Source organism: Streptomyces sp. NBC_00104, from assembly GCF_045160825.1.
Taxonomy (GTDB): Bacteria; Actinomycetota; Actinomycetes; order Streptomycetales; family Streptomycetaceae; genus Streptomyces.
Genome location: NZ_CP108215.1, coordinates 1,207,750 through 1,321,955 on the forward strand (window position 1 = coordinate 1,207,750; position 114,206 = coordinate 1,321,955).

A 114,206-nucleotide genomic window follows, 5' to 3' on the forward strand; every position below is an offset into this window, starting at 1 on the left:
CCGGCCCACACCCTCACGGCCCTCCACGACGAGTTGCTCGAGCATGTGGGCGGCCGACTGCACGACGACGCGGCCCTGCTCATGCTCCGCAAACCGACCGCTCCCGAAGCAGCCTTGGCCGGGTGCGGCGCCCAGCCGCAGCCGTGACCCCGGACGTTCCCACCCGGGGTCCTCAACGGGCTTCCGCCCCGGCCTACGAGAAGTCGTACACGGCGAAGTCGGTGACCGGGACGTATCCGATGCGCCGATAGAGGGCGTTGCTGGTGGGGTTGGCCAGGTCGGCGAACAGCAGGACCTCTGTCGCGCCGGCCGCCAGCGCGGCGCGGCTCACCTCGGCCGTCACGGCGCCCGCGTAGCCGCGACCGCGTAGAGGGGCCGGGGTGTAGACGGGAGTCACCCTGATCTGGCCGGCGGTCATCGGGGTCATGCCCGCCATGGAGACAGGAGTGCCGTCCGGGGTCTCCCAGAACGTGACGTGGCTGTCCGCGAAGCGGTCGGCCGCCCGGGAGCCGGCGTCGGCGACGGGGGCCTCTGCGATGTCGGCGGCGAACTCGTGGTGCCAGCGGACGAGTCGGTCGCGGTCCTGCTCGCCCGCGACCCGGCTCCGGCCCTCCGGGAGCGGCCGCGGCGGGGTGAGCGTGCCGAGGCGGTACAGGCGCTGCCGTTCGCGGAGCTCCGGCGTCGCGCCGGTGTGCCGCTGCCAGGCCCGGGCGAAGGCGGTGGCGGTGGCGTGGTCCGCGCCGACACCGGGGAGGGGGTGGCCGAGGCCGGAGAGACGGGCGGCGAGGGTGTCGGCCTGCTCGGGCGTGAGCGGGGTGAGGCTCAGACGGTGGGGCGGGGTGCGGAAGAAGGTGGCGCGGACCTCGCCCGCTCGCTCCAGCCGGCCGAAGACGGGCGCCCCGGCGCCGTACGCATCCGCCCCGCGGGTGCGCAGTGTCTCGGTGACCGTCAGCTGCACGGTGTGCGGGGCGGGGCGCGAGCGCAGGAAGTCTCCGGCTCGGGCGAGGAAGTCGTCGAGGTCCTCGGTGAGGTGCCAGTCGTCCGGGTTCATGCTTCATGGTTCCTCAAGCCACGGGGACGCGTCCCGTCCCGGCGCCGAGGGTCATTCGTTCTCCGTCGTGGTCCTGTACGCCTCGTGGCGTACGTCGGCGTTCGCGTGTCCGCGGAGCAGACGCACCAGGGACCGCCACTCCTCGGGCCAGCCGAGGGCGGGGCCCGTTCCCTTCACCAGGCCGACCGCCAGCAGGCCCGTCGCGGTGCCGCCGTCGTGGGCGAAACGGTCGGCCGCGGTCAACAGGGCCTCGGCGCGCCCTGGATGGGCGCGGTACGCGGAGAACGTCCGCAGTCGGTCGGACGCGTGGACCGCGACGGTCACCCCGCCATCCTCGAGTGCGTCCGCGAAGGCCCGCAGCCGTTCGAGCAGAGCGGTCGGCTCCACGGCGCGGTCGACCAACTGGCCCAGCACGTGGGCGCGTTCCGCCGCCAGCAGGGGTTCCGGCGCCAGCTGTTCCGCGACCGCTTCGAGCAACTCGGGGCGCACGCGGTCGACGTAGCCGAACGACGTCAGGGCCCGGAGCCGCTGCAGCGCCGGCAGGTCCCGGCCCTCCAGCGCGTCACAGCCGCCTTCCGGCGTGTGCATCGCGGCCAGCAACTCGGCCACCGTGCCATGGAACACACTGCCCGGCGCGGCACCGCCGAGGGGATGCGGCAGCTCGGACACGGCCAGGTCGCGCAGCGCCCACCCCGCGAACTGCCAGTGCCTACGGTCGCCGAGGTCGCGGACGGTGCCGGAGATACGGTCGGCCAGTTCGGGGGCGTAGCGGCACCACACCCCCATGGCGCGCAGCCGGGCATAGGCGCTCCCGAAGCCCTCGGTGAGCGCGAGGGAGGTGTCGTACGCCGCGAGGACGACGGCGGCGTAGGCGCGGCGGTGCGTCTCGGCCAACTCCCAGGGGGTGACGGCCAGGAGGGCATCGTGCACGGGCCGGGCGTCGTCGCGTGCGACGTCCTCGAGCAGGTGCCGGGCCTCGGGCTCGCCGAGCAGCGGTGGCAGGGCACGGACGACGGCGGCCCGCACGTCCGGGTGGCGGTCGGGGGCCCGGAAGGTCCGCGCCAGCAGGGCCACGGCCCGCCGGGGTGGCAGGAAGCGGGCGGCGAGCCGTACGGCCTCCTTGCGGGAGGTCACCTTCGCGGGCCGCTCCCCGGTGAGCAACGCGCCCAGCGCGAGGGCGAGTTCGGACGGGGCGGTGAAGCGGGCGGCGCGGGCGGCCGCGTACACGGCGACCCGGGCCCGGTCGCCGCCCGCGTGCTCCAGCAGCGCGGGCAGGGTCTCGTGGGGCCGGTCGGTCCAGGGCAGCGCGCCGAGCGCCGCCTCGGCGACGACCACCTCCGCGTCGTCCGTGTGCGCGAGCGCCAGGGCCCGCCCGAACTCGGGCACCGGGGCCGCGGCCCGGATCAGGGCGGCCCGTTCGTCGAGCGGAAGCGAATCGTCCGCGACCGTCTGTCCGGCCAGCCGGACCGTGGCCCGCTGCTGGCGGGGCAGCCAGCGGTCGCTGTCGCCGAGGTCCGGCAGCGGGCGCCGGGCCCCGTCCACCAGGAAGCGGCCGTACGGCGGGGTCTCGTCGAGCAGTGTGTCCAGCAGATCCGTGCGCCGCCGGGTCAGCACCCGCCGTACGGCCGGGAGGACGACCGACGACGGTTCGAGCGCGACGATCCTGGCGACCCGCTCGTCCCGGGTCGCCGGTGCGGCCAGCCACAGCTCGGCCGCCGTCCGGAACGTCTCGTCGTCGCCGCGTTCCAGGGCCGTGGCCAGCCTGTCCTGCAGTTCGGGCAGCCGCCGGGCGCGCGGTCCCAGCGCGGCGGCCAGGCCCAGCAGCAGCCGGAAGTCGGCCCGCCCCGCGCCGGCGTCGAGCCAGGGGCGCAGCGCTTCGAGCACCTGGTGTTCCTGGCCCCGCCGCAGGACGCGGTGCAGCGGGCCGAAGTCGGGGACGCCGACCCGGCTCGTGATGCCCTCCAGGGTGCGCAGGGCCCAGTGCCGCAGGGCCGTCTCGTCGTCCGTGGCGTGCTCGACGAACAGTCGTACGGCGAGCGTGCGCAGCGCCGCCAGGGTGCCGGCCGAACTGTCCCGTGCCTCCAGGGCGTCGGCGGCGATCCTGTCCAGCAGGGGAGCGTGTCCGGAGCCGAACAGCCGAGGGTGCGCTTCGGCGAGTGCGCCGAGCGCCGCGGCGCGTACCGGGTCCCGGTCGTTGCGCAGGCGGCGGCCCGCCGTGGTCAGCACTTCGCCGACGGCCTCGCGGCTGCCGTCGCGGGCGGCGCAGGCCACGAACAGCGGCCAGGCGGCGGCCCGGTCGTCCGCGTCGGACCGCCCGATCGCGGCGAGCAGCTCGGAGCGTGCCTCCTCGATCGGGCCGTGGGCGAGGGTGTCCAGGTCGTCCCACCAGTAGTCGGTGCCGTCGAACTCGGCCGCCGCCCTCCGCACTTCCGCCCAGCGACGCTCGCGGGGCAGCAGGTCGAGAACGAGCAGTGCCGGCTCTCCCGTGGTCCCGCCGCCGATGACGGCGTCCACGAACGTGGGGCGCCGACCGGGTGCCATGGCCTTCACCAGTGCGGTGAAGTGGCCGCCCCGGTTCAGCCAGTGACGGCCGAGCGCGGTCAGCGACGCGGGCTCGGCCCGCACGAGCCTGTGCAGGACTCCGGGCGGTGGTACCGGCTCGTGGCGCTGTTCCTGGCGGTCGGGGGAGGTGATCCAGCGGATCACGCGTTCGGCATCGGCGGTGACCAGCGGGCCGAGTGCGTTGTTCAGCGCGGGCGGCAGGCTGTAGGGGCCGTGCCGTTCCAGCAGGGTCAGCAGCCGCTCGGGGCGCAGCCGGGCGAGCGCCGCGGCCGTGGTGGCGTGCAGACGCCACCAGGCGTCCCGCCGCTGTCCGTCGGCCCGGTCGGCCAGGGTCTTCTCCGCGTGGTCCAGCACCGCGTCGGGGTGTCGGCACGCGAGCCGCGTCCAGCCGTCGACGGCATGCGCCAGTCCCGGCAACTCCCTGGCCACGAACGGGGTGGAGCAGGCCGGCAGCAGCCGTGCGGCCTCGGCGTCGCCCCACTCCGCGCGCAGTCGCGCCACCAGCCGCTCGGCGAGCGCGCCGCGGCCTCCCGAGGCGAGCAGACGGGCCAGGCGCTGCCGCAGCACGGCCGGTGCGTCGTCGTACGCCGCCTCCACCGCCCGGTCCGGCACGGGCAGGTCACGTGCGGCGCGCCACGCGTACCCGGCGACGACCGGGTCCGGGTCTGCCAGCCGCTCCGCCAGGAACCCCGCGTCCCGCCCGACGAGGGCCGCCAGCGCCGCGAGCCGCCGCTCGTACGGTCCGCGCCCGTCCAGCTCGGTCAGGAGCGGGGCGAGCGTGCCGTCGTCCGCGAGGCTGCTGGCGGTCCGCGCCGTCAGGGTGAGGCGCGCGGGGAACGGCAGCGGTTCGAGGGCGGACAGCAGTTGCTCCGCGGTGGTCGGCATCCGCCGATTCTGCCCGGCAAGATCCGTTCATGCGATCGATTAAGTACGGACGGGACGAGACGGGACGAGACGCGCCGGCGGGTTCCCGCGCCGAGCGTGCGGCTGCCGCACGCTCGGCACACCTGGCCGGGGTCGCGGGCGACCACCCGGTCCGGACCGCGTCACGGATGGTTGATGTTCCAGGCCGTCGAGTCGGCGGGTGAGGGGCTGGTGGTCGACCGGCCCGCGTCGCACGGCGCGGAGTCCTGCGGCGGGAGCAGGCGGTACGCGCCGATCCGCGCCGTCCCGAACCGCACGTCCGTTTCCCCGGAAGTGGCCAAGTCCCTCGTCGTCCACGGCAGTTCCCCGTCGGCCAGGGGCGCGCCCGGGTACGCCGCCACAAGGACCCGGGTGCAGCTGCCGTCCTGTCCGGCGGGAAGGCCGGCGGGGAATCCGACGGTGCGGGCCCTGCTCCCGTCCGTGGACAGCCGGTAGCGCATGACGAACGACGTCTCCGTTCCCGTCGTCGTGGCCGTGAGGGTCCAGAACTCGACCTGCACGGCGAGCGGTTGGCACAGCACCCGGACATCGCCGGTGCGCCCCGCACGGACGACGACCGATGCCTTGTCGTAGGACGGGTCCGCCACGTCGGCGGCCGTCCCGCGAAAGGCCACCGCGGTTCGCAACCACGCGGCCCGCTCCCGTTGCGACCAGTGGCCGTTGTCGCGGCAGCCGTCGTCCTGCGCGCCCGCGGACTCCTTCGAGCAGCCGACCGCGAGCAGCGTGAGAGCCGCCGCGCACGCCGTCAGGGCTCCGTGGCGGAGGCGGGTCCGGGTGCTGTGCATGGTCTCCCTCGATCGGAACGGGCGGGCCGCGGACATCGCGCGGCTCGAGCGGCGAGGAGTCTGCCGGTGCGCTGTCCGCGGCGGGGGTGCCGACGGCCCGCTGTGTCCATCCCGTGATCAAGAAGGTGACCGGCGTCCGGCGGAGGGCCTGCCGTCCGTCTCGTGCCGACGGCCCCGCGGGGCTCACCCGAAGACGGTTTGCCGATCACCTGCTTCGATTTCGGCGATTCGTAGCCGAATTCGCCAAACAGTTGAGCGCCTGTCGTCCTCTCTTCACGATTCCCCTGTCAAGTGCCCGACGGCCAGGCCTCGGGCCCCAGCGCTGCAGAAGCGAGTCCAGCATGGTGCGTGTCCGTGCGTCCCTGTCCCAGCTGCCCGCCTACGTCCCGGGCCGCAAATCGCCCGGAGCCATCGTGCTGGCCAGCAACGAGTCTCCGTACGGGTTGCTGCCGGGGGTGGCCGAAACCCTCGCGGAGGCCGCCGGCGGGGTGTCGCGTTACCCCGATCTGCACGCCGCCCCGCTCGTCGAGGCCCTGGCCGCGCACCACGGGGTCGAGCCGGACCGGATCGCGGTGGGCGCCGGATCCTCCGAGGTGTGCGGGCAGCTGCTGCACACGGTCGTCGGCCCCGGTGACGAGGTGGTCTTCGGCTGGCGGTCGTTCGAGGCGTACCCGATCCTCACCGCCGTCGCGGGCGGCACGGCCGTACGGGTGCCGCTGCGCGACCACGCACTCGACCTGGACGCGATGGCCTCGGCGATCACCTCGCGGACCCGGCTGGTCTTCGTGTGCAACCCCAACAACCCGACCTCCACGGCCGTCGGCGCGCGGGCCCTGACCGACTTCGCGGACCGGGTGCCGCGGGACGTGCTGATCGTCGTCGACGAGGCCTACCGCGAGTACGCCGATCCCGACCGGGTCCCCGACGGCCTCGCCCTGCTCGGCGACCGGCCGAACGTGGCGGTGCTGCGGACCTTCTCGAAGGCGTACGGACTGGCGGGGCTGCGGGTCGGCTACTGCGTCGCGCCGCCCGGGATCGCCGCGCACGTGCGCCGCACGCAGGTGCCGTTCAGTGTCAGCGCCCTCGCCCAGCGGGCCGCCGTCGTCGCCCTCGGCGAGGGCGCGGAGGTCGCCCGGCGGGCCGACCTGACGGTCGCCGAACGCGACCGGGTCACCGCACGGCTGCGCGCGCTGGGCCACGAGGTGCCCGACTCCCAGTCCAACTTCGTCTGGCTGCCGCTCGGCGAGGACAGCGCGGACTTCGCCCTGCGCTGCCTGGACGGGAAGATCGTGGTCCGCCCGTTCCCCGGGGAGGGCGTCCGGGTGACGATCGGGCTGCCGGACGAGAACGACGCCCTGCTCGCGCTCGCCGCGATCCGGAGAGGCTGACGGCCGTGCGCCCCGGTCCCTACGAGCGGCACCGCGAGCTGCTCGACGATGTCGTCGGTGCCCTCGCCGCCGGTGAGTGCCGTCGCCCCTTCACCGAGGCGACCGGTCAGGACGCGGCCGACGCGGGCATGAGGTCCACCCGCACCGCGGGGAAGGTGTTCCGCTCGCTGCTGGGACGGCCCTTCGTTCTGGGGCAGCCCGGCGCACTCGGGCAGGTGCGCACGGAGTCGTCGCCGTACGGCGTCGCGCTGGCCATCGCCTACCCGCGCTGCGATCCCGCGGAGCTGGTCGCGGCGGCCGGGCGGGCGGCGGCAGGCTGGCGGGCCGCCGGGACGTACGAGCGCGCCGGGCTGGCCGTGGAGATCCTGCGCCGGCTCAACACCCGTAGCCACGAGCTGGCCCTCGCCGTGCACCACACGACCGGCCAGCCGTTGCACGCGGCGTTCCGGGCCGCCGGGCCACGGGCCCAGGACCGTGCTCTGGAGGCCGTGGCCCAGGCGCTCGCCGAGTCGGAACGCGTCCCGGCCGACCTGCGGTGGGAGAGCGCCGAGCGGGGTGGGCGGCCGCTGGCGCTGCGGGGCACCTGCACCCTGGTGCCCCGCGGGGTGTCCCTGCTCGTCGGCTGTCCCGACTTCCCGCTCTGGAACGGGTATCCGGCCCTGTTCGCGGGCCTGGTGACCGGCAATCCCGTCGTCGTGGCCCCCCATCCGCGCTCGGTCCTGCCGCTGGCGATCACTGTTCTGGTCGCGCGCCAGGTGCTGGCGGAGGCCGGCCACGACCCGAACGTGGTCACCCTGGCGGTGGCCGAACCGGAGCGGCGGGTGCACCGGCGGCTGGCCACCGACCCGGCGGTGCGCATCGTCGACTTCACCGGCTCGGCACGCTTCGCCGACTGGTTGGAGCGACACGCCCGCCAGGCCGCCGTGTTCGCCAACCGGACGGGGCTGAACACCGTGGTCGTGGACTCCACCGACGACTACCGGGGCCTGGTGCGGGGCCTCGCCCTCTCCTCGTGCCTGTGCAGCGGCACGGTACGCACCACACCGCAGAACATCCTGGTGCCGGAGCGGGGCTTTCCCACCGACGAGGGGCACAGGACGCTGCGGGACCTCGGGGCCGACCTCGGTGACGCCGTGGACCGGCTGCTCGGGCATCCCGCACGCGCGGCGCGGGTGCTGGGCGCGATCACCGCCGACGAGGTGCGCGACGCTCTGGCGGAGGCCGCGCGGTACGGCCCCGTCCTGCACGCCTCCGGACCCGTCGTCCACCCCGGGCAGACGCCCGCCGACCTGCGCAGCCCGCTGCTGGTGCGGCTGCGCGCCTGTGACGAGCCGATCTACACACGCGAGTGGCCCGGACTCGTGTCCTTCCTGGTGGGCACCGAATCGACCTCGCACAGCCTCGCCCTGCTGCGCCGCACGATGGCGCGGCACGGCGCGCTCCACGCCTCGGTGCACTCCACCGACCCGCTGGTCCTGGCGGCGGCCGAGACCGCGGCGCTGGACGCCGGGGTGCATCTGGTGGAGAACCTCGACGACCTGCCCGCCGACCCGTCCTCGGCCCGCGCCGACCTGCCGGGCGCCGGCGCCCACTTCATCACCGGACGGTTCCGCGTGGTGCGCTCGCGGCGGCACGCACCGGCGACGGCTCCCGTCCCGGCGGCCCCGGACCGGCCGACGGTCGCCGCGCGGAGCCCCGCCGCCACCGTCGCGCTGCTCGACGTGTGACCGCGAGCCGCTCGGCGTAGGACCGCGCCGGTCCTCAGTCCGTCCAGGTGGCGCCGCGCCCCCGCACCTCGTCGAAGACGAGCCAGGTGCGGGTGGAGCGCACGCCCGGCACCCCTTGGATGCTCTCCAGCACCACCTTGCGCAGCGCCAGATTGTCCGGCGCGCGCACCAGCACCAGGACGTCGAAATCGCCCGTGACGAGGGCGACATGCTCCACGTACGGGATGGCGCGCAGTTCGCGGGAGATGTCGCGCCAGGCGTTCTGGTCGATGCCCATCGTGACGTAGGCGCTGGTGCCGAGGCCGGCCCGCTGGGCGTTGAGCTGCGCGGTGAAACCGGTGATGACGTCCTCGGCCACGAGCCGGCCGATGCGCGTGTAGGCGTTGGCCCGGGAGATGTGGACCTGTTCGGCGAGGGCGCGGACCGAGATCCGGCCGTCCTGGAGGAGCCGGGTCAGGATCTGCCGGTCGATGTCGTCGAGCGGGACGGCAGTTCGTCCGGCCGCCGCCCCCTGCGGAGAGATTTCCTCGGACACTTTGCCCTCCCAGAGCTTTCCGATCGGCAATTGGTCGCCGGTTCAGCCGAGCTATTGAACACATATTCCGCAATGGCCACCATTCTCCTGTCAAGTGTCCAGAGAAAGCGAGTGCCCTCCATGTCTGTGAAGAGCCTCCGCCAGACGGTGCAGGGCCTCCTGCCGTCCCTGTCCCCGGTGCGGTTCGTGGCCGAGGACGGCACCCCGGTCGCCAGGCGGCCGGCCGACTACACCGAGCCGCCGGTCGAGGCCCTGCGGGAGGCCTGGCGGCGGATGGTGCTGGGCCGCCGGTTCGACACCCAGGCGACCGCCCTCACCAAGCAGGGCCGTCTGGCCGTCTATCCGTCCAGCCGTGGTCAGGAGGCCTGTCAGATCGGCGCCGTGCTCGCGCTGCGCCCGGACGACTGGCTGTTCCCGACCTACCGCGATTCCGTCGCCCTGGTGACCCGCGACATCGACCCGGTCGAGGTGCTGACCCTGCTGCGCGGCGACTGGCACTGCGGCTACGACCCCGCCGCCACCCGGGTCGCGCCCCAGTGCACCCCGCTGGCCACCCAGGTCCTGCACGCGACCGGCATGGCCGAGTCCCTGCGCCGCAAGGGCGAGGACGGCGTGGCCATGGCGCTCGTCGGCGACGGGGCGACCAGCGAGGGCGACTTCCACGAGGCGCTGAACTTCGCGGCCGTCTTCCGCGCGCCGGTCGTCTTCTTCGTGCAGAACAACAAGTACGCGATCTCCGTGCCGCTGGCCCGGCAGACCGCGGCGCCCGCCCTCGCCTACAAGGGCATCGGCTACGGGGTGCGCTCCGAACAGGTCGACGGCAACGACCTGGTGGCGGTGCTGGCGGTGTTGAACGCGGCCGTCGAGCACGCCCGCGCCGGGAAGGGCCCGGTGCTGGTCGAGGCGCACACGTACCGCATGGACGCGCACACCAACGCCGACGACGCCACCCGCTACCGGGAGGACGAGGAGGTCGAGCGGTGGCGGGCCGCCGACCCGGTCGACCGGCTGGAGGCGTACCTGCGCTCGCGCGGGGCGCTCACCGACGAGGACGTGGCGGCGCTGCGGGAGGAGGCCGAGGAGCTGGCGGCGCGGGTGCGCGCCGGCATGAACGCGGACACCGTCCTGGACCCGCTGGAGCTGTTCGACCACGTCTACGCCGAGCCGACCCCGCAACTGCGCGAACAGCGTGCCCAGTTGGCGGCGGAGCTCGCCGAAACCACCCAGGCCCAGGAGGACTGACGACCATGGCCAAGGTCACGATGGCGCAGGCGCTCAACACCGCTCTGCGCGACGCGCTCCATGAGGACGAACGCGTCCTCGTCTTCGGTGAGGACGTCGGCCCGCTCGGCGGGGTGTTCCGCATCACCGACGGGCTGACCCGCGACTTCGGCGAGCAGCGCTGCTTCGACACCCCGCTCGCGGAGGCCGGCATCGTCGGGCTGGCGGTCGGCATGGCGATGGGCGGGTTCCGGCCCGTGGTGGAGATGCAGTTCGACGCCTTCGCGTACCCGGCTTTCGAGCAGATCGCCTCGCACGTCGCCAAGCTGCGCAACCGCACGCGCGGGCGGGTCAACCTGCCGATGGTGATCCGCGTCCCCTACGCCGGCGGCATCGGCGGAGTGGAGCACCACTGCGACTCCAGCGAGGCCTATTACGCGCACACGCCCGGCCTGAAGGTGGTCACCCCGGCCACGGCCGAGGACGCTTACTGGCTGCTGCGGGACGCGGTGGCCGACCCTGATCCGGTGGTGTTCCTGGAGCCGAAGAAGCTGTACTGGTCGCGCGAGGACACCGACCTTCTCACCCGTGGGGCGCTGCCGTTCGGGCGGGCGGCGATCCGGCGGGCGGGGCGGGACGCCACCGTCATCGCGTACGGCCCGTCGGTTCCGGTGGCCCTGGCCGCGGCCGAGGCCGCCGCCGAGGACGGGACCGAGCTGGAGGTCGTGGATCTGCGGACGCTGGTGCCCTTCGACGACGAGACCGTCACGGAGTCGGTGCGCAGGACGGGGCGCTGCGTGGTCGTGCAGGAGGCGCAGGGCTTCGCCGGGGTCGGCGCGGAGATCGCCGCCCGGGTGCAGGAGCGCTGCTTCCATTCGCTGGCCGCTCCCGTACTGCGGGTCACCGGCTTCGACATCCCGTACCCGCCGCCGAAGCTGGAGCACGCGCACCTGCCCGGCGTCGACCGGATCCTCGATGCCGTCGACCGCCTGCAGTTCTCCGACGAGCCCGACACCCGGCACCTGTCGAAGGGAGCGGTCGCATGACCACCGCGACGCTGCACGAGCAGCTGTTCCGGCTCCCCGACCTCGGCGAGGGCCTGACCGACGCGGAGATCGTGGAGTGGAAGGTCGCCGTCGGCGACACCGTGACGATCGACCAGATCGTGGTCGAGGTGGAGACCGCGAAGGCGGCGGTCGAGGTGCCGGTGCCGTACGCGGGCACGGTGCTGCGCCTGCACGCGGAGGCGGGTACGGCGCTGGGTGTGGGGGAACCGCTGATCACGGTGGGGGCGAATGCCTCCGGCGGGGGCGGCGGCACGGGTGAGCGCTCGGGCGATCCGTCGCCCGGCGTAGTCGGTACCGAGGCTCGCCGATCCGGCTCGGCGAGCGGACCGGGCGGCGGCATGGGCGAGGCCCTCGGGTCTTTGCCATCCGGCGAGCCCATGACGGGACCGGCGTCGGCCAACCCGGGCGCAGAGCGGTACCGGGAGGAAGAGCAAGCCGGATCGGGCAACGTGCTGATCGGCTACGGCACCGGACACGAACCGGCGTCGCGCCGGCGTCGCCGACGCGTGGGGGCCGCCGCGGCGCCCGCCGGGCCGGTGGCCGAGGCGACGCCGGTGATCGAGCCGCACGCTCCCCGGGTCATCTCGCCCCTCGTGCGCCGGATGGCCCGGGACCACGGGATCGACCTCACCGCGCTGACGCCGTCCGGCCCCGCCGGGGTCGTCCTTCGGCGGGACGTGGAACAGGCCGTCGCCCAGGGCGCGCGGCCCGCGGAGGTGCCGTCCGGCGGGTGGACCCGCACGGAGCCGACACCTGCGTCTCGGTCGGAACCCACGCCCGTGTCCCGGCCGGATACCGCGCCCGTCCCCCGACCGGCGCCCACGCCCGTCCCCCGACCGGGCCTCGCACCCGTGTCCCGACCGAAGAGCGTCTCGGACGGTCCCGTTCGCATCCCCCTCCGAGGCGTTCGTAAAGCCGTCGCCGACAAGCTCTCCCGCAGCCGGACCGAGATCCCCGACGCCACGACGTGGGTCGACGTGGACGCCACCGGACTGCTCCGGGCCAAGAAGGCGCTGGAGGCGGCCGAACCCGGCCGCCGGGTCGGGCTGTTGGCCCTGTTCGCCCGGATCTGCGTCGCCGGTCTGCGCCGCTACCCCGAGCTGAACTCCGCAGTCGACACCGAGCGTCGGGAGATCCTGCGCTACGACGAGGTCCACCTGGGCTTCGCCGCCCAGACCGAACGCGGGCTGGTCGTCCCCGTCGTCCGCGACGCGCACCGGCTGACGACGGTCCAACTGGCCGCCGAACTCGCCCGGTTGACGGAGCTGGCCCGGACCGGAAGCCTGCCGCCCGACCGGTTGACCGGCGGCACTTTCACCCTCAACAACTACGGCGTGTTCGGCGTCGACGGCTCCACGCCCATCATCAACCACCCGGAGGCGGCCCTCCTCGGCGTGGGCCGCATCGTCGACAAGCCCTGGGTGGTGGACGGCGCGCTCACCGTCCGCAAGGTCACGCAACTGTCGCTCAGCTTCGACCACCGCGTCTGCGACGGCGGCGTGGCCGGCGGCTTCCTGCGCTTCGTGGCCGACTGCGTGGAACGCCCGGCGATCCTGCTCGCCGACGTCTGATCCGACCCGCCTCCCCTCCGCCGTGCCCCCTACCCGGGCGCACCACACCCACCAACCGACCGAACGTTCGGCCTGGAGCTTTCATGTCCCCCGACCAGCATCCCGACTTCTTCTTCCGCCACGCGGACCTCCTCGACCAGGCGGTGGCCCGCACGGCCGACCGCGGCTACTGGACGCCCTACCCGGAGACCCCGAGCACCTCCGCGTACGGAGCCGGGGCGCCCGCCGCGGGCGAGGCGGCCTTCCGTGGCCTCCTCGACCGCCCCTTCCCTCTCGACGGGCACCCCACCACCGGCACCGTCCCCGCCACGGAGGTGTCGCCGTACGGCTTCCCCCTCGGCATCAGCTACCCGCACCTGGCGCCCGAGACCGCCGTGGCGACGGCCAAGTCGGCCGCCTCCGCCTGGCGTTCCGCGAGCCCCGACGTCCGGGCTGGCGTGGCGGCCGAGATCCTGGCCCGGCTGAACGCGGCGAGCTTCGAGATCGCGCACGCCGTCCAGCACACCACCGGTCAGCCGTTCGTGATGGCGTTCCAGGCAGGCGGGCCGCACGCCCAGGACCGTGGCCTGGAGGCGGTGGCGTACGCCTGGGAGGCACAGCGGCGTCACCCCGCCACCGCGCGCTGGAGCAAGCCCCGGCGGCGCGGCGGGCCGCTGGTCATGGACAAGACGTACACACCGGTCGGCCGGGGCGTGTCCGTGCTCATCGCCTGCAACACCTTCCCCACCTGGAACGGCTATCCGGGCTTCTTCGCGAGCCTGGTCACCGGTAATCCGGTGATCGTCAAGCCGCATCGGCGGGCCGTGCTGCCGCTGGCGATCACCGTGCGGATCGCCCGCGAGGTGCTGGCGGAGGCCGGTTTCGACCCGGACGTGGTGCTGCTGGCCGCCTCGCGCCCCGAAGAACGCACCGCTCCCGCCCTGGCCACCCACCCCGACGTGCGGATCGTGGACTTCACCGGTTCCAGCGAGTTCGGCGACTGGCTGGAGGACAACGCCCGCCAGGCGGTCGTCCACACGGAGAAGGCGGGCCTGAACACCGTCGTCGTGGACTCCACGGACGACTACGCCGGGCTGCTGCGCAACCTCGCGTTCTCCCTGTCGCTCTACAGCGGCCAGATGTGCACCACCCCGCAGAACATCCTGGTGCCCCGCGACGGGTTCCCCACCGATCGAGGAGCCCGTACGGCCGACGAGTTCGCCGCCGACCTGGGCTCCGCGCTCGACGACCTGCTCGCCGACCCGGCCCGCGCCACCGCCACCCTCGGCGCCATCGTGAACGGCGGAGTGCTCGCGCGGCTGGAGGAGGCGTCCGCCCTGGGCCGTACCGCCCATCCCTCCCGTGCCGTGCCCCACCCCGACCATCCGGACGCCGTCGTCCGCACCCCGCTGGTGGCCCGGCTCGATGCCGAGGCCGACGAGAAGACCTATACGAGCGAGTGGTTCGGGCCGGTCTCCTTCGTCATCGCCACCGACGACACCGCGCACTCGCTGCGCGTCCTGCACGACACCGTACGACGCCACGGCGCGCTCACCGCCTGCGTGTACGCGACCGGCGAGGACGTCCTGGCGGCGGCGCGGGCGACGGCCCTGGAGGCCGGCGTGCACCTGTCGGAGAACCTGACCGCCGACGTGTTCCCCAACCAGTCCGCCGCCTTCAGCGACTTCCACGGCACGTCGGCCAACCCGGCCGCCAACGCGACCCTGACCGACCCGGCGTTCGTCACGGGCCGGTTCGCGGTCCTCCAGTCCCGCCGCCACGCCCCCGCCGGGGAGCACGAGGAGCACTCCGATGTCCGATGAGGTCTATCTGATCGACGGGGCCCGCACCCCGCAGGGCCGCTACGGGGGTGCCCTGGCGTCCGTACGCCCCGACGACCTGGCCGCCCTCGTCGTCGGCGAGGCCGTGCGACGCGCCGGGATCCCGGCCGACTCCGTGGACGAGGTGATCCTCGGCGCCGCGAACCAGGCCGGCGAGGACAACCGTGACGTCGCGCGGATGGCCGTCCTGCTGGCGGGACTTCCGCACACCGTGCCCGGATACACCGTCAACCGGCTGTGCGCCTCCGGACTCACCGCCGTCGCCTCCGCCGCACAGGCGATACGAGCGGGCGAGGCCGACCTCGTCGTGGCCGGCGGGGTCGAGTCGATGACCCGCGCACCCTGGGTGATGGCCAAGCCCGGCACGCCCTGGGCCCGGCCCGGGGACGTCCACGACACCTCGCTCGGCTGGCGCTTCACCAACCCGCGCTTCCCCGCGACGACCACGCTGTCGATGGGCGAGACCGCGGAGGAGGTCGCGGCGCTGGACGGCATCACCCGCCTGGAGGCCGACTCCTTCGCGTTGCGCAGCCACCGCCGGGCGGTGGCCGCGCAGGCGGCGGGCCGTTTCACGGCGGAGATCGTCCCGGTGCCGGTGGCCGACGGTGAGGTGACCCAGGACGAAGGGCCCCGCCCGACCACCACGTTGGAGAGGCTGAGCGGCCTGCGCACCGCGTTCCGCCCGGGCGGCGTCGTCACCGCGGGCAACTCCTCGCCGCTGTCCGACGGGGCCGCCGCCCTGGTGGTGGCGAGCGGGGCCGCGGTGGAGCGGTACGGGCTGACTCCCCGGGCCCGTGTCGTCACCGCCACCTCGGCCGGGGTCGAGCCCCACCTGATGGGCCTCGGCCCGGTGCCGGCCACCGCTCAGGCCCTGGACCGGGCGGGCTGGACGGTCGACGACCTCGACGCGGTCGAACTCAACGAGGCCTTCGCCGTCCAGGCCCTGGCGGTGATACGCCGCCTGAAGCTCGACCCGGACCGCGTCAACGCCGACGGCGGCGCCATCGCCCTCGGCCACCCCCTGGGCTGCTCCGGCACCCGCATCCTGCTCACCCTGCTCGGCCGCCTGGAGCGCGAGGGCGGCCGACGGGGCCTGGCCACCCTCTGCGTCGGGGTCGGACAGGGCGTGGCGATGCTCGTGGAGCGCGTATGAGCGCGACAGCCGCGGGCAGCCCGTACGAGACGCTGTCGGTCGAGGAGCGCTCGTACGAGACTTTGTCGGTCGAGGAGCGCACCGACCGGGTGGTGGTCACCCTGCGTCGGCCCGCCGCCCGCAACGCCGTCAGCGCCCGAATGATCGCCGAACTGCACCGCGTGTGCGAGGACTTGGAGCGCTCTCCGAAGCTGCTGCTGCTCACCGGGCACGGCGGGGTCTTCGCCGGTGGGGCCGACATCGGCGAACTGCGCCGGCGCGGCCGGGACGAGGCGCTGGAGGGGATCAACAGCCGCCTGTTCGAGCGGGTGCGGAGGCTGCCCCTGCCCACGATCGCCGCCGTGCCCGGCTGGGCGCTGGGCGGCGGGGCCGAGTTGGCGTACGCCTGCGACCTCCGGATCGCCGGCCCGGACGCGGTCTTCGGCAACCCCGAACCGGGGCTCGGCATCCTCGCCGCCGCCGGGGCGTGCTGGCGGTTGCGGGAGCTGGTGGGCGAGTCGGTGGCCAAGCAGGTCCTGCTCGCCGGGCGGAGCCTCGACGCCGCGGCCGCGCTCGCCTGCGGCCTGGTCATGGACGTCGTACCGCCGGATCGGCTGGTCGACGAGGCGCACGCGGTGCTCGACCGGATGTCCCGTTCCTCGGCGCTCGCCCTGCGGCTCACCAAGCTCGTCACCGACGCCTCGGGAGCCCATCCCGTGGCCGACGACCTCGCCCAGGCGGTGCTCTTCGAGAGCCCGGACAAAGAGGAGCGCATGACGCGCTTCCTGGAGAAGAAGGGAGCCCGGGCATGAGCTCGGCAGCAACAGCGCCCGCCGTGGTGGGGGTGATCGGCGGGGGGCGTATGGGCGCGGGTATCGCCCAGTCGTTCGCGGCCGCCGGGTCGCGGGTGGTCGTCGTGGAACGCGACGGCGCCACGGCGGCCGCCGCTCTGGAGCGGATCGCCACAGGGCTTCGGCGGGCAGCCGAGCGCGGAACGCTCGCCGGGTCCTCGGACCTCGACCTGCCGGACCGGGTGATCGCCGTGTCGTCGGTCGCCGAACTGCCCGACGACGCGGATCTCGTCGTCGAGGCGGTCCCCGAGAACGCCGGGCTCAAGGCAGAGGTGCTCGCCGCCGCCGAGCACGTCGTGCCGGACGGATGTGTGCTGGCCAGCAACACCAGCTCCCTGTCCGTCACCGAGCTCGCGGCGGCTCTGCGGCGTCCCGGGCGTTTCCTGGGGATGCACTTCTTCAACCCCGTACCCGTGTCCGACCTCGTGGAACTGGTCCTGGCCCCGGGCACCGACGCGACGGCCCTCGACGCGGCGGTCCGCTGGACGCACGCCCTCGGCAAAGAGGACGTCGTCGTCAAGGACTCCCCCGGCTTCGCCAGCAGCCGCCTCGGCCTCGCCCTCGGACTGGAGGCGATCCGCATGGTCGAGGAAGGGGTCGCCGACCCGGAGGCCATCGACACGGCCATGCGCCTCGGCTACCGGCACCCGATGGGACCGCTGCGGCTGACCGACGTGGTGGGACTCGACGTACGGCTCGCCATCGCGGAGCACCTGCACACGACGCTCGGCGAACGCTTCGCGCCGCCCCGGCTGCTGCGGGAGAAGGTCGCCCGCGGTGAGCTGGGCCGCAAGACCGGTCAGGGGTTCTACCCATGGTGAACGACGACACGGCCCTGGGGGCGGACCGCCCGCACGGGGTGACGTACGAGGTCACCGACGGAGTCGCGGTCCTCGAACTGTGCGGTGCCGCGAGCGGCAACGCGCTCGACGCGCACCTGCGCGGCGCGCTCCTGCTGGCCGCGCGGCGCCTGACGACGGACACCGCACGCGGTGTCCGGGCGGCCCTGCTCACCGCGCGGGGCAAGCACTTCTGCGTCGGGCAGGACCTCCAGGAACACGCCCGGCTGCTCTCCGCCGCGCCGACCCGGGCGTTCGCGAACATCCCCAACGACTACAACCCGCTGGTGAAGGAGCTCGACGCGCTGTCCGTGCCGCTCGTCGTGGCCGTCGAGGGCGCCTGCGTCGGGGCCGGTCTCGGCATCGCGCTCTGCGCCGACGTGCGGGTCGCCGGCGAGGGAGCCCGGTTCGCGACCGCCTTCGGCGGCCTCGGGCTGGCCTCCGACTCCGGGGTGGCCCGCGCCCTGGTCCGCCGGCTCGGCCCGTCCCGGACCGGCGGACTCATGCTGCTGGGCGACCGTTTCTCGGCGCGGGACGCCGAGGACTGGGGGCTGGTGCACCGTGTCGTACCGGACGGCCGGGCCGCCGCCGAAGGACTCGCCCTCGCCCGTCGTCTCGCCGACGGCCCCACCGCCGCGTACCGGGAGACCAAGGCGCTGCTGCGGTCCGCGTCCGCCTCGACGCTGCCCGCCGCCCTGGAGCGCGAGGCCGTCGTGCAACGCCGGCTCGGCGCCACCGACGACCACCACGAGGCCGTCCGCGCCTTCCTGGCACGCCGCGCCCCGGTCTTCCGCGGTCACTGACCGGTCCCGCCCCTCGATCCCGAGAAGACCACGAACCGACCACGAACCGACCACAGACCGACCAGAACCGAGACCACGACAGGACACCGCCGTCATGAACACCATGGACAACCCCGACTCGGCGGCCTCGGGGCCGTACGACCCCGAGGCCGCCTTCGAGGACACCATCGCCCGGGACCAGCGCGTCGAACCCAGGGACTGGATGCCCGACGCCTACCGCGCCACACTCGTCCGGCAGATCGCGCAGCACGCGCACTCGGAGATCATCGGCATGCAGCCGGAGGGCGAGTGGATCACCAAGGCGCCCTCGCTGCGCCGCAAGGCGATCCTCTTCGCGAAGGTCCAGGACGAGGCGGGCCACGGCCTCTACCTCTACTCCGCGGCCGAGACGCTCGGCGCCGACCGCGCGGACCTGACCCGGCGCCTGATCGACGGCCGCCAGAAGTACTCCTCGATCTTCAACTACCCCACCCGCACCTTCGCCGACGTGGGCGTCGTCGGCTGGTTCGTGGACGGTGCGGCGATCTGCAACCAGGTCCCGCTGTGCCGCACCTCGTACGGCCCGTACGGACGCGCCATGGTGCGCGTCTGCAAGGAGGAGTCCTTCCACCAACGGCAGGGCTACGAACTGCTCCTGACCATGATGCGCGGCACCGACGCACAGCGGGCCATGGTGCAGGACGCCGTGGACCGCTGGTGGTGGCCGTCCCTGATGATGTTCGGCCCGCCCGACGACGACTCCCCCAACTCGGCCCGGTCCATGGCCTGGAAGATCAAGCGGCACAGCAACGACCAACTGCGGCAGCGGTTCGTCGACATGACCGTGCCGCAGGCCGAGAAGCTCGGCGTGACGCTCCCCGACCCGGAGCTGCGGTGGAACGAGGAGCGCGCCCACCACGACTTCGGCACCCCCGACTGGGACGAGCTGAAGCGGGTCGTCGCCGGCGACGGGCCGTGCAACGCCGAGCGGATCGCCCGCCGTCGGGCCGCCCACGAGGAGGGCGCCTGGGTCAGGGAGGCCGCCACCGCGTACGCCGCCAAGCAGCAGGCCGGTCGCGCGCGGGAAGGAGCGGCGGCGTGAGCGCCACGAGCAGGACCGGGTGGCCGCTGTACGAGGTGTTCGTCCGCGGCAAGCGCGGGCTCAACCACGTCCATGTCGGCTCCCTGCGCGCCGCCGACGACGAGATGGCCCTCCGCCACGCCCGTGACCTCTACACCCGGCGCAACGAGGGGGTGAGCATCTGGGCCGTGCGCTCGGACACCATCACCGCCTCCGCACCCGACGAGAAGGACCCCTTCTTCGCGCCCAGCGGCGACAAGGTCTACCGGCACCCCACGTTCTACGACATCCCCGACGACGTCCCCCACATCTAGGGACGCCCACCCAGGGACGCCCGTCCAAGGGCGTCCGTCCAAGGGCGTCCGTCCAAGGCGATCCGTCCAAGGGCGTCCGTCCAAGGCGATCCGTCCAAGGGCGTCTCCCCCATCCATGACCATCTAGGAGCAGCGCATGACCGACGAGGACCTGTACGTCGACGGCGACAGCGCGCGCTGGGCGTTCGGCACCGGGTTCACCGACCCGCTGCACGGCGTCGACCAGGCGGTGCCCGAGGGCGTCGACGCCGAAGAGCTGGCCGCCTGCTGTCTGGCGCTCGGCGACGACGCCCTGGTGTCCGCGCAGCGACTGGCCGAATGGTGCACCCGCGCCCCGGAGTTGGAGGAGGAGCTGGCGCTGGCCAACATCGGCCTCGACCTCCTCGGGCAGGCCCGCCTGCTGTACGCCAGAGCCGGTGGGGCCGACGGCACCGGGCGTGGCGAGGACGCGTACGCCTACTTCCGCGACCCGGAGGACTTCCGCAACGTCCGCCTCGCCGAACTCCCGGGCGGCGACTTCGCGTTCACCGTCGTCCGCCTGCTGGTGCTGTCGGTCTGGAGGCTGGCCGTGTGCGAGGCGCTCGTCGCGGCCCCCGATCCGGTGCTGTCCGCGATCGCCGCGAAGAGCGTCAAGGAGCTGGCGTACCACCGCCGTTACGCCGCCGAGTGGACGGTACGGCTCGGCGGCGGCACCGCCGAGTCCGCCGGACGGCTACGGGCCGCGTGGGGCGAACTCGCCACCTGGGTGGACGAGTTGCTGACGGACCGCACGGCGGAGCGTCTTGGCGCGGATCCGGCCGCCGTGGCCGAGCGGACTCGGCCGGAGCTGTTCCACGTGCTGGCCGAGGCCGGCCTGAACCGGCCCGGCGACGTGTCCCCGCTCGACACACCGGCGTCCCCGGTGCCGGGCTCCGGCAGGAACGGCGAGCACACGCCGCATCTGGCACCGCTCCTGGCCGAACTGCAGAGCGTCGCCCGCGCGCACCCGGACGCGTCGTGGTGACGGCGTCGCGGGAGCAGACCGGCCACCACGGCGAAGGGGCGGAACAGTCGGAGCATGTGGAACGGGCGGAGCGGGCGGAACAGTCGGAGCATGTGGAACGGGCGGAGCGGGCGTGGCGGATCGCCGCCGAGGTCCCCGATCCCGAGCTGCCGATGCTGACGCTCGCCGCTCTCGGGGTGCTGCACGGCGTCGAGGTGACACCGGACGGAACCGTCGTCGCACGGCTCACCCCGACGTACGCGGGCTGCCCCGCCGTGGCCGAGATGCGCGCCGAGGTGGCCACCCGACTGCGGGCCGCCGGCTTCGCCGACGTCCGGGTGGTCACGGTGCTCGACCCGCCGTGGACCACCGACCGGATCACCGACGAGGGCCGGCGCAGACTGACGGAGCACGGCATCGCGCCGCCGGGCCCTCGGCGCACGCCCGGTCCGGCGGCGGGCCGGACATGGCTGAGTCTGACGACCGCACCGGCCGCCCAAGCCCAAGTCCCTTACCAGGAGCTGCCCTTGGACCCGGATCCGGGCCAGGAGCCGCCCGCCGTTGCCTGCCCGCGCTGTGCCTCGGCCGACACGGAGGAGCTCTCACACTTCGCCGCCACCGCCTGCACGGCGCTTCGGCGCTGCCGCACCTGCCTGGAGCCGTTCCCCCACGTCAAGGACCTGCCATGACCGTTCCCGCCGTTCCCTCCCCCGTTCGGTCCCGCCGCCGTCCGGCGTTCCACGCGCTGCGCGTGGCAGCCGTGGAACCGCTGTGCGCCGACGCCGCGGCCCTCACTTTGGAGATCCCCGACCGTCTGGCCGACGAGTTCGCGTTCCGGCCCGGTCAGTGCCTCACCGTGCGCCGTGAGATCGACGGTCGCGACGAGCGGCGCTCGTACTCGATCTGCTCGCCGGCCGGTACGGCGCCGCGCATCGGCGTGCGCGTGGTCTCGGGCGGGTTGTTCTCCTCCTGGCTCGTGCACGGCGTGAGTCCCGGGGACACCCTTCACGTCATGCCTCCGGCCGGTGCGTTCACCCCGGATCTGACCGGTACCGGCGGCGGCCTCGGCCACCAGGTACTCGTCGCCGCCGGGTCCGGCATCACGCCGATGCTGTCCATCGCCGCGTCCGTCCTCGCCGCGGACGACGACGCGCGCGTCACGCTCCTGTACGGCAACCGGCGCACCCGCACGGTGATGTTCGCGGACGAACTCGCCGACCTCAAGGACCGTTACCCGGCCCGGTTCCAGCTGGCCCACGTCCTGTCCCGCGAGCCGCGCGAGGCCGAGTTGCTCTCCGGCCGTCTCGACACCGAGCGGCTCACCGCGCTGCTGGACGCCCTCCTCGATGTCCGGGAGGTCACCCACTGGTGGCTGTGCGGCCCGCACGGCATGGTGCGCGACGCCCGCGCGCTCCTCACCGGACTCGGGGTCCCGGCGGACCGCGTCCACCAGGAACTGTTCCACGCGGACGAGGAACCGCCCACGACACCCACCGTCGACCGCGACGACGCCACCGACCGTGGGCCGACGAGCGAGGTCACCGTGGTCCTCGACGGGCGGGCGACCACGTTCACCGCGCCTCGCGACCGCAGCGTCCTTGACGGCGCCCAACAGGCCCGCCCCGACCTGCCGTTCGCATGCAAGGGCGGCGTCTGCGGCACCTGCCGTGCCCTGGTCACCGACGGCACCGCCGACATGCGCCGCAACTACGCGCTGGAACCGGCGGAGGTCGCCGCGGGCTACGTCCTCACCTGCCAGACCTACACCGGCTCCGCCACACTCACCGTCGACTTCGACAGTTGAGACACGACGCCGGATCGGACACGACGGCCGGATCCGACGCGACGGCGGATCCGACGCTACGGCGCCAAGGCACCGGGGTCACGGCGGACTTCGCGAGTACAACAGCCATGTGGCGTACGCCGGGCCGCCGTTGCCCAGGACAGCCGATTCGGCCCCCCTGGGCAACGGCGGCCTCGCCCACCGGATCAGACTGGTCGCCGTCGGCGTTCAGCAAGTCAGGCCCCATGGCTCCCCGCCTCGGCCTGTTCCCCGCGGGTCAGCGGGACACCGTAGTCCTTCGCCAGGAATTCGCTCACGCGTCGGGCGTACTCCTGCGGTGCCACCACATGGCTGGCCGGATGCCGGCCCCTCGACACCCGCCAGGTCTCCGCGTGGCCGGCCCAGTGGTCCTCGACGAATCGACGGCTGACCCGCGCGTCGAACAGCGACTCCCGCTCGCCCACGATGTACAGCAGTGCCACCCCGGACTGCTGCCGGGCCGACCGGCGCGCGTGCCGGTACAGCGCCGGTGACCTCGTCCAGGCCGACACGGCGGACGCCGTCGCCCGGTCGGCCAGCGCCCGCGGTGTCCGCCAACGGGCGCCCTGGCGCTCCCGGCGCAGCTGATCGCCGAGCATGTCCTTCCAGCGCACCAGCGGAGTGGAGTCGAGAATCAGGGCGGGGTGGCGTGCCGCGCCGGACGGCCTGCCCAGGTGCGCGAGGGCCATGTTGCCGCCGAAGGAACAGCCGAGCAGTGCCACCCGTTCGGCCAGCGGCGGGGTGTCCGCGAAGCGCCTTCGTACCCGGTCCGACACGGCCTCCAGGTCCGCCAGCGGGTCCCACAGACTGCCGCGCAACCTGCGGCGGGAGGCATCGCTCTCGCCGCAGCCTTGATCCATCGTCTCGGACTACAAGCTGAGCGCGTCCTCCGCGTTACCCACCCACGCGGTCACGGAGTTCTTGTCGGAGACGTACAGGCCGGGGGTCGACACCTTGAGTGGCGTCTGCTCCAGATCGGACTCGGTGTTCATGGTCATCGCGATCGAGTCGACGGTCTTCCCTGTGCCGTCGTCGACACCGCCCATGAGCCCGGCGTATGCCGACTCGCCCGCCTCCAGCCTGGACGCGTCTTCGATACCGGGGGCCTCGCCTCGCTCCGTGGCCTGCCCATCCAGATCACCGAAGGTCACGACCGGATGGCCCAGCACCTTGCACGCCTTGGTTCCCTTGTTGGTGATCTTCAGCAGGTAGCTACTGGTCGTGGACTCCGCCAGGGTCGCGGTGAACTTCACGTCGAAGGTGCTGCAGGGAAAGACGTCGTAGTCGGGGTCGGGCGACGAGCCGTCCCCGCCGCTGGGCGAGCCCTTGCCTGCGGACGCCGACGGTGTCGACGGCTTCACAGACTCCGTCGTGCTCGCGGTGGGCCCCTCGCCCCCGCTCGACGCGTCGTCCTCGGCAGGGCCACAGGCAGTCAGGACCAGGCCGGACACGACGGCGAGACCCACAACAGCTCTACGAACAGTACTCATGGTGATGTTCCCCCCCGATGGTGAAGCACTAAATGCGCTGACAAAGCACAAGATCACACGGTAGTTTCACAATCCTGTGACGGCCGCTTGCCGAAACCACCACAGTTGCCGGTCCCCCGCACAGCCGGCAGCAGCAAGCGACACATCTCATGCACACACCCGGGCGGCGTTGTCAGTGGCGGGTGGCAGCATCTGGCACATGACGGACATCACGGCATTCGACTGGCGGCCCTTCCTGCTCAGGTGGAGCGGCGAGTGGGCAGATTCCCTGCCGGACGGCGAGACGCGGGGCGAGGACGACGAGGCCGCGCTACGGGCGCGGTGGCTGGGATTCCCACCCGCGTCGCAGGAGCGGATCGCAGCGATGGAGGAGCGCCTCGGCCGACGGATGCCCCCGTCGTACCGGGAGTTCCTCAAGGTCAGCGACGGATGGCGGCACGCGGGCGGGTTCGTGTGGCTGCTGGCGGGGACCGAGGACGCGCACTGGCACCACAACGAGTCGGGGCTCGCGGACATGTTCGAGGAGTATCTGGACGAGGACGCCGGGCCCGAGGAACGGCGGGAGGCGGACCTCTGGCGGCGCGGGCTGCAGCTCGACGTCGAATCCGACGTCACCCACGTCCTCCTGGATCCCGAGGACGTGGGTGAGGACGGTGAGTGGGCCGTGTACACGTGGGCGAGCTGGCGGGCCGAACCGCCCGAGCGGCACGCGAACTTCCTTGAGTTCATGCGGGACATGTACCGGGAGTTCCACAGCCTGCGTGCGCACCGGAGCGACGGGGAGCCGGTGTTCGCCAACGACACGACGCGAAAGCTGGACGCTCGGGTGGAGGAGGTCCGGCTGGAGGCGCTGCGCGGCGACTGGGAACGGGCCGTGAAGGCTCTGGACGAGGCCAAGGAGTACGGCAGACCACGGGCCGCCGGGCTGGGCGACCAGATACGCCGGCTACTCGGTGAGACCTACATGGTGTACTTCGACGGCCTGGTGACGGACCCGCGATACGCGCGCGAGCTGCTGCCACCGCTGGTCGCCGAGCATGCGGCGCACTCGTACCGGGACGACTCCACGCTGACGTACCACCTGCGGGGCGCCGACGACGACCTGGTGGCCCTGGCCTACGCGACGCTGGATCAGGTGCGGAACGGCACGTACCGGTACACGGCGGCCGGACCGTTCGGGGAAGCGGTCGCGCGGGCGCGGGAGCTGGCACGGTGGGGGGACACCGACGGGGCGTGGGGGACGCTGAGGGACGCCGTGCCCCTGTGGGAGCCGCTGGGACCGGACCATCTGGCGCCGCTGGGCTGGGTGGCCGACCCCGTGCTCGGGCCGCTGCTGACCCCGGAGCGGGGCCGGGAGCTGCTGTCCACGCCGAGGGGCGGTCAGGCCGGCGAGGCTCCGAGGCCGACGGCCGGGCTCGACCCGGGTGACCTGACGTGGCTCGCGGAGCCGGACCCGGGCAACAACCGCACCTCCTACCGGTTCGTCCTGGTGGAAGGGGTGGAGCCGGAGGAGTTGCCCGGACGGCTCGCAGACGGGGACGGGGACGGGGACGGCACCGTGCTGAACGAACCGATGACCCTCTGGGAGGCGCGCCGCAGATCGCTGCACAACAAGAGGGAGTTCTCGTCCTACGAGGACAGGGCTCTCATGGCGGTCGGCCGGGCCGGCACCGATTGGAGCTTCGCCTTCGACGGCGATCCCGCCCCGTTCAACCGCGAGCGGTTCGTCTCACCGGCCTCGGCCGCCAGCGCGGGCACCCGCGCGGTGGTGGTGTGGAGCGGCCTGAGGGCGGGGCACGGGGAGCCGTTCTTCCACCTTTCGGTGGCGCGAGACGGTGCCGAGCAGTACGCGGTCACCTACGCGGACGGAGAGGTCCGGTCAACCGGGGAGATACCGGGGGCGCTGGATCCCAGCCGGTTCTTCGGTGACCTGGAGGACGGCGCCGAGGTGGAACGGTCGCTGCTGCGAGCGGTGACCGGGGAGTTGGGTGCCTTTCTGCCACGTCATGCCGTCGTGAACGGACGGCTGCACACATTCACCACCCGTTCCTGGACGCGACCGCCGAGGGACGGCGAGTCGTACATGGTGATCCGCATGCACGGGGAAGCCGCGCGTCCGGCGGACGGCGAGCGGCCGGGAGACGACGGGCAGGGAAGCAGATAAAGACCGGCCAGGCCGCGCACATGCTCGATGCGGTGACATCTGACAGTACGAAGCCCTGGCACGTCAGAAGACGAACTCCCGGGGCCTACTTGTAGGTCGTCTCTAGTAGGTCGCCCCTTGCCATCGGATGTCCACCCGGAACCCGGCGAAATAGCCGCCGGTGTACCGCGAAATACCGTTGAAGGCTTCATGCCACTTACTGCGGCCCGGCACGAAGGACTCGTATCGATGAGAAGCCACTGCGCGAACTGGAGTCAGCTGGCCGGTCTGAGGATCACCGCCTGACCGCCCGCACTGGTCATGGCCACGCTCAGCACGGTGTCAGCGGTGACCGTCCGGGTGCTGACCACGGTGGGGGTCCCGTACGGGGAGGTCGCCGCCGTTCCGTCGGCGTAGACGGTGGCCGTGTAGGTGGTGCCGCTGTCGAGGAAGGACAGCGGGACGGAGAGGGTACGCGCGGTCTCGTTGTTCATCGCCCCGAGGAACCAGGTGGTGCCGCTGCGGCGGGCGACCGCGACGTACTCGTTGATGGACGCCGCCACGGTCGTGCTCTCGTCCCAGCTGGTGGGGACGGCGTCGAACCAGGCCAGGCCGGGCCAGTTGGAGGTGGTGGCGTAGGCGGAGGGCTTGGAGTACCAGTAGAGGAAGTTCAGGGGCTGGTAATAGACGGCGGCCATCGCCATCTGGTGGTTGTTGGTGGTCTTGTCGCGCGACTGGCCGTAGCAGATCGTGTAGTCCATCGGCCCGCCCACGTTGCGGGCGAAGGCGAGGTTCACGTTGTTGGTGGCGGTCGGGAACTGCTCGTTGCCCCGGACGCCTTCCAGGCTGATCCAGTTGGGGTAGGTGCGTTCGTAGCCCCAGGGCCGCACGTTGTCGTGCATGTCGATCAGCAGCCGGTGTTTGGCCGCGATCTTGGCCCAGGTGATGATCTGGTTGGTCATGGTCTGGGTGCCGTCGTTGATGAAGCCGAGTTTGATGCCGGCCACGCCCCAGCTCTTGTACAGGGCGAACAGCGACTCGGGGTCCGAGAGGGCCAGGCGGTTGACGTAGAGGAAGACGCCGACGCCCTTCTGGGTGGCGTAGGCGATGACGGCCGGCAGGTCGATGGCGCTGATCGGGGTGGTGGCGTCGGTTGTCGTGAACTCCGGCCCGTACCAGCCCGCGTCGTACTCGATGTACTGAAGGTTGCGGGCGACGGCGAAGTCCACGCCCTCGGTTCCGGCGGCGGTGGTCAGTTCGCAGCGGAACACCTTGCCCGGCTTGATCCACGACGTGTCGGTCAGGGCGTTGCCCGGCGCCAGGTTGAGGACCAGCTCGGCGTTGTCGATCAGCTCGCCGTGTTCGGAACCGAGCAGCATCACCCGCCACGGCGTGGTGAACGGCGTGGTGACCGTCGAAGTGTTCTGCACCGTGCCCGAACCCCGCGCCGTCTTCTTCATCAGGTACGTCTTCAGGGTGTTGGGCTGCCCGGAGACCGAACTGAGCATCGAGCGCGGGTAGTTCACGCGGGAGGATTCACAGATGGTGGCGACGAGCCCGCTGTCCAGGGTGACCAGCAGCGGCAGGTCGGTGAGGGGGCCCGTGTCGGTGCCGGAGGTGCCGGTGGACGGGATGGCGTCCGGGGCGACCGGGCTGTAGGCGGCCTCGTCGCGGGCGCTGTACACCAGGGTGTTGGAGGGGAAGACGAAGGTGGTCAGCTCGTCGGCGATGGTGGCGCTGCCCGTGTCCAGCAGGACGTAGCGCAGCGCGACACCGGTGTTGTAGGCGCGGAGCTGGACGCTGAAGTTGATGCCGCTGGTGTCGTCCCGGAGATTCCAGCGCATCTCCTGGTGGTGGTCCCGGACGGTCGCGTTGCGGCCGAAAGTGGGAGTCCAGGTGGAGTCCCTGGTCCAGTGCTGGTAGTTGGTCACCGTCGTGTTGCTCCGGCCCAGCGTGGTGCCGTTGCTCAGCTGCAGGCCCAGCACCGAGGGGCCGGCGACGGTCGTGCCGTTGCGCTTGGCCGACCACTGGAGCACTCCGCCGACCAGGGACATCGTGATCTTGTTCTTGCCGTCAGGTGAGGTGGCGGTGATCGAGGCGTCCGCCGCCTCTGCCGCACCCGCGGCACCGAGGCCGAGGGCCACGCTCCCGGCCGTGATCGCCGCGCCCTTGAGGAGCCCTCGGCGTGACAATGCCCCCGCATGCCCGGGTTGCTGACCGTCGGGCAGGTCCTGGCCTTCAGAGGTTGCCATAGGGTGCACCTTTCCGAACAGAATTGAACAGGAGTGAACGCTTTCAGGCGAGCAGGGGCTGTTTTACGCCACCTTGATCGTTCGGGTCAATGCTCGGAGCAAAGATTTTCAGGACGGGGGGATGCCCGTTGCGGCCCGGGACAGATGGGCAGATCGGCCCAGTTTGGCTCTCCCCTCCGATACCGTCCTCTGTCTCTGACGAGGACGAGGCCGAGGACCTGATCGTCTTCGAGCCCTTCGTGCACGCCGCGAACTGCCTTGAGGCGATCGGCGTATCGGATGGTGAGTACACGGCGGGGTACTCGCCGGATGGTGGCGTGTTGGCTCTGACTGCTTCCGGGGGCCGGAGGGCTCGGTCGTGCCGACCAGGACCGGCAAGGGCGACCTGGCCGACCTGGAGCGGAGCGGGGCCCGCTAATTGGTCCCACCGGAGTGCGCAAGGCGCAGGCCGGCGGGGTGGGGTCGGCATCGCCTGACGCGGCCCCGGTGGCGGCGGCGGTGGGGCCATCGAACGCAGCCAGATCACGGGGCAGGCCGTGCGGCCAATGGCCCAGGACAGCCACCCGGAAAGCGACCTCTGCAGAGGAGCCACCCGTCTCCGACAGGACCAGCGGCTCGCCCTGTGAGATCCGTCCGTTCCGGTTCGCCGACGCGGCGGTTACGACGATCAGCAGGAGAGAATGACATGCGGGGGAAATGTAAAGAGAAGGGGGCAACTGTGGGAGCGGACTGGGTAGTTGGGGGCGGCGGGAACGGGGCTCCGTTGCTGGGCCGCTCCGTCGAACTGGCCCGGTTCGACGCGCTGCTCGACCGTGTTGCAGGCGACGCGCGCGGCCCGGCCGGGGGCGAGGAGTTCCATGACGACGGCCGTTCCCGGCTCGTCGACATCACCGGTGAGGCCGGTATCGGCAAGAGTCGGCTGCTCGGCGAGGTCTGCGCACGGGCGCGCCGACGCGGAATGACGGTACTGCGCGGCAGAGCCACGGAGTACGAGCGGCGGGTGCCGTTCCAGGTGTTCACCGACGCGCTCGCCCACCTCGCCCCGCACGCCCTGGACGGCTTCCCGGAGACCGAAGCGGTGGCGCCCCTCCTTCAGCGGAGCGGCGCGGTCGACCGTTTCGGACTGCACCGGTCCACGGCCGTCCTGCTCGCCCGGCTCGCCGCCCCGTCCGGGCTGCTGCTGGCCCTCGACGACCTGCACTGGGCGGACCCGGCGTCACTGGAGCTGCTGGACCATCTCGTACGCCATCCCGTGCACGCTCCCGTCGTCCTGGCCGTGACACGCCGTGACCGCCAGAGTCCCGAGTCCCTCGCCGCCAGGCTCACCCGAGGACTCGACACCGGCACGGTCGTCAGACTCGGCCTGAGACCGCTGAGCGCACGCGACTGCGCCGAACTGGCCGGCCCCGGCCTGCCGCCCGCCGAGGCGGCCGCGCTGTACGCCGCGAGCGAGGGCAACCCGTTCTACTTCCTGACCCTCCTTCAGGCCCACCGTGAGGGTACGACGCCCGAGTCCTCGGCGCCGCCCGGGCTCGGCACCCTGTTGCTGGACGAACTCGCCGTGCTCGCCCCCTCCCGGCGCGGCATCGTCGAGGCCGTGGCGGTACTGGGCGAGCACGCCACCCCGGCGATGGTGAGCCGGGTGACCGGCCGCTCCGGCACCGCGTTCACCGACGACGTCCACGCTCTCACCCGCCGCGACCTGCTGCGCCCCGCCCCGCAAGGCTTGTTGACCCTGCGGCATCCGGTCGTGCGCACCCTCGTCCACGAAAGCACGCCCTTCTTGAGGCGCGTCGAGATTCACCGACTCGCCGCGCGGGAACTGGCCCGCGTCGGCGCCTCGGCCGCCGAGCGAGCCCACCATGTGGAACAGTCGCTGACCGCCTGGGACCCGGCAGCGGTGGCCGTGCTCGACGAGGCCGCCGCACGAACCGCCCGAACGGCCCCGGCGAGCTGCGCCCACTGGCTCGATGTGGCACTCCGCCACCTTCCGGACACTCCGGAACACGCCGCCCGGCGGCGTGAGTTGGTCCTGCGGCGGGCCCGCGCACTGGCCGCGTGCGGTGGCCTGCGCGAGAGCCGCGATCTGCTCCAGGAGCTGATCGCCACCCCGCAGCGGTCCCCCGGTGGCCCGACCGCCGGCGAGGACCAGGACCTCAGAGTGCGCGCGGTCGTCCTGTGCGCGCTGGTGGAGCGTCATCTGGGACGCTCCACCGAGGCCGTCGCGCTGTTGCGCCGCGAGCTGGCCCACGGCCCCGCGCCGAGCCACGTCGTCCGGCTCGGCCTGGAGCTCGGCTCGGCCGCGCCCCTGGACAGCGACACCTCGTACGCCCAGGTGCGCACCGAGGTCGAGGCGGCCCTCGCGGCGGCCAGGTCCACGGGGGCCGAGGTCGGGGAGGCGGGCGTCCTCGCCGTCGCCGCCCTGGGAGAGGCGTACGAGGGCAACATGACTGCGGCGCACCGGCTCGCCCGGCAGGCCGCCGCCCTGGTCGACTCACTGCCCGACAACGACCTCACCGCACTGTGCGAACCACTGGCCCGGCTCGGCTGGGCGGAGGCGTTCCTGGAGCACTACCCGGACGCGGAGCGGCACGCCGAGCGCGGCCTCGACATCGCCCGCCGAAGCGGTCAGCTCTATGTCGTGCCCCATCTGCTGCTGTGCCTGTCCCATGTCCGGATCCAGACCTGCCGGATCCCCTCGGCGCTGGAACTCGCCGACCAGGCCGAGGACATCGCCCGCGGGATCGGCAGCGACCAGTTGCTCGCGTTCGTACTGGCGAGCAAGGCCGCGGCGCTCGTCGCCGTCTGCCCGCCGGGCGATCCGCGCCCCCTCGCCGTCGCCGAGGAGGGGGTGGCCGCGGCCGGTAACGGGGTCGACTGGTGGGCCTCCACGGCCTGGTGCATCTTCGGCTGGGCCGCGCTCATGGCCGGCGATCCGGTCCGTGCCCGGGACGCGATGCTCCAGGCGGGCGGCCCCGAACTGCAGCGGATCCAGCCCTCGATGCGGCCGCTGTACCTGGAGATCCTGGTCACGTCCGCCCTGGTGACGGGAATGTCCGAGGAGGCCCGTGGCTGGGCCGAGCGGGCCCGTAAGGAGGCGGAACAACTGGGGCTGCCGATGCAGCGGGCCTCCGCGCTGCGCAGCACCGCCCATCTGCCGCTGGCGCAGGGGGACACGGCAGCGGCGGCGGACCTGTTCGCGGAGGCCGCGGCGGAGAGCGCCCGCTGCGGCGCGGTCTTCTGGGAGGCCCACTCCCTGCTGCTCGGCGCCCCACTGGAAGCGGCGGCGGGCCGCGGCCGGGGCGCCACTCACGCCTGGCTCAGGGGGCGCCGGCTCGCCGAGGCGGGCGGCAGCGGAATGCTGGTCGGCCTCGCCGACGCCACCCGTCCGCCCGGTGGCGGCTCCGAGGCTCCGTACGGTTCCCCGGACCGCACCGAACTCACCGAACGGCTGGCCACCCTGACCGCCCGGGAGCTGGAGATAGCCGAACTGGTGGCGCAGGGGCTCACCAGCCAGGCCATCGCCGACCGGCTCTACGTCAGCCGGCGCACCGTCGAGACCCATGTCTCCCGCACCTTCCGCAAGACCGGGGTCTCCTCGCGTACCGCCCTGGCCACGCTGATGGCCCGCCGCCGCAGCGGGAGCCGTTTCGGGGACGCCCGCGCGGAGCAGGGCTGAGCGTGGTCCAGGTGCCCTCGGCGGTGATCAGTGAGCCTCTGCGAACCGGCACCGCGGTCTCGGCCGGGAAGCTGCCTACCTGACGTCGACGAAGTCGCCGGGCGCCGTCGCGGAGCCGGTCGTGGTGGTGCCGGCGAAGACGAAGCGGTAGTAGCCGTCGGAGCCTGCCTTGGTGGTGGTGCTCAAGGTGCCGGTGCCGTTGGTCTTGACCGTCTTGAGGGTGGTGTAGGTGCTGCTGCCCTTCTTGCGGAACTGCAACTGCACCGGCTGGGTCGCGTATCCCGCGTACTTGCCCGTCGTCCAGTTGGCGCGACTCAGCTTGCCGGTGACCGTGATGGTCCTGCCCTTCTTCACCGGCTCCGGGGAGGCGTTGGCGGTCAGCTTGGCGGCACGCTTGATCTTGGTCCTGGCGACGTCGTCGTCGTAACTGGCGTTCGCGTAGAGGTCGTAGGCGCCAAGGAAGACTTTCCAGGTCCCCGCGGTGCCGTTGCCGTCCTTGAAGGCGACCGCGGGGTCGATGGTGAAGACCGTCTTGCAGCTGTAGCTGTAACCGCCCTGGACCGGCGTCTCCGTGCAGGTGGGGTAGGCGTCCGACTCCAGGGCGCCGGTGATGGTGTCCGTGTTCGAACTGTCGGTGCCCTGCCACAGGAAAGCCTGGGTGATGGCCACGCCTTCCTCGTCGAAGGCGGTGAACGTGACGGGAACGGCCTTCTTGCCCGTCACCCCGAGAACGATGTCCTTGCCCTTGTTGACGACCCCGTCCTTGAAGGTGGTGCCGCCGAGCGCGTCCTGCGGCTGGACGTTCTCCGAGGCGAAGGCTCTGAGATCCGTCGCCGCCCCAGAGTGCCCCGCTGCCTGGGCGGCACCCGGAAGAACGAGCGCCGAGAGTACGACGGCGCCGGAAAGGACGGTGGCCGTGGTGTGTATACGCATGTGATTCCCCCCATGATGAGGTCGGGTGGCCCTGCCGAACTGTCCTTGTGGCAGGGCCTGTTGAGGTGGTGAAGAGGTCGGTGCACGCCCGGCCCCCTCGGAAGAGGCTCAGGGCGTGGGAGAGCGGAGGACATCGTTGATGTCGAAGCTGTAGTCGGGCGTCGGGTAGAGGTCCGTCGGCTGGGAGCGCCGTGTGGGGACATCGGCCGGGTCGGCGGCGGGCTTGTTGTCCGGGCCGCACACCTGCGGTGCCGAGGGCTCGGACAGTTCGTAGTCGGCGACCGGCTGCGACCGGAAGCCCACCGTGGCGCGACCCCAGAGGTCCTCGCCGCCTCCCCGACCTCGACCGCCTTGGGCAGTTCCTTGCTCTTGAGCGGCTTGCCTGCGGTGACCGAGAGGAGGGAGCCCTCGCAGGGGCTGCGGTCCGTCGCGTAGAGGGACGCGGGCAGGGCGATCTTCCGCTCGGCGCTCGCGTCCGCATGGAGTTCGACGCGTTTCACCCGGCGGATGCCGAAGTAGTAGTCGGGTCGCGTCCCGGCCGGGCGCCGATCGCCGTCGGCGCCGTTCGCGACTCCGTACACCAGCTTCCAGACCTCGACCTGCACGGTGATCTTCCGGCAGGGCGGGCGTTGCACCCCGGCAGACTGACAACCTTCAGTCCGTCGCCCTCGTAGTTCTCCCCGGGTGTGTCGACGACGAGCTGAACCCACTCCTTGCATTCCTCGGCCGTCCACCCCTCGTTGTCGTGGCAGCCTGCCGCCCCGGGGCGATGCCCGGGACAACCGAGATGCCGCCCCCCTGGAGCAGGCTCAGCGCACCGTTCAGCAGGCTCAGCGCATCGAGGACGATGGCTGTGGCACGTACCCCGTTCGACCGCTCGCCCGCGAAAACGCCGCACAGCGGGAGCGCCCCCGCGATCAGCAGCGACAACACCGCCACGAACCGGAGCAATCCGAACCCCTCGTCCTGACCGTGGTCCGCCGCGTCGTTCTCCACGGCCGGCAACAGGGGGCCGGCCGCCAGGCTCAGCACAGCCTGGACCCGTACCCCACCATCGCCGACCTGCCATTCTTCGGCATCCGCGCTTTCACGCCCGGTGTCGTCATGAACGCAAGGAAACAGCACAGGTGTCAGGGGCGCGTCGGTAGGAGTACGTATTCCACATACGTATGTGCCATGGATGCCTGTCGCCTTGACCTCCTCCGCCGTCGCTTCGGCACGCGGAAACACACTGCCTGCTCTTGGCGCCGAGGAGTCGCCTCCATGCCGTACGACCGTTGGCACACGTCGCGCCCGAAGCCCGGACGAGGCCCGCGGGCACGAGAACCGTGGCTCCTTGTAGCACCCGGTGACCGTCCTGGAGCCATGAGCGCCCAACCCGAGAACACCCCACGTGATCTGCGCACCAGATCCAAAGAGATCATGGACGCCGTCCGGAGTGGCCAGTCCTTCACCGTCACCCGCGACGGCCACCGCATCGGCGAGCTGATCCCCTTGCGCCGACGCCGACGCTTCGTCCCGCGCGGCGAGTTCGCCGCCATGTTCCGCACCGCCCCGGACGTTTCCCTGGACGCCTTCCGTCCCGACCGGGACGCCACCGCCGAGTCGCAAACCAGGCGCGGTGCCTGTCTCTTGCCGCTCTCCGGTCATGCCCTTGAGACTGTCGGGATGATCGCTTGGTTTGCGTGGGCCGGTTACGTCCTGGGTTATGCGGCCCTCGTGGCGGGAGCCGTGGCGCTCGACGGCAGGGTCCGCACGAAGGCCGTCGCGGAGGCGCTGGCCCGCTACGAGGCCGCGAAACCGGATCCCGCCGACGCCGTACCGGACGACGACCTCCGGCTGGGGATCGCCGGCGTCGCCGTCCTCGTGCAGGGGGACGGCGGAACCCATCGCGCGTTCTGGACGGTGATCATCGACACGGTGGCACGCGGGGTCCTGGAGCCGGGCACGACGTACGACGGAAAGCCGACCCTGCGGCACTCGGCCTCCCATCGGACACCCGCGCCCGACGCCTCGGACACGGAGCGGCAGAATGGTCCCTCGCGTCCTACCGGAACCCCGCTGCCGTGGCCCCGCACAGCGTCACGCACCCGCTTGCCCAGAACCTTCACGCGGAGGGGTACTTACGGGGCAGAGGGGTGTTCATCGACTTCAAGGCGCCTCGCCCAGTGTGGTCCTGGACGGTCGCCGTACTGACCCTGCCGCTCGCCGCGCTGATGGTGTTCCTCTTCCTGCACTGGCGGTACGGGCTGGTGGCGACGTGGACGGCGATCGCGATGGTCGTGGTCGCCTGGGTACTCACCATCTCGGACGACAACCCCGCCGCGCTGCGGCTGCCCGTGCTGACGGATCGCGGCGATCAGGCGGTCCGTCAGGCGCGGGCGCGTCACGCGCATCTGGACCCGGCGAAGCGGACCGAGCCGTACGCTCCCGGTGAGGCGGCGGCCGCCTACGCCGTCTTCGGCCCGGAGGCGTACAACCACTTCGCCTCACACACGCCTGGTTTCTCCGCCGCGGTCGACAAAGGCACCGACGAAGGCGAACAGAACAAGGCCGCCGAGGAACGGCAGCGCAGCCGGACCGACTTCAACGGGTGAGAGTGCCGTTCCCTTGGCCTACAGTTCGGTTCATGGGGGCGACGATCTGGAGTGGGGTCCGCGAGCGGGTAGAGGCTCTGGCCGGGGTGGATGAGGCACGGCAGGTCTTCGGGGCCCGGAGCCTGTCCGGGGGAGCGGGTCATCACTTCCGGTTCATGGATCCGCTGTCGGAGGCGGAGGTCTCCGAGGCGGAGGCCCAGTGGGGTGTCTCGCTGCCGGCGGAGTACCGGGGCTTCCTTCTCGAAGTCGGTGCCGGCGGTGCGGGGCCGGGCTACGGGCTCAGCATCCTGCGTCGGACGGCAGCAGGATGGCTGTGGAGCAATGTGGATCTCGCCATGCGCCACGACTACCTGGGGCTTCCGTTTCTGACGGGGGACGAACGATGGCGTGTTCTGGGCGAGCACGACGACAGGCAGCCACTGCCTTCCGCCTTCGACGACGAAGAGGCGTACTTCGCGGCATACAGCGCCTGGATGACAGCGGGTGACGAACTCTTCGACTGGGTCACCCGCGGTGCGTTGAAGCTCAGTCACGAGGGCTGCGGTTACTGCTACTGGCTCGTCCTGACAGGCCCGGAGCGTGGCGGCATGTGGAGGGACGACCGCCCCGGGGACGGTGAGTTCAGCCCCCTCGGGACGCCACAGACGCCGGTCGGATTCGCACGTTGGTACCTCCAGTGGGTGGAGGGCGCCGAGGCCGCCGCGCGTCGCCCGCTCCGGCGTCCGCGATAGGAGGCGGTGCTGGGGAGCGTGGTTGAACTCGTATGCGTTGCGGTTGTGGACGCTCACGTTTGACTGACGCCGAACCCACCTGAGGTGGGGAATGACATGTGGTGCGGCCGGACACCCCGCCTACAGTCCCCCTACCGTCCACTACCCGAGGAACGACAGGCGAACGTGACGGTTGACGTTGTCCTTGTTGGTATCCACCAGGCACACCGACTGCCACGTCCCCAGTTCCAGCCGCCCGGCGATGACCGGCAGTGTGGCGTGCGGCGGGACGAGGGCGGGGAGGACGTGGTCGCGGCCGTGGCCGGGCGTGCCGTGGCGGTGCTGCCAGCGGTCGTCGGCGGGGAGGAGGTCACGGAGGGCGGCGAGGAGGTCGTCGTCGCTGCCGGCGCCCGTTTCGATGATGGCGATGCCGGCCGTGGCGTGCGGGACGAAGACGTTGAGGAGACCGTCCCGGCCGGCGGCCGCCTCGCGGAGGAACGCCTCGCAGTCGCCGGTGAGGTCGACGACCCGCTCGCGGGAGCCGGAGGCGATGTTCAGGACTCGGGTGGTGAAGGCATCGGACATGCTTCCATCCTCGCGCACCGCGTGGGCGTCACACGGGAGCGACCGCCCGCACCACAGCCGGGATCGGGCGCACCCTGTGCTACACGGCGTCCACTTCGCGAGACACCATTGACCGTGTGCGGACCAGCTGGCTAATTTCGCCGCATGTTGCGTTCAGCCCTGCTCACTTCGCGCGGTCACATCGACCTGCTGCGGGTGGCCTCCGCCGCATGTCGCCGCGGCTGCTGACGCCTCTTCGCCTGTTTTCACCTCCCCCTCGGCCCTGCGCGCCGCCCCACCCGCACCTCTGACCAGCCGGGTCCACTGAGCGATCCGTCGGCCTGTGTCCGACGCGGCGACGCCGCACGTCCGCCCCCACCCACCGGCGCTCTCCTCCCGTGGAGCTCTCATGAGCATCAGTCATGCCCCACCCGATTCCGGTGAGACGGATATTCCGGATATGGGCCGTGCCGAGAACAGCTCGCCAGGCTCTCTCAGCACTCCAGCCTCTCCAGCCTCTCCTGGTTCACCCGGCTCCACCGTTTCTCTCCGCCTCGGACCCGACCTCGCCCCCGTCGTCCCCAGCTCCACCCGCCGCACCCGCGTCCCCCGCTGGCTACGGCGCACCTCCGGCCCGCTCCTGTTGCTCACGCTCTGGCAACTCCTCAGCGTCACCGATGTGTTGACCGCCGACGTGCTGGCCTCTCCGGGGCGGATCGCGCAGGTGGGCGGAGACGTGATCGCTGACGGCTCGCTGCCCTCCGCGATGGGAACGTCGTTGCAGCGGGTCGCGCTCGGGTTGCTGTTCGAGACCGTCGTCGGCACCGGACTCGCCCTGGTCTCAGGGCTGTTCCGGGCCGGTGAGGACCGTCCTGCTCGGCCTGCCGGGCAGGCCCGAACGCTCCCTCGCCGTCGCGTCCCTCGAGAAGGCCGGGCTGAAGTTCAGCGACGTCAAGGTCAAGTACCTCCAGCCGGCCGACGCGCTCGCCGCGTTCACCTCCGGCAAGGTCGACGCCTGGGCGGTGTGGGACCCGTACACCTCGCAGGTGCTCAAGGCCCAGCAGGGGCGCGTCCTGACGACGGGGGACGGGATCACCAACGGCCTCACCTTCCAGGTGGCGGCGCCCACCGCGCTCGCGGACGGGAAGAAGTCCGCCGCGATCAAGGACTACTTGGAGCGGTTGCGGCGCGCCTACACGTGGGTGTACTCGCACGAGGAGGAGTGGGCGAAGGTCTGGGCGAAGGACACCGGGCTGCCCGAGGACGTGGCGCTGGCAGCGGTGAAGCGCACCTACACCACCCGGGTCCCGGTCGCCGTGGACGAGCCGCTCATCGCCTCCGAGCAGGAGATCGCCATGCCGAGGTCGCGAACCTGATCGAGGAGTACAACGCGCTGGGCGTGGAGCACTTCGTGCTCTCCGGCTACCCGCATCTGGAGGAGGCGTACTGGTTCGGGGAAGGCGTGATTCCGGAGCTGGCGGCGCGCGGACTGCTGGCGGGCGCCGGCTCGACTGCGGCCGGGGCGCCGCTTATCGTGGCCGGCGGGCGCTGACCTTCGGAGGTCGCCGGGAAGACGGGAAGATCCGAGGCACCCTCCCCGTTGGTAGAAGCGTGAACAACACGCGTGAGGTCGAGGTAGTCGTCATAGGCGCCGGCCAGGCAGGTCTGGCCGCCGCCTATCACCTGCGCCGCACCGGTTTCGAGCCGGAGCGCGACTTCGTGGTGCTGGACCACTCCCCCGGCCCGGGCGGCGCCTGGCAGTTCCGCTGGCCGTCGCTGACGTACGGCAAGGTGCACGGGATGCACGCGCTGCCGGGCATGGAGCTGACGGGGGCCGATCCGGCACGGCCGTCCGCCGAGGTCGTCAGGGAGTACTTCGACTCGTACGAGCACGCCTTCGACCTGCGGGTACGGCGCCCGGTGGACGTTCGCGCGGTGCGTGAGGGCGAGGGCGGACGGCTGCTGGTGGAGACCTCGGACGGTACGTGGTCGACGCGGGCGCTGATCAACGCGACGGGTACGTGGGACCGGCCGTTCTGGCCGCGCTACCCCGGCCAGGAGACGTTCCGTGGGCGGCAGTTGCACACCGCCCAGTACCCGGGGCCCGAGGAGTTCGCGGGGCTTCGGGTGGTCGTGGTGGGCGGGGGCGCATCCGGGACGCAGCATCTGCTGGAGATCGCGCGCTACGCCGCCGCGACGACCTGGGTGACGAGGCGTCCGCCCGTCTTCCGCGAGGGGCCGTTCGACGAGGGCGCGGGGCGGGCGGCCGTCGCCCTGGTGGAGGAGAGGGTGCGGCAGGGGCTGCCGCCGAAGAGTGTCGTGTCGGTGACGGGGCTGCCGCTCAACGACGCGATCCGCCAGGGCCTCGCGGACGGCGTCCTGGACAGGCTGCCGATGTTCGACAGGATCACACCCGACGGCGTGGAGTGGGACGACGGCCGTCGCGTGGACGCCGACGTCGTCCTCTGGGCGACCGGCTTCCGCGCCGCCGTCGACCACCTGGCCCCGCTGCGGCTGCGCGAGCCCGGCGGCGGCATCCGCGTCGACGCCACCCGCGCGATCGCCGACCCACGGATCCACCTGGTCGGCTACGGCCCCTCGGCGAGCACCATCGGCGCCAACCGCGCCGGCCGCGCGGCGGTGCGGGACATCAGGCGACTGCTGGCGAACGAGCCCGCCGCCGCCTGACGTTCCGAGCCGACTCGACAGAGGTCCCGAGCCGGCTCGACGGAGTTTCGAACCGGCTCGGCACGGCCCTCAGCCGGCCGTCCGCGAGGGAGCCCCGGTGCTCGCCCCGGCGCTCGGCGACCGTTTCCTCCGGTTCTCGTTGAACTCGGCGACATTGCGCAGGTGTTCCTGGTAGTCCGCCGTGAAGCGGGTGTCGCCCGGCTTGACCGTGACGAAGTACAGCCAGTCCCCCTGCGTCGGATTGACGGCGGCGCGCATCGCCGCCTCGCCCGGGTTGGCGATCGGTGTGGGCGGCAGACCCATGCGCCGGTACGAGTTGTACGGGCTGTCGATCTTCGTGTCGTCGGCGGTGCTGTCCAGCGTGAAGCGGTTCAGCGCGTAGTTGATGGTGGAGTCCATCTGCAGCGGCATCCCGCGCTCCAGGCGGTTGAAGACGACCCGGGACACCCGGCCCATGTCCTCCTCGGTGGCCGCCTCGGCCTGGATGATGCTCGCGATGGTGACCGCCTGGTAGACGTTCATCGCGTTGCGCTGGGCCCCGGCCGTGACCTGACCGCCGTTGAACTTCTTGTTCGCGCTCTCGACCATGGACGTCAGCAGGGACTCGGGGGTCGACTTCTCCTTCAAGGGGTACGTCGCCGGGAAGAGATAGCCCTCCGGATTCCCCTCGGCGTCGGCCGGGAGCATCAGCTTGGCCTTGACCAGGGACTTCTTGGTGGATCCGGCGGGCAGGGCGAGGGCCTTGTCGACGGCTTCGTAGACCTGGCCGGAGCGCCAGCCCTCCGGGATCACCAGAGACGTCGGGCGCTCGGCCTCGCCACCCCCGCCCTCCACGCTCAGCAGCGGCACCGCCACGGCGGTGGCCGCCACGACGGCTCCGGTCGCGATGAGGGCGGCCCGGCCCCGGCGCGTCAGTCGAATCGTGCTCCGTGGCGGAGTGTTCATCTGCATGCGGGCACGGTAACCCGCATATCACCTCAAACCCGGCATATCTTCATCTTGTCGGTACCGGTTTCGGCGCCCTGGTCAGTTCGCGGCCCGGCTTGAGCCGCGCGTCCCGCCGTACGAGCGCCGCGTACCGCCCGCCGCTCTCCAGCAGTTCCTCGTGCGTACCGCGCTCCACGGCGCGCCCGGAGTCGAGAACGACGATCTGGTCGGCCTCCCGGACGGTGGAGAGCCGGTGGGCGATGGTGACGGTGGTGCGGTTGGCAGAGAGCGCGTCGATGGCCTGCTGCACCGCGTGCTCGGTACGGGTGTCGAGGGCACTGGTCGCCTCGTCCAGGATGAGGACCGGCGGGTCGCGCAGAATGGTGCGGGCGATGGCGAGGCGCTGCTTCTCACCACCGGAGAAGCGGTGGCCGCGTTCGCCGACGATCGTGTCGTAGCCGTCGGGCAGGGCCGCGATGTGGTCGTGGATCTGCGCCGCCCGCGCCGCCGCGTGCAGCTCCTCGTCGGTGGCGTCCGGCTTGGCGAAGCGCAGGTTGTCGGCGACCGAGGCGTGGAAGAGATACGTCTCCTGGGAGACGACGCCGATGCCCCGGGCCAGCGTGTCGAAGTCGAGGTCGCGGACGTCGACCCCGTCGAGGGTGACCCGGCCGCCCGTGACGTCGTACAGCCTCGGCACCAGGCAGCCGAGCGTGGACTTGCCGGCGCCGGTGGGCCCGACGACGGCGAGGCTGCCGCCGGCCGGCACGGTGAGGTCGATGCCGTCGAGGATCGGGCGCCCCGGGACGCCGTCCCCGCGCCTGCCGCCCTCACCGTCGTAGCGGAACTCGACGTTCTCGAAGCGGACTTCGCCCTTGATCTGGTCGAGGTGGACCGGGCGCTCGGGCTCGGTGATGTCGATCGGCAGGTCGAGGTATTCGAAGATGCGCTGGAAGAGGGCGAGCGAGGCCTGGATCTGCACGCCGGTGGAGAGCAGGCTCACGGTCGGCCGGAACAGGTTCTGCTGGAGCGAGACGAAGGCCACGAGCGTGCCGACCGAGACGGACGGACCGCCGAACTGGAACGCGATGCCGGCGGTCCAGTAGATGACGGCGGGCATGGCGGCCATGACGACGGTGATGACGGCCATGCGCCAGCGCCCGGCCATGTTGGCCCTGACCTCCAGGTCGACGAGCCCCTCGGACTCCTCGGCGAAGGACCTGGTGAGAGAGTCGGCGCGGCCCATCGTGCGGCCGAGCAGGATGCCGCTGACGGAGAGCGACTCGGTGACCGTCGCGGCCATGGCGGCCATCTGGTTCTGGCGCTGGGTGGTGATCTTCTTGCGTTCGCTGCCTACCCGGCGACTTATCCACACGAACAGCGGCAGCAGGAGCAGCGTGACCACGGTGAGGCGCCAGTCCAGGGCGACCATGGCGACGACCGTGGCGACCACGCTGGTCGTGTTGGAGACCAGGGAGGTGGCCGTGGAGGTGACGGTCGCCTGCATGCCGCCGATGTCGTTGGCGATGCGCGACTGGACCTCGCCGGTGCGGGTCCGGGTGAAGAAGGCGAGCGACATGCGCTGCAGCCGGCCGTAGACGGCGGTACGCAGATCGTGCATGACCCGCTGGCCGACGGTCGTGGAGATGAGCGTCTGCAGGACACCGAAGATGCTGGTGAGGACCGCGCTCAGGATCATGCCGAGGGCAAGAAGGCTCAGCAGGCCGGTGCGGCCCTCGGGGATCGCGGTGTCGAGGATCTCCTTGAGGAGGAAGGGCGTGGCGACCGATGCCAGCGACGCGGCGCCGACGAGCAGGCCGACGATCGCGAGCCGGCCGCGATACGGACGGAAGAGCTTCAGGATGCGGCGCACCTGTCGGGGCTGTTCCTGCGCCTCACCGGACGGTGCCCAGGTGGGGTCGTGGTCGGGATGCATGGGCTCCTACGGGAGGTGAGGTGAATCGGACTGACGGAGCTTAGCTCATTGTTACCTATGCTCACAATGAACATGGTCCTGATATTGTTCCCGTATGACCACCCCCGACGCCGACGGTCTGCTCGCCGAGCAGTTGCTGCGCCTCACACGCCGTGTGCACCGCATCCAGAAGCACCACCTCCAGCAGAGCGGGTTGGAGATCACCCCGGCGCAGTCCCGACTGCTGCGCACCCTCGCGCACTACGACGCGCCGCCGCGCATGGCCGATCTGGCGGAGCGGCTCGAGGTCGTACCCCGGGCCGTGACGACCCTGGTCGACGCGCTGGAGGAAAGCGGCCGGGTGCGCCGGGCGCCCGATCCCACCAACCGCCGGGTGATCCGGATAGAGGTCACGGACGAGGGCCGCAAGGTCCTGCGGGAGCTTCACCATGCGCGACGGTCGGCGGCGGAGGAGATCCTGGCGCCACTGTCGGACGATCAGCGGGGGGTGCTCGGGGGGCTGCTCGACACGTTGGTGGACGGCGCGCCGGGTGCGGAGCGGCGCTGCTGAAGCCGGGGGGCGTGTGGGAGGGCGTACGAAGGGGCCCGGCCGGAGGGAGCGCGAAGGCAGTCCCGGACCGAGGGCGCACGAAGGCAGCCCGGACCGAAGGCGCACGAAGGCAGTCCGGACCGAAGGCGCGCGAAAAGGCCCGGCGCTGAGTTCTGCGCCGGGCCCTTCGCATCCGGGAGTCCGGAGAAGGAGCGGTCAACTCACCTCGTGCGCGGGCTCCTTCGCCTCAGCCTTGGAGAGCGCGGGAGCCTCTGCCTTCGCGGGGGTCTCGGCGGTCTGGGGCCCGACCTCCTCTTCGGCGGCCTCGTCCTCTTCCTCCACGAACTGGATCTCCCCGTCAAGCATCTTCTTCGCCCGGTCGGTGTCCAGCGCGCCCTCCCACTTCGACACCGCGAAGACGGCGACGCAGTTGCCGAGGAGGTTGGTGACGACGCGCATCGAGTCCATGATGCGGTCGACGCCGAGGAGGAGGGCGACGGCGCCGGCGGGGATGGCGCCGAGCGAGGAGGCGGTCGCCGACAGGGCGAGGAAGGCCGAACCGGGGATGCCGGCCATGCCCTTGCTGGTCAGCATGAGGACCAGGATGACGGTGATCTGCTGGCTGAGGCTGAGGTCCACGCCCACGGCCTGCGCGATGAACAGCGTGCCGATGGAGAGGTAGATGGACGCGCCGTCGAGGTTGAAGGAGTACCCGGTGGGCAGCACCAGACCGACGGCGTCGTCACGGGCGCCGGCCTGCCGCAGCTTCTGCATCATGCGGGGCATGACGCTCTCGCTGGAGGCGGTGCCCAGCGCGAGCAGCATCTCCGCACGGGTGTAGCGGACGAACTTCCACAGGCTCAGCCCGGTCACGAGCTTCAGCGCGACGCCCAGCAGCACGAGGAACACGAGGGCGACGGCGTAGCAGAGGATGATCAGCTTGGCGTAGGTCTTCATCACGCCGAGGCCGTACTCGCCCACCAGGTGGACCATCGCGCCGAACACGGCGAGCGGGGCCAGCTTCATGACGAAGCCGACGATCGCGAAGATGACTTCCTGGGCCTGCTCGATGGCGGGCAGGATCTTGGGCACCTTGGTGTGGCCGAGGTGCAGCAGCGCGGCGCCGACGAGGCAGGCGAGCACGAGCACCTGGAGCAGGGAGTTCTCGGCGAACGCGCCGATCGCGCTCTGCGGCAGCGCGTTCAGGATGAACTCGCCGGTCGTCGGCAGTTCGCCGCCGGCGGTCTTCGCGTCGACCGCCGAGGTGTCGAGCTTCGACGGGTCGACGTTCATGCCCGAGCCGGGGCCGAAGACGTTGGCGGCGATCAGACCGATGAGCAGCGCGGCCGTGGAGGCGATCTCGAACCAGATCAGCGCCTTGAGGCCGATCCGTCCGAAGGCCTTGAGATTGCCGGCCTTGGCGATGCCGACGACGACCACGCAGAACACGAGCGGCGAGATGACCGTCTTGATGAGACGGATGAAACCGTCGCCGAGCGGTTGGAAGGTCGTGGCCGTGTCCGGCCACAACCTTCCGACGACGATTCCGAGCACAAGCGCGACACCGACTTGTGCGAACAATGAGGTACGCAGCATGCGTGCGACGCGTCGCGGCAGGGACGGTACGGACTGCGGCACGGGGCACTCCTCCGAAGGAACTTTCTGTCATGCGGAAAAGTGCTTCCGCGCCGATCACTATCGAGGAGTTGTCGCTCACGGGGAAGACCCCCGCGTTTCACCGATGTAAATCATCGAACAGACGTCACATCGCACGCATACGGCGTCAACAGCCCATTCGGTCCTCCGCCAGCACTCCCTGTACGGAGACCAGCGAACGGTCGTAGCAGCCGCCCGATCCGTACGCTCGGTAGCGCTCACTCGTCGTCCCGACCGCATGCCGCTGGTCGCGCGGCACGTTCGCCGTGTACGTGGCGTCACCGGTGTAGGTGTCGTCGAGCCGGGACCACGCTGTACGGCGTCCACCCCGCGTCTCGGTGACCGTGGCCCGGTCGCCGAGCGTGAGCACGGTCCGCAGCCGGTCGCCCGCGCCGAGCGTGGTCGTTCCGTCCATCGTGTACGACCGCTGGACGCGTGTCGTCCGGGCCGGTCCGCGCCCGTCGACGGTGACCGTCTCGTCGTCGCTCCATGTCGCGTCGAGCGCGTCGGGGTTCTCGCCGTCCGACCAGGTGTGCGTGGAGATGTTGGCGAGGCTCCGGCGGACGGTTGTCGTCACCCGGCCGTGCGAGGTGTCGACGTACCCGGCGACGGTCAGCCGGTGGCTGCCGTCGGTGTCGAGGCGGTGCTCCGCGCCGGGCGTGTACGTGGACGAGTTGGCGAGGTCGCCCGCCTGGACCTTCGTCAGGGCGCCGGTGACGTGTTCCCTCTTCGCGTCCTGCCAGACGAGGACGTTGACCGGGGTGCTCCAGCCGGTCTGCCCTTCAGGCACGCCGACGACGGAGACCTCGATCCGGTGCGGGCGGCCGTCGTTGAGGAGACCCGCGAAGGGGGTGAGGTCGTAGCGGAGGGGCTGGATGTCGAAGGCGCGGGGGCCGGGGACGACGTACCAGAGGAAGGGGTTGGACCAGCCGCCGGTCCACACGGTCGGGAACGGCGCGGCGATTCCGGCCAGTTGCCCGTCCACCTCGATCCGCACCTCGCGGTACGGCCCCTCGTCCGCCTTGCAGGAGTACGGCGCCTCCTCGGGAACCGTCAGATACCAGTACTCCTCGCAGCCGCCGCCGGACCCGGTCGCGTACACCTCGGCGATGACGCGCTCGCTGTTGCGCGGGGTGGTGAGCGTGTCGCCCTCCTGGAGGGTGACGACGCGGTCGGGGGTGGCCTTCGCCGTCTCCGCGTCGGGCCTGCCCACGTAGAAGGTCAGTGTGACCTCGACGTCGAGGATTCCGGTGTACGTGTCGTCGACGACGTTGCCGATGAGCATCTCCACGGGCTGCGTGGTGCGCAGGGTGTCGCTGTAGCGCGTGACGTCCTTCTCCACGGACCACTCGATGCCGTCGGGCGAAGGCTGCGGCGTGGACGTCCGGAACACCTCGACGCCGCCGATGTGCAGATGGCCGAGGCGGTCGAACTGGCGGCCCTTCACCTTTCCGTCGAATCGCAGGACGACCTTGCTCCAGCGTGTGCCGCAGTCCCCCGGCGGCGCGTAGGTCCCCCGGTACGGCGTGAAGTCCTTGAACTGCGCCTTGGCGACGGTCACTTCGCACGACTTCGCGTGGTCGGGTCGGGTGACGGGCGGGGCGGCGGTGATCGGGTCGTGCCAGTCGGTGCCGAACTCGGCGGGGACGTCGGCGGATTCGCCGGATTGAGCCGTCCGGGCGAGGGTGGCGGAGCCGACTGCGGATTGGGCGGGGGTGGCTGCGAGGAGGGTGCTCGCCAGGAGGGTCGCTCCGGCGAGCATGGACATGATGATCCGGCTTCTCATGGCCGGAGTTCTACGGGGAGTCGACACCTCGCCGCAATAAGATCTCCGGCCACAAGAGTGCGCGCGAGCACCTGGCGCCTCAGGCCTTCAGCTCCGCCTTGTCCCCCATGACGATCACCGGGTGCTGGGCCGGGTCGAGGGTGCGCAGCAGGTACTCCATGCCCGACTTGGACAGGCTGACGCAGGCCGAGGTGCCGCTGCCGTGGTCCATGTGCAGCCAAATACTGCCGCCCTTCGACTGACCCTCGGGCCGCGTCGGATCGATCGGCGAGGTGCCCTTGACCCGGTTGTAGTCGATGGCGATGACGTAGTCGAAGTCGTGCCAGTGCGACTTGGCCCAGTAATGCGGCGCCTGGAACGACGCCGACCGGCTGTACGGGAGCTTGGCACCGGGGTCGGCGAGGACACCCCCCGCGTCGCTGAGCGAGAACACACCGACGGGACTGCGCCGATCGCCCTCCCGATGATCGGTGGTCCACCCCTTCTTGCCGTTGTGCCCGTCCCAACTGCGGGTCTTCTTCCAGGTGGAACCGCTCTTCGTGTACAGGACGACCGTGGCGTCCGCGTCGTTCTCGCCCTCTCCGTAGACGGCCACGACCTGGCGGGATTCGGCGGGGATCTGCTTCTGGAGACGGTCGCCGACATCCGGGATACGGGTCGGGTCCACGGTCCGCGCCTCGGCCCGGTCGGTCGTGTCCCCGGACTTCGTGGCGTCGGCCTTGGCCCCGCCCGTCGTGTCGCCCGAACCGCCGCACGCCGCCAGGGACATCACCAGCGCACCACAGACCGCCGCCGCGAGCGCGGCACGAGCCGCGCCCCTCATCACACCCTCGTCGTGCGCACGGCCCGCATCCACATCGCTCGTCACGCCGGTTCGTCCCCGCCTCGTACCGCCTCTTCGCATGCGGTCCATCGTCGCACCGCGCACCGGACCCATGCGCCCGCCGTCCCGCTCGTCGGGCCCCACCCGGACAGTCCAGGCCGAAACTTTGCCCGGCGCCGGAAAACCGTTTGCTTCCGACCACGCTGCGACGCGAACCTTTCACGGCCGGTCGCTGGACCACGCCACCCCTTTTCTCCCGACTCTCCCCCACCCTGACACGAGCCTCTGGGACGTCATGCAGATTCAAGACCTTCCGTATCAAGACCCGGGTGTGCCGGACGCGCGCTCGGGTCCCCGATTCCTGTGGTGGCTCGGCCGGAATCAGCTCGGCGGGCAGTTCAAGGCGCTGGCCTGGGGGTTGTTGCACTTCACCTCCGTGGCCGGGCTGCCGTTCTGCGTCGGTTTCGCCATCCAGGCCGTGGTGGACCGCTCCGGCTCCCGGCTCGCCCTCGCGGGCGTGCTGCTGGTGCTGTGCGGGTTCACCATCGCGCTGGGCGACACCTTCCTGCACCGGTCGGCGATCACCAACTGGATCACGGCTGCCGCGCGCGTCCAGCAGCTCCTGGCCCGCAAGACGGCACAGCTCGGCTCGGCGCTGACGCGCCGGGTCGCGGCAGGTGAGGTCGTCGCGGTCTCCACGGGCGACGTCGAGAAGATCGGCTGGTTCGTCGAGGCCGTCTCCCGCTTCACCGCCGCCGCCCTCACCGTGGTGCTGGTCTGTGTCAGTCTGGTCGTCTACCAGCCCGCGCTCGGCATCGTCGTCGCCGTGGGTGTCCCTGTCCTCGCCCTGGCCGTCCTGCCGTTGCTGCCCCGCGCGACCCGGCGTGCCGACTTCCAGCGCGAGAAGGCGGGCCGTGCCACCGAGTTGGCCTCCGACACCGTCGCGGGTCTGCGCGTCCTGCGCGGCATCGGCGGCGAGGACCTCTTCCTGGACCGCTACCGCAGGGCCTCGCAGGAGGTCCGTCACGCCGCCGTCCGCAGCGCCCGTATGTGGGCCCTGATCTCCGGCATCCAGGTGCTGCTGCCGGGGCTGCTGATGATCGCGGTCGTCTGGCACGGCGTGGGTCTCGCCCGCGAGGGCCGCATCACGGTCGGCGAACTGGTCACCGTGTACAGCGCCGTCATGCTGCTGACGTATCCGCTCAGGCACTTCGAGGAGATCGCGATGGCGTACTCCTTCTCCCGTCCGTCCGCCAAGCGGGCCGCCGGGGTGCTGTCGCTGGAGCGGGCCACGGACACCGAGGGGTCCCGAGAGGCGTCCGTGCCCGTCGGAGACCTGTACGACCCGGCGACCGGGCTACTGGCGCCCGCCGGGTGTCTCACCGCGGTGGTGTGCGGCGACCCGGACGCGGCCGGACGGCTGGCGGAGCGGCTGGGTGGCCACGCCCCCGAGGAGGGCACCTCCGTCCTCCTCGGCGGCGTACCGCTCGACGAGCTCCCCATCGACTCCGCCCGCACGGCCGTCCTCGTCCAGGACAAGGACCCCGTGCTGCTCTCCGGCACGCTGCGCGAACTCCTCGACGTCCCCGCCTCGGGCCAGGTCACCGCCGAGGCGGCGCTGGCCGCCGCCCAGTGCGGTGATGTGCTGGAAGCCCTGGTCCAGGGGTCGCTGGAGGCCGAGGACCCGATGGACGCGCGGATCACCGAGCGCGGCCGATCCCTGTCCGGCGGGCAGCGCCAGCGGCTCGCACTGGCCCGCTCCCTGATCACGGACCCGGGCGTACTGGTCCTGGACGAGCCGACCTCCGCCGTCGACTCGCACACCGAGGCCCGGGTCGCCGACGGCATCCGATCGCTCCGGGCCGGCAGCACGACGGTCGTCTTCACCTCCTCGCCCCTCCTCCTCGACCTCGCCGAGCGCGTCGTCCTCGTACACGGCGGCGAGGTCGTGGCGGTCGGCGTCCACCGCGACCTGGTGCACAAGGAACCCCGGTACCGGGCCGTCGTCACCCGCGAGACCGACGAGGATGCCGACCTGGCCGACGGGCCCGACGAGAAGGCCACCCCGGCCGCCGGGCCCGCCAGGAAGGCTGCCCTCACGAGCCGACCGCAAGACCGCAAGACCGCCCTCAGCGACGTGCTGGACGAACTGGAAGAGATCGAGGAGACCGCATGATCGGCGTGGCGCCACCGGCCTACGACCCGGCCGCCCCGACGACGGCGAACACCCTGCCCGTCGGTGCCCCCGCGACCGTACGCGCCTACGTGGCCGAACTGTTCCGTCGGCACCGCCGGGCCTTCGCCCTGCTCATCACCGTCAACACGGTCGCCGTCGTCGCCTCGATGGCGGGCCCCTACCTGCTCGGCGCACTCGTCGAACGGGTCGCCGACGATGCGCGTGAGCTCCATCTGGAACTCACGGCGACGGTGTTCGTCGTCGCCCTCGTCATCCAGGCCGTCTTCGTACGCGAGGTGCGACTGCGCGGCGCCATGCTGGGCGAGCGGATGCTGGCCGACCTCCGCGAGGACTTCCTCGTCCGGTCGGTCGGACTGCCGCCGGGAGTCCTGGAACGCGCCGGCACGGGTGACCTGCTCTCCCGCATCACCACGGACATCGACCGGCTCGCCAACGCCATGCGCGAGGCCGTGCCCCAGCTGGCGATCGGCGTGGTGTGGGTGGCGCTGCTCCTCGGCGGACTCGCCGTGACCGCACCCCCACTGGCCCTCGCCGTACTGCTTGCCCTGCCGCTGCTGATCGTCGGCTGCCGCTGGTACTTCAAGCGCGCCCCTTCCGCCTACCGCTCGGAGTCCGCCGGGTACGCCGCCGTCGCCGCCGTCCTCGCGGAGACGGTGGACGCCGGCCGCACCGTCGAGGCCCACCGCCTCGGCACCCGTCGCATCGACCTGTCCAACCAGCGTGTCCGCGAGTGGACCGCCTGGGAGCGGTACACCCTGTGGCTGCGATCGGTGCTCTTCCCCGTCATCAACCTCACGCACACCACGATCCTCGGCTCTGTCCTGATCATCGGCGGGGTGTTCGTCCTGCAGGGCTGGATCGGGCTCGGGCAACTGACCACGGGCGCGCTCATCGCCCAGATGCTCGTCGACCCGATCAACCTGATCCTCCGCTGGTACGACGAACTGCAGGTCGCCGAGGTGTCGCTGGCCCGCCTGGTCGGTGTCCGGGACATCGAGCCGGAGGCGGGCGACCCGGCCGTCGCCCCCGAGGGGCGTCATGTCCACGCCGACCAGGTGCGCTTCGGGTACCGCGACGGCGTCGACGTCCTGCGCAAGGTGTCCCTGGAGGTCGCGCCCGGCACCCGACTCGCCCTCGTCGGCCCCTCCGGCGCGGGCAAATCGACCCTGGGCAGGCTCCTCGCCGGGATCTACGCGCCCCGCGACGGCAGCATCACCCTGGGTGGCGCCGAGCTCTCCCGGATGCCCGCCGAGGACGTCCGCTCGCACGTGGCGCTGGTCAACCAGGAGCACCATGTGTTCGTGGGCTCTCTGCGCGACAACCTGCTCCTCGCCCGCACGGCTGCGCAGGACGCCGAGCTGTGGGCGGCACTGGGCGCGGTGGACGCCGACACCTGGGCACGTGCCCTGGACGAGGGACTGGACACGGAGGTCGGCTCCGGCGGCTTCTCGCTCACTCCGGCACAGGCCCAGCAGATCGCGCTGGCCCGACTGGTCCTCGCCGACCCGCACACGCTGGTCCTGGACGAGGCCACCTCGCTCCTCGACCCGCGCGCGGCCCGCCATCTGGAACGCTCCCTCGCCCGCGTCCTCGACGGCCGCACCGTCGTCGCCATCGCCCACCGGCTGCACACCGCCCATGACGCCGACGTCATCGCCGTCGTCGAGAACGGCCGCATCAGCGAACTGGGCAGCCACGACCAACTGGTCGAGGCCGACGGCGCCTACGCCGCCCTGTGGAGGTCGTGGCACGGCTGACCGGCTCGGGGGCGGGGCCGTCACGGGTGTGACCGGCGGACGCGGGGCCACCGTCCCGTGCCCGGTGAACCTGCCCGCAGCCGTCACGGTCCCGTGCCCGGTCGACTCGCTCGGCGCCGCAGCCGTCGCGGGTTCGGTGCCCCTCGGCGGGGAGACCTCGGCCCGAACCCGGGCCACCGGCGGTTGCGGGGCCGCCCAGGCCGTGCCCTGCCGCCCTACCCGGATCGGACGCGCCCCGGAAGGGCCGCGTCCGGGTGGGCGACGGCCAGGTGGTCCGGCGGTCTCCGGCCCCCTGCCGTTGCGCGGTGCCGAACGCGAGTGGAAGGCTGGTGGTGGGCACTGATTCGGGGGACGCCCGTGAACCGCCCGGTTCGCGGGGTTCGGGCCGCAGCCCAGCGGCCCGCGCGCCCACCGTCGCCGAGCGGTGGCACCGGGCCCGTCCCACCACTGGAGGCACCCGTGGACAGAGCCGGCGGATGGGGAGACGACGTCTACCAGCCAGACGGATCCGAGATCCAGGACGACGCGGGGCTGCTGGACGCCGAGGACACCCTGGTCGCCGACGGTGTGACCGACCCCCTCGACCGGGGCTGGTCCCCACCGGAGCGGCCATGGGCTGTGGAGCACACCGGTGTGACGGCGGCGGAGCGACTGCGCGGCGAAACCCTGGAGCAGCGCCTCGCCGAGGAGCTCCCTGACATCGCCTACCCCGACGGGGACGGCATCGGCGACTCCCGGGACACCGACGGCGAGCCCTTGGACAACGAGGTGGGAGACCTCCGCTCCGGCCGTCTCGTCGCCCCCGACGAGGGTTCGCACGAGGACGAGGAGAGCGGGCTGATCGCCACCGACGTGGGCATCGACGGGGCGGCCGCCTCCGCCGAGGAAGCGGCGATGCACATCGTGGACGAGGAATCCCAGCCGGGCTGACCCACCCTCGAAGGAGCCGTCCGGGACCGAACGACCGCCACGTCGGTGGTGGCCGCGGCGCGTCAGATGACGTTCAGCGCTGCCGCCGCGCCCACTCCCCCGAGCACCATGAACACGGGCATCAGCACCCGCAGCTCCACCCAGCTGCCGGCCCTGAACCGCATGGCCTTCGGCGGGCCCAGCGGGTACCAGCGCTTGCGCCCGATCGGTATCGGCCACAGGACCGGGCATCCCGATACGGTCAGCGCGTCCCCGATGTCGTGCACCAGCGCGCCGAGCACGATCGGCAGCCCGAGCCACAGGTACTCCTGGCCCGGCTGCGTGAACAGCCAGTCCGCCCCGTTGCCCGGCTTGTCCAGGACACCCGCGAGGATCCAGGCACTCGTCGCGGCCAGCAGCCACACCAGCACATCGCTGCTCGAGCCCCGGGCCGCCCGCCACAGCAGACCCTCGATGGCCAGCACCAAGTGGACGAAGAGGATGGCCAGCACGGCCCAGCGGCCGCCCGTGATGGCGATGCCGGAGGCGCCGGCACCGAGCAGTGCCGCCCACAGCCAGGTGTGCGTGAGGGTGCGATGCCCGCCCGAGCGGCGCGGGTCGCCCTGCTTCTTCGTCGCCTTGTAGACGGCGTACGAGAGCTTGTCCACGATCTCGCACACCCAGCGCGACAGCGGACCGAAGGAGCGCGAGATCGTGGCCGCCTTGTGGTCCAGGTCCGGGGCGAGCGCGGCACCCGCGCAGATCAGCGCACCGACCAGGAGAACCGGCCAGGGCATGGTGTGCCCGGTGGCGGCCGCTGCCGCCCCTACGCCGAGCCAGGCCGCGGCTCCCGACAGTGAGTGTGCTGGTCCCATCATGGCCGTGCCCCGTCCCATTCCGTTCGTGCCGCTGTCCAGGCGCCTTGTGCCGCTGTCCAGTTGTCCAGGTGCGCTGACGCCGCGTCGGCGCCACAGCGTAGCGTTCGCGATCTTCGGTCCGGCATCCGATTCCCCCATCAGGTGCGCGGGCAGGCAAGATGGGGGCGTGACCCTCATCGATCAGCTGCCGCGGACCGCCGACCCCGACGCCCTCTACGAAGCCTTCGAGTCGTGGGCCCAGGAACGCGGTCTCACCCTCTACCCGCATCAGGAGGAGGCGCTCATCGAGGTGGTCTCCGGCGCGAACGTGATCGTGTCGACGCCCACCGGCTCCGGCAAGAGCATGATCGCGGCGGGCGCGCACTTCGCGGCCCTCGCCCGGGACGAGGTCACCTTCTACACGGCCCCGATCAAGGCGCTCGTCTCGGAGAAGTTCTTCGAGCTGTGCAAGATCTTCGGCACCGAGAACGTCGGCATGCTCACCGGCGACGCCTCCGTGAACGCCGACGCCCCCGTCATCTGCTGCACCGCCGAGGTACTGGCGTCCATCGCGCTGCGCGACGGCAAGCACGCCGACGTCGGCCAGGTCGTGATGGACGAGTTCCACTTCTACGCGGAGGCCGACCGCGGCTGGGCCTGGCAGATCCCGATCCTGGAGCTCCCGCAGGCACAGTTCATCCTGATGTCGGCGACGCTCGGCGACGTCTCGATGTTCGAGAAGGACCTCACCCGGCGCACCGGCCGGCCCACCTCGGTGGTCCGCTCGGCGACCCGCCCGGTGCCGCTCTCCTACGAATACGTGCTGACCCCGATGACGGAGACGCTCACGGAGCTGCTCGCCACCAAACAGGCTCCCGTGTACATCGTGCACTTCACGCAGGCGCAGGCCGTGGAGCGGGCACAGGCGCTGATGAGCATCAACATGTGCACGCGGGAGGAGAAGGACCGGATCGCCGAACTGATCGGCAACTTCCGCTTCACCACCAAGTTCGGCCGCAACCTCTCCCGTTACGTGCGGCACGGCATCGGTGTGCACCACGCCGGCATGCTGCCCAAGTACCGGCGTCTGGTGGAAAAACTGGCACAGGCCGGTCTGCTGAAGGTCATCTGCGGCACGGACACGCTCGGCGTCGGCGTCAACGTCCCCATTCGCACCGTGTTGTTCACCGCCCTCACCAAGTACGACGGGAACCGGGTGCGGACGCTGCGGGCCCGTGAGTTCCACCAGATCGCGGGGCGTGCCGGGCGGGCCGGCTTCGACACCGCGGGCTACGTGGTGGCCCAGGCGCCCGAGCACGTCATCGAGAACGAGAAGGCGCTCGCCAAGGCCGGCGACGACCCGAAGAAGCGCCGCAAGGTGGTCCGCAAGAAGGCACCCGAGGGGTTCGTCGGCTGGACCGACAACACCTTCGAGAAGCTCATCGCCTCCGACCCGGAGCCGCTCACCTCCCGCTTCCGCGTCACCCACACGATGCTGCTGTCGGTGATCGCCCGGCCGGGCAACGCCTTCGAGGCGATGCGCCATCTGCTGGAGGACAACCACGAGCCGCGCAAGCAGCAGCTGCGGCACATCCGTCGGGCGATCGCGATCTACCGTTCGCTCCTCGACGGCGGCATCGTCGAGAAGCTCGACCAGCCGGACGCCGAGGGCCGCATCGTCCGGCTGACGGTCGATCTCCAGCAGGACTTCGCGCTCAACCAGCCACTGTCCACCTTCGCGCTGGCCTCGTTCGAACTGCTGGACCCGGAGTCCCCGTCGTACGCCCTCGACATGGTGTCGGTCGTCGAGTCGACGCTGGACGACCCGCGGCAGATCCTCGCCGCCCAGCAGAACAAGGCACGCGGTGAGGCCGTGGCCGCGATGAAGGCGGACGGGGTCGAGTACGAGGAGCGCATGGAGCGGCTCCAGGATGTCAGCTACCCCAAGCCCCTGGAGGAGCTGCTCTTCCACGCGTACAACACGTACCGCAAGAGCCACCCCTGGGTCGGCGACCATCCCCTCTCGCCGAAGTCCGTGATCCGGGACATGTACGAACGAGCCATGTCCTTCACGGAGTTGACCTCCTACTACGAGCTGGCCCGCACCGAGGGCATCGTGCTGCGCTACCTCGCCGGCGCCTACAAGGCCCTCGACCACACGGTCCCCGACGACCTGAAGTCGGACGATCTGGAGGACTTGATCGCCTGGCTCGGCGAGATGGTGCGTCAGGTCGACTCCAGTCTCCTCGACGAGTGGGAGCAACTGGCCAACCCCGAGGTGATGACCGCCGAGGAGGCCCAGGAGAGGGCCGACCAGGTCAAGCCGGTGACCTCCAACGCGCGTGCCTTCCGTGTCCTCGTCCGCAACGCCATGTTCCGCCGTGTCGAGCTGGCCGCCCTCGACCAGGTGGGTGAGCTGGGCGAGTTGGACGCCGAGTCCGGCTGGGACGCCGAGCGGTGGGGCGAGGCCATGGACAAGTACTGGGACGAGTACGAGGAGCTCGGCACCGGTCCCGACGCCCGTGGCCCGCGGTTGCTGATGATCGAGGAGGAGCCGCAGAACGGACTGTGGCGCGTCCGCCAGACCTTCGCCGACCCGAACGGCGATCATGACTGGGGCATCAGCGCGGAGGTCGACCTCGCCGCCTCCGACACCGAGGGACGCGCCGTCGTCAAGGTCACCGACGTCGGTCAGCTGTGAGCACAGGAGAGGCCAGTACATGACCACCAACCCCGCCGAGCGGCTCGTCGACCTGCTCGACCTGGAGCAGATCGAGGTCAACATCTTCCGTGGGCGCAGCCCGCAGGAGTCCCTGCAGCGGGTCTTCGGCGGCCAGGTCGCCGGCCAGGCGCTGGTCGCCGCCGGGCGGACCACGGAGGGCGACCGGCCGGTGCATTCGCTGCACGCGTACTTCCTGCGCCCGGGCCGTCCGGGCGTGCCGATCGTGTACCAGGTCGAGCGAGTCCGCGACGGGCGGTCGTTCACCACGCGCCGGGTCACCGCCGTGCAGCAGGGCCGCACGATCTTCAATCTGACCGCCTCCTTTCACAAGCCTGAAGAGGGGAGTTTCGAGCACCAGCTGCCGCCCGCCCGGAAGGTGCCGGACCCCGAGTCGCTGCCGACGGTGACGCAGGAGATCACCGAGCATCTGGGCACGCTCCCCGAGCAGTTGGAGCGCATGGCCCGGCGTCAGCCCTTCGACATCCGGTATGTCGACCGGCTGCGCTGGACCGCCGAGGAGGTCGAGAACGCCGAGCCGCGCAGCGCGGTGTGGATGCGGGCCGTGGGCCCTCTGGGCGACGACCCTCTGGTGCACACCTGTGCGCTGACGTACGCCAGCGACATGACCCTTCTGGATGCCGTCCGTATCCCGGTCGAGCCCCTCTGGGGGCCCCGTGGCTTCGACATGGCGTCGCTGGACCACGCCATGTGGTTCCACCGGCCGTTCCGCACGGACGAGTGGTTCCTGTACGACCAGGAGTCCCCGATCGCGGTGGGCGGCCGCGGGCTGGCTCGTGGCCGCATCTACGACCTCGAGGGACGTCTGCTCGTGTCCGTCGTGCAGGAAGGGCTGTTCCGCAAGCTCGGCGCCTGACCGGCGGGTCAGTGCTTTCCGCTCCGGAGCCATCCCAACAGGCCGCGTCGCCTCTCGGGAGCCGTGCCCGCTGTCGGCCGCGGTTTCCCGGGACGCCGCCCGCCCTGGGGTGAGTGCGCAGATCGCGCAGCCACGACGGGTGTCTCGTGTCGGGCGGCGGCGGTCGACGCCGGCGCTTTCCGGCGTGGCCTCGGCGCGAGTCGGTGGGCGCGGGCCTCGATGAGGGACTGCTGGAGGTCCGTCCGCAGCCATTCGATCTCATCCGGGTCGTCCGCCGTCATGATCCGTGTGGTGATCCGTGCGGCCGGCGAGTCGGGGGTGCCGTGGTCGGCCCGCTCGGGCAGGTGGCGGGTCAAGTGGGCGCGTTCGTGGGGGTCCTGGACGGTCCTCGCGACCTGGATCGGATCGAGCAGGGAGGCCGGGGCGGCGGCGCGCCGCCAGGGGTCGTCGGCCTGCCGCAGCAGGAATCCGAGATGCCGTCCTCGCCAGTTCCGTGCGCGCAGGTCCAGCCCCGCGTCGAGCTGACGCCTCAGTTCCTCCGGGATACGGCCCGTCAGCCACTGGGTGTTCTTCCCGTCGGCGACGAACTGCCTCAGTTCGACCGCCAGATAGAGCCAGACCACCGCGCGGTAGCGGTTGAGATGCCACTTGACCGGCGTGACCAGGCCCAGCCGTGCCAGACGCATGAACCGAGAGGTCGGCACGCCCAGGATCTCGGCGGCCGCGTGGGAGCCCACGGCCTCGACCCGTTCCCGCAGAGCTTCCGGGAAGCCCTCCTCCTTACGGACCCGGTCGATCTCCGCTCGGGTGACCCGACGGCCTCCGCCCGCGTCGTCGACGACCGTTCGTAGGCAACCCAGTTGTACGGCGAGGTCGAGTTCGCTCCGTTTCAGGCCCAGTTCGCGGGCGGCACGGCCCGGAGTGAGGGTGCGGCCGGTCGCCCCGGCCGCTGCCGGGGCGCCGCTCGACGTGGTGGGCGTGCCGGGCTCGGTGGTCGTGGTGCGCGTGATGGGCTGCGTGATGGTGTCGCCGGACATGGCGGTTCTCCCCCGTGCGGTGTGGTGCTCGCGCTGGTCTCGCGCTCGCCTCGGGAAAAACCGTAGCCCGTTCGCCGCATGTCGTGGCGGCCCTGTGGATAACTCTGCCCACAACGACGAAAGACCAGGTCAGCGGTCCATCGCGGCCGAGTGTTCAGGCTTACGGGCATCCACGCGGAGGTGTTCGCCGACACGGTTCACCAGCAGCGTCATCTCGTAGGCGATCTGACCGATGTCCGCCTCCGCGGCGCTGAGGACGCACAGGCAGCTGCCCGGTCCGGCAGCGGTGACGAAGAGCACCGCGTCGTCGAACTCGATCATCGTCTGCCGTACGTCACCGGCTCCGAAGTGGCGGCCCGAGCCCTTGGCGAGGCTGTGCAGACCCGAGGAGACCGCGGCGAGGTGTTCGGAGTCCTCGCGCCGCAGGCCGGTACTCGCCGCGGTGACGAGTCCGTCGGTGGACAGCACCAAGGCGTGCCGTATGGGTTCCACGCGCTCGGTCAGATCGTCCAGCAGCCAACCGAGTCCCGCGTTCTGCACCATTGTTCGTACTCCCCGTTTCGTCGTTCCCCCTGCCAAGGAGGATCCGACGATTCAGCCTTCCCCACTGCTGCCGTCGGAGCAAGCAGGATGGGGACATGGCAAGGAAGATGACCGACAAGGATGGGCGGGCCTTCTTCGCGAACGGCGACAACGGGCGCTTCCCCGCCCGAAACAACAGTGTCAAGGGACGGAAACCGGCCAGGAGCGGCCGTGTCGACGCCGGTTCAGCCCACGGAGTCGAGCAGCCGGGCGGTGTGCATCCGTCCGGCGTACTCGACGAGCCGGATCAGCACTTCCTTCCCCGAGTCGCGGTCACGGGCGTCGCAGAGGACCACGGGGGTGCCCTGATCCAGGTCGAGGGCGCGGGAGACGTCCGGGGCGCCGTAGGAGCGGGCTCCCGCGAAGCAGTTGACGGCGACCACGAACGGGATGTGCCGGTGCTCGAAGTAGTCGACTGCCGGGAAGCAGTCCTGGAGTCGCCTCGTGTCCGCGAGGACGACGGCGCCTAACGCCCCCTGCGCCAGTTCGTCCCACAGGAACCAGAACCGGTCCTGCCCCGGTGTGCCGAACAGGTACAGCGAGAGCCCGGACCTGATGGTGATGCGACCGAAGTCCATGGCGACGGTGGTGGTGACCTTCTGGTCCACCCCGTCGGTGTCGTCGACCGACTGGCCCACCTCGCTCAGGAGTTCCTCGGTGCGCAGCGGCCTGATCTCGCTGACCGCGCCGACCAGGGTGGTCTTGCCCACGCCGAATCCGCCTGCGACAAGGATCTTCAGTGCCAGGGCGCCCGTGTCGCCGTCTGTCTCATCGGAGTGCTCGGAGACCATCGATCACTTCTCTCGGGAGTGTCGGCCGTGGTCGACATGGATTCGGCTGTGCGGAGTCAGCATCATGGCAACTGCCACTCCTCGGTGTGGCGTTGGACCGCTATTTCATGTCACCGACCGCTTGTGCGCGTTCGGTGCCGGGTTGGATGCACAAGTCGGTACGGGATGAACCCATGTGCTTGTTCATCTACAGGGCCCTCAGCCCCTCGATCACCTCGCGCAGGATCCGCTCGTCCGGCAGCTGCGCGGGCGGTACGGGGCGGCTGACGGCGACATGACCGAGCTCCAGGAGGTCGCCGAGGAGCACCCGCACCACGCCGACGGGCAGGTCGGCACCCGCGGAGAGTTCGGCGACCGACTGGGTCTCGGTACGGCACAGTTCGAGGAGAGAGCGGTGTTCCGGCCCGAGCGAGGTGTCGTCGTCGACGCCGGGTGCGCCGGTGTCGAGCGAGACCAGCGCGATCAGGTCGAAGTGGGCACCGTTCGGGCCGGGCCTCGTGCGGCCGCCCGTCATGGCGTAGGGACGGACGAGCGGCCCGGCCTCGTTGTCGTACCACCGGCTGTCCGGCGGCTCGTGCGAGGCTTCGGTGTTGCTGCCTTCGGTCATGAGCACGCCCTGTCCGTGGTTCATCCGCTCGTGGGCGGGCGCGCGCCGGCGCGGGTCGGTGTGCGGAAGTGCTCTCCGACGCGTTTCACCAGCCGTGCCATCTCGTACGCCACCAGCCCGATATCGGCTGTGACGGAGGTGAGAACGGCGAGGCAGGAGCCGTCTCCGGCGGCGGCCACGAAGAGGAAGCCGTCGTCCATCTCCACCATCGTCTGGCGTACGCCGCCCGCGCCGAAGTGGCGGCCCGTGCCCTTGGCGAGGCTGTGGAAGCCGGAGGCGACGGCGGCGAGATGCTCGGCGTCCTCGCGCCTGAGGTCGCTGGAGGCTCCGACCGCGAGTCCGTCGTTGGACAGCACGACAGCGTGCCGTACCTCGTGTACGCGCAGAACCAAGTCGTCCAGCAGCCAGTCGAGTTCACCGGACCGCTCGGTGGCCCGGGTGCTCGGGTCCTGGATCATGCGGGGTCTCCTTCGCTGCTGTCGCTGCCCGTGGCGGGGCCGTGGGTGACGCCTCGGCCGGGTGCCCTGCCGCCGCCTCGTGCCCAGCCGTCGCGGTAGGCCGCCATGCGGTCCCGTACGAGTTCCGGAGTGCGCTCGTCGTCCGCCCGGGGTGTCGCCGCCTGCGCCGACTGCCCGGTGGGCTGTTCGCGCAGTTGGGGTGCGAGGTGCGCCTGGCGTACGCGGCGCGGCAGTTCGTCGGTGCGTTCCGGTTCCGGCGGAGGGCGGTGCGGCCGCAGGGTGGTGACGCCCGGCGGCGGCTCGGACGGGCCGTCCACGCTGGTCTGCCTCGCGGAGTCGACGGGGGCCATGAGGGCGCGCCGGTCCGCGGACTGTTCGACTGGTTCCTGGTGCGGGGCGGCGGCCACGCGCGCGTACTCGCGTTCCGCGGGCTGCGGCCGTGCTTCGGCGGTGGCTCGGGGGGAACGTTCCGGCATGCCGCTGTGCAGCAGGGTGGTGGGGAGGAGGACCACCGCGGTGGTGCCGCCGTAGGGCGAGGTTCGCAGGTGGACCTTGATGCCGTGGCGGGCGGAGAGACGGCTCACCACGAACAGGCCGAGCCGGTCGCTGTCGAACAGGTCGAGGGCCTCGGACTGTTCGATCCGGCGATTGGCCTCGGCCAGGGTCTCCTTGCCCATGCCGAGCCCCCGGTCCTCGACCTCCACGGCGTAGCCGTTGCCGACCGGTTCCCCGGTGATCCGCACGCGCGTGTGGGGCGGCGAGAACTGGGCGGCGTTCTCCACGAGTTCCGCCAGGAGGTGGGTGAGGTCGGCGACCGCGGCACCGCCGACCTTCGCCTCGGGAAGTTGCCGTACCTCCACGCGCGCGTAGTCCTCGATCTCGGAGACGGCGGCGCGCACCACGTTCGTCAGTGAGACGGGCATACGCCAGGCACGTCCCGGAGCGGCTCCGGAGAGGATGATCAGGCTCTCCGCGTGGCGTCGCATACGGGTGGTGAGGTGGTCGAGGCGGAAGAGGTCGCTGAGTTCGTCGGGATCGTCGGAGCGGCGTTCCATGCTGTCGAGCAGGTTCAGTTGGCGGTGCACGAGGATCTGGCTGCGGCGGGCGAGGTTGACGAAGACCCCGGAGATGCCGCCGGCCAGCTCGGCGCGCTCGACCGCCGCGCGGAGGGCCGCTCGGTGCACGGTGCCGAGGGCCTCGGCGACCTGACCGGTCTCGTCCTCCGCGGGTGGGCCGGGCGGGGCCTCGGCATCGACATCGATCTCCTCCCCGGCACGCAGTCTGCGCATGGCGTGGGGCAGTTTGCGGCGGGCGATCTCCAGAGCATCGTTGCGCAGGCTCACCAGCTCGACGACCAGGCCGCGTCCGATGCGTACGGAGATGACCAGGGAGGCGGCGACGGCCGCGAGGCCGAGGAGCACCGCGGCCCCCGCCGGGGAGAGCAGCGCGCGGGTGAACGGGTCGGCCCGGTCGGCGACTTCGTGTCCGGCGTCGGCCTCGATGCCGCGCATGTCGTCCCGCACGCGCGCGTGGACGGACTTCCAGGCCGCTTCGGGGGCGGCGTGGAGCGCCTGCGCTCCGGGGTGGCTCGCGAGCACCTCGTCCTCGACGGCGCGCAGGTCCGCGTAGGCACTTCCTCCGGCGAGTTCCCGCCAGGCGGCGCGCTCGGGGCCGCGCAGATCGACACCGGCGGCTTCGGTCAGGGTGCGGCGGGTGTCGACGGCGCCCGTGAACAGGCGCAACCGCTCTCGGTCGAGTGTCCCGGCGAGGCGGGCGCCGGCCAGAAGCGCGTCCTCCTGGGCCAGGGCCTCACCCGCGCGGGAGAACTCGAGCAGCACGCGCGCGTCGGAGCCGAGATCCGCGTCCTGGATGCCGGTGAGCGCGCCGCCCACGCCGAAGGCCGTGGAGATGGTCGTGGTGTACCGCTCGTACGTGTCGGCCCAGCCGCTGCGGCGGTCGAGCACCGATGTCCGCAGCGCACGCAGTTGTTCGGCTCCGGTGACGAACCCGGCGAGGCGTTCGGACACCCCTGTGGGCAGGTCGGTGCCGTCGGCGATGGTGTGCCGGTCACCCAGGCGCAGTGCGTCGATCGCCCGGTCGCTGCGCCGCGACAGCCTCCGCAGCGTGCTCTCGTGCTCCGTGGAGGGCTTGGTGGCGAACCGGACGGCGGCCACGCGCTCGGCCTGGAGCGCCGCGACGGCGTCGGCGACGGGGCCGCGTACGGAGGCGTCGACGCGCTGCACCTGCCGGAAGCGGGCGACGTCCTGGGCGGTGGTGACGGTGGCGTACGCCCACAAGGCGAGCAGGGAGACGACGGGCACCATCAACAGGCAGACGATCTTGGCCCGGACGGTGCGGGGCCGTAGGTGCCGGAGTCCCGCGCGCGTGAGCGGGCGGGTCGTGGGGGCTCCGGTCTCGTCGGGGCCGAGATGCTCGTCGGCCGGAGGTCCGGCGTGGGCGCGGCGGCCGCGTATCGATGGCTGGGGCGGCGGCGCCTCGGCGCCGGCTGTCGGGGTCCTGCGGGGTGTACGCATGGCCTCCTCGATCGGAGTGGTTCGGGGGCGGGCCGCGAAGGCCGCCGCGCGCGGCCGGTCGGCGGCGGCTAGGGCGCGGCGGCGTTCTCGACCGGCCGCTGGGCCGACGCGGATGCCTCGCGCTCCCCGGCCGTCGGTGACAGCGCGACGAACGCGGAGGTGAGGAAGAGGTAGGACCCGAGGCCGACGGCGAGGGGGAAGATGAACTGCATCGCCGTGGCCCCGGGCAGGACCGCCCCGGACGGAGTGACCTCCACACGCACCGCCCACATCGCGGTGTAGTGCATGCTGCTCACCGCTCCGCCCATGACCAGGGACGCGACCGTGACCGCGACGGGCGACTTGATGTTGAGTGCCGCCCAGAGGGCGGCGGTCGCCGCGACCACGGCGATCACGACGGAGAGCGCGACGAGCGCCGGATCGTAGGTCACGTCGCCGTGCAGCCGCACGGCCGCCATGCCCAGGTAGTGCATGCTCGCGACGCCCAGGCCGGTGGTGAGCCCGCCCAGGAGGAGCGCTCGGGCGCGGTCCCGGCCGTAGCCGACGGCGAAGACCCCGGCGCAGACCACGATCATGGCGGTGAGAAGGCTCAGGATGGTCAGTGGCACGTTGTAGCGGATCTCGGTGCCGCTGACGCCGAAGCCGAGCATCGCCACGAAGTGCATGGTCCAGATGCCGGTGCCGATCGCCGACGCCGCCGTGACGAGCCAGTTGCGGCGGGACCGGCCGGTGGTGCCGAGCGCGCGGACCGTGCAGCGCAGGCCGAGCGCGGCGCCGATGGAGGCCATGACGTACGACAGCGCGGGGGTCAGCCAGCCGAAGGTGGCGTGGTCCAGGTGTCCCATGGCTCCGGGACGCTAGCGGGGGCACGGGAGCACGGAGGGGGCGCATTTCGAAAGGTGCTGGAATGTGGCGCATATATGCACTGGAACGATCGCCTGCCGCCCGAACATGCGCGTCACCTCTCCTACCGTTCGAGTGAGGGATCATGCGGAGCATGAGCGACGACCACACACACGTCCAGGAGTTCTTCACGGCACGGGCCGCCCACTGGGACACCCGGTTCCCCGACGACGGGCCCGCCTACGCCGCCGCGGTCGCCGAACTCGGCCTGCGCGCGGGCGACCGGGTACTCGACGCGGGGTGCGGCACAGGACGGGCCCTGGAGCCGTTGCGCGCCGCCGTGGGACCTTCCGGAGTGGTACTCGGGGCCGATCTGACGCCCGCCATGCTGGAGGCCGCCGTACGGGCCGGACGCGACCGCGACGGGCAGCTGCTGCTCGCCGACGTCGCCCGGCTGCCGTTGCGCACGGAATCACTCGACGCGGTGTTCGCCGCAGGACTCGTCGCACACCTCCCGGACCCCACGGCGAATCTGCGGGAGTTGGCGAGGGTCGTCCGGCCGGGCGGCACGCTGGCGCTCTTCCACCCCATCGGCCGGGCGGTGCTCGCGGCGCGCCAGGGGCGGCAGATCACCGCGGAGGACCTGCGCGCCGAGGGGAACCTCGGTCCGCTGCTGGCCGGTGCGGGCTGGAACATGTCGTCCTACGTCGACGAGGACATGCGCTTCCTGGCGCTCGCCACGCGCGTCGGCTGAGCGGCGCCGCCCGGGAGGGCCGCCCCGCACAACGTCCTGAATGCGCCGTTCGCGGTGGCTTCACCTCACCCTCCCCCTTCTGTGGCCGCGCCTCCGTCTCTACGTTGAGTAGAACGAGCTGTGATACCGACGCGGGGGGTAGGTAGCCCATATGTTCGGCAATGTTCGCAAGTCCTTCGACAGATTCCTCGACTCGTTGCGCGCGGAGACCACCACGCGGGAGGCGAAGCGCACCCACAATCTGTTCGAGGCCGCCGCCGTCTACATCTCGGCGTGCGCCGAGGACGACCAGGATCAGATCGACGAGGCCGTGACCTGGGTGTCGCCCGAGGCCCTGTCGTTCGGAGTCAGTGAGCTGGCGTGTCGAGCGGTCATCGCACTCGCACGGGAGCGGGACGAGTCTCCGGAGACGGTCGCGCGGTCACTTCTGGGGCTGCCCGCAGCCTGAACGAGTGAGGGTTGCCGGTCGATTCGCCCCTGTCCACCCGGATACCTGCAGCTCGCCCGGGATATCCGCAGCTCCGCACGGGGTTCACGCTCGTGACAAGGGCCCGCCGGGCGCATTAGGGTGCGCCGACGGACGAGCGAGAGCGATGGGAGGCCGGCATGGCCGGGACGGACGACGACGCCGTCACCGCCGGGGACGACGACGCGCTGTATGTGCTGACGGCGGTACTGCTCACGCCCGCGAACTTCCCCAGCGTGCTGGGCGACGACTACCCGGAGGCCTGCGCGGCCCTCGGCCTCGCACCGCTCGCCGACGGGTACGGGATCGTCCTGGGACAGGACGGTGACGGGGCCCGGTGGACGGTGGCGGTCGACGACGTGTCGTTGGTCGCCGTGGCCATCGCCTCGTGGGACTGCGGTATGGAGTACGACCTGTCGCCCGACGAGGATTCGGTCGTGGCCGCGCTGCCCGGCTGGCCCCTCGCGGTCGCCGTGGCGGCCCCGGGGGTGCCCGCGCCGCACGACCCCGACCCGGAGGTCTCGGACCTGCCCCCACTGAGCCCGCCGGACACCGGCACCTGGGGTCCCGCCCAGCGACGCCTGGGCGCCGACGAGATCGCGCTGCAGTGGGCGATGTGGCGGGAGCAGATCGACGACGCCGCGTTCACCGGGCAGGACGGTTCGAGCCGGACGGCGACCGGTGACGCGTCGGAAGCCGGGGCGGCGTCCGACGCCGGGAAGGGCGAGGGCGCCCCTCGCACGGGCATCCGCCGGGTTCTCGCGGAGGCACGCGCGTACGTGGAGTCCCCGCCACCCCTCGGGCGCGTCCGCTCCTCGTTCGCGCCCGGTGACGCCAGGACCCTCCGTGCCGACGGTCCCGGCTGGTCGATGGTGGCCAGGACCGACGACATCGCGTTCGTCCTTCTCGACGAGGAACCCGGCGAGGTGCTGCCGGTAGGCCGGGGCCCGGAACTGCCGGGCCTCCTGGAGTCCCTCGACAAGATCGCCGTACGCCCGAACTGAGCCCGCACGCCCACCGGCCCGCACGCGCGGGCCGGTGGCACCTCAGCGGCCGATCTCCTTTCGGCCGGCCCGGCGCAGCCTGCGCCGCTGTGAGGGGTCCAGTGCGAGGTACGCGGCCGTGGGGATCCCCAGGACTATCAGGAGATTGGCCCAGAAGGGGAAGGGCAACAGGATCAGTAGGACGATCCCGATTGCCGCACCCCCCGCGGCGATCTTCGTGCTCTTCGACATCTCCGTCGCCTCCTTCGCGGCCACTGCCGCTCTCTGTCCTGAAAACGGGATCGGGCTCCCCGCAGTTCCGGACCACGACCCTGACACGTCCCTGAGTCGAACCCCCGTACAACCCTGAGATGCCCCCACCACCGACTGGGAAAAGTGACCCACGTCACTCCACAGTGCACCCATCGGAGGTTTGAGGTGCAGTATCCTCGGCGATTCTGCCTACGGTAGTCAAATTTGAGGAGTTCAGCATCCCTGTGCCGTCGAACCCCGTGGCAACCCCCTTCGAAGTCTCCGAGCTGACCCGCTGCCACGCCGTCTTCGTGGCCGCGGACCCTGCCCGAGCCGGCCACGTCGCCTTCTGGCGCGTGGACGGCCCGGCACCGCCCCTGGTCGCGCACGGCTCCCCCGGGGAGCTGACAGTCGTCCGACCTGGTGACGACGGCGTCGAACGGGTGACAGTGCCGGCCGTGTCGCTTCCGGTACGCGCCGCGCTTCCGGTGCTCACACGCGCGCGTATCGCCACGGGCGCCCACCGGTCGGCGGCCTTCTGGGGCGCGGCCGCCGTACTGGCGCTCCAATTCGCCGCACGGGGACTGCTGTTGCCCGGCGTGACCGCCGGCGGTCACGACGCCTGGCGGGCGGGTCCGCTGCGGGCGGAGGACGCGGACCGGGTCAGGGAGCTGGCCACCGCGATGCCACCGGAGGCACACGCGGCACCACTGGACCAGCGCGAGTCGCTGTGGCTGCCCGATCCGGAGCGGCTGTTGCGCGACTTCCTCGACGCCGTCATGGACTCGCTGCCCCGCACCCCCGCCGCGGGCGTCGCGACGGGCGGCCCCGCCTTCGCCGCGCGGGAGCCGCAGTACGTGCCCGCGCAGCGGGCCTGGGCCGCCGATGTCGCCGCCGGGCACGACGCGGGGGTCCGCGTCTCGCTGCGCGTCGAGATCCCTGGGCTCGCTTCGGTCCGGGCCGACGAGGCGGCCGGGACGAAGCTGCCGTTCCGTGTCGTCCCGCAGGTGCACGGTGTGAGCGACCCCGCGCTCGTCGCGGACGCCTCCGCCGTGTGGGCCGGAGCCGAGATCTTCGGCCCGCGCGCGCAGATGGACGCCCTGCTGGCGCTGCGCCGGGCGGCCCGCGCCTGGGCCCCGCTCACTCCGCTGCTCTCCGCAGCCGTGCCGGATGCCGTGGAACTCGCCGACGAGGAGGTCACCGAGCTGCTCGGGGAGGGCGCCCGGTTGCTGGCGGCGGCCGGTGTCGACGTGCACTGGCCCAAGGAACTGGCACGCAAGCTGACCGCCCGCGCGGTCATCGGCCCACAGGACGACCAGCAGAGCACCGACAAAGCCTCGTCGGACACCCCGTCGTTCCTGTCCTCCGACGCGCTGATGACCTTCGACTGGTGGTTCGCGCTCGGCGACCAGCGACTCACCCGGCAGGAGCTGGACCAGCTCGCCGAGGCGAACCGCCCCATGGTGCGGCTGCGCGACCAGTGGGTCCTGGTGGACCCGGAGGAGATCCGCCTCGCCCGTGCGCAGCAGGACCGCAAGGTCTCCCCCGTCGACGCGCTCAGCGCCGCTCTGACGGGCTCGACGGAGGTCGACGGCCGGACGGTCGAGGTGCGGCCCACGGGGTTGCTGGCGACACTGCGGGAGCGGCTGTCGGACCCAGAGCGGCAGGAGCCGGTCGGGCAGCCGTCCGGACTCGCCGCGACGCTGCGGGACTACCAACTGCGGGGCCTCGACTGGCTGGCCCGGATGACCGCCCTGGGGCTCGGCGGCTGTCTCGCCGACGACATGGGCCTCGGCAAGACGATCACCCTGATCGCGCTGCATCTGCACCGCCAGGCGGACGCCTCGTCGGCGGGCCCCACCCTCGTGGTCTGTCCGGCCTCGTTGATGGGCAACTGGCAGCGGGAGATCGAGAAGTTCGCGCCGGGTGTGCCGGTGCGCCGCTTCCACGGGTCCCGGCGCGACCTGGACGGGCTCGCCGACGGGGAGTTCGTCCTGACCACGTACGGCACGATGCGGCTCGACGCGCCACGGCTCGCCGACGCGCCCTGGGGCATGGTCGTCGCGGACGAGGCTCAGCACGTGAAGAACCCCTACTCGGCCACGGCGAAGGAACTCCGCACGATCGGCGCACGCGCGCGCGTGGCGCTCACCGGCACTCCGGTGGAGAACAACCTCTCCGAACTGTGGGCGATCCTCGACTGGACCACGCCAGGCCTCCTCGGCAGGCTCGGCACCTTCCGCACCCGGTACGCGCAGGCCGTCGAGGGCAGCCGGGACCCCGCCGCGGCCGAGCGCCTCTCCCGTCTCGTACGGCCGTTCCTGCTGCGCCGACGCAAGTCGGACCCGGGCATCGCGCCGGAGCTCCCGCCGAAGACCGAGACCGACCACGCCGTGTCGCTCACCAGGGAACAGGCGGGGCTGTACGAGGCGTTGGTCCGCGAGACCATGGCGGAGATCGCCGCTGCCGACGGCATGGAGCGGCGCGGACTGATCGTGAAACTGCTGACCGGCCTCAAGCAGATCTGCAACCACCCCGCCCAGTTCCTCAAGGAGGAGCGGCCCCGGATCCCGGGCAGATCGGGGAAGTCGGAGCTGCTGGACGAACTGCTGGACACCATCCTCTCCGAGGGGGCGAGCGTTCTGGTGTTCACGCAGTACGTCCGGATGGCACGGCTCCTGGAGCGTCATCTGGCGGCGCGCGGTGTGCCCACGCGCTTCCTGCACGGCGGGACACCGATCCCCGAGCGCGAGGCCATGGTCGAGCGCTTCCAGGAAGGGGAGGTACCCGTCTTCCTGCTGTCGTTGAAGGCCGCCGGCACGGGTCTGAACCTGACCCGCGCCGAGCATGTCGTGCACTACGACCGCTGGTGGAACCCGGCCGTCGAGGCGCAGGCCACGGACCGGGCTTACCGCATCGGCCAGACGCGGCCGGTGCAGGTGCACCGGCTGATCACGGAGGGGACGATCGAGGACCGCATCGCGGACATGCTGGTGCGCAAGCGAGAGCTGGCCGACGCGGTGCTCGGTGCCGGCGACACGGCGCTCACCGAGTTGTCCGACGCCGAACTGGCCGACCTGGTGGAGCTTCGAGGGGGCGCGGGATGACAGAACGCATGGGCCATGACGGAGAGCGCACGTTCGCGGCGCAGGCTCCTGTGCGTGGGCGGGGTTTCGCGCAGACGTGGTGGGGTCTGGCCTGGCTGAAGGCGCTCGAGGACGCGGCGCTGGACGGGGAGCAGGTGAACGCGGGGCGAAGGCTCGCGCGGGCGGGAGCCGTGGGCGCGGTGTCGGTGCGCCCCGGGCGCGTCACCGCCGTCGTCCAGGATCGCGACGGCTCCGCCCACCGCGCCGACGTCCTGCTCCAAGAACTGTCCCACGACCACTGGGACCGCTTCCTGGACATGGCGGCCGAACGGGCCGGGCACATCGCCGCCCTGCTCGACCGCGAGATGCCACCGCATCTGGTCGAGGACGCCGCCACAGCCGGAGTCGAACTGCTGCCCGGGCTCGGTGATCTGGAAGCGGAGTGCGACTGTGGTGCCTGGGACCACTGCGGGCACACGGCGGCCCTCTGCTATCAGGTGGCCAGGCTGCTGGACCAGGACCCGTTCGTCCTGCTGCTGATGCGGGGGCGCTCCGAGCGCGCGCTCCTGGACGAACTGCAGGTGCGCAGCGTCGCCTCCGCGGCGGCCGGCCAGGAGGCGCCGGAAGGCCTCCAGGACAGTCGCCGCAACGGCTTGGACGCCGCCGAGGCGTTCGCGGCGGGAGAGGTCCTTCCGCCGCTCCCCGAGCCGCCCCGGCTGCCGGTGGAGCCCGGCCTGCCGCCCTCCCTGGACACCGAGGCCGCGCCCGCACCCGGGCTGGATCCGACCGCGCTCGAGTTCCTTGCGGCGCGGACGGCCCGGGAGGCGCATCGGATGCTGGCCGAGGCTCTTCGCCCCGGACACGAGCAGCAGCCCCTGGACGTCGAGTTGACGCTCCGACAGGACGCGGTTCGACTGGCGGCCGGTGGACCCGGGCCGGGCATCGGTGCACGGCTCGCCCAGGGTTCCGGGCGCGGCCCGGAAGGGTTGGCGCTCGCCGTCCGCGCCTGGCGGTACGGCGGGGTGGCCGGTCTCGCCGTACTCGACGCGGAATGGCACGTAGAGGCGGAATCGCTCGCACGCGCGCGTGCCGCTCTGGAGGCGGCGTGGGACGAGGACGAGCGGCCGTCGCTGCGGTCCGCGCACAACCGGTGGACCGTCGTCGGCGGATCGGCCCAGTTGCGCCTCGGGCGGGACGGCCGCTGGTGGCCCTACCGCAAGGAGCGGGGCCGCTGGGCACCGGCGGGCCCGGCAGCCCATGATCCGGCGACGGCTCTGGCTTCGGTCAGCGCCGAGACCGACGCCTGAGGCCGTCCTGGGCGAGCGAGGCCGGATGCCGTACGCGCGCGTGAGCCGCACTGCGGTCCACGCGCGCCCGGGGCCTCCTCGTCCAGCCTGCGGTTCGGCGACCTGCGTCACTCGGCGTCGCCGGCCGGGGCCGGGAACAGCGAGTCGAGGTCGCTGGGCAACCCGCTCGGGAACTCGCTGGGCAGATCGCTCGGGAAACCCGAGGGCAGCGTCGGAAGGTCGCTGGGCAGCCGGGACGGGAGGCTCAGCGACGGGGTGGGCGATGGGCTCGTACCGCCGCCGGTCTCACCCGGCGGCTTCTCGTCCGGCGATCCCGCACCCCCGGTGGCCATCAGCACGGCAGCGACGACGGCGCCCAGGACGACGATCACGGCCAGGACGGTGAGCACGAAGGTGCGACGCCCACCGGGAGAGGGGCCATCGGGCGGATCGGGTGGCCGACCGCCCCCGCCCTGACTCGGGGGCTGCCGGCCACCACCCTGCCCCGTCGGAGGCAGACCACCACCCCACGAAGGAGGACCGAAGCCTCCGGGCGGCGGCGTGTATTCCCCGGTCGGCTCGCCCGGCGGCGGGTCGTAGCCCCGAGGTGGCGGCCCGGACCCTCCGCCGTTCGACGGCGGTGCGCCGTCCGGGGGCCGGGGCGGCTGGGACGGTGGCGGCGGCATGCCCATACCGTCCAGAGTCGCCTCGAAACAGCCAAGGCGCGACCCCTGCACGGAAGTTGATACGGACTCATGCCACGGATCGCATGATTCCGGAGAATTCCGCGCAAGGATCGGCCGAGGGAGACGAACGGGTCGGCCGAGACAGAACCCGACCGAGCCGGGGGAAACCCCTGCCGCCTCGGCGGAAGGGCCCCCACGCGCGCGTGATCAGCCGCGCGCACCCAGCAGGTGGTCCATCGCCAGCTGGTCGAGCTGCTCGAAGGCCATGCCGCGAGCGGCGGCGGCCTCGGCGTCGAACTCCTCGAAGGCCGTACGGTCAGCGAGCAGGGCCTGCAGACCGTCGGCGGCCGTGGGCTGGGCCAGCTGGTCCAGCCGCGCGGCGCGCAGGGCCTCCTGGACCTCCGGGTCCGCGCGGAAGGCGGCCGCCCGCTCCTTGAGGATGAGGTAGTTGCGCATGCAGCCCGCGGCCGACGCCCACACACCGTCGAAGTCCTCGGTGCGCGGCGGCTTGAAGTCGAAGTGCTTCGGGCCCGCGTAACCGGCGCTCTCCAGGAGGTCGACCAGCCAGAAGGCGGAGCGCAGGTCGCCCGCGCCGAAGCGGAGGTCCTGGTCGTACTTGATGCCGGACTGGCCGTTGAGGTCGATGTGGAAGAGCTTGCCCGCCCAGAGGGCCTGGGCGATGCCGTGCGGGAAGTTCAGCCCGGCCATCTGCTCGTGGCCGACCTCGGGGTTGACGCCGTACAGCTCCGGGCGCTCCAGGCGCTCGATGAAGGCCAGGGCGTGACCGACCGTGGGGAGCAGGATGTCGCCGCGCGGCTCGTTCGGCTTGGGCTCGATCGCGAACTTCAGGTCGTAGCCCTGGGAGGTCACGTACTCGCCGAGGAGGTCGAAGGCCTCCTTCATGCGGTCGAGCGCGTCCCGGACGTCCTTGGCGGCGCCGGACTCGGCGCCCTCACGGCCGCCCCAGGCGACGTAGATCTTGGCGCCCAGCTCGACCGCCAGGTCGATGTTGCGGATCGTCTTGCGCAGCGCGTACCGGCGGACGTCGCGGTCGTTGGCGGTGAACGCGCCGTCCTTGAAGACGGGGTGCGTGAAGAGGTTGGTGGTGGCCATCGGCACGGTCATGCCGGTCGTGTCCAGGGCCGCACGGAAGCGCTTGATGTGCTCCTCGCGCTCGCTGTCCGAGGACCCGAAGGGGATCAGGTCGTCGTCGTGGAAGGTCACCCCGTAGGCGCCGAGCTCCGCCAGACGCTGCACCGACTCGACCGGATCGAGGGCGCGCCGGGTGGCGTCGCCGAACGGGTCCCTTCCCTGCCAGCCGACGGTCCACAGGCCGAAGGTGAACCTGTCGTCGGGGGTGGGCTGGTAGTTCATGCCGCGGCTCCTTGCGCTCCGACTATTTCGTCATGGCGATTTACAAATTAGTATGCGGACGCGTCTCTGGGAAGACAAGATGTCGCCCGCCGGAGGCGTCAGCCGTGTCAACGGCAGTCTCGAGCCGTGTGAGAGGGAGAGCCCGATGTCAGCAGCCGAGGGTCCGCTCGTCGTCGGTGTGGACTCGTCCACACAGTCCACCAAGGCCCTGGTCGTCGACGCGTCGACCGGACGGGTGGTGGCGAGCGGGCAGGCGCCGCACACCGTGTCCTCCGGGGCGGGCCGGGAGAGCGACCCCCGCCAGTGGTGGGACGCGCTGTGCGAGGCGCTGCACCAGTGCGGGGATGCGGCGCGCGAGGCCTCGGCGGTGTCGATCGGCGGCCAGCAGCACGGCCTCGTCACCCTCGACGCCCGCGGTGAGCCGGTCCGTCCGGCGCTGCTGTGGAACGACGTGCGTTCGGCGCCGCAGGCAGCCCGCCTGGTGGAGGAGCTGGGCGGCGCGAAGGCGTGGGCGGAGCGCGTCGGCAGTGTGCCGGGCCCGTCCTTCACCGTCACGAAGTGGGCCTGGCTGGCCGAGAACGAGCCGGAGGCGGTCCGTGCCACCGCCGCCGTACGCCTGCCGCACGACTACCTCACCGAGCGCCTCACCGGCCAGGGCACGACGGACCGCGGCGACGCCTCCGGTACGGGGTGGTGGGCGTCGGCGACCGAGGCGTACGACGCGGAGGTCCTCGCCCATGTGGGGCTGGACCCGGAGCTGCTGCCCCGTGTGGTCCGGCCGGGCGAGGTCGCCGGGACCGTACGGGACGCCCACGACCTGCCGTTCGCCAAGGGCACCCTGGTCGCCGCCGGTACGGGTGACAACGCCGCCGCCGCGATGGGGCTCGGGCTGCGACCCGGCACCCCGGTGCTGAGCCTCGGCACCTCCGGCACGGTGTACGCCGTCTCCAGGCACCGCCCCGCGGACCCGACCGGCACGGTGGCGGGCTTCGCCGACGCGCACGGGGACTGGCTGCCCCTGGCCTGCACCCTGAACTGCACCCAGGCCGTCGACCGGGTCGCCGCCCTGCTGGGCCTGGACCGCGAGGCCGTGGAACCCGGCGCGAGCGTCACTCTCCTGCCCTACCTGGACGGCGAGCGCACCCCGGCCCTGCCACACGCCTCGGGCCTGCTGCACGGACTGCGCCACGACACGACCGGTGGTCAGCTGCTCCAGGCCGCGTACGACGGTGCCGTCCACTCGCTGCTCGGCGCCCTCGACCTGGTGCTCGACGCCGACGCGGACACCTCCGCACCGCTGCTGCTCATCGGCGGGGGTGCACGGGGCACCGCCTGGCAGCAGACCGTACGTCGCCTTTCGGGGCGTGCCGTGCAGGTCCCCGAGGCCAAGGAACTGGTCGCGCTCGGCGCTGCCGCGCAGGCCGCCGGGCTGCTCACGGGCGAGGACCCGGCCGCGGTCGCCCGCCGCTGGGACACCACCCGGGGGCCGGTGCTGGAGGCCGTGGAGCGGGACGAGGAGACGCTCGCCAGGATCTCGGGGGTACTGTCCGACGCGGCACCGCTGCTGGAGCGCGAACCGGGCGGCAGCTGACCGGGCCAGGGGGTGTCCGAAGTGGGAAAATCTGATTCCGGCATGATCTACAGGACCATGATCTACAGGACACCCACCAGGACACTCCGACGGGAGCCGAGGGAGGCATGAGCGCACCGCTGCACGAAGCCCACCCGAGCGGCTCGGGCCGTCGCCTGCCCGACAACCAGCAGGGCATGCGCCGCCGCAACCTCTCCCGGGTCATGCACACCGTCAACGCCGAGGGACCACTGTCCCGGGCCGCCGTCGCCTCGCGCATCGGTCTGACCCGGGCCGCCGTGTCGACGCTGGTGGACGAGCTGATCCGCTCGGGGCTCCTGGAGGAGCTGGGGCCCGAGCGCCCCGGCCGCGTCGGACGGCCCGGCTCGGCGCTCGCCCTGAGCCGTCGCGGCCCCGCCGGGATCGGCGCGGAGATCGGTGTCGACCACCTCGCGGTCTGCGCCGTGGATCTACGCGGTGAGGTACGGGCTCGCGCGGTACGGCACGGCACCAACCGCGGCCGGTCGCCCGAGCCGGTCATCGACGAACTGACCGACCTCGTCCGACGGGTCGTCGCCGAGGCGGAGGGCGAGGGCCTGTGGCCCGCGGGTCTCGCAGTCGCCGTGCCCGGGCTGGTGGCAGGCGATGCCCGGACCGTGGTCCGGGCCCCCAACCTCGACTGGCACGACACGGACCTGGGTGCCCTGTTGCCCGGCGGCCTGCCGGTGACCGTGGACAACGAGGCCAACTTCGGCGGCCTCGCGGAACTCTGGCTCGGGGACGGCACACCGCACGACTTCCTGCACGTCTCCGCGGAGATCGGCATCGGTGGCGCGGTCGTCGTGGACGGTCGACTGCTCCGCGGAACGCGCGGTTTCGCGGGCGAGTTGGGGCACATTCCCGTACGACCGGAGGGCCCCGACTGCGCGTGCGGGGGGCGCGGCTGTCTGGAGCAGTACGCCGGTGAGGAGGCCGTGCTGCGGGCGGCCGGACTGGAACCGGGAGAGCACCGTGTCGAGTTCCTCGCCGAGCGGGCCGCCGCCGGTGACCAGGATGTGCACCGGGCCCTGCGCGGCGCCGGCACGGCGCTCGGTATCGCGCTGACCGGCGCGGTGAATCTGCTGGACCCGGAGACCGTGGTGCTGGGCGGCGCCCTGGCCGCCCTCGCGCCCTGGCTGCTGCCTTCGCTGGAGCGGGAGCTGGCGCGGCGGACCGCCGGTCCGGCCTGCGCCGTGACCGTGTCCCGGCTGGGCTCCGAAGGACCGCTGCTGGGCGCGGCCCACTCGGTGGTGCGGGGTGTGCTGGACGATCCGGCGACGGTCGGCGTACGACCGTAGCGCGGCCACCGCACCCCACCACCGTTCATGGGCCTACGCGGCTCGTGGGCCTACGCGGTTCGTGGGCCTACGCGGTTCGTGGGCCTACGCGGTTCGTGGGCCTGCGTCGGCCGCTTCCCTCTTCCGGGTGACGAAGTTATCCACAACTCACTGCTTTGCCACCGTTTTCCACACGCTCGGACGGCCCGATCGGCAATCGCCGTACCGTGATTCACGCGAGGCGCAGCCATTCGACCAGCGGATGCGTCTTCGCGTACGACGTCCGAGCGGAATCCCCATCCCCGAAAGGCGAACCCAGATGGAGCGAGCCAGGCCGTTGCCGAGCAGGCGACGGCTGTTGCAGGGCACCGCCCTCGCCGCGATCCCCTACGCGTTGCTCCCGAACCCCCGGGCCGGCGCCCACTCGCCGGCCGTCGACTACGCGCACGGCCGGTGGGAGCCGGCGAGCGCGGCCAACTACACCGCGGCCGACCGCCCGACCGGCCAGCCCGTCGATCTGCTGATCATCCATGTGACGCAGACGACGTACAAGAACACCCTGCCCGTCTTCTGGAACCCGGCGAAGCAGGTCTCCGCGCACTACGTGCTCCGGTCGGCCGACGGACGGGTCACCCAGTGCGTCCGCGAGCGCGACATCGCCTGGCACGCGGGCAACTGGGACTACAACGCGCGGAGCATAGGTATCGAGCACGAGGGCTGGATCGACCGGCCCGAGTACTTCACCGGTGCCATGTACGAGCAGTCTGCGGCGCTCGCCTCGGCGATCTGCGACAAGTACGCCATACCGAAGGACCGCGCCCACATCATCGGTCACTACGAGGTGCCGGGCACCGACCACACCGATCCAGGACCGCACTGGGACTGGGATCGCTACATACGCCTGGTCAACGCCGCCTGACCCGGTCGGGACCGACGCCGCCTCGGGTGATCCGGGCCGCATCCTCCGAGGTCGTCCGGGCCCAAGCGATCCAGGACCGTCCGATCCGGGGAGGGGGACCGCGTGGCTTGTCGGGGCGTGCCTTCGGCGGTGACGATGGGTTCCTGCAGTGAGTGCTTTCCCGGGAGGCCGAGTTGACCGATCCATGGGTGGCTCTGGAGCCGGGAGCCGATCCCGTCGAGCGAGTGCGGGTGCTGCGCCGCGCGCATGAGGCGTTCACGCAGCAGGGCACGATGGCGCGACCGGTGCGTTCCGTCGTGGCGGACTCGTGGCGGCGTTCGGCGAGGGCTGGTGTCGGGCCGGAGGGCACCGCGTGCGTGGAACTGACGGACGGCGACCTCGGTTCCTACCGCGCGGAGCATCCGCTGGCCCGGGTGATGCCGTTGGTCCGCGAGTTGCTGGGCACGTTCGCGTCGGACGGCGAGCATCTGCTGGCCGTGTGCGACGCACAGGGCAGGCTGCTGTGGGTGGAGGGGGACGCGACGACCAGACGGAGAGCGGACCGGATGAACTTCGTACCGGGGGCGCGTTGGGCGGAGTCCGCGGTCGGGACGAACGCGCCGGGCACCGCGGTCGCCGTGGACCGGCCCGTGCAGGTGTTCGCGGCCGAGCACTTCATCAGGCGGGTGCAACCGTGGACGTGCGCGGCGGCGCCGGTGCACGATCCGCGCACCGGGCGGGTGCTCGGCGCGGTCGACATCACCGGCGGCGACGGCCTGGCGCATCCGCACAGCCTCGGCTTCGTGCAGGCGGTGGCCCGGGCAGCCGAGTCCCAGCTCGCCCTGCTCACCCCGCCCGGGGCTTCGGCCGACGCGCTCGAACTGGCCGCTCTGGGGCGCGACGAGGCCCAACTCCTCGTCGGGGGGCGGAAGATCAGGCTCAGCCCTCGGCACAGCGAGATCCTGGTGCTGCTCGCCCGACACCCGGAGGGTCTCTCCGGCGACGAGTTGCTGTGCGCACTGTACGAGGACGAGTCGGTGACGCCGGTGACACTGCGGGCCGAACTGGCGCGGCTGCGTCGCCTGCTCGGGCCGGGGCTGCTCGGGTCGCGGCCGTATCGGCTCACCCTTCCGGTCGAGTCCGACGTGGCGGTCGTGGAACGGAGGCTGGAGACGGGCGCGGTGACGGCGGCCGTGTCGGCGTACCGGGGTCCGCTGCTGCCGGGTTCGCAGGCGCCGGCCGTCGTACGGCTGCGACACAGGCTCGCCGACGGACTGCGCACCGCCCTGATAGCACGCCGCGATCCCGATCTCCTGGCGGACTGGTCGCACTGCCCCTGGGGCGAGGACGACCTGGACGTGTGGCGAGCGCTCGCGGCCGTACGACCGGCACCGGCCGTATGGTCCCGGTTGCGCGAGTTGGAGTCGGAGCTGTCGGCACCACCGGGGTGGGAGCATTTTCGGGGCCCCTGAGCGCTGTCTCCAGGACGCCGGTATCGCACGTGCTCCGGGCTTCTCTGCGAAAGCGTGGCCGCGCAACGTCGTTGCAACATTCGGGTTCCTAGCCTCCTCGCGAGAGCCGCCCAACGGCGGGTGGCGCTTCTCGGGAGGCAGGTATTCATGACCCGTTTCGCAGCGCCCGGTACGGACGGCGCGGTCGTCTCCTACGAGTCGCGTTACGACCACTTCATCGGGGGTGAGTACGTGCCGCCGGCGCGCGGGCAGTACTTCGAGAACCCGAGTCCGGTGAACGGGCTGCCGTTCACGGAGATCGCGCGGGGTACGAGCGAGGACGTGGAGCGCGCGTTGGACGCGGCGCACGCGGCCGCGCCCGGCTGGGGGCGTACGTCCGTGACCGAGCGGTCGGACATCCTGCGGAAGATCGCCGACCGGATGGAGGAGAACCTGGAGAAGCTGGCGGTCGCGGAGAGCTGGGAGAACGGCAAGCCGGTGCGCGAGACGCTGGCCGCCGACATCCCGCTCGCCATCGACCACTTCCGGTATTTCGCGGGGGCGATCCGCGCGCAGGAGGGCTCGCTGGCGGAGCTCGACGACGACACGGTGGCGTACCACTTCCACGAGCCGCTGGGTGTGGTCGCCCAGATCATCCCGTGGAACTTCCCGATCCTCATGGCCACGTGGAAGCTGGCGCCCGCGTTGGCGGCGGGCAACGCGGTCGTGCTCAAGCCGGCCGAGCAGACCCCGGCGTCCATCCATGTCTGGCTGAGCCTGGTGGCGGATCTGCTGCCACCGGGAGTGGTGAACATCGTCAACGGGTTCGGAGTGGAGGCGGGCAAGCCTCTGGCGTCGAGTCCTCGGGTGGCGAAGGTGGCCTTCACGGGCGAGACGACGACCGGGCGCCTGATCATGCAGTACGCCTCGGAGAACATCACGCCGGTGACCCTCGAACTGGGCGGGAAGTCGCCGAACATCTTCTTCGACGACGTGTGGTCGGCGAACGACGACTTCCGTGACAAGGCCCTCGAAGGCTTCACGATGTTCGCGCTCAACCAGGGCGAGGTGTGCACCTGCCCGTCGCGGGCGCTGGTGCAGCGCGGCGCCTACGCCGAGTTCATGGAGGCGGCCGTCGCCCGCACCGAGCAGATCAAGACCGGGCACCCCCTGGACACCGACACCATGATCGGCGCCCAGGCCTCCAACGACCAGTTGGAGAAGATCCTCTCCTACCTGGACATCGGCCGGCAGGAGGGCGCGAAGGTTCTCACCGGTGGTGAACGCATCGAGCATGACGGCGAGTTGAAGGGCGGCTACTACGTCCAGCCGACGATCTTCGAGGGCGACAACCGCATGCGGATCTTCCAGGAGGAGATCTTCGGACCGGTCGTCTCCGTGACCTCGTTCAACGACTTCGACGACGCCATCAAGCTTGCCAACGACACCCTGTACGGCCTCGGGGCGGGCGTCTGGACGCGGGACGCCAACACCGCCTACCGCGCGGGCCGTTCCATCCACGCGGGCCGCGTCTGGACCAACTGCTACCACGCCTACCCGGCCCACGCCGCGTTCGGCGGCTACAAAGGGTCTGGCATCGGCCGCGAGAACCACAAGATGATGCTGGACCACTATCAGCAGACGAAGAACCTTCTGGTGTCGTATTCGCCGAGGAAGCTGGGCTTCTTCTAGGCACAGATAAAGGGCGCCTGACCTGGGCAAATGCCCGTCAGGCGCCCTCCGGAGCCTACACTTAGGCAACGAGTCGAAATACGGCTCTGCTCCCGATATCTCCCACCGCTATCCCACCTCTGACCAGCTGTTCCGGGATATATCCGGGCCAGTTCCCGGCTGGCGCGACTTCAACGGCCACCGGCCCCCGGTTCCTCCCAATGCCTCATCGACTCCTCGATCCGAGAGCTCTGTGAACTCTTGGGGCATCGGCAGAATCGAAGCAAACGAAGCGAACGAAGCCTCCTGGCTCACCAGTAGCCAAGGACAGCGAACCAAGCGGCTCCGGCGCCCATCCAGATGACGATGTTGGCCGCGGCGGCGATCAACCCGGTGCGCCACCATTCGGCGAGGGTGACGTAGCCGCCGCCGAAGAGCACCGGTGCCGGTCCGGAGGCGTAGTGGGTCAGGCCGCCGTACAGCGAGCTGACGAATCCCAGGACCAGGGCCGCCATCAGGGGCGGTGCGCCGGTGGCGATCGCGGCGCCCAGGAAGGCCGCGTACATCGCCGCCACATGGGCGGTGTTGGAGGCGAACAGGTAGTGCGAGAAGAGGTAGACGAGGGTGAGGATCACGAACGCCTGTTGCCAGCCGAGGCCTTCGGTCGTGTGAGTGATCGAGTCGCTGAACCAGCCGATCACGCCGAGCTCCTGAAGCTGTCCGGCCATCATCACCAGCACGGCGAACCACACCAGCGTCGCCCAGGCGCCCTTCTCCGCGACCAGGTCGCTCCAGGTCAGCACTCCGGTGACCAGGAGTACCGCAACTCCGGTGAAGGCACTGGTGGTCGCCGACAGGTCGTACACCTGGCCGCCGACGGACCACAGCAGGAGCAGCAGCACGAAGGTCCCGCCCATGATCCACTCGTGGCGTGACATGGAGCCGAGGTCGGCCAGTTCGGCGCGGGCCTGCCGCGGCGCCTCGGGGGTGTCCCGCAACTCCGGCGGATAGACCCGGTACAGCAACGCTGGGAGGACGAGGAGGGCTATGAGCCCCGGGACGGACGCGGCGACCGCCCAGCGGGTCCAACTGAGGTCGACGCCCTCCTCCGCGGCGAACTTCTGGACCAGCGGGTTGGCGGCCATCGCGGTGAGGAACATCGCGCTGGTGACGGTGTTGACCTGCATCGCGGTCACACTGAGGTAGGCGCCCAGCTTGCATCTGCTCTCATCGCCGGGCTCCGAGCCGGCGTTCACGCTCAGCGAGCGGATGATCGGCTGGATGACGCCGCCGGAGCGGGCGGTGTTGCTGGGGGTGGCCGGGGCCAGCACCAGGTCGGTGAGGGTGACGCCGTAGGCCAGGCCGAGGCTGCTCCTGCCCAGCGTCCGGACGAACAGCAGGGCGATGCGCCGTCCCAGGCCGGTCTTGGTGAAGCCGATGGAGATGAAGAACGCGGCCACGATGAGCCAGATGGTCGGCTCGGAGAACCCGCCCAGGGCGACATCGGGTTCCAGCGTCCCGGTGATCATGGTCGCTGTCAGCCCGACGAGCGCGACCGCCGCCAGCGGCAGCGGTTGCAGGATCAGGCCCAGGACCGTCGCGGCGAAGATCGCCAGGACCGCCCAGCCGGCCGGCCTGACCTCGTCCGGCCTCGGCAGCAGGAAGAAGATGACGACTCCGGCCACGACGGGGAGGACCCACTTCATGGCCGTCCACAGCTGATCGCCGTGGGTCTTCCGCCGCACCGGCTCCGGCCCGGAGCCGGTGCCCGGTGCTGTGTCCACGTACTGCCTCATGCCCCACATCCCTGTTCCGCAGAGTTCCGCAGAGCCATGAGGCTCTGTTCCCTTGTGCGATGGCGCGGTGGCGCCTGCAAGTCCATGGTCATGTCGGGGCGTTCGGCACGGCAGCGGACGGTGGGCCCTGATCCCGGGACCAACGGCACCCACACGCGGTGCCGTTCGGCCCGAGGGGCGCCGTGGGTCTTCAGTCCGCCTTCAGTCCGCCAGGAGACCCTGGGCGCGGAACTGCTCGCAGACCCGGCTCACCAGAGCGGGGTCCGGCGCGGCGATGTCGCGTAGCGGGAACGGAATCCCCAGGGCGTCGTACTTCGCCGCGCCGAGTTTGTGGAAGGGCAGGACGTCGACGCGTGCCACGGTGCCGAGCCCGGCGAGGAAATGGGCCAGGCCGTCCACGGCACTCTCGTCGTCGGTCCAGCCGGGCACCAGGACATACCGGATGCGCACGGGTATGCCAAGCCGGTCGAGGCGGGTGGCGAAGTTCAGGGTGGGGGAAAGTTCGCCGCCGGTCAGCTTCCGGTAGGTGTTGACGTCGAAGGACTTGCTGTCCAGCAGCACCAGGTCGGTGTCGGTGAGGAGTTCGTCGGTGGCGCGGGCGCCGAGGAAGCCGGAGGTGTCGAGGGCGGTGTGCAGTCCGGCCGCCTTGCAGCGGCGCAGGACCGCGCCGGTGAAGGCGGGCTGGAGCAGGGGTTCGCCCCCCGTGATCGTCACTCCCCCGGCCGCCGCGGTGATGAAGACACGGTACTTCTCGATCTCCGCCATCACCTCGTCGACCGAGGTCTCCCGGCCGTCGCGCATGTGCCAGGTGTCCGGGTTGGCGCAGTACAGGCAGCGCAGCGGGCAGCCGGAGACGAAGAGCACGAACCGGGTCCCGGGACCGTCCACTCCCGTGGACAGGTCCCAGGAGTGGATCCGGCCCGTCGTCCGGTCGGTCACGGTGCTCACCGTGCACCGTGGAAGGTCCGGCTGATCACGTCGAGTTGCTGCTCACGGGTCAGCCGCACGAAGTTCACGGCGTACATGGAGACCCGGATGGTCAACTCGGGGTACTTCTCCGGGTGTTCCATCGCGTCCTCCAGCGTCGCCCGGTCCAGGACGTTGACGTTCATGTGGAACCCGCCGGCGGCCATGTAGGCGTCAAGGATGCCGACCAGGTTGCCCGCGCGTTCGCCGGGCACGTGGCCCAGCCCCTCCGGGGTGATCGTCATGGTGAGCGAGATACCGTCGCGGGCCTGCTCGTACGGCAGCTTGGCCACCGAGAGCGCGGAGGCGGCCACACCGTGCCGGTCCCGCCCGTTCATCGGGTTGGCGCCGGGTGCGAAGGGCTGCCCGGTGCGGCGGCCGTCGGGGGTGTTGCCGGTGTGCTTGCCGTAGACGACGTTCGAGGTGATGGTCAGCACCGACTGCGTGTGTTCGGCGTCGCGGTACGTGGGGTGCTCGCGCACCTTCGCCATGAAGGACGTCACGAGATCGGTCGCGAGGGCGTCGGCGCGGTCGTCGTTGTTGCCGTACGCGGGGTAGTCGCCCTCGATCTCGTAGTCCACGGCCAGCCCGGTCGCGTCCCGGATCACCTTGACGCGCGCGTACTTGACGGCGGACAGACTGTCGGCGGCGACCGAGAGTCCGGCGATGCCACAGGCCATGAAGCGGTGTACGGGGTGGTCGTGCAGGGCCATCTCGATGCGCTCGTAGGCGTACTTGTCGTGCATGTAGTGGATGACGTTGAGCGTGTTGACGTACGTGGCCGCCAGCCAGTCGAGCATGTGGTCGTACGCCGCGGACAGCTGCTCGTAGTCCAAGTACTCGCGGGTCAGTGCGGGCGCCTCGGGGGCGATCTGCTCGCCGGTGATCTCGTCGCGCCCGCCGTTGATCGCGTACAGCAGCGCCTTGGCGACGTTGACACGGGCGCCGAAGAACTGCATCTGCTTGCCCACCGCCATCGCGGACACGCAGCAGGCGATCGCGGTGTCGTCACCGGTGCGCGGCCGCATCAGGTCGTCGGACTCGTACTGCACGGCGCTGGTGTCGATCGAGACCCGGGCGCAGAACTCCTTGAAGCCGGAGGGGAGTCGGGACGACCACAGGACGGTCAGGTTGGGCTCGGGGGCGGGCCCCAGGTTGTACAGGGTCTGCAGGAAGCGGAAGGAGGTCCGGGTGACCAGCGTCCGCCCGTCGGCGCCGATACCGCCGATGGACTCCGTCACCCAGGTCGGATCGCCGGAGAACAGCGCGTCGTACTCGGGGGTGCGCAGGAACCGCACGATCCGCAGCTTGATCACGAAGTCGTCGATCAGCTCCTGGGCGCGGGTCTCGTCGATGGCCCCCTCGTCCAGGTCCCGCTGAAGGTAGACGTCGAGGAAGGTCGAGGTACGGCCCAGCGACATCGCGGCGCCGTTCTGCTCCTTCACCGCCGCGAGGAAGCCGAGGTAGAGCCACTGGACGGCCTCGTGCGCGGTGACTGCGGGGCGGGAGACGTCGCAGCCGTACGATGCTGCCATCCGCGTCAGCTCGCCCAACGCCCGGATCTGCTCCGCGAGTTCCTCCCGGTCGCGGATGACGTCCGGGCCGGAGGGCCGCGCGTCCAGCAGGGCGCGCTCGGCCAGCTTGGCCTCGACGAGGCGGTCGGTGCCGTAGAGCGCCACCCGCCGGTAGTCGCCGATGATCCGGCCACGGCCGTACGCGTCCGGCAGCCCGGTGATGATCCCCGCCTTGCGGGCCGCGCGCATCTCAGGGGTGTAGGCGTCGAAGACACCGTCGTTGTGGGTCTTGCGGTAGGTACCGAAGACGCGTGCGACGAACGGGTCCGGCTGGTAGCCGTACGCCTTCAGCCCGTTCTCCACCATCCGCAGGCCGCCGTTCGGTATGATCGCCCGCCTGAGCGGAGCATCGGTCTGCAGGCCCACGATCAGCTCACGGTCGCGGTCGATGTAGCCCGGCCGGTGCGAGGTGATGGTGGACGGGGTGCCCGGGTCGACATCGAGGATGCCCTTTCGGCGCTCCTCCGGGAACAGGGCGCTGACCTTGTGCCAGACCGCGAGGGTGCGGTCGGTCGGGCGGGCCAGGAAGCCCGCGTCGCCCTCGTAGGGCGTGTAGTTCGCCTGGATGAAGTCGCGCACGTCGATCCGGTCACGCCAGCGCTCGCCCGTGAAGCCGCGCCACGCGGACTCGGGTGCCTCCGCGCCTGTCGGTACCACCGTGGTCATCACTGCCTCCGCATATGTTCACGACACCGTCCACGGGATCCCGCTGACGTCTCCGCTGTCGATGCTCGTCCGCTTCGGCGGCGTCCGACAGGGCCCTCGGGTGCCCGGTACGATGCCGTCCGGCCCTCGGTGGAGGACGCTTCCAGGGCCGATGTGCCCGAGTGACCGGGCCCGGTCGGGCCCCTCGTCTCCCAGCGCGACGACACAACCTGCCGGTGCCCGGCGCCCTGCCGGTGCCCGGGGCCCGGCGGGGCGCACGCCGTGTGTCCGGGGCGCCGGCCGGCGCTCAGGACGCGATATTCACCCCGCGGATCGTGTGCCCGCCGACGAGTTCACGGCCGGTGACGAGCTCGGGCTCGATGCGTATGAAGACGTCCTCTTCCTCGGAGGAGGTGCCCCAGCACCGCGGACCGGTCCGGGACAGCCGCGTGTGCTCGGCGGGGTCGGTCACCACCGTGGCCCGGCCGGTCACGACGACACTCCAGCCGGACGGCGGGGCCGCGATGACCTCGTCCGCTTCGAACGCAACCACCGCGCCGTCGATCGCGCGGCAGAGCTCCGAATCCGCCGCGGTGCGCAGCACCACGGCGGAGTTCGCGTCGAGGGAGAAGTGCACGGGCAGGACCGCGGGCAGGGCGTGACGGGTGTGGACGACGCGGCCGACGGAGGCTCTGGCCAGGAGACACAGGCACCACTGCCGGTCGAGTTCGCGGAAGCCGTCGTGGGGATTCATCACAGGGTCCAACCTGAGGCGGAACATCGGTGTACGTCCCATGCTGCGCGGCGACGGTGGCGGGGACGAGGGTCCATCGGTCCAGGACGGCCGGAGAGCGGCCCCGGCGCCCTCGTCCGGTCGGCTCACCGCACCGGCTCGGACCTGCGGGAACCGCTCCGGGCCGGCTATCGGCGCCGTGCGGTCTCCAGGGCCTTCGCCAGTACATGGGGATCGTGGTGGCCCTTGTAGACCTCGGGTGGCCGGCGGTCGAGGCCGAGGAGGTCCGCGACGGCGGTCCACGCGGTGCGTACGGAGTACTCGACGGTGAAGACAACGTCGTCGGGGACCTCGGCGAACTGTCCGATGAACGCGAGGTTCACCGACCCCTTGGGCACGACCCGCGGCCGGTCGCCGTGGCGGCGGACCAGGAACTGGCTGGTGATGTACGGCATCAGGCAGGGGACGACCGTGGAGGTGGCGCGTACGCGTTCCTTCGCGTCCTCGTCGAACGGCAGGTGGTGCAGCACCTCTTCGAGGATCTCCGCGCCCGAGCACTCGGTCATGGGCTTGTCGACGTGGTTGCCCGGCTTGTCGGGGAAGAGGGCGTAGCCCCACCAGACGGTGACGCCTTCCGGCTGGTCCCGGTAGACAGGTTGGTGGTTGGCGACAATCGTGAGCAGCCAGTTGGAGGCGGTGAACGTCATCAGCCCGCCCTTTCCGGTCGCACGGCCGCTGAACCGTTCCAGCGCGTCGAGGAAGGCGGGGTCCTCGGCGGTGACCGTGAACGACTCCCACTGGGATTCCCCGACGCTCTTGTCGAAGACGCCCGGGTCGCCGAAGTCGTCGCGTCCGCGGGACACCCGGTGCCAGAGAAGCCACGCGTCCGAGCACCGCGGCGGGCGCGGGGGCGGGGTGGTGTGTGAGCCACGCGTGGAGGCGTCGGTCATGGAACCGTTGGTGACCAGGACCAGGTCGGTGGGGGCCACCTCGATGTGCTCGTCGTGTCCCTCGGCGTGCTCGTCGTGGTCCTCGCGGGCCAGGAGGATGCGCTCGACCGTCGTGCCGTGACCCGCCGCGAGCACCAGGTCCCGCACCCGGCAGCCGGTGTGGACGGTGACGCCCCGCTCCCGCAGCCACTTCCCGAGCGGACGGACGACGGAGTCGTACTGGTTGTAGCGGGTCCGCTGGATGCCCGACATCGAGGCGAAGGCCGGGAAGAGGTGGATGAAGCGCTTGAGGTAGCGGCGGAACTCGATCGCGCTGTGCCACGGCTGGAAGGCGAAGGTGGTGCTCCACATGTACCAGAAGTTCGTGGTGAAGAAGCGCTCGCCGAAGCAGTCGGTGATCCTCTTCCCGTCCAGCTTCTTCTCGGGCGTCACCAGGCACCTGGCCAGGTCCAGCCGGTCGTGTTCGGAGAACCCCATCGACCGTACGTCGGTGATCGTCCCGTCCGCGCCGACGAGACGGGCGGCGTCGTCCCAGCCGAAGTCCTCGTACGCGGCGAGGATGTCCTCGGTCACCGACACGAACGGGTCGTCGAGGGAGGGGATCCGGGACAGCAGGTCGTACGTGCAGCGGAACTCGGCCTCGAACATCCGCCCGCCACGCATGGTGTAACCCGTCTCCGGTGTCCCGCCCGCGTCCAGGCTGCCGCCCGTCAGCCGGTGCTCCTCGAAGAGGTGGATGTCGCTCCCGTCGAACCCGCCCTCACGGATCAGGTACACCGCCGCGGCCATCGCCGCGATACCGCTGCCCACCAGATACGCCTTCGCCATCACACATCTCCTCGCTGCTCTCGCCCCGTGATCGGGAACCCCGGACTCCAGGGTTTCCCGTGCCCCTGACCGACGTCAGTGGGCCGCCTGGCACCAGCGCCCGGACCGACCGGCCCCGGCCGGCTCGGGTCCCGGTGACAGGAGTCCGGGTGGGGACGGCTCGGAGCCGAGACGCCGTCGGCGGCCCCGGCCCGGGTCACGCGCCGACCTTGTACTCAAGACGGCCCCCGCCCTGGACCTGGTCATGGCTCAGGAGCCCCTGGCCCGAGAGCGGTTCGTCTCTGGATCGTCGCGTGGGACCGAACTCGCCCACCGTCGCTCGGCGTTGTCCGGCAGGCCCGGACCTGTACGGCGAAGTCGACCGCACAGGTTCGCCGATGGAACGAGCGGAGTGCATGTCGGGGCGGCGCCGTGTGTCCAGTGGTTCTGCCACCCGGACGGAGGTCCGGCAACGGGCCGGGCTCCGTCGTCGACACCCTGCTGTGGTACACCGGCGCCGTGACCGTCATAGCACCCTGCGGCTACCGCACGGCCATCAGCGGGACGGGGCCGTGGTTCGTCCGAAGCTCCGGCCTCGGGCCGGAGCCAAGGCCGGCCCGGACTCCCTTCCTTCGGGTCAGGAACCCGGGCCGGCCGACGCGCCCTTCCGCCCCACGCGGACGGCTCAGCCTGTCTCCGCTCCCCCCGTCAGCTCGGTCCCGATGCGCGCCGCCCACTCCTCGATCGCGGTGAAGTCCCGGAAGTCCCCGCCCTTGCCGTTGCAGAGGATCATCCCGGCGACCCATCCCTTGGCGCCCTCCTCCAGGCAGCCTCCGAAGGTGACATGGTCCTCGGCCCCGAGGCGGGCCATGGCCTTCTTCACCCCGGGTACGGGCGGGATGTCCCGCTCCGACGCCGAGGCGTCGAGCGGGCCGCTGCTGAAGAGCCACAACGGCCGCTCGGCCAGCTCACGGTGGTGACGGCGGAGGAAGCGGCGGGCGTGCTTGTGCCAACGCCCGGCGTAGAGCCCGCCGCCGACGACCACCGCGTCGTACGACGTCACGCTCGCGACGGACCGGGCGGGCCGTGCCTCGACGGTCAGCCCGTCCTTGCGCAGAACGTCGGCGATGGCTTCGGCGATCCGCGCGGTGGATCCGTTCGTCGTTCCGTAGGTGACCAACACGCTGCCGGGCATGGCGGTCCACCTCCTTTCACAGCTTGCGGAGCCAGTCGTCGGCGATGCCGTGCACTGCCGGCTCGCCGGGCTGGAGGCGCGAGTCGTCGACGTGGTAGCCGAGCTTGTCGACGACGGCGACCACGCCGTCGATCTGACGGGTCATGGAGACGGCGATCTCCGCCTCGCTCCTGCGCTCCGTGTGGCCGTCGAGCGTGACCACGCCCTCGGCGACGGAGACGTCGACGGTCCGGGGTGCCAGCCACAGCGCACGCTCCAGCACCTCGCGGACGACCACGTCGCGGATCTCCCGGTCGGGTCGCAGGAAGACCTGGAGCAGATCGCGCCGGGTGACGATGCCGACGAGCCGGTTCTCCTCGTCCAGGACGGGCAGCCGTTCCACCCGGTGCCGCGCCATGCTCCGGGCGGCCTCGACGATGGTGTCGTCGGCGAGTGCGGTCACCGGCGGTTCGGTCATCAGCTGTCCCGCGGTGCGAGCCTTCGCCTTCGTGGCCCGGCTCCTGGCGCCGCGCGTCAGGTCGGTCAGCCGGAAGCGGCGCTTCGGCCGGTAGGGGTCGGGGGTCTCGGCCTGCCGGACCATCAGGTCGGTCTCCGAGAGGACGCCGATGACGTTGTCGTCCTCGTCGACCACCGGCAGCCCGCTGATCCGGTGGTCGGCCAGCAGCCGTGCCACTTCCTTGAACGGGGTGCCGTACTCGGCCCGGACCACATCGGTGGTCATCACCGAGCTCACCTTGTCGTGCCTCATGTCCGTAATCCCTCCTCAGCGGAGCCGGCGCAGATAGGGATCCTGAGGCCGGCGGGGCAGTAGCCGTACGCGCGCATCGAGCACAAAGACCCCGCCCGGTGTCGCGAGAACGGGGTTGAAGTCGGCCTCGGCCAGCTGCGGCAGGTCGCTCGCCATGCGGGACAGCCGCAGGAGCAGCTGCTCCAGGCCTTCGAGGTCGATGGGGCCGCTGCCACGCGCGCCGAACAGGAGCGGGGCGCAGCGCGGCGCGGTGATCAGGTCGTGCACGTCCTGGTCGGTGAGCGGGGCGAGTCGGGCGGCGTGGTCGGCCAGTATCTCGGTCGCCGTTCCGCCGAGCCCGAAGAGGACCAGCGGGCCGAAGACCTCGTCCTGGACGACGCCCGCGAACAGCTCTGTGCCGCGTGCGGCGAGGGGCTGTACGAGCACTCCGGTGAGCAGTCCTTCGAACCGGGCCTCGAAGTCCCGGAAGGCGGCGCGTACTTGCGTGTCGCCGCGCAGGTCGAGGTGGACGGCGTGCTGCTCGCTCTTGTGCACCAGCCCCGGCCAGTGGGCCTTCATGACCACCCGGCCGTCGGCGCCGCGCAGTCGCTCGGCGGCGGCCGAAGCCTCGTCCTCGGTCTCGGCCCAGGCCCAGGGAAGCTGGGGGACGCCGTAGCAGCCGAGGAGTTCGGCGCAGGTGCGCGGGTCGAGCCAGCCGCCGTCCGGGTGTGCCGCCAGGAAGGCCTCGGCGACCGCGTGGGCGCGTGCGGTCTCGACTCCTTCGAGGTCCGGGAACGTGCCGACCGGGCGGCTCAGCCACTCCGCACGGCGGGCGGCATGGGCCAGGGCCCGCGCCGCCGCCTGGGGTTCGGCGTACGAGGGGATCGCGCCGCCTCCGTCGGCGGGCAGCAGCTTGACCGGCAGGTCCTGCTCCAGGCGTACGACCACGGCGGTCCGGGTGCGGATTCCGGGACCATGGGTGAGGGCCCGGACGAGGTCGTCGCCCGTCGCGGCGGCGACCGCGGTGGGGACGAGCGCCAGCACGACGGCGTCGATGCCGGGACACCGCATGATCCGGTCCACGCACGCTCCGAGCTGCTCCTCCGTGACCGCGGCGCTGGCATCGACGGGATTGCCCACCGCGGCGCCCTCGGGCAGTACCGCGAGCAGGTCGTCGACCGTCTCGGCAGTGAACGGTGGGATGGCCAGCCCCGCCTCCGTGCAGGCGTCGGCGGCGAGCACACCCGCGCCGCCGGCGTTGGTGACGATCGCGACCCGGCTGCCCGCCGGGAGCGGCTGGGAGTGCAGCAGGGCGGCGGCTTCCATGAGTTCGGCGACCGAGCGGGTGGCGGTGATGCCGGCCTGGGTGAACAGGGCCTGCCGGGTCATCGTCCGGGTGGCGGCGGCCGCGGTGTGCGAGGCAGCGGCACGGCGGCCCGCGTCGGTGCGCCCGGCGTCCACGGTGAGGACGGGCATACGACGGGTCACGCGCCGCGCCGTGCGGGAGAAGGCCCGGGGGTTGCCGAAGGACTCCAGGTGCAGCAGAGCGAGGTCGGTGCGGCCGTCGCTCTCCCACCACTGGAGCATGTCGTTGCCGCTGACGTCGTACTTGTCGCCGAGGGAGGCGAAGGAGGAGACGCCGACGCCCAGGCGGGACAGGCCGTCGAGCAGGGCGATGCCCACCCCGCCGGACTGCACGGCGACTCCGGCCGTGCCGGGGCGCGGGTGATCGACGGCGAAGGTCGCGTCGAGGGAGACTGCGGGGTCGGTGTTGGAGACGCCGAGGCAGTTGGGACCGACGAGCCGCAGGCCGTACTCGCGGCACGCCGCCACCAGCGCCTCCGCCTGCGCGCTGTCGAGGCCCGCGGAGACGACGAGCAGGGCCCGCACGCCGGCCTTCCCGCACTCCTCGGCCGTGGCCGGGATCGCTGCGGACGGCACCGCGACGACCACCAGGTCGGGGGTCTTCGGCAGGGCACTGACCGACGGGTAGGACGGGACGCCGAGGATCGAGCCGGCACGGGGGTTCACCGCGAAGAGCCGCCCGGTGTAACCGCCCGTGTGCAGGTGGTGCAGGACGGCCCGGCCCACCGACCCGGGTTTGCGCCCCGCGCCGACGACGGCGACGGTGCCCGGCCGCAGCAGGGTTTTCATGCTGGCGATGTTGGCGGCCCCGCCGCGTGCCTCGACAGCGGAGAGATAAGTGTCGGTCTCGTCGAGTTCGACGGTGCAGCGCACCTCCGGACCGTCGAAGCGGCGGGAGGTGCGCAGGCCGAGGTCGGCGAAGAGCTGGAGGACCTCGTGGTTCTCGCTGAGCGCGTCCGCCGTGAACGAGGTGATGCCCTCCGCCCGGGCTGCCGAGACCAGGTGCTCGACGAGGAGGGTGCCGACGCCGCGATGGTGCAGTCCGTCGGCGACCGCGATGGAGATCTCGGCCGATGTCGCGTCCTCACCCGTCTCGTACTCGGCCAGGCCGATGACCTGTCCCTGTGTCTCGGCCAGCAGGGCTCGGTACCCGGGGTGTGGCGGCGCGCAGGCCCGCTCGGCCGCCATCTGTGCGGAGCGCCGGCTCGCCGCGAAGAACCGCAGCCTCAGGTTCTCCGGGGACATCTCCTCGTACAGTCCCTGCAGCTGATCGTGGTCGGCCCGCGCCACCCCCCGGATGCACACGGTGGTGCCGTCCATGAGCAGGGCGTGGACCATGGGGAGGCTGGACGGGTCGGTCATGGCGGTCCTCCAAGGCTTTCGACACGTTGAGCATCCGGCGGATCGGGGGCCGATCCCATGGGCTGTCCGGGCGTGACCCAGGGCCGGTCGGCCCTAAGTCCGCCCGGGAGGGTTGTCGAAGGATGCTCGTGCTCCGAGGCCCGCGGGGCGGGTAGTCCGCGACGGCGCGGCATACGGCAGCACGCTTCCCCAGCGCCTTTCTCACAGGTCCGGGCCTTCCCCGTGGCCCCGCTGTCACGGTCCGGGCCGGCGATCCGCACACCGCACCACGTCCCGTGCCCGGTCGCCGTCGTCCCGGGCTGCTGACGTGCGGCCCGGTCGGCGCCCGCGGCAGTTCGGGCCGTTCGTCCCCTTACCCTCGGTCACGCGCAAGGCTGAGATGGAGACAGGCACGGTCCGAAGCTACTGGGCACGCGACTGGGGAACGTCATGAAACGCGTCATCACCGTCCCGGGAAAGCAGCTGCGTCGGCTGTTCGCCGCGGTGTCCCTGCCCCCGAAGATCGAACCAGCCCTCCTCGTCGTCACGGCCGCCGCGCTGGCGGCCGGGGTCGTCGCCTGGTTCCTCGGCGCTCCCGAGGTCGCCGACCTGTGCTGGGGCCTCGGCACGGTCGTGGCCGTCGTGCCCGCGGTGGGCTGGGTGCTGGCGGCGCTGCGGAGCGGTCACGCGGGTGTGGACCTGATCGCGGTGCTGGCGCTCGGCGGCACCCTGGCGGTCGGTGAGTACCTGGCCGGTGCCCTGATCTCGCTGATGCTCGCCACCGGCCGCACCCTGGAGGCCGCGGCCCAGCGGCGGGCCTCCCACGACCTGCGCGCGCTGCTGGAGCACGCGCCCCGCACCGCCCGGCGCCGCACCGGATCCGAGGTGCGCACGGTGCCGCTCGCCGAGGTGGCCGTCGGTGACCTGCTCGTCGTCGGTCCGGGCGAGGTCGTCCCCGTCGACGGACGCGTGGCCGGCGCCACGGCCGTCCTCGACGAATCGGTGCTCACCGGAGAATCCCTGACCGTGGAGCGTGCTCCGGGCCGGTCGGTGCGCAGCGGCGTCGTCAACGCGGGCAGTGCGTTCGAACTGCGTGCCTCGGCCACCGAGCAGGACAGCACGTACGCCGAGATCGTGCGGCTCGCCCGGCAGGCCGGAGCTCAGTCCGCTCCCGTCGTCCGCCTGGCCGACCGGTACGCGGCCTGGTTCCTGCCGCTGTCGGTGGCGGCGGCCGGGCTGGCCTGGCTGGTCAGCGGTGACGCGGTGCGGGCGGTGGCGGTGCTGGTGGTCGCCACGCCGTGCCCGCTGCTGCTCGCGGCCCCCGTGGCGATCGTCTCCGGGTTGTCGCGGGCCTCCCGCCTCGGCGTGGTGATCCGTGACGGCGGGGCGCTGGAGAGCCTGGGCCGGGCCCGGACCCTGATGCTCGACAAGACCGGCACCCTCACCACCGGTCACCCGCGCGCCCTCGACGTGACCGCCGCCCCGGGGTGGAAGCCGGCCGACGTGCTGCGGCTGGCCGCCTCGCTCGACCAGTACTCCCCGCACGTCCTGGCACGGGCCATCGTGGACGCAGCCCGCGAGCGCGGGCTGGAGCTGTCCGTGCCCGTGGATGTGTCCGAGGAGCCCGGCCGGGGCGCCACCGGCACCGTCGAGGGGCACCGGACGACCGTCGGCCGCCTCGACACCCACGCCGAACAGGCGGCCTGGGCACGCTCGGTCGACAATCGCGCGCTCCTGGACGGGGCGGCCGTCGCCTGGCTCACCGTCGACGACCGCCCGGTGGGCGCGGTCCTCCTGCGTGACCCGCTGCGCCACGACGCGCCCCGCACCCTGCGCCGCCTGCGCGCGGCGGGCATCGACCGGCTCGTGATGCTCACCGGTGACCGCCCCGAGCCCGCCCGTGAGATCGCCGCCGTCCTCGGTCTCGACGGCGTACGCGCCGAACTCGATCCGGCCGGCAAGGTGGCGCAAGTGCGCGCCGAAGCCGACCGCGCGGTGACCGTGATGGTGGGTGACGGCGTCAACGACGCCCCGGCTCTGGCCGCCGCGGACATCGGCGTGGCCATGGGCGCCCACGGCTCCACCGCCTCCTCCGAGGCCGCCGACGTCGTCCTGACCACCGACCGCGTGGACCGCCTGGCCGACGCCGTCGGCATCGCCGTCCGCGCGCGGCGCATCGCCGTGCAGAGCGCGCTCGGCGGCATGGTGATGTCGCTCGCGGCCATGGTCGCGGCGGCTTTCGGCCTGCTCCCGCCCGCTGTGGGCGCCCTGCTCCAGGAGGGCATCGACGTCGTGGTCATCCTCAACGCGCTGCGCGCCCTGCGCGTCGACCACGCCGCGCAGCCCGCCCTTCAGCCCGCCACGGAAGCCCTCATCCACCGCTTCGCCGCCGAGCACGACGATCTGCAGGACGTCCTCGAAGCCGTTCGGGCCGCCGCCGACCGCCTCTCGGACACCCCCGGTCCCCAGGCCCTGGCGGCGGTGGGTGAGGTGCACCGGCTGCTCACCGAACAGCTGCTGCCACACGAGTACGCCGAGGAGCACCAGCTCTACCCGGCGCTCGCCCCCGCCCTGGGCGGTCCCGAGTCGACCGCCACCATGAGCCGCGCCCACGCCGAGATCGAACGGCTCGCCCGGCGCATCGCCACCCACCTCGCACTGGCCGACACCGGCGAGGGGCCGGCCCCGGAGCAGCTCGACGACCTACGCGCCAGCCTCTACGGACTCCACACCGTGCTGCGCCTCCACTTCACCCAGGAGGAGGAGAACTACTTCTCCCTCGCCCCGTGAGCGTGCTCCGCGGGACGAGGAGAGGGCGGCGCAGTGGGTCCAACGGCCCCATGAAGGGCCCGTGCGGTCCCTGTCCCCGCCGGGGCACGGGGAAGACGCTCGACTCGACGGCCGGGCCCGCCCGGTGCCTCGACGTCCAAAGGCAGGGAGCACGCCCATGACCGACCGTGAGCGGGCCACCGTCATGGCCTCGCCCCCCGGCCACCGCGACCACCCCGCAGGGGACAGCGGCCCGGCAGTCCTCGACTGCGCACATCTCGTCCGGCGGTTCGGCGACCGCACCGCCGTTGACGACGTGAGCCTGAGCATCGCTCCCGGCGAGACGTACGGCCTGCTCGGGCCGAACGGCGCCGGAAAGACCACGACGATCAGGATGGTCTGCGGGCTGCTGCGGCCGCACGCCGGAACGGTGCGGGTGGCCGGGCAGCCGGTGAGCACGGGCGCGGGACCCGCCAAGCGACTCATCGGCTTCGTACCGCAGGACGTTGCCCTCTATCCCGATCTCAGCGTCCGTGAGAACCTCCGCTTCTTCGGTCGGCTCTACCGGCTCCCGCGCCGGCAACGGGAGCGCCGCGTGGACGAGGTCCTGGACCTCATCGACCTGTCGGCCCGGGCCGGCGACCGCGTCGACTCACTGTCCGGCGGCATGCGCAGGCGCCTCAACATCGGGGCCGGGCTGGTGCACGCGCCGACACTGCTGGTGCTGGACGAGCCGACCGTGGGGGTCGACCCGCAGAGCCGCCACGCGATCCTGGAGAGTGTCCACCGCTTCGGCGAGGAGGGCATGGCGGTCCTGTACACCACGCACTACATGGAGGAGGCCGAGCGTCTCTGCGACCGGGTCGGCATCATCGACCGGGGCCGCCTCGTCGCCGAAGGGCGCCCCCGTGAGCTGGTGGCGCTGGTGGCCGAGCGCGACCGGGTACGGCTCACGGCCATCGGCGACCCGGCGGCGTACGCGGAGGCCTGCCGTCGGCTCGCACGGGTCGAGGGCGTGGCGTGTACCGGCGAGCGCGGCGATGTGGTCGAGGTGGTCGTCAGGGACGCCCGCAGTCTGCTGCCGCACCTGCTCGACCTCGCCCACGAGCAGGGCGTCGACATCAGGAGCGTCGAGATCGACGAGCCCGACCTCGAAGCGGTCTTCCTGCACCTGACCGGCACCGCGCTGAGGGAGTGAGCTGTCGTGCGTGTCGTTCTCGCCATAGCGGCCAAGGATCTGCGGCAGCGCCTGCGCGACCGGTCGGCCTGGGTGATCGTGTTCCTGGCCCCGGTGCTGATCTCCGGGCTGATGGCCATGGCGTTCGGCGGCGGCTCCGAGTTCCGTGCCGACATCGGGGTGGTGGACCTGGACCGCGGCGCGGCCGCCACCGGCCTGACCCGGGTGTTGAGGAGCCCGGAGCTCAAGGACACCGTGCGTCTGCGGTCGTACGACGACGAGGCGGGTGCCCGACGGGCCGTCGACGCGGGTCGCGTCCACGCCGCGATCGTCGTGCCCGAGGGCTTCACCGCGGCGCTGCGTGGCAGCGGTTCGTCGCCGGTCACGGTCCTGGACAGCGTCGACTTCGGGCTTCAGGCGCAGCTGGCGCGTGCCGTCACCGAGTCGTACGTCGCCCAGGTCAACGCCGATCGTCTGTCGGTCGCCACCGCCGTGGCCGCGGGCGCCCCGCAGGAGGACGTACCCGAACTCGCCGGCGAGGCGGCCCTGTTGCACCTGCCGGAGGAGGTACGGCCGGAGGGACTCGCCGACGACCCGCTGAAGGTCATCAGCTACTTCGGGCCGAGCATGGGCATGTTCTTCGTGCTGTTCACCGTCGGTTTCGGGGCACGCGGATACTTCGTCGAGCAGCAGCAGGGCACCCTCGACCGGATCGCGGCGGCCCCCGTCGGCAGGGGTGCCCTGCTGCTGGGCAAGTCGCTGTCCACGTTCGTCTACAGCCTGGCCGGGCTCGCCACCGTCACGGTCGTCTCGTGGCTGGCGTTCGGCGCCCGCTGGGCGGATCCGGTCGGGGTGGCCGCGCTGAGTGCGGGCATGGCGGTGGCCGTGGTGTCCCTCACCGCGCTGGTGATCTCACTCGCCCGGACCGAGAGGCAGGCCGAAGGGCTCGCGTCGATCGTGGTGTTCGCGCTCGCCCTGCTCGGCGGCAACTTCGTCTTCGCCTCCGGCACTGCGCTCATGCGGCGGTTGACGCTGTTCACCCCCAACGGCTGGGCCCTGCGCGGTTTCACCGACCTGGGCACCGGCGTGAGCGGCTGGGCGGCGGTCGGTATGCCGCTGCTCGGCATCGCCGCGTTCTCGGCGGGCGTCGCGATGGTGACCGTACTGCTCCTGCGGCTGAGGAGGACGACATGACCGCTCTCGCCGTGACCCGGGCCACGATGACGCGCACGCTCCGCGACCGGACGGCGCTGTTCTTCATGGTGCTGCTGCCGGTCGCGATCATCGTCGTCATCGGGGTCACCGTGAGCGGCTTCGACCAGTTCCGGGTCGGCCTCGTGCAGGCCGCTCAGGCAGGCCCTGTGGCCAGGGAGTTGGTGTCCGGTCTGGAGGACGCGCCCGGTCTGCGTACGCAGGCCTACGCGACCGCGTCGGACGCGAGCGCCGCTCTGCGCCGTGCCGAGCTGGACGCGGTCGTCCTGGTGCCGTCCGGTCTCGACGAGGCGGTGCGGGCCGGACGTTCCGTCACGGTGCGGGTGCTGGTGGAGCCGTCCGGGAGCGCCGGGCACGCGGCGGTCTCCTCGGTGTCGGCGGTCGTGGCCGACCACGCGGCGCGGTTGCAGGCCGCGCGCTTCGCCGCAGGTGAGACGGACGGAGGCTTCGACGAGACTCTGGCGCTGACCCGCCGCGTCGAGCGGGCGGCGTCCCCCGTCGCGGTACGCGCCGAGACCGTCGACGGCCGGAGCGACTACCTGCCGCTGGGCTACAGCTACAGCACCCCCACCATGCTGGTGCTGTTCGTCTTCATCAACGCCCTGGCGGGCGGCGCGGCCATCGTGCAGACCCGCAGGACGGGGGTGTACGCCCGCGCGCTCGCGGCACCCGTCTCCGCCCGCACCCTGGTGTTCGGCGAGACGGTCGCGTATGTGCTGCTGGCCCTGCTGCAGTCCCTGCTGATCGTGGGCATCGGCGCACTCGCCTTCGGCGTGGCCTGGGGCGACCCGCTCGCCGCCGGGGTCCTGATCACCGTATGGGCGCTGGTCGGGACGGGAAGCGGGCTGCTGGCCGGCGCGCTGTTCCGCACCCCGGAACAGGTGCATGCCGTCGGCCCGGCGCTCGGCACCGGGCTCGGCATGCTCGGCGGCTGCATGTGGCCCCTGGCCCTGGTGCCCGACTGGCTCAGCACGGCAGGGCACGCGGTGCCGCACGCCTGGGCCGTCGACGCCTGGACCACGCTGCTGTCCAAGGACGGCGATCTGCCCGCGATCCTCCGGCACCTCGTCGTCCTCACGGCGTTCGCGACGGTGCTCCTCGCCCTCGCCTCCTTCGCCCTGCGGCGCCGGCTGACGACGGGTCGCGGCTGACACCCGACACGCAGGAGGAGGCACGAACATGCCCGAGACCGCGCCACAGACCGCCCCCCCTGTCGCCGGGTGCGCAAGCGCACCGGATCGAGGTCTCTCATGTGGACGGCGACGCGTACGCCGTCGAGATCCGCGGTCACCGGTTGCCGGTCGACCGGCCCGAGGAGGCCGGTGGCCAGGACACCGCACCGACGCCCACCGAGCTGTTCGCGGCGTCCCTGGCCACCTGCGTCGCCTTCCACTGCGGCCGCTAGCCGCGGCCGCTACCTGCGGCGCCACGGCCTGGAGCGGGCCGGACTCCGGGTCCGTGCGGAGTTCACCATGGCCGCCGACCGCCCCGCCCTCGTCGCCCGCGTCGCGTCCGTCCACGTCACGGTCGCTCCGCCGCCCGGACCGACGGAGCGGCGCCGCGCGGCTCTGCTCTCCGTCGCCTCGCACCGCACCGTCCGCAACACGCTCCACCGGCCACCGGAGGTCGCCGCCGAGCCGGCCGTGACCTCGTCGCCGACTTCGGCGCGTCCGCGGCTTCGTTCTCCGTAGCGGCTTCTCGTCGTGGTCAGCGGGAAACGCCCACGGACCGGGTGGCGCCCGCCGTGAGGACCTCCAACGCCGGGCGCCGTGGAACCGGACAGGTGGACAGCGCGGAGCCGAGGCGCAGGATCATCTGCGGGAACTCTCCCGCGGTGAGGGTCTCACGTACGCGTGTCCGCAGGCGTGGGAGTTCGAGGGGCTGGGTGTGGAAGGCCGCCATGACGTGGCGGGTGGCGGCGTGCAGCAGGATCCGTTCGAGGGCCTGTCCGGCCCGGAGCCAGTCCGGCGGGTCGTCGCGCTCCGTGCTGAGCACGACGATCAGCCCGGTCCGCGCGGACCAGCGCCGCGCAGGGGAGGGGAGCGTTCTGGGCACTGCCTGCGAAGTCCCGTCCTGGCAGGAGGGTGCGGTCCGGGTGGGCGACGGACGCGTAGGCGGGCACTCCGTCGTACCCGGGCCGACGGGCCGGCCCGGCCCACCGGGCTTGTTCGGCGAGGTGTCCGGGATCGGTTCGATGCACGCCCTCGACGGCCCGGACGAGTTCGGCGAGGTGAAGTCGATCGTGGGCGATGTCCATGACGTGCAGCGTGGCTCCTTCGGCGGAGGCGTCCTCACGCAACGCGTCGATCAGCGGCACCGGAACAGGATCGGTGCGGAACGGTCCACGGACGGTGTGCCGTCGGCTCAGGGCACCGTACATGCGCTCTTCGTCGAGTGTGGACGGCCCGTACGCCCCCCAGCCCACACGAGCGAGGAACGCCGGGCTCCCCGGGTGCGGAAAGGGCTGGACGACAGGGTGGAAACCGAGGTGCCGCATCGCGAGGCGGATGTTGAACAGGGAGGCACCACAGCTGATGACCATCTCCCTGCCGCACGGATCGGTGCGGAGGAGGCGTCGGGTGACGTCCGCGTGCACCTCGATGCCGCGGTCCCTGCCCTCCTCGACGGACAGCCACGGCTGTGTGTTGTGCACGGAGGGCGCGGTCACGGCGGCGCGGACGAGGTAGTCGGCCGCGTGGCTCGGGCGCGCGGGGACATCAGCCATGCGGGGTGCCGCCCTTTCTGAGCTCTGGACCGGCGCCGAGGACAGGCGCAGGCTGAGAGGAAGGGATGTCGCCGTGAGGTCCGCGACGCCCCTCCGGGGCCTGTCGGCCCTACGCCCGGCGCGCAGGAGTGATCACGATGGAAACCAGGCAAGCCAAGGAGTGGACCGTGCGGATCCACATCACCGAAGAGGGTGACGAGACCCGCGCTCGCGCCGTGCTGACCACCGAGGCCACGTCGACGGTCACCGGCAGGGGCGTGGCCCGGCGCAACCCGGTCGACCGCCCCATCCCGGAGATCGGCGACGAACTCGCGGCCAGCCGCGCCCTGGATGATCTCGCCATCCGGCTGCACGACGTCGCCTCCGACGACATCGTGCAGCTCACCGGCCCGGTGCGAACCTGACGGGCGGGTCCGCGGCCTCTCATCCATGCGGTACGACAGCCACGGGGCAGCCGACGTGATGGATGGCCGCGTGGGTCACGGGACCCGTGCGGGGGCCCACCGGACGCTCGGTCAGACGGTGGCCGACGACCAGCAGACCCGCCCCGGAGGCGGCGCGGAGCAGCGCGGTCGACGCCTTGTCCTTCGGCACGCATTCCACGACCTCTACGTCGGGGTACTTGTCCCGCCACACCTGGAGCAGTGCGGACAGGAACCCCTGCCACTCCTCTCCACGCTGCGGTTCGTCCACCAGGGCGATGTCCCCCGGTCCCAGGCTGATGGCGGACGGCGACTGCCAGGCGTACACCACTCGCAGCCGGGCCCGGCGCAGCCGAGCCGCCTCGAAGGCGAACTCGATCACCTCGTCGCAGGGATCACCGAGGTCCAGGCCGAGCACCACGTCCCGGTAGCCGGTGTGGAGGGAAGCACTGCCGTCGTCCGCCGACAGGTGTTCGTCTCCGGCCTCCTCCCCGGCCCGTACGAGAACGACGGGACGTTTCGCCTTCGCCACGACGCCCAGCGCGACCGAGCCGACCAGGAATCCGGTGAAGCCGCTGAGCCCACGCGAGCCCAGCACCAGCAGCTCGGCCCGGTCCGCCGCGGCGAGGAGAGCCGGTGTCGCGGGCCCCTCCGTCTGCTCGTCGTACACGAGTACGCCGGGGCATGTGGCTCGGACGCGCTCCTCCGCCTGACGCAAGCAGCGCCGGGCCAGGTGTCGTTGGACGGCGTTGACCGATTCGCCCTCTCCCTGACGCGGATGCCAGTTCCACACGTGCACCAGCCGCAGGGGGCACTCGCGCCGTAAGGCTTCGCGCGCCGCCCAGTCGGCCGCGGCCAGACTCTCGGCGGATCCGTCGACTCCGGCGATCACAGGCAGAAGCATGACTCGCACCTCCCACACTAGGTCTGCTCCTCCTGACCAGCGTCGCCCTTCGACAACCCGGCGGGGAGGGGCTACCAGGCCCTCCCCCGGACCATCCGGCCCAGTGTCCGCCGCCCACGAGGACGCACCGACCTGGACCACGGTGCAACAGACCGCGGGCAGGGTCGAGTTGTCGGTTCATTTGGGAAGCACCAGCCGACATGTCTCCCCCGGCCGGACGCGGACCGCGCGATCGGGCAGCCGTACGTCGATCGGGTCGCGGTCGGACGACGGCGGTCGCCTCACCGGACGGGCGGCAGAAGGGACGGTTCGGCCCTCGACGGGACGTTCGGCCCATGCCGTTCCTCTCGTGGGAGGGCGTGGACGGTCACGCGTCCCGAGTGAGGGAGCGGGGACGCGGGCCGACGCCGCAGACGGACGCGATGACGGGAGAGGCGGGAGAGCCCCTGCCCGGTCCTGCGCACAGGCGTCGAGGGCCTTTCGGCCCGGCTGCCTGCCCACTCAGCCCCATGTGCCGGAGAGGTCCCGCGGCAGACGCTGGAGGCTAGGCCCAAAGGAGGCGCTCCCGGGCGACACCCGACAGCCTCGGCGCACGCGGAGATGAGCCGACGATCGGCTCCCGGCATCCGCAGGACCCGGCGTTGCGACCGGGCAGACGAAAGGAAGACAGCCATGATTCCCCTCATCCTGATCGCCGCGGCCGTGCTGGGGGCCTGCCTGGTGTTCGGTTACAGCTCGTTCGTCGTCGGCTTCGTCCTGATGGCCGCCGGTGTCCTCGGCCTCATCATGTTCATGGCGACGCCCGGCGCGGTCCGGCGGCCCGGTGAGCGGGAGGTGGTCCTGGAGGAGCGGCACTACATCGGCGACCACGAGGACCACCGCCACTACCGCTGACGATCGGCACCCGCATCCGAAGGGAGGGGCCGCCATGAGCACGGAAGCCGTACGCCCCGTGCACCCCGCCCGGGTGACCGCGGTCCGCGACGCACAACTGTCCCGCAGGCTGTGGCTGGTGAAGTGGCTGCTCGCCCTGCCCCACTACCTGGTCCTGGGCTTCCTCCTGGGCGGCGTCAGCGTGTCCTGGGGCGCGTGCGGGCTCATCGGCCTGCTGACGCTGTTCGCCGGGGTCGCCCTGGCGGCCACCGGACGCTGCCCGCGCGGGGTCTTCGACCTGGTGACCGGGCTCAACCGCTGGGTGCTGAGGGTGGCCGCCCACGCGGCCCTCCACACCGACGCCCACCCGCCGTTCCGGCTCGACCAGGGCGGCACGGAACCGGAGGCGCGGCCATGACCACGGCGCTCGTCGCCACGTTCCTCTTCCTGCACGGCCTCGTCCATCTGCAGGTGTGGCTCGCGCGGACGGGCGGCGACGAACCCTTCGACCCCGGGCGCTCCTGGGTACTCGCGGCGGCGGGCCTACCGCAGGCCCGCTTCATGAGGGTGACGGCTGTCGGCCTCGCGTCGGTCACGGCCACCCTGTATGTCATCGCCGGGTCGGCCACGGCGGCACAGAGCGGCGGCCTGGCGACCGCCGCAGTCCTCGCGGCAGCCGTCGAGCTGGTGCTCAAGGCCCACTGGTTCAACCCCTGGTTGTCGCTCGGCGTACTGCTCGACGTCGGCGTCATCACCGCCGTACTGACGAACTGGCCGGCATCACTGTACTGAGCCATCGGGGAACAAGGGGACACCCAGGGAGGAAGCGATGTCGGAACTCATCGCCGGAAACAGGATCGTTGTGGGCGTCGACGGCTCCGAGGCGTCGACGGCCGCTCTGCGCTGGGCCACCGAACAGGCCCCCGCGCTGCGCGCGGAGGTCGTCGCCGTACACGCCTGGGAACCGGCCGGGCCCGGACTCGCCCCCTACGCACCCGTCTCCGCGCACCCGCCGGTCGCGGAGCAGCGCGACCGGGCCGCGGAACTCCTCGCCTCGACGGTGCGAGAGGTCTTCGGCCCACGAGTCGACCGTGCCTGCCGCGCCGTCCTGGTGGAGGGGCCGCCCGCGCGGGTGCTGCTCCAGCAGGCGCACGGCGCCCTGCTCCTGGCCGTGGGGCGCGATGTCCACGGCCGGGATGGGCTGCCCCCGATGGGAGCGGTCGGCCGCGCGTGCCTGCGGCACGCGACGGTCCCCATGGTCGCGGTGCCCGCCACCGCTGTCCCGCCCGCGTCGCCGCTCCGGGCCGTCGGGATGTCTGCTCCTCTGCGGAGCGGCGCCGCGTAGAAGGAAAGAGAGGAGGAAAAGGGGGACGCGCGATCGTGGAACGACCGCCGTATGCTCCGCCGTACGGCGTCGCCGTCTGCCCCGGGCGTACCCGTTCGGGCCCGACTGCCGTGTTCCATGCGGCGGCCTGGCTCAGCCTCGTCCGTCCGAGCCGAGTCCCCCGCCGTCGTCGGCGTCGTCGGACGAGCGCAGTACCTCGGCGGTCTCGACAACACGGCGGAGATCCGCCACGAAGCGGGCGGCGGGCGCGCCGTCGGTCACGTTGTGGTCGAAGGTGACGGTGAGGTCCAACACCTCGCGGACCCCGACGCGCCCGTCGACGACGCGGGGCTGCTCGGTCAGCCCGCCGACGACGACTTGTAGGGGGAACAGGGAGGGAGAGGCGATCCCGAACCCCCCGCCGGCGCCGAACATGCCGACCGCCGTGACGGCGACGGTCCCGGTGGTCTGCCGCAACCGTACGGACCTGGCCAGCAACGCGTACATCGCCGGCAGCAGGCCGGGCAGTCGGGTCAGGATGCTGCCGTATCGGTCGAGGATCCGCCCCGGGCCGGTTACCGTGGGGTCGGCCTTGACGGCCCGCAGCTCTGCCGTGAGGTCGGGGACGTCGCGTACGTCGGCGTCGCGCAGGACGTGCGGCAGGGCGAAGGGGCCCTGCGCGGTGTCCACCTCCACCATCGTCCCCACGTCGACGTGATGATGTCGGACGAGGCGGCCACGCCAGTCCCGATAGGCGTGGACGTGCGGATGTGCCGCCGCGACCCTGGCGACGGAGGCCGCCACGAACGCGGTGAGTGACACCGGCCGGTGCGACGCGGCGAGCAGCTCCCGCGCTGTCGTCACGTCGAGTTCGACGAGACAGTGCATGGCCGCCATGCGTCGCCCGGCCCGCTGGGCGGCGACCACCAGCCTTCTCTCGGCCGGGAAGGAGCCGACGTCGATGCGGCGTGGTCGGTCCCCGGTACCTGTCGATGTCATACGGCCATGCTTTCCTCAGCAACGGATGGATGTACCGTCACCGGACGTGGCGTGATCCGTCGTGTCCGAACGGAACGGCACCGGTGGCTGCACCCTGCGCACACGCCGCCTCAGCAGGCGGACCGCCCACGCGTCGAACACCGCGGTGAGGACGCAGGTCACTCCCATGGCCACCACCAGCAGCACGGCGAACCGCTCCCAGAACTCCGGTGTGAGACTCGTACCCATGGCCCTCACTCCCCTCAAGGTGGATTTGTTTCCCTGATGCTCAGTCAACTCCGGTACCGGTCACGGCGCATGAGCCGACCGGCCCCGGCCTCGGGGCCGGTCGGGGCAGGACCGCCCGCGCCCCGCACACATACCGAGGGCCGGGTGGAAACGCCACGTCACCGGACCGGTAGGCGCTCCCGAAGCGCACTGAACGCGGTCGTCACGATCCGCTCCCGGAGGCCGCGGCGCGGCAGCTGTGGCAGGTAGCCGATGTCGTCGTCACGCGCCCGGCCGCCGACAGCGCAATCCGTGAGCACGCTGCCGCGCACCGGGGCCGAACGACCCCTTCCCCAGGACCGGACGACCCGTGGCGCCCCGCCCGGTGCGCGCCCACGATGGGACCAGTGGCCCCCACGGCATTGTGGAGGGGAACGATGGCAGACAGCGCGAGAACGGCGGCCCTGGACGGGAACGGACCCCGCGTCCGTCCGCCTCGTGCCGCGCACCACGCGGAACCGGGGCGTCGTCGACGGCGACCCGGTCCGTGCGTCTCCCGCGCCACCCATGTGCCGGACCTCGGTTTCGAACGCACCTGACCCGCCAAAGGAGGACGCCATGTTCGGCCGCCCGCGCGTCGTGAGCGATGTGATGACGCATACCGTCGTCGCCGTCGGCCGCGATGCCCAGTTCAAGGAGATCGTGGAGCTCATGGGGCAGTGGAAGGTCAGCGCCCTGCCCGTGCTGGAGGGCGAGGGCCGGGTGATCGGCGTCGTCTCCGAGGCCGATCTGCTGCCGAAGGAGGAGTTCCGCGACAGCGACCCCGACCGGTTCACCCAGATGCGTCGCCTGGACGACCTGGCCAAGGCCGGTGGGCTGACGGCGGGGGAGCTGATGAATGCACCGGCCGTCACCGTCCACGCCGACGCCACCATCGCCGAGGCCGCACGCATCATGGCCCTGCGCAAGGTCAAGCGGCTGCCCGTCGTCAACGAAGTGGGCATGCTCGAAGGCGTCGTCAGCCGAGCGGACCTGCTGAAGGTCTTCCTGCGGACCGACGACGACATCGCCGAGGAGGTCCGCCACGAAGTCGTCACACGCCTGTTCCCAACCCCGGTCGAGCCCGTCCGGGTGCGGGTCTCCGAGGGCGTCGTCACGCTCACCGGACGGATCAGGGACACCTCACTGGTGCCGGTGGCCGCCCGCCTCGTGCGCGCCGTCGAAGGCGTGGTCGACGTCGAGTGCGACCTCACCGCCGGAGCACCTCGGAGTGACCCGAGGTGACGTACCCCGCCGCCCCGTGCCGCGACCCGGTGCTCGCCGGGCGTCTGCCGGACGCGTGGCGCGGCACGGCGGCCGGCCCTGGCGGACCTGGGATGCGCACCGCCGACATCGTCGGCGGCGGACGGGAGGCTCGTCCGCCGCCGACGGGCTCGCTCCGAGGGGCAGAACGCGGCCCGCGCCGGAGAGGTCGTCGGGGAGTGTCCGATCGGCCGGGTACCGCGTCTGCCGGCGGTCGGACGTACGGGTGCGCGGCCGGTACGGCACCCGGCCGCGCACCGTGGTGCGGCTGTTCAGCCGTGCCGCACCGGGATGGTCCTGGCACCCGTCTCCTCCTCCGGGACCGGGACCGTGACTGTCAGGACGCCGTCCTTGTACTCCGCGGTCGCCTCGTCACCCCTCGCTCCGGCGGGCAGCCGGACGGAGCGGGCGAAGGTGCCGTAGCGAAATTCCGTACGGTGCTTCTCCGTGGTCTCCTCACCGCGCTCGGCCCGCAGGGTCAGAACGCTTTCCTCCACGGTGATCTCGACGTCCTTCGCGGGGTCGATGCCCGGAAGTTCGGCGCGCAGCACATACGTTCCGTCCGCCAGATGCTCTTCGACACGGATGCCGTGCAGCCCGGGAACCATGTGCGCGCCGGGGAACCCGGACTCGGCCCAGCCGAACAGGTCGGGCAACGCCGGCCAGCCGTGCAACCGCTCGATCACGCCGTTCATGTTCTCCCTCCTCTGCTTCCTTCCTCACTTCCTCACTCCAGCGTGGCGCGCCCGACCGGGACACGCGTGGGCCGACCGGGTCCCGTACGGGGCCGGTCGGCCTCTGTCAGCCGGTCAGCCTCTTCCGCCACTGCGGACCGACCTGCTTCCACTCCGTCTCCCACTCCCCCATGCGCCGACGTTCCAGATGCCGGCGGACCAGCCACCCGCACAGCAGCGCTCCGGCTCCGACGCCGGTCCCGGCCAGCACACCAGCGAACGCCGACTCCAGCATCGCCTCGGTGCCCGTGGCGGGCTCGGAGACCAGCTTGCCCGTTCCGTCCGTCCACACGGTGGCCGTGGTGCCCGCCTTGCCGCCCGGCTCGACCCGCGCCCGGCCCGTGTGGGTGGCACCGTCGGCGGACGTCCAGCTCACCTTCGCCCACACCAGGTCACCGCCGGTTCCGGACGTCGTCACACCCGGGGTCTTCGGCGCGTCCTCGGTGAGCACGGCCGACACGGTGTGCGCCTCCGCACTCCGTGAGGCGATGCTGTCCTCTGCCGACCTCAGCGCCCACTGGCCGGCGGCAGAGCCGCCCAGGAGGGCGAGAGTCCAGATGCCGAGGACGATCCACGCCTCCACGGAGTCGCTGTGGCGCCGCAGTGGATTGCGCCGCCATCGCCAGAGCCACACCCTCGTCGCCTTCGTACGCCGCGTCCGCGCCATCGGTGGACACCCCCTCACCAGTACCGCTGTCGATGCCTGACACCTGTCGCAAGAAAAGTCCCACCTCCCCTGGGCCCCGGGCAGAGGCCGACCAGGCACGCCTTCCGGGACGTTCGGGCCCGGTTCCGGATGCCGCGACGGGCCGTTCGGTCCCACGCGAGCACAGGAGCACAGGAGCACAGGAGCACGCAGGGAAAACCGGTCGGGGCCGGGAGCCCGGTTCATGACGGCTCGCGCCCTCGGGAGGGCTGTGGGCCGTCCTCACCGTCCGGGAGATCCGGGTCGAGATCCGTCGAGGCCCGGATGACGGCGTGGGCCCATGAGCGCGCAGTCCACGTCCACCACGCCCTCCACGGCACGTACCAGGCGTACGGCGACGGGCACGAGAGCGGTGTCCCCGATGTGGCCGGTGAGCGTGACGATTCCGTCCCGCACCCCCACCCGCACCGGTTCGACCGGATCGGGGAACAGGAAGGCCACGACCTCGCGGCGGATCTCCTCGGCGATGTCATCGTCCCCCCGCAGGAACACCTTGAGCAGGTCGGAGCGGCTGACGATGCCTTCCAGCACGCCCTGGTCATCCACGACCGGCAGTCGCTTGACCCTGCGCCGGGCCATGATGCGCGCGGCCTGTGCCAAGGTCGCGTCCGCCTGGACGGTCACGGCCGGAGCGGTCATCAACTGCTCGGCCGTCACCGCGCCGGCCTTGGTGAGATCGGACAGGCGCCGCAGCTGTGTGATGGGGCTCCCCCCGGTCGAGCGAAGCCGAGACCGGGGGAGGTCCGGGTCTCCGTCGCGGAACGCCTCCTTCGGCAACAGGTCGGCCTCGGAGACGACACCGGCGACCCGGTTCCCGCCGTCCAGTACGGGAAGGGCGCTGACCCTCCGCCGCTGCATGGCCCTCACGATGTCCTTGAACGTCGCTCCACGTTGCAGGGCGACAACCGTGCGGGTCATGACATCACTCACGAGGTGGGGCGTGCCGTGCATGGCATTCTCCAGGTGTGCTCAGGTACGGGCCGCCGGGCGGGGTGAGGCGGCATACCGCGTTCACCGAGCTCCCGGCGCCGCCGCGGGCGTACGGGCCGAGTCGGCGTGTGCGGGACCGTGCGCAGGCGGTGGGCCCCTGACCCCGTCGACCCGGAGCTCGATCACGCTCTCCGTCTTGAGAACGGCCCGGCACATCCGTCGTACGCTGCGGCATCGAACTCGTGAGCACACGGGCGGCCGTCGTCCACTCCTCCGCGCATCACGCCACACCTTCAGCCTGCGGGCCACGGACCCGCCCAGGGCAGGGTCCGAGTGACCCAGTCCTGGGCCCGGTGGGCTCTCGTCCGACGCGTGTTCCGCCCATTCCCTTCGGGCCCCGGCGCAGAAGGCGACGCTCCCGCGCCGTTCGCGCGGGAGCCTCGCTGCCTCGCCGTGCTGTTCAGGCGACGAACTCACCGACCGCTGCCTTGAGTTCGGACAGTCCCTTCTTCGCGTCGGAGAAGAACATGCCGGTCCTGGGATTGGTGTACAGCTCGTTGTCGATGCCCGCGTAGCCGTGGCCCATCGAGCGCTTGATGACCACGACGCTCCTGGCCTTGTCGACGTCGAGGATCGGCATTCCGGAGATCGCGTTGCCGGGACGGCGGGCGATCGGGTTGGTGACGTCGTTGGCGCCGATGACGAGGGCCACGTCGGCCTGCGGGAACTCCGGGTTGACGTCCTCCATCTCCTTGAGCTGTGTGTACGGCACGTTGGCCTCCGCGAGGAGGACGTTCATGTGGCCCGGCATGCGGCCCGCGACCGGGTGGATCGCGTAGGTGACGTCGACGCCGTGGTCCGTCAACAGCTTGGCCAGGGCGCCGAGTTCGTGCTGGGCCTGGGCGGCGGCGAGGCCGTAGCCGGGGACGACGACGACCTTGCTCGCGTACGCCAGCTGGATCGCCACGTCGTCCGCGGAGACCGCACGCACATGGGCCGGCGCACCGCCCGGGCCGGCCGCCGCCCGGGCGCTGTCGCCGGTGCCGAAGCCGCCGACGACGATGTTGGCGATGGAACGGTTCATGGCGTCGGCCATCAGCTTGGTGAGGATGCCGCCCGAGGCGCTGACGAGCATGCCCGCGACGATGAGCGCGGTCTCGTCGAGCACGAAGCCCGCCATCGCGACCGCCGACCCCGTGAAGGCGTTCAGCAGCGAGATGACCACCGGCATGTCGGCTCCGCCGATCGGCAGGACCATCGTCACGCCGAAGAGCAGCGCCACGGCCACGAGCCCGTACAGCGGTGCGCGCGAGTCCGGCGCGAGTACCAGCCAGACCGTGCCGGCGACGAAGGACGCCGGCAGCAGGACGTTGAGCAGGCGTGCTCCGGGGAACACCACCGGCGCGCCGGGCACGACGCCCTGCAGCTTGCCCGCGGCGACCAGCGATCCGGAGAAGGTGACCGCGCCGATGACGACGGACAGCGCTCCCGGCAGGGAGACCCGCGCGCCCAGGGCGGCCGGAGCGTCGGCCTGGAGCAGGTCAGCGACCGCGATGAGCGCGGCCGCGCCACCGCCGACGGCGTTGAAGAGGCTGACCAGTTGCGGCATGGCCGTCATCCGGACCTCGCGTGCGGCCCACAGGCCGAGGGCCGCGCCGACCAGCCCGCCCGTGATCAGCACGAGCCATCCGGTCCGGCTGATCACGTTCTCGTCCGCCACCAGCCACACGGTGGCGGCGACGGCGACGGCCATGGCCCCGGCGGAGAGGGTGTTGCCGCGGCGGGCCGTGCGGGGGTGGTTCATCAGGTGCAGTCCCAGGACGAAGCAGGCTGCGGCTGCCAGGAAGATGTAGTGGACGGCGTCGGAGACCGTGTCCATGGCGCTCACACCTCCGTCTTCTCGCGTGTGTCGGTGACGGGCTTCTCGGTGGCCGGCCTGGCCTTGAACATCTCCAGCATCCGGTCCGTGACGACGTATCCGCCGACGACGTTCATCGCGCCGAACACCATGGCCACGAAGGCGAGGCCGTAGCCGAGCCAGGTGTGTGCCTCGGCCGCGATGAGCATCGCGCCGATGACGACGATGCCGTGGACCGAGTTGGAGCCGGACATCAGCGGTGTGTGCAGTGTGGCCGGGACCTTGCTGATGACCTCGATGCCGACCAGGACGCTCAGCACGAAGACGGTGATCGCGGTGAGGAGATCGAGGTTGTTCATGAGGATCCTCCTCGGGTGAGGGCGGCCGTGATCTCGTCGGCCGGGTCGAGGACCAGTTCGCCGTCGCGCACGAGATGGCGCAGCAGCGCGACGAGGTTGCGGGCGTAGGCGGTGGAAGCGGCCGTGGCCATGGCGGACGGCAGCCGGCCGGCGCCGATGACGGTGACGCCGCCCGCCAGGACGGTGGTCTTGTCGGGCTCGGAGCCCTCGACGTTCCCGCCGAGTTCGCTCGCGGCGAGATCGACGACCACCGAGCCGGCCTTCATCCGCTCGACCGCGGTGGTGGTCACCAGGAGCGGCGGTCTGCGGCCCGGTACCTGTGCCGTGGTGATCACCACGTCGGAGCGGGCGATGTGCCCGTCGAGCGCCTCGCGCTGGGCCCGCTGTTCCTGTTCGGTCAACTCACGTGCGTAGCCGTCCCGTCCGGCGCCCGATTCCTCTTCGGGCGGGCTCTGGACGTCGAGGAACCGGGCACCGAGCGATTCCACCTCCTCTCTCGACTCGGGGCGTACGTCGTACGCCGAGACGACGGCGCCGAGACGACGGGCCGTGGCGATCGCCTGCAGCCCGGCCACTCCGGCGCCGAGGACGAGGACCTGCGCCGGGCGCATGGTGCCCGCCGCGGTGGTCAGCATCGGGAAGAACCGGTCGTACGAGTCCGCCGCGACCAACGCCGCCTTGTAACCGGCGACACTGGCCTGGGAGGTCAGCGCGTCCATGGACTGGGCGCGGCTGAGGGTACGGGGCAGCAGATCGAGGCTCACCGTGCGCACACCGCGTCCGGTCAGCTCCTCGACCGGCACGGGGTTTCGCAGCGGTTCGAGCAGACCGATCAGGGTCTGCCCCGCGCGTAGCGCGGACGCGCTCTCCGCGTCCGGCGGGCCCACGCACAGTACGGCGTCCGCGCGTTCGTACAGTTCGTCCGGGGGTACGACGTTCGCGCCCGCCGCCGTGTAGTCGGCGTCGGTGAACCAGGCGCCGGATCCGGCTCCGGTCTCTACGAGGACGTCGAGTCCGGCCCGGCGCAGGAGGGTGACGGCCTCGGGGACGAGGGCGACACGGCGTTCGCCGGGTGCCCGCTCCCGTACGGCTCCTACAGTGACGGTTCCCATGGTCTGCTGCCTCTCCCGGTGGCCCGGTGGGTGCCGGGCCACAGAACTCTCAGAACTCGAAGACGAGCCGCGCTTCGGCCCGTCCGCCGAGGACCTCGTCGAAGGAGTCGTTGACCTGCTCCAGGCGCCGTGGTTCGGCGATGACCTGGGTGCGTCCCGCGGCGTGCAGGGCGAACACCTCGGTCAGGTCCTGGCGGGTGCCGACGATGGAGCCGATGACGGAGATCCCGCCGAGCACGGTCTCGAAGATCGGCACGTTGATCGCGGCGTTGTCGGCGGGCAGGCCGACCATGACCAGGCGCCCGCCCCGGTTGAGGGACCGGTAGGCCTGCTCGAACGCCTTCGCGCTCGCGGCCAGGACGACGGCCACGTCCGCGCCGCCGGCCGCCTTGATCTCCGCGACCGGGTCGTGCGTACGGGCGTTGACGAGCTGGTCGGCGCCGAGCCGGTGGGCCAGGCCCAGCTTGTCCGGTTCCAGGTCGACGGCGGTGACGAACCCGCCGACGAGCCGTGCGTACTGGACGGCGAGGTGGCCGAGGCCACCGACGCCGAAGACGGCGACCCGTTCGGCCGGGACCACACGGGCGACCTTGATCGCCTTGTATGTGGTGACGCCCGCGCAGGTCAGCGGCGCCGCGTCGAACGACGACACACCGTCGGGCACCTGGACGACCGCGCCCGCGTCGACGACGGCGTACTCGGCGAAGCAACCGTCCACGGAGTAGCCGCTGTTGACCTGGCTCTCGCAGAGGGTCGCCCAGCCGGTGACGCAGTAGCGGCAGGTGCCGCAGGACGAGCCGAGCCACGGGATGGCGACCCGCTTGCCGATCAGTTCGACGCTGACGCCCTCGCCGACGGCCTGGACGGGTCCTACGCCCTCGTGGCCGGGGATGAACGGCGGTTGCGGCTTGACCGGCCAGTCGCCGTGGGCCGCGTGGATGTCGGTGTGGCAGAGGCCGGAGGCCTCCATGCGGACGAGCATCTGGCCGGGACCGGGCTCGGGGACGGGAAGTTCCTGGATCTCCAGGGGCTTCCCGAAGTCGGTGACGACTGCTGCCTTCATGGTCTGCTCCTCAACTGGGCTCTGTGCCGGATGCCGGCTCTCGGCCGGTTCCTCGATCCGTGTGACGAAACGCAGCCCGTCCCCTGCCGCGAGGGAGAAGCCGCCCGGGGTTCCCTCCTCGACGTCCAGGACGAGGCGTGGGCGGCCGAGGGCCTCGTACAGATCGGCGTCTATGTGGAAGGTGCCGCCGTCCAGGACGCCGAGCAGCATGTCGCCCTCGCCGAGGAGGAATTCGCCGCCGGGGAAGCACATCGGGTCGCTGCCGTCGCAGCAGCCGCCGGACTGGACGAACATCACCGGCCGGCCATGGGCGGCGCGCAGGGTCTGTATGGCCCGGTGCGCCGCCCGGGTGGCGGTGACGCGCCCGGCGTTGCCGTTCTCAAGCGTCGCGGGCATGTCGGTGCACCCTTTCGGATCCGCTGGGATCGCTCGAATCGCTGGGATCGCCGGCTCGGCTAGAACAGGCCGAGCGGCTTGGTGCCATAGCTGACCAGGAGGTTCTTGGTCTGGCTGTAGTGGTCGAGCATCATCTTGTGGTTCTCGCGACCGATGCCGGAGACCTTGTAGCCACCGAACGCGGCACCCGCGGGGTACTGGTGGTAGCAGTTCGTCCAGACGCGGCCGGCCTTGATGGCGCGGCCCATCCGGAAGGTGCGGTTGGTGTCGCGGCTCCACACGCCGGCCCCGAGGCCGTACAGCGTGTCGTTGGCGATCTCCAGTGCCTCGGCCTCGTCCTTGAACGTGGTGACCGCGAGGACGGGACCGAAGATCTCCTCCTGGAAGACCCGCATCTTGTTGTGGCCCTTGAGCACGGTCGGCTCGTAGAAGTAGCCGTCCGCGAACTCCCCGCCGATTCCGGGCCGGTGGCCGCCGACGAGCAATTCGGCGCCTTCCTTCAGGCCGATGTCGACGTACGAGGCGATCTTCTCGATCTGCTGCTTGGAGACCTGCGGACCGAGCATGGTCGCGGTGTCGAGCGGGTCGCCCTGCTTGATGGCGCGGATCCGCTCCAGACAGCGGCCCATGAACTCCTCGTAGATGTCCTCCTGGATGAGTGCGCGCGAGGGAGCGGTGCAGACCTCGCCCTTGTTGAACGCGTACAGGACGAGTCCCTCGACGGCCTTGTCCAGGAAGTCGTCGTCGGCGGCGGCCACGTCGTTGAAGAAGATGTTCGGCGACTTGCCGCCCAGTTCCAGCGTGACGGGGATGATGTTCTGCGCCGCGTACTGCATGATCAGCCGGCCGGTGGTGGTCTCACCGGTGAAGGCGACCTTGGCGATGCGCTTGTTGGTGGCCAGCGCCTTGCCGATCGCGGCGCCGGGTCCGTTGACGACGTTGAGGACGCCCGGCGGCACGATGTCGCCGATGACCTCCATCAGCTTCAGGATCGACCACGGGGTCGGCGACGCCGGCTTGAGGACCGTGGTGTTGCCGGCGGCGAGCGCCGGGGCAAGCTTCCACGCGGCCATCAGCAGCGGGAAGTTGAACGGGATGATCTGTCCGACCACACCCAGCGGCTCGCGGAAGTGGTAGGCGACGGTCTCCTTGTCGATCTCGGTGATCGAGCCCTCCTCGGCGCGGATCGCCGCGGCGAAGTAGCGGAAGTGGTCGGCCGCCAGCGGGATGTCCGCGGCCAGGGTCTCGCGGACCGGCTTGCCGTTCTCCCAGCTCTCGGCAACCGCCAGTTCCTCGCGGTGGGCGTCGATGGCGTCGGCGACCTTGTTCAGCACCGCGGCCCGCTGGGCGATGGAGGCCTCGCCCCACTTGTCCTTCGCCGCGTGCGCGGCGTCCAGGGCGAGTTCGATGTCGTCGGGACCCGACTTCGGGACCTCGCAGATCGGCTTGGCCGTGGCGGGGCACAGGTTGGCGGAGTACTCGCCGGTGGTGGGGGCCTCCCACTTGCCGCCGATGAAGTTCTCGTACCGGGGCGCCACATGCACGGGGCTGCCCGGCCTGCCAGGAGGCTGGTACTTCATGACCGTCCCCTCTCTCATCACGACGATCGTGCTGATGTTCAGCACGCTAGGGACGGGAACGCTGCAACAACGCTGCATGGCGTCCCACCTGGGGCGGGACCACCAGCTCCGCGTCCAGCGCACGAGCGCGGGCCGCCGCTGCCGCGCGCTGCGGCGAACCGCCGGGCAGCAGGTGGGCGAGCGCCAGCCATGCGGCGGCGTCGTCGGCTCCCCGGGCCGCGTCCACCCAGCGGCGCAGCAGCCCGGCATCACCAGCGCCGAGGACGGCACCTCGCAACTGCTGCTCCAGGGCCCTGCGATGCTCGGCGATCGCCGGCGCCTCGGAACGCG

The 114,206-nt window shown here is 71.7% G+C and carries 98 protein-coding genes and 5 pseudogenes (2 of these 103 only partly in view); 54 read left to right on the plus strand and 49 right to left on the minus strand.

Features of this window, described 5'->3' with window-relative positions:
- On the plus strand, positions 1-147 hold the end of the coding sequence (locus OG272_RS05165) for a PP2C family protein-serine/threonine phosphatase (protein ID WP_327731029.1). Its footprint begins 1,032 nt before the window's first position; the window shows 147 of its 1,179 coding nt (coding positions 1,033-1,179); its start codon lies off the left edge, out of view; the stop codon is at positions 145-147.
- A gap of 46 nt (positions 148-193) precedes the next feature.
- On the opposite strand, the gene OG272_RS05170 is transcribed toward OG272_RS05165, so the two are convergent.
- The 3 genes from OG272_RS05170 to OG272_RS05180 form a co-directional block, all read right to left on the minus strand.
- Entirely contained in the window at positions 194-1,051 is an 858-nt protein-coding gene (locus tag OG272_RS05170; protein ID WP_405892674.1) for a GNAT family N-acetyltransferase, read from the minus strand.
- A gap of 51 nt (positions 1,052-1,102) precedes the next feature.
- Complete coding sequence (locus OG272_RS05175) at positions 1,103-4,498, minus strand: hypothetical protein (protein WP_405892676.1); 3,396 nt, start codon at positions 4,496-4,498, stop codon at positions 1,103-1,105.
- A gap of 161 nt (positions 4,499-4,659) precedes the next feature.
- A complete protein-coding gene (locus OG272_RS05180) occupies positions 4,660-5,322 on the minus strand; it encodes a hypothetical protein (RefSeq protein WP_405892678.1) in 663 nt (220 codons plus the stop codon).
- A 341-nt stretch (positions 5,323-5,663) separates the two neighbouring features.
- On the opposite strand from OG272_RS05180, the gene hisC reads away from it, so the two are divergent.
- A complete protein-coding gene (hisC, locus tag OG272_RS05185; protein WP_327731025.1) occupies positions 5,664-6,710 on the plus strand; it encodes a histidinol-phosphate transaminase in 1,047 nt (348 codons plus the stop codon).
- Positions 6,711-6,715: 5 nt separating this feature from the next.
- Entirely contained in the window at positions 6,716-8,437 is a 1,722-nt protein-coding gene (locus tag OG272_RS05190) for an aldehyde dehydrogenase family protein (protein ID WP_405892680.1), read from the plus strand.
- A gap of 34 nt (positions 8,438-8,471) precedes the next feature.
- Here the strand turns inward: OG272_RS05190 and OG272_RS05195 are convergent, their stop codons facing one another.
- Entirely contained in the window at positions 8,472-8,972 is a 501-nt protein-coding gene (locus tag OG272_RS05195; protein ID WP_327731023.1) for an Lrp/AsnC family transcriptional regulator, read from the minus strand.
- 120 nt (positions 8,973-9,092) lie between these two features.
- Between OG272_RS05195 and pdhA the strand changes: the two genes are divergently transcribed.
- From pdhA to paaE, 13 genes are all read left to right on the plus strand, one after another.
- The gene (gene pdhA / locus OG272_RS05200; protein ID WP_327731022.1) at positions 9,093-10,214 is read left to right on the plus strand and encodes a pyruvate dehydrogenase (acetyl-transferring) E1 component subunit alpha; all 1,122 of its coding nucleotides are present in this window, start codon (positions 9,093-9,095) and stop codon (positions 10,212-10,214) included.
- Between the two features lie 5 nt (positions 10,215-10,219).
- Positions 10,220-11,239, plus strand: a complete 1,020-nt coding sequence (locus tag OG272_RS05205) for an alpha-ketoacid dehydrogenase subunit beta (protein ID WP_327731021.1) — start codon at positions 10,220-10,222, stop codon at positions 11,237-11,239.
- Positions 11,236-12,831: a 2-oxo acid dehydrogenase subunit E2 gene (locus OG272_RS05210; RefSeq protein ID WP_405892681.1), complete on the plus strand. Its 1,596-nt coding sequence runs from the start codon at positions 11,236-11,238 to the stop codon at positions 12,829-12,831. The genes OG272_RS05205 and OG272_RS05210 overlap by 4 nt, the downstream gene beginning before the upstream one ends.
- Positions 12,832-12,914: 83 nt before the next feature.
- Positions 12,915-14,633 carry a phenylacetic acid degradation protein PaaN gene (paaN, locus tag OG272_RS05215; RefSeq protein WP_328222471.1) on the plus strand — a complete coding sequence of 573 codons (1,719 nt, stop codon included), beginning with the start codon at positions 12,915-12,917 and terminating at the stop codon, positions 14,631-14,633.
- Complete coding sequence (locus OG272_RS05220; protein WP_328222472.1) at positions 14,623-15,804, plus strand: thiolase family protein; 1,182 nt, start codon at positions 14,623-14,625, stop codon at positions 15,802-15,804. Before paaN ends, OG272_RS05220 begins: the two co-directional genes overlap by 11 nt.
- Positions 15,801-16,595: an enoyl-CoA hydratase/isomerase family protein gene (locus OG272_RS05225; protein WP_328222473.1), complete on the plus strand. Its 795-nt coding sequence runs from the start codon at positions 15,801-15,803 to the stop codon at positions 16,593-16,595. Before OG272_RS05220 ends, OG272_RS05225 begins: the two co-directional genes overlap by 4 nt.
- The gene (locus OG272_RS05230) at positions 16,592-17,455 is read left to right on the plus strand and encodes a 3-hydroxyacyl-CoA dehydrogenase family protein (RefSeq protein ID WP_328222474.1); all 864 of its coding nucleotides are present in this window, start codon (positions 16,592-16,594) and stop codon (positions 17,453-17,455) included. The genes OG272_RS05225 and OG272_RS05230 overlap by 4 nt, the downstream gene beginning before the upstream one ends.
- Positions 17,449-18,276 (plus strand): enoyl-CoA hydratase-related protein, encoded by an 828-nt coding sequence (locus tag OG272_RS05235; RefSeq protein WP_328222475.1) that lies wholly within the window; start codon positions 17,449-17,451, stop codon positions 18,274-18,276. The genes OG272_RS05230 and OG272_RS05235 overlap by 7 nt, the downstream gene beginning before the upstream one ends.
- A gap of 103 nt (positions 18,277-18,379) precedes the next feature.
- Complete coding sequence (gene paaA / locus OG272_RS05240) at positions 18,380-19,357, plus strand: 1,2-phenylacetyl-CoA epoxidase subunit PaaA (RefSeq protein WP_328224654.1); 978 nt, start codon at positions 18,380-18,382, stop codon at positions 19,355-19,357.
- Positions 19,354-19,650 (plus strand): 1,2-phenylacetyl-CoA epoxidase subunit PaaB, encoded by a 297-nt coding sequence (gene paaB, locus OG272_RS05245; protein WP_326584724.1) that lies wholly within the window; start codon positions 19,354-19,356, stop codon positions 19,648-19,650. The genes paaA and paaB overlap by 4 nt, the downstream gene beginning before the upstream one ends.
- Before the next feature lie 136 nt (positions 19,651-19,786).
- On the plus strand, positions 19,787-20,653 hold the full coding sequence (gene paaC, locus OG272_RS05250) for a 1,2-phenylacetyl-CoA epoxidase subunit PaaC (RefSeq protein WP_327731015.1): 867 nt from the start codon (positions 19,787-19,789) through the stop codon (positions 20,651-20,653).
- Between the two features lie 92 nt (positions 20,654-20,745).
- Positions 20,746-21,321 (plus strand): 1,2-phenylacetyl-CoA epoxidase subunit PaaD, encoded by a 576-nt coding sequence (gene paaD, locus OG272_RS05255; protein WP_328224655.1) that lies wholly within the window; start codon positions 20,746-20,748, stop codon positions 21,319-21,321.
- Positions 21,318-22,436: a 1,2-phenylacetyl-CoA epoxidase subunit PaaE gene (gene paaE / locus OG272_RS05260; RefSeq protein ID WP_326584721.1), complete on the plus strand. Its 1,119-nt coding sequence runs from the start codon at positions 21,318-21,320 to the stop codon at positions 22,434-22,436. The genes paaD and paaE overlap by 4 nt, the downstream gene beginning before the upstream one ends.
- Before the next feature lie 215 nt (positions 22,437-22,651).
- On the opposite strand, the gene OG272_RS05265 is transcribed toward paaE, so the two are convergent.
- Positions 22,652-23,314: an alpha/beta fold hydrolase gene (locus tag OG272_RS05265; RefSeq protein ID WP_405892683.1), complete on the minus strand. Its 663-nt coding sequence runs from the start codon at positions 23,312-23,314 to the stop codon at positions 22,652-22,654.
- Positions 23,315-23,323: 9 nt separating this feature from the next.
- Positions 23,324-23,944: a DUF4232 domain-containing protein gene (locus OG272_RS05270; RefSeq protein WP_327731013.1), complete on the minus strand. Its 621-nt coding sequence runs from the start codon at positions 23,942-23,944 to the stop codon at positions 23,324-23,326.
- Between the two features lie 199 nt (positions 23,945-24,143).
- On the opposite strand from OG272_RS05270, the gene OG272_RS05275 reads away from it, so the two are divergent.
- Complete coding sequence (locus OG272_RS05275) at positions 24,144-26,108, plus strand: SMI1/KNR4 family protein (protein ID WP_405892685.1); 1,965 nt, start codon at positions 24,144-24,146, stop codon at positions 26,106-26,108.
- Between the two features lie 254 nt (positions 26,109-26,362).
- On the opposite strand, the gene OG272_RS05280 is transcribed toward OG272_RS05275, so the two are convergent.
- A complete protein-coding gene (locus OG272_RS05280; protein WP_327731011.1) occupies positions 26,363-28,339 on the minus strand; it encodes a glycoside hydrolase family 97 catalytic domain-containing protein in 1,977 nt (658 codons plus the stop codon).
- Between the two features lie 763 nt (positions 28,340-29,102).
- On the opposite strand from OG272_RS05280, the gene OG272_RS05285 reads away from it, so the two are divergent.
- A complete protein-coding gene (locus OG272_RS05285; RefSeq protein WP_405895985.1) occupies positions 29,103-32,018 on the plus strand; it encodes an AAA family ATPase in 2,916 nt (971 codons plus the stop codon).
- A gap of 75 nt (positions 32,019-32,093) precedes the next feature.
- Here OG272_RS05285 and OG272_RS05290 read toward each other — a convergent pair whose 3' ends face one another.
- The 3 genes from OG272_RS05290 to OG272_RS05300 form a co-directional block, all read right to left on the minus strand.
- Entirely contained in the window at positions 32,094-32,951 is an 858-nt protein-coding gene (locus tag OG272_RS05290) for a hypothetical protein (RefSeq protein ID WP_327731010.1), read from the minus strand.
- 108 nt (positions 32,952-33,059) lie between these two features.
- The gene (locus tag OG272_RS05295; protein ID WP_327731009.1) at positions 33,060-33,254 is read right to left on the minus strand and encodes a hypothetical protein; all 195 of its coding nucleotides are present in this window, start codon (positions 33,252-33,254) and stop codon (positions 33,060-33,062) included.
- A gap of 351 nt (positions 33,255-33,605) precedes the next feature.
- Positions 33,606-33,983, minus strand: a complete 378-nt coding sequence (locus tag OG272_RS05300) for a hypothetical protein (RefSeq protein ID WP_327750265.1) — start codon at positions 33,981-33,983, stop codon at positions 33,606-33,608.
- A 333-nt stretch (positions 33,984-34,316) separates the two neighbouring features.
- On the opposite strand from OG272_RS05300, the pseudogene OG272_RS05305 reads away from it, so the two are divergent.
- The 3 genes and pseudogenes from OG272_RS05305 to OG272_RS05315 all read left to right on the plus strand — a co-directional run.
- A pseudogene (locus tag OG272_RS05305) lies at positions 34,317-34,559 on the plus strand (type II toxin-antitoxin system Phd/YefM family antitoxin); the annotation flags it as partial.
- Positions 34,560-35,119: 560 nt separating this feature from the next.
- Entirely contained in the window at positions 35,120-35,548 is a 429-nt protein-coding gene (locus OG272_RS05310) for a hypothetical protein (protein WP_405892687.1), read from the plus strand.
- 32 nt (positions 35,549-35,580) lie between these two features.
- Positions 35,581-36,279 carry an SMI1/KNR4 family protein gene (locus tag OG272_RS05315; protein WP_405892689.1) on the plus strand — a complete coding sequence of 233 codons (699 nt, stop codon included), beginning with the start codon at positions 35,581-35,583 and terminating at the stop codon, positions 36,277-36,279.
- Between the two features lie 141 nt (positions 36,280-36,420).
- On the opposite strand, the gene OG272_RS05320 is transcribed toward OG272_RS05315, so the two are convergent.
- Positions 36,421-36,843 (minus strand): secondary thiamine-phosphate synthase enzyme YjbQ, encoded by a 423-nt coding sequence (locus OG272_RS05320; RefSeq protein ID WP_326584710.1) that lies wholly within the window; start codon positions 36,841-36,843, stop codon positions 36,421-36,423.
- Between the two features lie 144 nt (positions 36,844-36,987).
- Here OG272_RS05320 and OG272_RS05325 point away from each other — a divergent pair, with 144 nt between their 5' ends.
- The 5 genes and pseudogenes from OG272_RS05325 to OG272_RS05345 all read left to right on the plus strand — a co-directional run bounded on the left by OG272_RS05325 (position 36,988) and on the right by OG272_RS05345 (position 39,510).
- Entirely contained in the window at positions 36,988-37,071 is an 84-nt protein-coding gene (locus tag OG272_RS05325; protein WP_383991831.1) for a putative leader peptide, read from the plus strand.
- Between the two features lie 160 nt (positions 37,072-37,231).
- A pseudogene (locus OG272_RS05330) lies at positions 37,232-37,729 on the plus strand (ABC transporter permease); the annotation flags it as partial.
- Between the two features lie 4 nt (positions 37,730-37,733).
- A pseudogene (locus OG272_RS05335) lies at positions 37,734-38,177 on the plus strand (ABC transporter substrate-binding protein); the annotation flags it as partial.
- Positions 38,177-38,374 (plus strand): annotated as a pseudogene (locus tag OG272_RS05340) (alkanesulfonate monooxygenase); the annotation flags it as partial. The pseudogenes OG272_RS05335 and OG272_RS05340, both read left to right, overlap by 1 nt.
- 59 nt (positions 38,375-38,433) lie before the next feature.
- The gene (locus OG272_RS05345) at positions 38,434-39,510 is read left to right on the plus strand and encodes an NAD(P)-binding domain-containing protein (protein WP_327731006.1); all 1,077 of its coding nucleotides are present in this window, start codon (positions 38,434-38,436) and stop codon (positions 39,508-39,510) included.
- Between the two features lie 69 nt (positions 39,511-39,579).
- On the opposite strand, the gene mltG is transcribed toward OG272_RS05345, so the two are convergent.
- Together mltG and OG272_RS05355 are read right to left on the minus strand one after the other, a co-directional pair.
- Positions 39,580-40,461 (minus strand): endolytic transglycosylase MltG, encoded by an 882-nt coding sequence (gene mltG, locus OG272_RS05350; protein WP_326584708.1) that lies wholly within the window; start codon positions 40,459-40,461, stop codon positions 39,580-39,582.
- A gap of 43 nt (positions 40,462-40,504) precedes the next feature.
- Positions 40,505-42,370, minus strand: coding sequence for an ABC transporter ATP-binding protein (locus OG272_RS05355; protein WP_327731005.1), 1,866 nt, complete (start codon positions 42,368-42,370; stop codon positions 40,505-40,507).
- A 94-nt stretch (positions 42,371-42,464) separates the two neighbouring features.
- Here OG272_RS05355 and OG272_RS05360 point away from each other — a divergent pair, with 94 nt between their 5' ends.
- Positions 42,465-42,920 (plus strand): MarR family transcriptional regulator, encoded by a 456-nt coding sequence (locus tag OG272_RS05360; RefSeq protein ID WP_327731004.1) that lies wholly within the window; start codon positions 42,465-42,467, stop codon positions 42,918-42,920.
- Between the two features lie 195 nt (positions 42,921-43,115).
- Here the strand turns inward: OG272_RS05360 and OG272_RS05365 are convergent, their stop codons facing one another.
- The 3 genes from OG272_RS05365 to OG272_RS05375 all read right to left on the minus strand — a co-directional run bounded on the left by OG272_RS05365 (position 43,116) and on the right by OG272_RS05375 (position 47,164).
- Positions 43,116-44,537, minus strand: a complete 1,422-nt coding sequence (locus tag OG272_RS05365) for a cation:dicarboxylate symporter family transporter (RefSeq protein ID WP_326584705.1) — start codon at positions 44,535-44,537, stop codon at positions 43,116-43,118.
- 145 nt (positions 44,538-44,682) lie between these two features.
- Positions 44,683-46,341, minus strand: coding sequence for a peptide-N4-asparagine amidase (locus tag OG272_RS05370; RefSeq protein ID WP_405892693.1), 1,659 nt, complete (start codon positions 46,339-46,341; stop codon positions 44,683-44,685).
- Positions 46,342-46,420: 79 nt separating this feature from the next.
- On the minus strand, positions 46,421-47,164 hold the full coding sequence (locus tag OG272_RS05375) for a hypothetical protein (RefSeq protein ID WP_327732333.1): 744 nt from the start codon (positions 47,162-47,164) through the stop codon (positions 46,421-46,423).
- A 295-nt stretch (positions 47,165-47,459) separates the two neighbouring features.
- Here OG272_RS05375 and OG272_RS05380 point away from each other — a divergent pair, with 295 nt between their 5' ends.
- The 3 genes from OG272_RS05380 (at position 47,460) to OG272_RS05390 (ending at position 52,048) form a co-directional block, all read left to right on the plus strand.
- The gene (locus OG272_RS05380) at positions 47,460-49,340 is read left to right on the plus strand and encodes an ABC transporter ATP-binding protein (protein WP_327731002.1); all 1,881 of its coding nucleotides are present in this window, start codon (positions 47,460-47,462) and stop codon (positions 49,338-49,340) included.
- A complete protein-coding gene (locus tag OG272_RS05385; RefSeq protein WP_327731001.1) occupies positions 49,337-51,118 on the plus strand; it encodes an ABC transporter ATP-binding protein in 1,782 nt (593 codons plus the stop codon). Before OG272_RS05380 ends, OG272_RS05385 begins: the two co-directional genes overlap by 4 nt.
- A 459-nt stretch (positions 51,119-51,577) precedes the next feature.
- On the plus strand, positions 51,578-52,048 hold the full coding sequence (locus OG272_RS05390) for a DUF5709 domain-containing protein (protein WP_326584701.1): 471 nt from the start codon (positions 51,578-51,580) through the stop codon (positions 52,046-52,048).
- Between the two features lie 62 nt (positions 52,049-52,110).
- Here the strand turns inward: OG272_RS05390 and OG272_RS05395 are convergent, their stop codons facing one another.
- On the minus strand, positions 52,111-52,905 hold the full coding sequence (locus tag OG272_RS05395) for a metal-dependent hydrolase (protein ID WP_327731000.1): 795 nt from the start codon (positions 52,903-52,905) through the stop codon (positions 52,111-52,113).
- Between the two features lie 166 nt (positions 52,906-53,071).
- Between OG272_RS05395 and OG272_RS05400 the strand changes: the two genes are divergently transcribed.
- Both OG272_RS05400 and OG272_RS05405 read left to right on the plus strand, forming a co-directional pair.
- On the plus strand, positions 53,072-55,585 hold the full coding sequence (locus OG272_RS05400; RefSeq protein ID WP_326584699.1) for a DUF3516 domain-containing protein: 2,514 nt from the start codon (positions 53,072-53,074) through the stop codon (positions 55,583-55,585).
- Positions 55,586-55,604: 19 nt separating this feature from the next.
- A complete protein-coding gene (locus OG272_RS05405; RefSeq protein ID WP_326584698.1) occupies positions 55,605-56,480 on the plus strand; it encodes an acyl-CoA thioesterase II in 876 nt (291 codons plus the stop codon).
- An 8-nt stretch (positions 56,481-56,488) separates the two neighbouring features.
- Here OG272_RS05405 and OG272_RS05410 read toward each other — a convergent pair whose 3' ends face one another.
- The 7 genes from OG272_RS05410 to OG272_RS05440 all read right to left on the minus strand — a co-directional run bounded on the left by OG272_RS05410 (position 56,489) and on the right by OG272_RS05440 (position 63,334).
- Positions 56,489-57,517, minus strand: coding sequence for a DUF6397 family protein (locus OG272_RS05410; RefSeq protein WP_405892696.1), 1,029 nt, complete (start codon positions 57,515-57,517; stop codon positions 56,489-56,491).
- Between the two features lie 129 nt (positions 57,518-57,646).
- Positions 57,647-58,060 (minus strand): roadblock/LC7 domain-containing protein, encoded by a 414-nt coding sequence (locus tag OG272_RS05415; protein WP_326584696.1) that lies wholly within the window; start codon positions 58,058-58,060, stop codon positions 57,647-57,649.
- A 224-nt stretch (positions 58,061-58,284) separates the two neighbouring features.
- A complete protein-coding gene (locus tag OG272_RS05420) occupies positions 58,285-58,890 on the minus strand; it encodes an ATP/GTP-binding protein (RefSeq protein WP_326584695.1) in 606 nt (201 codons plus the stop codon).
- A gap of 187 nt (positions 58,891-59,077) precedes the next feature.
- Positions 59,078-59,497: a DUF742 domain-containing protein gene (locus OG272_RS05425; RefSeq protein WP_326584694.1), complete on the minus strand. Its 420-nt coding sequence runs from the start codon at positions 59,495-59,497 to the stop codon at positions 59,078-59,080.
- A gap of 20 nt (positions 59,498-59,517) precedes the next feature.
- Positions 59,518-59,955: a roadblock/LC7 domain-containing protein gene (locus OG272_RS05430; RefSeq protein WP_326584693.1), complete on the minus strand. Its 438-nt coding sequence runs from the start codon at positions 59,953-59,955 to the stop codon at positions 59,518-59,520.
- On the minus strand, positions 59,952-62,489 hold the full coding sequence (locus OG272_RS05435; protein ID WP_405892699.1) for a nitrate- and nitrite sensing domain-containing protein: 2,538 nt from the start codon (positions 62,487-62,489) through the stop codon (positions 59,952-59,954). The genes OG272_RS05430 and OG272_RS05435 overlap by 4 nt, the downstream gene beginning before the upstream one ends.
- A 68-nt stretch (positions 62,490-62,557) precedes the next feature.
- Positions 62,558-63,334 carry an MHYT domain-containing protein gene (locus OG272_RS05440; RefSeq protein WP_327730996.1) on the minus strand — a complete coding sequence of 259 codons (777 nt, stop codon included), beginning with the start codon at positions 63,332-63,334 and terminating at the stop codon, positions 62,558-62,560.
- Positions 63,335-63,477: 143 nt separating this feature from the next.
- On the opposite strand from OG272_RS05440, the gene OG272_RS05445 reads away from it, so the two are divergent.
- The 3 genes from OG272_RS05445 (at position 63,478) to OG272_RS05455 (ending at position 65,556) form a co-directional block, all read left to right on the plus strand.
- Positions 63,478-64,086, plus strand: a complete 609-nt coding sequence (locus OG272_RS05445) for a class I SAM-dependent methyltransferase (RefSeq protein ID WP_327730995.1) — start codon at positions 63,478-63,480, stop codon at positions 64,084-64,086.
- Between the two features lie 151 nt (positions 64,087-64,237).
- On the plus strand, positions 64,238-64,534 hold the full coding sequence (locus OG272_RS05450; RefSeq protein WP_326584689.1) for a hypothetical protein: 297 nt from the start codon (positions 64,238-64,240) through the stop codon (positions 64,532-64,534).
- Between the two features lie 158 nt (positions 64,535-64,692).
- Entirely contained in the window at positions 64,693-65,556 is an 864-nt protein-coding gene (locus OG272_RS05455; protein ID WP_326584688.1) for a hypothetical protein, read from the plus strand.
- Between the two features lie 42 nt (positions 65,557-65,598).
- On the opposite strand, the gene OG272_RS05460 is transcribed toward OG272_RS05455, so the two are convergent.
- A complete protein-coding gene (locus tag OG272_RS05460; RefSeq protein ID WP_326584687.1) occupies positions 65,599-65,811 on the minus strand; it encodes a hypothetical protein in 213 nt (70 codons plus the stop codon).
- 221 nt (positions 65,812-66,032) lie between these two features.
- Between OG272_RS05460 and OG272_RS05465 the strand changes: the two genes are divergently transcribed.
- Both OG272_RS05465 and OG272_RS05470 read left to right on the plus strand, forming a co-directional pair.
- A complete protein-coding gene (locus OG272_RS05465) occupies positions 66,033-68,894 on the plus strand; it encodes an SNF2-related protein (protein ID WP_405892701.1) in 2,862 nt (953 codons plus the stop codon).
- Entirely contained in the window at positions 68,891-70,180 is a 1,290-nt protein-coding gene (locus tag OG272_RS05470) for an SWF or SNF family helicase (protein ID WP_405892703.1), read from the plus strand. The genes OG272_RS05465 and OG272_RS05470 overlap by 4 nt, the downstream gene beginning before the upstream one ends.
- A gap of 107 nt (positions 70,181-70,287) precedes the next feature.
- Here OG272_RS05470 and OG272_RS05475 read toward each other — a convergent pair whose 3' ends face one another.
- Together OG272_RS05475 and xylA are read right to left on the minus strand one after the other, a co-directional pair.
- Entirely contained in the window at positions 70,288-70,551 is a 264-nt protein-coding gene (locus tag OG272_RS05475) for a hypothetical protein (protein WP_326584684.1), read from the minus strand.
- A gap of 501 nt (positions 70,552-71,052) precedes the next feature.
- Positions 71,053-72,219, minus strand: a complete 1,167-nt coding sequence (xylA, locus tag OG272_RS05480) for a xylose isomerase (protein WP_326584683.1) — start codon at positions 72,217-72,219, stop codon at positions 71,053-71,055.
- Positions 72,220-72,364: 145 nt separating this feature from the next.
- On the opposite strand from xylA, the gene xylB reads away from it, so the two are divergent.
- From xylB to OG272_RS05505, 5 genes are all read left to right on the plus strand, one after another.
- Complete coding sequence (gene xylB, locus OG272_RS05485) at positions 72,365-73,810, plus strand: xylulokinase (protein ID WP_405892706.1); 1,446 nt, start codon at positions 72,365-72,367, stop codon at positions 73,808-73,810.
- A gap of 107 nt (positions 73,811-73,917) precedes the next feature.
- On the plus strand, positions 73,918-75,126 hold the full coding sequence (locus OG272_RS05490; protein WP_405892707.1) for an ROK family protein: 1,209 nt from the start codon (positions 73,918-73,920) through the stop codon (positions 75,124-75,126).
- Between the two features lie 298 nt (positions 75,127-75,424).
- Positions 75,425-76,024 carry an N-acetylmuramoyl-L-alanine amidase gene (locus OG272_RS05495; RefSeq protein WP_327730989.1) on the plus strand — a complete coding sequence of 200 codons (600 nt, stop codon included), beginning with the start codon at positions 75,425-75,427 and terminating at the stop codon, positions 76,022-76,024.
- A gap of 173 nt (positions 76,025-76,197) precedes the next feature.
- Entirely contained in the window at positions 76,198-77,475 is a 1,278-nt protein-coding gene (locus tag OG272_RS05500; protein ID WP_328507798.1) for a GAF domain-containing protein, read from the plus strand.
- A gap of 147 nt (positions 77,476-77,622) precedes the next feature.
- Entirely contained in the window at positions 77,623-79,146 is a 1,524-nt protein-coding gene (locus OG272_RS05505; RefSeq protein ID WP_405892710.1) for an aldehyde dehydrogenase family protein, read from the plus strand.
- Between the two features lie 290 nt (positions 79,147-79,436).
- On the opposite strand, the gene OG272_RS05510 is transcribed toward OG272_RS05505, so the two are convergent.
- The 8 genes from OG272_RS05510 to OG272_RS05545 all read right to left on the minus strand — a co-directional run bounded on the left by OG272_RS05510 (position 79,437) and on the right by OG272_RS05545 (position 91,245).
- Positions 79,437-80,921 carry an anion permease gene (locus OG272_RS05510; protein ID WP_327730986.1) on the minus strand — a complete coding sequence of 495 codons (1,485 nt, stop codon included), beginning with the start codon at positions 80,919-80,921 and terminating at the stop codon, positions 79,437-79,439.
- Between the two features lie 201 nt (positions 80,922-81,122).
- On the minus strand, positions 81,123-81,869 hold the full coding sequence (gene pflA, locus OG272_RS05515; protein ID WP_327730985.1) for a pyruvate formate-lyase-activating protein: 747 nt from the start codon (positions 81,867-81,869) through the stop codon (positions 81,123-81,125).
- Positions 81,866-84,127, minus strand: a complete 2,262-nt coding sequence (gene pflB, locus OG272_RS05520) for a formate C-acetyltransferase (protein ID WP_405892713.1) — start codon at positions 84,125-84,127, stop codon at positions 81,866-81,868. Before pflB ends, pflA begins: the two co-directional genes overlap by 4 nt.
- Before the next feature lie 286 nt (positions 84,128-84,413).
- Positions 84,414-84,860 carry a pyridoxamine 5'-phosphate oxidase family protein gene (locus OG272_RS05525; RefSeq protein ID WP_327730983.1) on the minus strand — a complete coding sequence of 149 codons (447 nt, stop codon included), beginning with the start codon at positions 84,858-84,860 and terminating at the stop codon, positions 84,414-84,416.
- 167 nt (positions 84,861-85,027) lie between these two features.
- A complete protein-coding gene (locus OG272_RS05530; RefSeq protein WP_327730982.1) occupies positions 85,028-86,617 on the minus strand; it encodes an oleate hydratase in 1,590 nt (529 codons plus the stop codon).
- 664 nt (positions 86,618-87,281) lie between these two features.
- Positions 87,282-87,791 carry a flavodoxin domain-containing protein gene (locus tag OG272_RS05535; RefSeq protein WP_327730981.1) on the minus strand — a complete coding sequence of 170 codons (510 nt, stop codon included), beginning with the start codon at positions 87,789-87,791 and terminating at the stop codon, positions 87,282-87,284.
- 16 nt (positions 87,792-87,807) lie between these two features.
- Positions 87,808-88,539, minus strand: coding sequence for a CBS domain-containing protein (locus tag OG272_RS05540; RefSeq protein WP_327730980.1), 732 nt, complete (start codon positions 88,537-88,539; stop codon positions 87,808-87,810).
- Between the two features lie 15 nt (positions 88,540-88,554).
- Positions 88,555-91,245 (minus strand): GNAT family N-acetyltransferase, encoded by a 2,691-nt coding sequence (locus tag OG272_RS05545; RefSeq protein WP_405892716.1) that lies wholly within the window; start codon positions 91,243-91,245, stop codon positions 88,555-88,557.
- Positions 91,246-91,674: 429 nt separating this feature from the next.
- Between OG272_RS05545 and OG272_RS05550 the strand changes: the two genes are divergently transcribed.
- The 6 genes from OG272_RS05550 to OG272_RS05575 all read left to right on the plus strand — a co-directional run bounded on the left by OG272_RS05550 (position 91,675) and on the right by OG272_RS05575 (position 98,073).
- On the plus strand, positions 91,675-94,014 hold the full coding sequence (locus OG272_RS05550) for a heavy metal translocating P-type ATPase (RefSeq protein WP_328222488.1): 2,340 nt from the start codon (positions 91,675-91,677) through the stop codon (positions 94,012-94,014).
- A 157-nt stretch (positions 94,015-94,171) separates the two neighbouring features.
- Entirely contained in the window at positions 94,172-95,191 is a 1,020-nt protein-coding gene (locus OG272_RS05555) for an ABC transporter ATP-binding protein (protein WP_328222489.1), read from the plus strand.
- 6 nt (positions 95,192-95,197) lie between these two features.
- Positions 95,198-96,364 (plus strand): ABC transporter permease, encoded by a 1,167-nt coding sequence (locus tag OG272_RS05560; RefSeq protein WP_405892718.1) that lies wholly within the window; start codon positions 95,198-95,200, stop codon positions 96,362-96,364.
- A complete protein-coding gene (locus tag OG272_RS05565; RefSeq protein WP_327730975.1) occupies positions 96,361-97,533 on the plus strand; it encodes an ABC transporter permease in 1,173 nt (390 codons plus the stop codon). The genes OG272_RS05560 and OG272_RS05565 overlap by 4 nt, the downstream gene beginning before the upstream one ends.
- A gap of 101 nt (positions 97,534-97,634) precedes the next feature.
- Complete coding sequence (locus tag OG272_RS05570; protein ID WP_327730974.1) at positions 97,635-97,787, plus strand: hypothetical protein; 153 nt, start codon at positions 97,635-97,637, stop codon at positions 97,785-97,787.
- 67 nt (positions 97,788-97,854) lie between these two features.
- Complete coding sequence (locus OG272_RS05575) at positions 97,855-98,073, plus strand: hypothetical protein (RefSeq protein ID WP_405892720.1); 219 nt, start codon at positions 97,855-97,857, stop codon at positions 98,071-98,073.
- A 16-nt stretch (positions 98,074-98,089) separates the two neighbouring features.
- On the opposite strand, the gene OG272_RS05580 is transcribed toward OG272_RS05575, so the two are convergent.
- A complete protein-coding gene (locus OG272_RS05580; RefSeq protein WP_327730972.1) occupies positions 98,090-98,437 on the minus strand; it encodes a hypothetical protein in 348 nt (115 codons plus the stop codon).
- Between the two features lie 807 nt (positions 98,438-99,244).
- Between OG272_RS05580 and OG272_RS05585 the strand changes: the two genes are divergently transcribed.
- A complete protein-coding gene (locus OG272_RS05585; protein ID WP_327730971.1) occupies positions 99,245-99,511 on the plus strand; it encodes a DUF1876 domain-containing protein in 267 nt (88 codons plus the stop codon).
- Positions 99,512-99,530: 19 nt separating this feature from the next.
- Here the strand turns inward: OG272_RS05585 and OG272_RS05590 are convergent, their stop codons facing one another.
- Complete coding sequence (locus OG272_RS05590) at positions 99,531-100,433, minus strand: universal stress protein (protein ID WP_327730970.1); 903 nt, start codon at positions 100,431-100,433, stop codon at positions 99,531-99,533.
- 672 nt (positions 100,434-101,105) lie between these two features.
- On the opposite strand from OG272_RS05590, the gene OG272_RS05595 reads away from it, so the two are divergent.
- From OG272_RS05595 to OG272_RS05610, 4 genes are read left to right on the plus strand one after another with little or no spacing between them, the layout of a single operon-like run.
- Positions 101,106-101,327 carry a hypothetical protein gene (locus OG272_RS05595; protein ID WP_327730969.1) on the plus strand — a complete coding sequence of 74 codons (222 nt, stop codon included), beginning with the start codon at positions 101,106-101,108 and terminating at the stop codon, positions 101,325-101,327.
- Positions 101,328-101,361: 34 nt separating this feature from the next.
- The gene (locus tag OG272_RS05600) at positions 101,362-101,724 is read left to right on the plus strand and encodes a DUF4389 domain-containing protein (protein WP_327730968.1); all 363 of its coding nucleotides are present in this window, start codon (positions 101,362-101,364) and stop codon (positions 101,722-101,724) included.
- Positions 101,721-102,098 carry a hypothetical protein gene (locus OG272_RS05605; RefSeq protein ID WP_405892722.1) on the plus strand — a complete coding sequence of 126 codons (378 nt, stop codon included), beginning with the start codon at positions 101,721-101,723 and terminating at the stop codon, positions 102,096-102,098. Before OG272_RS05600 ends, OG272_RS05605 begins: the two co-directional genes overlap by 4 nt.
- 37 nt (positions 102,099-102,135) lie before the next feature.
- Positions 102,136-102,651, plus strand: coding sequence for a universal stress protein (locus OG272_RS05610; protein WP_327730966.1), 516 nt, complete (start codon positions 102,136-102,138; stop codon positions 102,649-102,651).
- Positions 102,652-102,783: 132 nt separating this feature from the next.
- Here the strand turns inward: OG272_RS05610 and OG272_RS05615 are convergent, their stop codons facing one another.
- Both OG272_RS05615 and OG272_RS05620 read right to left on the minus strand, forming a co-directional pair.
- Positions 102,784-103,629 (minus strand): 2-oxo acid dehydrogenase subunit E2, encoded by an 846-nt coding sequence (locus tag OG272_RS05615; RefSeq protein ID WP_405892724.1) that lies wholly within the window; start codon positions 103,627-103,629, stop codon positions 102,784-102,786.
- Between the two features lie 15 nt (positions 103,630-103,644).
- Positions 103,645-103,857 carry a hypothetical protein gene (locus OG272_RS05620; RefSeq protein WP_327730964.1) on the minus strand — a complete coding sequence of 71 codons (213 nt, stop codon included), beginning with the start codon at positions 103,855-103,857 and terminating at the stop codon, positions 103,645-103,647.
- 597 nt (positions 103,858-104,454) lie between these two features.
- Here OG272_RS05620 and OG272_RS05625 point away from each other — a divergent pair.
- A complete protein-coding gene (locus OG272_RS05625; RefSeq protein ID WP_405892726.1) occupies positions 104,455-105,120 on the plus strand; it encodes a CBS domain-containing protein in 666 nt (221 codons plus the stop codon).
- Between the two features lie 290 nt (positions 105,121-105,410).
- On the opposite strand, the gene OG272_RS05630 is transcribed toward OG272_RS05625, so the two are convergent.
- From OG272_RS05630 to OG272_RS05675, 10 genes and pseudogenes are all read right to left on the minus strand, one after another.
- Positions 105,411-105,833 carry an Hsp20/alpha crystallin family protein gene (locus OG272_RS05630; protein WP_327730962.1) on the minus strand — a complete coding sequence of 141 codons (423 nt, stop codon included), beginning with the start codon at positions 105,831-105,833 and terminating at the stop codon, positions 105,411-105,413.
- A gap of 106 nt (positions 105,834-105,939) precedes the next feature.
- A complete protein-coding gene (locus OG272_RS05635; RefSeq protein ID WP_405892728.1) occupies positions 105,940-106,539 on the minus strand; it encodes a hypothetical protein in 600 nt (199 codons plus the stop codon).
- A gap of 261 nt (positions 106,540-106,800) precedes the next feature.
- On the minus strand, positions 106,801-107,529 hold the full coding sequence (locus tag OG272_RS05640) for a CBS domain-containing protein (RefSeq protein ID WP_405892730.1): 729 nt from the start codon (positions 107,527-107,529) through the stop codon (positions 106,801-106,803).
- A 439-nt stretch (positions 107,530-107,968) separates the two neighbouring features.
- On the minus strand, positions 107,969-109,387 hold the full coding sequence (locus OG272_RS05645) for an NAD(P)(+) transhydrogenase (Re/Si-specific) subunit beta (protein ID WP_405892732.1): 1,419 nt from the start codon (positions 109,385-109,387) through the stop codon (positions 107,969-107,971).
- 5 nt (positions 109,388-109,392) lie between these two features.
- The gene (locus tag OG272_RS05650; RefSeq protein ID WP_327341442.1) at positions 109,393-109,725 is read right to left on the minus strand and encodes an NAD(P) transhydrogenase subunit alpha; all 333 of its coding nucleotides are present in this window, start codon (positions 109,723-109,725) and stop codon (positions 109,393-109,395) included.
- Complete coding sequence (locus OG272_RS05655; RefSeq protein ID WP_327730958.1) at positions 109,722-110,837, minus strand: NAD(P) transhydrogenase subunit alpha; 1,116 nt, start codon at positions 110,835-110,837, stop codon at positions 109,722-109,724. Before OG272_RS05655 ends, OG272_RS05650 begins: the two co-directional genes overlap by 4 nt.
- A 49-nt stretch (positions 110,838-110,886) precedes the next feature.
- Entirely contained in the window at positions 110,887-111,900 is a 1,014-nt protein-coding gene (locus OG272_RS05660) for a zinc-dependent alcohol dehydrogenase (protein WP_327732332.1), read from the minus strand.
- A gap of 66 nt (positions 111,901-111,966) precedes the next feature.
- Positions 111,967-112,296: pseudogene (locus OG272_RS05665) on the minus strand (DUF779 domain-containing protein); the annotation flags it as partial.
- Positions 112,297-112,355: 59 nt separating this feature from the next.
- On the minus strand, positions 112,356-113,876 hold the full coding sequence (locus tag OG272_RS05670) for an aldehyde dehydrogenase family protein (RefSeq protein ID WP_405895986.1): 1,521 nt from the start codon (positions 113,874-113,876) through the stop codon (positions 112,356-112,358).
- Between the two features lie 46 nt (positions 113,877-113,922).
- On the minus strand, positions 113,923-114,206 hold the final stretch of the coding sequence (locus OG272_RS05675; RefSeq protein ID WP_405892734.1) for a GAF domain-containing protein. 1,051 nt of this gene lie beyond the right edge of the window; 284 of the gene's 1,335 nt are visible here — the last part of the coding sequence; its start codon lies beyond the right edge, outside the window; the stop codon is at positions 113,923-113,925.

Excerpts from the sequence above, each read along its gene's own strand:
- OG272_RS05355 (WP_327731005.1), bottom strand. The coding sequence starts at position 42,370 with ATGCATCCCGACCACGACCCCACCTGGGCACCGTCCGGTGAGGCGCAG.
- OG272_RS05450 (WP_326584689.1), top strand. The coding sequence starts at position 64,238 with ATGTTCGGCAATGTTCGCAAGTCCTTCGACAGATTCCTCGACTCGTTG.
- paaC (WP_327731015.1), top strand. The coding sequence starts at position 19,787 with ATGACCGACGAGGACCTGTACGTCGACGGCGACAGCGCGCGCTGGGCG.
- OG272_RS05375 (WP_327732333.1), bottom strand. The coding sequence starts at position 47,164 with ATGAGGGGCGCGGCTCGTGCCGCGCTCGCGGCGGCGGTCTGTGGTGCG.
- OG272_RS05455 (WP_326584688.1), top strand. The coding sequence starts at position 64,693 with ATGGCCGGGACGGACGACGACGCCGTCACCGCCGGGGACGACGACGCG.
- OG272_RS05275 (WP_405892685.1), top strand. The coding sequence starts at position 24,144 with ATGACGGACATCACGGCATTCGACTGGCGGCCCTTCCTGCTCAGGTGG.
- OG272_RS05495 (WP_327730989.1), top strand. The coding sequence starts at position 75,425 with ATGGAGCGAGCCAGGCCGTTGCCGAGCAGGCGACGGCTGTTGCAGGGC.
- OG272_RS05590 (WP_327730970.1), bottom strand. The coding sequence starts at position 100,433 with ATGCTTCTGCCTGTGATCGCCGGAGTCGACGGATCCGCCGAGAGTCTG.
- OG272_RS05585 (WP_327730971.1), top strand. The coding sequence starts at position 99,245 with ATGGAAACCAGGCAAGCCAAGGAGTGGACCGTGCGGATCCACATCACC.
- pflB (WP_405892713.1), bottom strand. The coding sequence starts at position 84,127 with ATGACCACGGTGGTACCGACAGGCGCGGAGGCACCCGAGTCCGCGTGG.
- OG272_RS05410 (WP_405892696.1), bottom strand. The coding sequence starts at position 57,517 with ATGTCCGGCGACACCATCACGCAGCCCATCACGCGCACCACGACCACC.
- pdhA (WP_327731022.1), top strand. The coding sequence starts at position 9,093 with ATGTCTGTGAAGAGCCTCCGCCAGACGGTGCAGGGCCTCCTGCCGTCC.
- OG272_RS05620 (WP_327730964.1), bottom strand. The coding sequence starts at position 103,857 with ATGGGTACGAGTCTCACACCGGAGTTCTGGGAGCGGTTCGCCGTGCTG.
- OG272_RS05265 (WP_405892683.1), bottom strand. The coding sequence starts at position 23,314 with ATGGATCAAGGCTGCGGCGAGAGCGATGCCTCCCGCCGCAGGTTGCGC.
- OG272_RS05470 (WP_405892703.1), top strand. The coding sequence starts at position 68,891 with ATGACAGAACGCATGGGCCATGACGGAGAGCGCACGTTCGCGGCGCAG.
- paaA (WP_328224654.1), top strand. The coding sequence starts at position 18,380 with ATGGACAACCCCGACTCGGCGGCCTCGGGGCCGTACGACCCCGAGGCC.
- OG272_RS05655 (WP_327730958.1), bottom strand. The coding sequence starts at position 110,837 with ATGGGAACCGTCACTGTAGGAGCCGTACGGGAGCGGGCACCCGGCGAA.
- OG272_RS05315 (WP_405892689.1), top strand. The coding sequence starts at position 35,581 with ATGGGGGCGACGATCTGGAGTGGGGTCCGCGAGCGGGTAGAGGCTCTG.
- xylB (WP_405892706.1), top strand. The coding sequence starts at position 72,365 with ATGTCAGCAGCCGAGGGTCCGCTCGTCGTCGGTGTGGACTCGTCCACA.
- OG272_RS05595 (WP_327730969.1), top strand. The coding sequence starts at position 101,106 with ATGATTCCCCTCATCCTGATCGCCGCGGCCGTGCTGGGGGCCTGCCTG.
- OG272_RS05525 (WP_327730983.1), bottom strand. The coding sequence starts at position 84,860 with ATGAATCCCCACGACGGCTTCCGCGAACTCGACCGGCAGTGGTGCCTG.
- OG272_RS05290 (WP_327731010.1), bottom strand. The coding sequence starts at position 32,951 with ATGCGTATACACACCACGGCCACCGTCCTTTCCGGCGCCGTCGTACTC.
- OG272_RS05625 (WP_405892726.1), top strand. The coding sequence starts at position 104,455 with ATGTTCGGCCGCCCGCGCGTCGTGAGCGATGTGATGACGCATACCGTC.
- OG272_RS05605 (WP_405892722.1), top strand. The coding sequence starts at position 101,721 with ATGACCACGGCGCTCGTCGCCACGTTCCTCTTCCTGCACGGCCTCGTC.
- OG272_RS05210 (WP_405892681.1), top strand. The coding sequence starts at position 11,236 with ATGACCACCGCGACGCTGCACGAGCAGCTGTTCCGGCTCCCCGACCTC.
- hisC (WP_327731025.1), top strand. The coding sequence starts at position 5,664 with ATGGTGCGTGTCCGTGCGTCCCTGTCCCAGCTGCCCGCCTACGTCCCG.
- OG272_RS05270 (WP_327731013.1), bottom strand. The coding sequence starts at position 23,944 with ATGAGTACTGTTCGTAGAGCTGTTGTGGGTCTCGCCGTCGTGTCCGGC.
- OG272_RS05640 (WP_405892730.1), bottom strand. The coding sequence starts at position 107,529 with ATGCACGGCACGCCCCACCTCGTGAGTGATGTCATGACCCGCACGGTT.
- OG272_RS05505 (WP_405892710.1), top strand. The coding sequence starts at position 77,623 with ATGACCCGTTTCGCAGCGCCCGGTACGGACGGCGCGGTCGTCTCCTAC.
- OG272_RS05535 (WP_327730981.1), bottom strand. The coding sequence starts at position 87,791 with ATGCCCGGCAGCGTGTTGGTCACCTACGGAACGACGAACGGATCCACC.
- OG272_RS05360 (WP_327731004.1), top strand. The coding sequence starts at position 42,465 with ATGACCACCCCCGACGCCGACGGTCTGCTCGCCGAGCAGTTGCTGCGC.
- OG272_RS05575 (WP_405892720.1), top strand. The coding sequence starts at position 97,855 with ATGGCCGCCGACCGCCCCGCCCTCGTCGCCCGCGTCGCGTCCGTCCAC.
- OG272_RS05380 (WP_327731002.1), top strand. The coding sequence starts at position 47,460 with ATGCAGATTCAAGACCTTCCGTATCAAGACCCGGGTGTGCCGGACGCG.
- OG272_RS05405 (WP_326584698.1), top strand. The coding sequence starts at position 55,605 with ATGACCACCAACCCCGCCGAGCGGCTCGTCGACCTGCTCGACCTGGAG.
- OG272_RS05170 (WP_405892674.1), bottom strand. The coding sequence starts at position 1,051 with ATGAACCCGGACGACTGGCACCTCACCGAGGACCTCGACGACTTCCTC.
- paaE (WP_326584721.1), top strand. The coding sequence starts at position 21,318 with ATGACCGTTCCCGCCGTTCCCTCCCCCGTTCGGTCCCGCCGCCGTCCG.
- OG272_RS05490 (WP_405892707.1), top strand. The coding sequence starts at position 73,918 with ATGAGCGCACCGCTGCACGAAGCCCACCCGAGCGGCTCGGGCCGTCGC.
- OG272_RS05230 (WP_328222474.1), top strand. The coding sequence starts at position 16,592 with ATGAGCTCGGCAGCAACAGCGCCCGCCGTGGTGGGGGTGATCGGCGGG.
- OG272_RS05510 (WP_327730986.1), bottom strand. The coding sequence starts at position 80,921 with ATGAGGCAGTACGTGGACACAGCACCGGGCACCGGCTCCGGGCCGGAG.
- OG272_RS05645 (WP_405892732.1), bottom strand. The coding sequence starts at position 109,387 with ATGGACACGGTCTCCGACGCCGTCCACTACATCTTCCTGGCAGCCGCA.
- OG272_RS05415 (WP_326584696.1), bottom strand. The coding sequence starts at position 58,060 with ATGGTGCAGAACGCGGGACTCGGTTGGCTGCTGGACGATCTGACCGAG.
- OG272_RS05435 (WP_405892699.1), bottom strand. The coding sequence starts at position 62,489 with ATGCGTACACCCCGCAGGACCCCGACAGCCGGCGCCGAGGCGCCGCCG.
- OG272_RS05600 (WP_327730968.1), top strand. The coding sequence starts at position 101,362 with ATGAGCACGGAAGCCGTACGCCCCGTGCACCCCGCCCGGGTGACCGCG.
- OG272_RS05420 (WP_326584695.1), bottom strand. The coding sequence starts at position 58,890 with ATGGTCTCCGAGCACTCCGATGAGACAGACGGCGACACGGGCGCCCTG.
- OG272_RS05395 (WP_327731000.1), bottom strand. The coding sequence starts at position 52,905 with ATGATGGGACCAGCACACTCACTGTCGGGAGCCGCGGCCTGGCTCGGC.
- OG272_RS05445 (WP_327730995.1), top strand. The coding sequence starts at position 63,478 with ATGCGGAGCATGAGCGACGACCACACACACGTCCAGGAGTTCTTCACG.
- OG272_RS05325 (WP_383991831.1), top strand. The coding sequence starts at position 36,988 with ATGTTGCGTTCAGCCCTGCTCACTTCGCGCGGTCACATCGACCTGCTG.
- OG272_RS05440 (WP_327730996.1), bottom strand. The coding sequence starts at position 63,334 with ATGGGACACCTGGACCACGCCACCTTCGGCTGGCTGACCCCCGCGCTG.
- OG272_RS05220 (WP_328222472.1), top strand. The coding sequence starts at position 14,623 with ATGTCCGATGAGGTCTATCTGATCGACGGGGCCCGCACCCCGCAGGGC.
- OG272_RS05530 (WP_327730982.1), bottom strand. The coding sequence starts at position 86,617 with ATGGCGAAGGCGTATCTGGTGGGCAGCGGTATCGCGGCGATGGCCGCG.
- OG272_RS05635 (WP_405892728.1), bottom strand. The coding sequence starts at position 106,539 with ATGGCGCGGACGCGGCGTACGAAGGCGACGAGGGTGTGGCTCTGGCGA.
- OG272_RS05550 (WP_328222488.1), top strand. The coding sequence starts at position 91,675 with ATGAAACGCGTCATCACCGTCCCGGGAAAGCAGCTGCGTCGGCTGTTC.
- mltG (WP_326584708.1), bottom strand. The coding sequence starts at position 40,461 with ATGCAGATGAACACTCCGCCACGGAGCACGATTCGACTGACGCGCCGG.
- OG272_RS05235 (WP_328222475.1), top strand. The coding sequence starts at position 17,449 with ATGGTGAACGACGACACGGCCCTGGGGGCGGACCGCCCGCACGGGGTG.
- OG272_RS05370 (WP_405892693.1), bottom strand. The coding sequence starts at position 46,341 with ATGAGAAGCCGGATCATCATGTCCATGCTCGCCGGAGCGACCCTCCTG.
- OG272_RS05555 (WP_328222489.1), top strand. The coding sequence starts at position 94,172 with ATGACCGACCGTGAGCGGGCCACCGTCATGGCCTCGCCCCCCGGCCAC.
- OG272_RS05610 (WP_327730966.1), top strand. The coding sequence starts at position 102,136 with ATGTCGGAACTCATCGCCGGAAACAGGATCGTTGTGGGCGTCGACGGC.
- OG272_RS05280 (WP_327731011.1), bottom strand. The coding sequence starts at position 28,339 with ATGGCAACCTCTGAAGGCCAGGACCTGCCCGACGGTCAGCAACCCGGG.
- paaN (WP_328222471.1), top strand. The coding sequence starts at position 12,915 with ATGTCCCCCGACCAGCATCCCGACTTCTTCTTCCGCCACGCGGACCTC.
- OG272_RS05540 (WP_327730980.1), bottom strand. The coding sequence starts at position 88,539 with ATGAGGCACGACAAGGTGAGCTCGGTGATGACCACCGATGTGGTCCGG.
- OG272_RS05650 (WP_327341442.1), bottom strand. The coding sequence starts at position 109,725 with ATGAACAACCTCGATCTCCTCACCGCGATCACCGTCTTCGTGCTGAGC.
- OG272_RS05565 (WP_327730975.1), top strand. The coding sequence starts at position 96,361 with ATGACCGCTCTCGCCGTGACCCGGGCCACGATGACGCGCACGCTCCGC.
- OG272_RS05225 (WP_328222473.1), top strand. The coding sequence starts at position 15,801 with ATGAGCGCGACAGCCGCGGGCAGCCCGTACGAGACGCTGTCGGTCGAG.
- OG272_RS05205 (WP_327731021.1), top strand. The coding sequence starts at position 10,220 with ATGGCCAAGGTCACGATGGCGCAGGCGCTCAACACCGCTCTGCGCGAC.
- OG272_RS05670 (WP_405895986.1), bottom strand. The coding sequence starts at position 113,876 with ATGAAGTACCAGCCTCCTGGCAGGCCGGGCAGCCCCGTGCATGTGGCG.
- OG272_RS05175 (WP_405892676.1), bottom strand. The coding sequence starts at position 4,498 with ATGCCGACCACCGCGGAGCAACTGCTGTCCGCCCTCGAACCGCTGCCG.
- OG272_RS05630 (WP_327730962.1), bottom strand. The coding sequence starts at position 105,833 with ATGAACGGCGTGATCGAGCGGTTGCACGGCTGGCCGGCGTTGCCCGAC.
- OG272_RS05320 (WP_326584710.1), bottom strand. The coding sequence starts at position 36,843 with ATGTCCGATGCCTTCACCACCCGAGTCCTGAACATCGCCTCCGGCTCC.
- OG272_RS05430 (WP_326584693.1), bottom strand. The coding sequence starts at position 59,955 with ATGATCCAGGACCCGAGCACCCGGGCCACCGAGCGGTCCGGTGAACTC.
- OG272_RS05385 (WP_327731001.1), top strand. The coding sequence starts at position 49,337 with ATGATCGGCGTGGCGCCACCGGCCTACGACCCGGCCGCCCCGACGACG.
- OG272_RS05545 (WP_405892716.1), bottom strand. The coding sequence starts at position 91,245 with ATGACCGACCCGTCCAGCCTCCCCATGGTCCACGCCCTGCTCATGGAC.
- OG272_RS05425 (WP_326584694.1), bottom strand. The coding sequence starts at position 59,497 with ATGACCGAAGGCAGCAACACCGAAGCCTCGCACGAGCCGCCGGACAGC.
- OG272_RS05660 (WP_327732332.1), bottom strand. The coding sequence starts at position 111,900 with ATGAAGGCAGCAGTCGTCACCGACTTCGGGAAGCCCCTGGAGATCCAG.
- xylA (WP_326584683.1), bottom strand. The coding sequence starts at position 72,219 with ATGAACTACCAGCCCACCCCCGACGACAGGTTCACCTTCGGCCTGTGG.
- OG272_RS05615 (WP_405892724.1), bottom strand. The coding sequence starts at position 103,629 with ATGACATCGACAGGTACCGGGGACCGACCACGCCGCATCGACGTCGGC.
- OG272_RS05180 (WP_405892678.1), bottom strand. The coding sequence starts at position 5,322 with ATGCACAGCACCCGGACCCGCCTCCGCCACGGAGCCCTGACGGCGTGC.